108 protein-coding genes (2 of these 108 cut by a window edge) are annotated in these 115343 nt (G+C 62.2%); 54 read left to right on the top strand and 54 right to left on the bottom strand.

The genetic code is table 11. From position 1 onward, the window contains the following. The 6 genes from AC3IR3_RS09775 to AC3IR3_RS09750 form a co-directional block, all read left to right on the top strand. On the top strand, positions 1-56 hold the 3' end of the coding sequence (locus tag AC3IR3_RS09775; RefSeq protein ID WP_489196688.1) for a DUF4189 domain-containing protein. 463 nt of this gene lie to the left of the window's left edge; 56 of the gene's 519 nt are visible here — the last part of the coding sequence; the start codon falls outside the window, past its left edge; the stop codon is at positions 54-56. A gap of 410 nt (positions 57-466) precedes the next feature. Further along, a complete protein-coding gene (locus AC3IR3_RS09770; RefSeq protein WP_489196687.1) occupies positions 467-1099 on the top strand; it encodes a hypothetical protein in 633 nt (210 codons plus the stop codon). Then, complete coding sequence (locus AC3IR3_RS09765) at positions 1099-2106, top strand: Tle-like phospholipase domain-containing protein (protein ID WP_489196902.1); 1008 nt, start codon at positions 1099-1101, stop codon at positions 2104-2106. The genes AC3IR3_RS09770 and AC3IR3_RS09765 overlap by 1 nt, the downstream gene beginning before the upstream one ends. Then, positions 2103-2714 (top strand): hypothetical protein, encoded by a 612-nt coding sequence (locus AC3IR3_RS09760; protein WP_489196686.1) that lies wholly within the window; start codon positions 2103-2105, stop codon positions 2712-2714. Before AC3IR3_RS09765 ends, AC3IR3_RS09760 begins: the two co-directional genes overlap by 4 nt. Beyond that, the gene (locus tag AC3IR3_RS09755; protein WP_489196685.1) at positions 2714-4825 is read left to right on the top strand and encodes an XVIPCD domain-containing protein; all 2112 of its coding nucleotides are present in this window, start codon (positions 2714-2716) and stop codon (positions 4823-4825) included. The genes AC3IR3_RS09760 and AC3IR3_RS09755 overlap by 1 nt, the downstream gene beginning before the upstream one ends. 119 nt (positions 4826-4944) lie before the next feature. Continuing rightward, complete coding sequence (locus tag AC3IR3_RS09750; RefSeq protein WP_489196684.1) at positions 4945-6636, top strand: type IV secretory system conjugative DNA transfer family protein; 1692 nt, start codon at positions 4945-4947, stop codon at positions 6634-6636. A 6-nt stretch (positions 6637-6642) separates the two neighbouring features. Here AC3IR3_RS09750 and AC3IR3_RS09745 read toward each other — a convergent pair whose 3' ends face one another. The 5 genes from AC3IR3_RS09745 to AC3IR3_RS09725 form a co-directional block, all read right to left on the bottom strand. Continuing rightward, on the bottom strand, positions 6643-7854 hold the full coding sequence (locus AC3IR3_RS09745) for a multidrug effflux MFS transporter (protein WP_489196683.1): 1212 nt from the start codon (positions 7852-7854) through the stop codon (positions 6643-6645). A 188-nt stretch (positions 7855-8042) separates the two neighbouring features. Then, positions 8043-8792: an anti-sigma factor gene (locus AC3IR3_RS09740; protein WP_489196682.1), complete on the bottom strand. Its 750-nt coding sequence runs from the start codon at positions 8790-8792 to the stop codon at positions 8043-8045. Then, on the bottom strand, positions 8789-9346 hold the full coding sequence (locus AC3IR3_RS09735; protein ID WP_489196681.1) for a sigma-70 family RNA polymerase sigma factor: 558 nt from the start codon (positions 9344-9346) through the stop codon (positions 8789-8791). The genes AC3IR3_RS09740 and AC3IR3_RS09735 overlap by 4 nt, the downstream gene beginning before the upstream one ends. A 96-nt stretch (positions 9347-9442) precedes the next feature. Further along, the gene (locus tag AC3IR3_RS09730) at positions 9443-10156 is read right to left on the bottom strand and encodes an aspartate/glutamate racemase family protein (protein WP_489196901.1); all 714 of its coding nucleotides are present in this window, start codon (positions 10154-10156) and stop codon (positions 9443-9445) included. 49 nt (positions 10157-10205) lie between these two features. Beyond that, complete coding sequence (locus tag AC3IR3_RS09725; protein ID WP_489196680.1) at positions 10206-11105, bottom strand: AraC family transcriptional regulator; 900 nt, start codon at positions 11103-11105, stop codon at positions 10206-10208. Positions 11106-11275: 170 nt separating this feature from the next. Between AC3IR3_RS09725 and AC3IR3_RS09720 the strand changes: the two genes are divergently transcribed. Continuing rightward, positions 11276-12358 (top strand): aldo/keto reductase, encoded by a 1083-nt coding sequence (locus AC3IR3_RS09720; protein ID WP_489196679.1) that lies wholly within the window; start codon positions 11276-11278, stop codon positions 12356-12358. A gap of 81 nt (positions 12359-12439) precedes the next feature. On the opposite strand, the gene AC3IR3_RS09715 is transcribed toward AC3IR3_RS09720, so the two are convergent. Together AC3IR3_RS09715 and AC3IR3_RS09710 are read right to left on the bottom strand one after the other, a co-directional pair. Beyond that, positions 12440-13288: an OadG family protein gene (locus tag AC3IR3_RS09715; protein WP_489196678.1), complete on the bottom strand. Its 849-nt coding sequence runs from the start codon at positions 13286-13288 to the stop codon at positions 12440-12442. 56 nt (positions 13289-13344) lie between these two features. After that, complete coding sequence (locus AC3IR3_RS09710; protein ID WP_489225039.1) at positions 13345-15486, bottom strand: hypothetical protein; 2142 nt, start codon at positions 15484-15486, stop codon at positions 13345-13347. Between the two features lie 214 nt (positions 15487-15700). Here AC3IR3_RS09710 and AC3IR3_RS09705 point away from each other — a divergent pair, with 214 nt between their 5' ends. The 3 genes from AC3IR3_RS09705 to AC3IR3_RS09695 all read left to right on the top strand — a co-directional run bounded on the left by AC3IR3_RS09705 (position 15701) and on the right by AC3IR3_RS09695 (position 18357). Continuing rightward, positions 15701-16060: a type II toxin-antitoxin system Phd/YefM family antitoxin gene (locus AC3IR3_RS09705; protein WP_489196676.1), complete on the top strand. Its 360-nt coding sequence runs from the start codon at positions 15701-15703 to the stop codon at positions 16058-16060. Then, on the top strand, positions 16060-16701 hold the full coding sequence (locus tag AC3IR3_RS09700; RefSeq protein ID WP_489196675.1) for an ATPase: 642 nt from the start codon (positions 16060-16062) through the stop codon (positions 16699-16701). The genes AC3IR3_RS09705 and AC3IR3_RS09700 overlap by 1 nt, the downstream gene beginning before the upstream one ends. 84 nt (positions 16702-16785) lie before the next feature. Beyond that, positions 16786-18357 (top strand): oleate hydratase, encoded by a 1572-nt coding sequence (locus tag AC3IR3_RS09695; RefSeq protein WP_489196674.1) that lies wholly within the window; start codon positions 16786-16788, stop codon positions 18355-18357. Positions 18358-18420: 63 nt separating this feature from the next. Here the strand turns inward: AC3IR3_RS09695 and AC3IR3_RS09690 are convergent, their stop codons facing one another. Next, on the bottom strand, positions 18421-19005 hold the full coding sequence (locus AC3IR3_RS09690) for a fasciclin domain-containing protein (protein WP_489196673.1): 585 nt from the start codon (positions 19003-19005) through the stop codon (positions 18421-18423). A 94-nt stretch (positions 19006-19099) separates the two neighbouring features. On the opposite strand from AC3IR3_RS09690, the gene AC3IR3_RS09685 reads away from it, so the two are divergent. The 5 genes from AC3IR3_RS09685 (at position 19100) to AC3IR3_RS09665 (ending at position 25850) form a co-directional block, all read left to right on the top strand. Next, positions 19100-19828, top strand: coding sequence for a 4'-phosphopantetheinyl transferase family protein (locus AC3IR3_RS09685; protein WP_489196672.1), 729 nt, complete (start codon positions 19100-19102; stop codon positions 19826-19828). 197 nt (positions 19829-20025) lie between these two features. Next, positions 20026-21303 carry a Vi polysaccharide biosynthesis UDP-N-acetylglucosamine C-6 dehydrogenase TviB gene (gene tviB, locus AC3IR3_RS09680; RefSeq protein ID WP_489196671.1) on the top strand — a complete coding sequence of 426 codons (1278 nt, stop codon included), beginning with the start codon at positions 20026-20028 and terminating at the stop codon, positions 21301-21303. Between the two features lie 15 nt (positions 21304-21318). Then, a complete protein-coding gene (locus tag AC3IR3_RS09675) occupies positions 21319-22329 on the top strand; it encodes an NAD-dependent epimerase (protein ID WP_489196670.1) in 1011 nt (336 codons plus the stop codon). 32 nt (positions 22330-22361) lie between these two features. Beyond that, positions 22362-24020 carry a GMC oxidoreductase gene (locus tag AC3IR3_RS09670; protein ID WP_489196669.1) on the top strand — a complete coding sequence of 553 codons (1659 nt, stop codon included), beginning with the start codon at positions 22362-22364 and terminating at the stop codon, positions 24018-24020. A gap of 429 nt (positions 24021-24449) precedes the next feature. Next, positions 24450-25850: a TIGR03013 family XrtA/PEP-CTERM system glycosyltransferase gene (locus AC3IR3_RS09665; protein ID WP_489196668.1), complete on the top strand. Its 1401-nt coding sequence runs from the start codon at positions 24450-24452 to the stop codon at positions 25848-25850. A 23-nt stretch (positions 25851-25873) separates the two neighbouring features. On the opposite strand, the gene AC3IR3_RS09660 is transcribed toward AC3IR3_RS09665, so the two are convergent. From AC3IR3_RS09660 to AC3IR3_RS09510, 31 genes are all read right to left on the bottom strand, one after another. Then, entirely contained in the window at positions 25874-26506 is a 633-nt protein-coding gene (locus tag AC3IR3_RS09660) for a DnaJ domain-containing protein (protein WP_489196667.1), read from the bottom strand. A gap of 584 nt (positions 26507-27090) precedes the next feature. After that, positions 27091-27885: a DNA adenine methylase gene (locus AC3IR3_RS09655; protein WP_489196666.1), complete on the bottom strand. Its 795-nt coding sequence runs from the start codon at positions 27883-27885 to the stop codon at positions 27091-27093. 128 nt (positions 27886-28013) lie between these two features. Further along, a complete protein-coding gene (locus AC3IR3_RS09650; protein ID WP_489196665.1) occupies positions 28014-30842 on the bottom strand; it encodes a discoidin domain-containing protein in 2829 nt (942 codons plus the stop codon). A gap of 245 nt (positions 30843-31087) precedes the next feature. Then, complete coding sequence (locus AC3IR3_RS09645; protein ID WP_489196664.1) at positions 31088-31318, bottom strand: hypothetical protein; 231 nt, start codon at positions 31316-31318, stop codon at positions 31088-31090. Position 31319: 1 nt separating this feature from the next. Further along, entirely contained in the window at positions 31320-32093 is a 774-nt protein-coding gene (locus AC3IR3_RS09640) for a phage BR0599 family protein (RefSeq protein WP_489196663.1), read from the bottom strand. Further along, positions 32086-33789: a hypothetical protein gene (locus AC3IR3_RS09635; RefSeq protein WP_489196662.1), complete on the bottom strand. Its 1704-nt coding sequence runs from the start codon at positions 33787-33789 to the stop codon at positions 32086-32088. Before AC3IR3_RS09635 ends, AC3IR3_RS09640 begins: the two co-directional genes overlap by 8 nt. Positions 33790-33791: 2 nt before the next feature. After that, entirely contained in the window at positions 33792-34691 is a 900-nt protein-coding gene (locus tag AC3IR3_RS09630; RefSeq protein WP_489196661.1) for a hypothetical protein, read from the bottom strand. Continuing rightward, positions 34691-35530 carry a hypothetical protein gene (locus AC3IR3_RS09625; RefSeq protein WP_489196660.1) on the bottom strand — a complete coding sequence of 280 codons (840 nt, stop codon included), beginning with the start codon at positions 35528-35530 and terminating at the stop codon, positions 34691-34693. Before AC3IR3_RS09625 ends, AC3IR3_RS09630 begins: the two co-directional genes overlap by 1 nt. Then, positions 35530-38142: a phage tail length tape measure family protein gene (locus tag AC3IR3_RS09620; protein ID WP_489225038.1), complete on the bottom strand. Its 2613-nt coding sequence runs from the start codon at positions 38140-38142 to the stop codon at positions 35530-35532. The genes AC3IR3_RS09625 and AC3IR3_RS09620 overlap by 1 nt, the downstream gene beginning before the upstream one ends. 322 nt (positions 38143-38464) lie before the next feature. Further along, positions 38465-39019, bottom strand: coding sequence for a DUF6631 family protein (locus AC3IR3_RS09615; protein WP_489196658.1), 555 nt, complete (start codon positions 39017-39019; stop codon positions 38465-38467). Beyond that, the gene (locus AC3IR3_RS09610; RefSeq protein WP_489196657.1) at positions 39019-39792 is read right to left on the bottom strand and encodes a phage tail tube protein; all 774 of its coding nucleotides are present in this window, start codon (positions 39790-39792) and stop codon (positions 39019-39021) included. Before AC3IR3_RS09610 ends, AC3IR3_RS09615 begins: the two co-directional genes overlap by 1 nt. After that, positions 39789-39968 (bottom strand): DUF7210 family protein, encoded by a 180-nt coding sequence (locus tag AC3IR3_RS09605; RefSeq protein ID WP_489196656.1) that lies wholly within the window; start codon positions 39966-39968, stop codon positions 39789-39791. Before AC3IR3_RS09605 ends, AC3IR3_RS09610 begins: the two co-directional genes overlap by 4 nt. After that, the gene (locus AC3IR3_RS09600) at positions 39965-40429 is read right to left on the bottom strand and encodes a phage tail terminator protein (RefSeq protein WP_489196655.1); all 465 of its coding nucleotides are present in this window, start codon (positions 40427-40429) and stop codon (positions 39965-39967) included. The genes AC3IR3_RS09605 and AC3IR3_RS09600 overlap by 4 nt, the downstream gene beginning before the upstream one ends. Beyond that, a complete protein-coding gene (locus tag AC3IR3_RS09595; RefSeq protein ID WP_489196654.1) occupies positions 40426-40953 on the bottom strand; it encodes a gp436 family protein in 528 nt (175 codons plus the stop codon). The genes AC3IR3_RS09600 and AC3IR3_RS09595 overlap by 4 nt, the downstream gene beginning before the upstream one ends. 8 nt (positions 40954-40961) lie before the next feature. Beyond that, positions 40962-41216, bottom strand: coding sequence for a hypothetical protein (locus AC3IR3_RS09590; protein ID WP_489196653.1), 255 nt, complete (start codon positions 41214-41216; stop codon positions 40962-40964). A gap of 79 nt (positions 41217-41295) precedes the next feature. Further along, positions 41296-42240, bottom strand: coding sequence for a hypothetical protein (locus AC3IR3_RS09585; protein ID WP_489196652.1), 945 nt, complete (start codon positions 42238-42240; stop codon positions 41296-41298). Positions 42241-42279: 39 nt separating this feature from the next. Then, the gene (locus tag AC3IR3_RS09580) at positions 42280-42624 is read right to left on the bottom strand and encodes a capsid cement protein (RefSeq protein WP_489196651.1); all 345 of its coding nucleotides are present in this window, start codon (positions 42622-42624) and stop codon (positions 42280-42282) included. A gap of 24 nt (positions 42625-42648) precedes the next feature. Continuing rightward, positions 42649-43779: a hypothetical protein gene (locus AC3IR3_RS09575; RefSeq protein ID WP_489196650.1), complete on the bottom strand. Its 1131-nt coding sequence runs from the start codon at positions 43777-43779 to the stop codon at positions 42649-42651. A gap of 221 nt (positions 43780-44000) precedes the next feature. Continuing rightward, positions 44001-44474 (bottom strand): phage virion morphogenesis protein, encoded by a 474-nt coding sequence (locus AC3IR3_RS09570; protein ID WP_489196649.1) that lies wholly within the window; start codon positions 44472-44474, stop codon positions 44001-44003. Next, on the bottom strand, positions 44474-45682 hold the full coding sequence (locus tag AC3IR3_RS09565) for a phage head morphogenesis protein (protein ID WP_489196648.1): 1209 nt from the start codon (positions 45680-45682) through the stop codon (positions 44474-44476). The genes AC3IR3_RS09570 and AC3IR3_RS09565 overlap by 1 nt, the downstream gene beginning before the upstream one ends. Continuing rightward, the gene (locus AC3IR3_RS09560; RefSeq protein ID WP_489196647.1) at positions 45675-47168 is read right to left on the bottom strand and encodes a DUF935 domain-containing protein; all 1494 of its coding nucleotides are present in this window, start codon (positions 47166-47168) and stop codon (positions 45675-45677) included. Before AC3IR3_RS09560 ends, AC3IR3_RS09565 begins: the two co-directional genes overlap by 8 nt. Beyond that, positions 47165-48838 carry a hypothetical protein gene (locus AC3IR3_RS09555; RefSeq protein ID WP_489196646.1) on the bottom strand — a complete coding sequence of 558 codons (1674 nt, stop codon included), beginning with the start codon at positions 48836-48838 and terminating at the stop codon, positions 47165-47167. Before AC3IR3_RS09555 ends, AC3IR3_RS09560 begins: the two co-directional genes overlap by 4 nt. Further along, complete coding sequence (locus AC3IR3_RS09550; protein ID WP_489196645.1) at positions 48838-49398, bottom strand: DUF3486 family protein; 561 nt, start codon at positions 49396-49398, stop codon at positions 48838-48840. Before AC3IR3_RS09550 ends, AC3IR3_RS09555 begins: the two co-directional genes overlap by 1 nt. 4 nt (positions 49399-49402) lie before the next feature. Beyond that, positions 49403-49711 (bottom strand): hypothetical protein, encoded by a 309-nt coding sequence (locus tag AC3IR3_RS09545; RefSeq protein ID WP_489196644.1) that lies wholly within the window; start codon positions 49709-49711, stop codon positions 49403-49405. Beyond that, positions 49708-50028 (bottom strand): hypothetical protein, encoded by a 321-nt coding sequence (locus AC3IR3_RS09540; protein WP_489196643.1) that lies wholly within the window; start codon positions 50026-50028, stop codon positions 49708-49710. The genes AC3IR3_RS09545 and AC3IR3_RS09540 overlap by 4 nt, the downstream gene beginning before the upstream one ends. Next, positions 50025-50264: a TraR/DksA C4-type zinc finger protein gene (locus tag AC3IR3_RS09535; protein ID WP_489196642.1), complete on the bottom strand. Its 240-nt coding sequence runs from the start codon at positions 50262-50264 to the stop codon at positions 50025-50027. The genes AC3IR3_RS09540 and AC3IR3_RS09535 overlap by 4 nt, the downstream gene beginning before the upstream one ends. Positions 50265-50485: 221 nt before the next feature. After that, entirely contained in the window at positions 50486-50917 is a 432-nt protein-coding gene (locus tag AC3IR3_RS09530) for a hypothetical protein (protein WP_489196641.1), read from the bottom strand. Beyond that, positions 50914-51612, bottom strand: coding sequence for a hypothetical protein (locus AC3IR3_RS09525; RefSeq protein WP_489196640.1), 699 nt, complete (start codon positions 51610-51612; stop codon positions 50914-50916). The genes AC3IR3_RS09530 and AC3IR3_RS09525 overlap by 4 nt, the downstream gene beginning before the upstream one ends. A 479-nt stretch (positions 51613-52091) precedes the next feature. Then, positions 52092-52535 carry a hypothetical protein gene (locus AC3IR3_RS09520; protein ID WP_489196639.1) on the bottom strand — a complete coding sequence of 148 codons (444 nt, stop codon included), beginning with the start codon at positions 52533-52535 and terminating at the stop codon, positions 52092-52094. 17 nt (positions 52536-52552) lie between these two features. Continuing rightward, positions 52553-52957, bottom strand: coding sequence for a hypothetical protein (locus AC3IR3_RS09515; protein WP_489196638.1), 405 nt, complete (start codon positions 52955-52957; stop codon positions 52553-52555). After that, positions 52954-53526 carry a helix-turn-helix domain-containing protein gene (locus tag AC3IR3_RS09510; protein ID WP_489196637.1) on the bottom strand — a complete coding sequence of 191 codons (573 nt, stop codon included), beginning with the start codon at positions 53524-53526 and terminating at the stop codon, positions 52954-52956. Before AC3IR3_RS09510 ends, AC3IR3_RS09515 begins: the two co-directional genes overlap by 4 nt. Positions 53527-53617: 91 nt before the next feature. On the opposite strand from AC3IR3_RS09510, the gene AC3IR3_RS09505 reads away from it, so the two are divergent. From AC3IR3_RS09505 to AC3IR3_RS09325, 37 genes are all read left to right on the top strand, one after another. Beyond that, a complete protein-coding gene (locus AC3IR3_RS09505; RefSeq protein ID WP_489196636.1) occupies positions 53618-53827 on the top strand; it encodes a hypothetical protein in 210 nt (69 codons plus the stop codon). Next, positions 53824-54066, top strand: a complete 243-nt coding sequence (locus AC3IR3_RS09500; protein ID WP_489196635.1) for a DNA-binding protein — start codon at positions 53824-53826, stop codon at positions 54064-54066. Before AC3IR3_RS09505 ends, AC3IR3_RS09500 begins: the two co-directional genes overlap by 4 nt. A gap of 28 nt (positions 54067-54094) precedes the next feature. Further along, entirely contained in the window at positions 54095-54391 is a 297-nt protein-coding gene (locus tag AC3IR3_RS09495) for a helix-turn-helix domain-containing protein (RefSeq protein ID WP_489196634.1), read from the top strand. Between the two features lie 12 nt (positions 54392-54403). Next, entirely contained in the window at positions 54404-55327 is a 924-nt protein-coding gene (locus AC3IR3_RS09490; protein WP_489196633.1) for a hypothetical protein, read from the top strand. 3 nt (positions 55328-55330) lie between these two features. Next, positions 55331-57127 (top strand): hypothetical protein, encoded by a 1797-nt coding sequence (locus tag AC3IR3_RS09485; protein WP_489196632.1) that lies wholly within the window; start codon positions 55331-55333, stop codon positions 57125-57127. After that, a complete protein-coding gene (locus tag AC3IR3_RS09480) occupies positions 57124-58281 on the top strand; it encodes an ExeA family protein (protein ID WP_489196631.1) in 1158 nt (385 codons plus the stop codon). Before AC3IR3_RS09485 ends, AC3IR3_RS09480 begins: the two co-directional genes overlap by 4 nt. Beyond that, positions 58281-58634 (top strand): hypothetical protein, encoded by a 354-nt coding sequence (locus AC3IR3_RS09475; protein ID WP_489196630.1) that lies wholly within the window; start codon positions 58281-58283, stop codon positions 58632-58634. The genes AC3IR3_RS09480 and AC3IR3_RS09475 overlap by 1 nt, the downstream gene beginning before the upstream one ends. A gap of 9 nt (positions 58635-58643) precedes the next feature. After that, a complete protein-coding gene (locus tag AC3IR3_RS09470) occupies positions 58644-59024 on the top strand; it encodes a hypothetical protein (RefSeq protein WP_489196629.1) in 381 nt (126 codons plus the stop codon). After that, on the top strand, positions 59008-59292 hold the full coding sequence (locus AC3IR3_RS09465; protein WP_489196628.1) for a hypothetical protein: 285 nt from the start codon (positions 59008-59010) through the stop codon (positions 59290-59292). The genes AC3IR3_RS09470 and AC3IR3_RS09465 overlap by 17 nt, the downstream gene beginning before the upstream one ends. Positions 59293-59372: 80 nt before the next feature. Then, positions 59373-59948 (top strand): hypothetical protein, encoded by a 576-nt coding sequence (locus AC3IR3_RS09460; RefSeq protein ID WP_489196627.1) that lies wholly within the window; start codon positions 59373-59375, stop codon positions 59946-59948. After that, positions 59948-60100, top strand: a complete 153-nt coding sequence (locus tag AC3IR3_RS09455) for a hypothetical protein (RefSeq protein WP_489196626.1) — start codon at positions 59948-59950, stop codon at positions 60098-60100. The genes AC3IR3_RS09460 and AC3IR3_RS09455 overlap by 1 nt, the downstream gene beginning before the upstream one ends. Beyond that, the gene (locus tag AC3IR3_RS09450; protein ID WP_489196625.1) at positions 60097-60711 is read left to right on the top strand and encodes a DUF3164 family protein; all 615 of its coding nucleotides are present in this window, start codon (positions 60097-60099) and stop codon (positions 60709-60711) included. Before AC3IR3_RS09455 ends, AC3IR3_RS09450 begins: the two co-directional genes overlap by 4 nt. A 210-nt stretch (positions 60712-60921) precedes the next feature. Further along, positions 60922-61197: a hypothetical protein gene (locus AC3IR3_RS09445; protein WP_489196624.1), complete on the top strand. Its 276-nt coding sequence runs from the start codon at positions 60922-60924 to the stop codon at positions 61195-61197. Beyond that, the gene (locus AC3IR3_RS09440; protein ID WP_489196623.1) at positions 61194-61637 is read left to right on the top strand and encodes a hypothetical protein; all 444 of its coding nucleotides are present in this window, start codon (positions 61194-61196) and stop codon (positions 61635-61637) included. The genes AC3IR3_RS09445 and AC3IR3_RS09440 overlap by 4 nt, the downstream gene beginning before the upstream one ends. Continuing rightward, a complete protein-coding gene (locus AC3IR3_RS09435) occupies positions 61634-62035 on the top strand; it encodes a DUF2786 domain-containing protein (RefSeq protein WP_489196622.1) in 402 nt (133 codons plus the stop codon). The genes AC3IR3_RS09440 and AC3IR3_RS09435 overlap by 4 nt, the downstream gene beginning before the upstream one ends. Then, complete coding sequence (locus AC3IR3_RS09430; RefSeq protein WP_489196621.1) at positions 62032-62529, top strand: hypothetical protein; 498 nt, start codon at positions 62032-62034, stop codon at positions 62527-62529. The genes AC3IR3_RS09435 and AC3IR3_RS09430 overlap by 4 nt, the downstream gene beginning before the upstream one ends. Beyond that, positions 62526-63170 (top strand): phage protein GemA/Gp16 family protein, encoded by a 645-nt coding sequence (locus AC3IR3_RS09425; RefSeq protein WP_489196620.1) that lies wholly within the window; start codon positions 62526-62528, stop codon positions 63168-63170. The genes AC3IR3_RS09430 and AC3IR3_RS09425 overlap by 4 nt, the downstream gene beginning before the upstream one ends. Next, positions 63167-63439 carry a hypothetical protein gene (locus AC3IR3_RS09420; protein ID WP_489196619.1) on the top strand — a complete coding sequence of 91 codons (273 nt, stop codon included), beginning with the start codon at positions 63167-63169 and terminating at the stop codon, positions 63437-63439. The genes AC3IR3_RS09425 and AC3IR3_RS09420 overlap by 4 nt, the downstream gene beginning before the upstream one ends. Then, positions 63436-64005, top strand: a complete 570-nt coding sequence (locus tag AC3IR3_RS09415) for a hypothetical protein (RefSeq protein ID WP_489196618.1) — start codon at positions 63436-63438, stop codon at positions 64003-64005. Before AC3IR3_RS09420 ends, AC3IR3_RS09415 begins: the two co-directional genes overlap by 4 nt. Beyond that, positions 64002-64349 carry a Mor transcription activator family protein gene (locus tag AC3IR3_RS09410; protein ID WP_489196617.1) on the top strand — a complete coding sequence of 116 codons (348 nt, stop codon included), beginning with the start codon at positions 64002-64004 and terminating at the stop codon, positions 64347-64349. The genes AC3IR3_RS09415 and AC3IR3_RS09410 overlap by 4 nt, the downstream gene beginning before the upstream one ends. A 263-nt stretch (positions 64350-64612) precedes the next feature. After that, positions 64613-65326 (top strand): hypothetical protein, encoded by a 714-nt coding sequence (locus AC3IR3_RS09405; protein WP_489196616.1) that lies wholly within the window; start codon positions 64613-64615, stop codon positions 65324-65326. A 90-nt stretch (positions 65327-65416) separates the two neighbouring features. After that, entirely contained in the window at positions 65417-66340 is a 924-nt protein-coding gene (locus AC3IR3_RS09400; RefSeq protein WP_489196615.1) for a cupin-like domain-containing protein, read from the top strand. 398 nt (positions 66341-66738) lie between these two features. Continuing rightward, positions 66739-74001: a hybrid non-ribosomal peptide synthetase/type I polyketide synthase gene (locus AC3IR3_RS09395; RefSeq protein WP_489196614.1), complete on the top strand. Its 7263-nt coding sequence runs from the start codon at positions 66739-66741 to the stop codon at positions 73999-74001. After that, positions 73998-78911, top strand: a complete 4914-nt coding sequence (locus tag AC3IR3_RS09390) for an amino acid adenylation domain-containing protein (protein ID WP_489196613.1) — start codon at positions 73998-74000, stop codon at positions 78909-78911. The genes AC3IR3_RS09395 and AC3IR3_RS09390 overlap by 4 nt, the downstream gene beginning before the upstream one ends. A gap of 31 nt (positions 78912-78942) precedes the next feature. Then, complete coding sequence (locus AC3IR3_RS09385) at positions 78943-80073, top strand: glycosyltransferase family 2 protein (protein ID WP_489196612.1); 1131 nt, start codon at positions 78943-78945, stop codon at positions 80071-80073. Beyond that, positions 80067-81182: a polysaccharide deacetylase family protein gene (locus AC3IR3_RS09380; protein ID WP_489196611.1), complete on the top strand. Its 1116-nt coding sequence runs from the start codon at positions 80067-80069 to the stop codon at positions 81180-81182. Before AC3IR3_RS09385 ends, AC3IR3_RS09380 begins: the two co-directional genes overlap by 7 nt. Further along, positions 81170-82435: an O-antigen ligase family protein gene (locus AC3IR3_RS09375; protein ID WP_489196610.1), complete on the top strand. Its 1266-nt coding sequence runs from the start codon at positions 81170-81172 to the stop codon at positions 82433-82435. The genes AC3IR3_RS09380 and AC3IR3_RS09375 overlap by 13 nt, the downstream gene beginning before the upstream one ends. Further along, a complete protein-coding gene (locus AC3IR3_RS09370; RefSeq protein WP_489196609.1) occupies positions 82432-83787 on the top strand; it encodes a phenylacetate--CoA ligase family protein in 1356 nt (451 codons plus the stop codon). The genes AC3IR3_RS09375 and AC3IR3_RS09370 overlap by 4 nt, the downstream gene beginning before the upstream one ends. Next, positions 83784-84917: a glycosyltransferase gene (locus AC3IR3_RS09365; RefSeq protein WP_489196608.1), complete on the top strand. Its 1134-nt coding sequence runs from the start codon at positions 83784-83786 to the stop codon at positions 84915-84917. The genes AC3IR3_RS09370 and AC3IR3_RS09365 overlap by 4 nt, the downstream gene beginning before the upstream one ends. Then, positions 84914-86086: a glycosyltransferase family 4 protein gene (locus AC3IR3_RS09360; RefSeq protein ID WP_489196607.1), complete on the top strand. Its 1173-nt coding sequence runs from the start codon at positions 84914-84916 to the stop codon at positions 86084-86086. The genes AC3IR3_RS09365 and AC3IR3_RS09360 overlap by 4 nt, the downstream gene beginning before the upstream one ends. Further along, positions 86083-86727 carry a polysaccharide deacetylase family protein gene (locus AC3IR3_RS09355; RefSeq protein WP_489196606.1) on the top strand — a complete coding sequence of 215 codons (645 nt, stop codon included), beginning with the start codon at positions 86083-86085 and terminating at the stop codon, positions 86725-86727. Before AC3IR3_RS09360 ends, AC3IR3_RS09355 begins: the two co-directional genes overlap by 4 nt. Continuing rightward, entirely contained in the window at positions 86724-87893 is a 1170-nt protein-coding gene (locus AC3IR3_RS09350) for a glycosyltransferase family 4 protein (protein ID WP_489196605.1), read from the top strand. Before AC3IR3_RS09355 ends, AC3IR3_RS09350 begins: the two co-directional genes overlap by 4 nt. Further along, positions 87893-89056, top strand: coding sequence for a hypothetical protein (locus tag AC3IR3_RS09345; protein ID WP_489196604.1), 1164 nt, complete (start codon positions 87893-87895; stop codon positions 89054-89056). The genes AC3IR3_RS09350 and AC3IR3_RS09345 overlap by 1 nt, the downstream gene beginning before the upstream one ends. Next, positions 89053-89847: a formyltransferase family protein gene (locus AC3IR3_RS09340; protein ID WP_489196603.1), complete on the top strand. Its 795-nt coding sequence runs from the start codon at positions 89053-89055 to the stop codon at positions 89845-89847. Before AC3IR3_RS09345 ends, AC3IR3_RS09340 begins: the two co-directional genes overlap by 4 nt. After that, positions 89844-90611 carry a polysaccharide deacetylase family protein gene (locus AC3IR3_RS09335; RefSeq protein WP_489196602.1) on the top strand — a complete coding sequence of 256 codons (768 nt, stop codon included), beginning with the start codon at positions 89844-89846 and terminating at the stop codon, positions 90609-90611. Before AC3IR3_RS09340 ends, AC3IR3_RS09335 begins: the two co-directional genes overlap by 4 nt. Before the next feature lie 273 nt (positions 90612-90884). Continuing rightward, positions 90885-92324 carry a hypothetical protein gene (locus AC3IR3_RS09330; protein ID WP_489196601.1) on the top strand — a complete coding sequence of 480 codons (1440 nt, stop codon included), beginning with the start codon at positions 90885-90887 and terminating at the stop codon, positions 92322-92324. Positions 92325-92461: 137 nt separating this feature from the next. Beyond that, positions 92462-94432: a hypothetical protein gene (locus tag AC3IR3_RS09325; RefSeq protein ID WP_489196600.1), complete on the top strand. Its 1971-nt coding sequence runs from the start codon at positions 92462-92464 to the stop codon at positions 94430-94432. 85 nt (positions 94433-94517) lie between these two features. Here AC3IR3_RS09325 and AC3IR3_RS09320 read toward each other — a convergent pair whose 3' ends face one another. Both AC3IR3_RS09320 and AC3IR3_RS09315 read right to left on the bottom strand, forming a co-directional pair. Beyond that, entirely contained in the window at positions 94518-97034 is a 2517-nt protein-coding gene (locus AC3IR3_RS09320; RefSeq protein WP_489196599.1) for an autotransporter family protein, read from the bottom strand. Between the two features lie 201 nt (positions 97035-97235). Then, positions 97236-99809, bottom strand: coding sequence for an autotransporter family protein (locus AC3IR3_RS09315; RefSeq protein ID WP_489196598.1), 2574 nt, complete (start codon positions 99807-99809; stop codon positions 97236-97238). A 257-nt stretch (positions 99810-100066) separates the two neighbouring features. Between AC3IR3_RS09315 and AC3IR3_RS09310 the strand changes: the two genes are divergently transcribed. Further along, the gene (locus tag AC3IR3_RS09310; protein WP_489196900.1) at positions 100067-100333 is read left to right on the top strand and encodes a cold-shock protein; all 267 of its coding nucleotides are present in this window, start codon (positions 100067-100069) and stop codon (positions 100331-100333) included. On the opposite strand, the gene AC3IR3_RS09305 is transcribed toward AC3IR3_RS09310, so the two are convergent. From AC3IR3_RS09305 to AC3IR3_RS09260, 10 genes are read right to left on the bottom strand one after another with little or no spacing between them, the layout of a single operon-like run. Further along, positions 100239-101429, bottom strand: coding sequence for a GNAT family N-acetyltransferase (locus AC3IR3_RS09305; protein WP_489196597.1), 1191 nt, complete (start codon positions 101427-101429; stop codon positions 100239-100241). The two genes, AC3IR3_RS09310 and AC3IR3_RS09305, sit on opposite strands and share 95 nt — an antisense overlap. After that, a complete protein-coding gene (locus tag AC3IR3_RS09300; protein WP_489196596.1) occupies positions 101426-102973 on the bottom strand; it encodes an oligosaccharide flippase family protein in 1548 nt (515 codons plus the stop codon). Before AC3IR3_RS09300 ends, AC3IR3_RS09305 begins: the two co-directional genes overlap by 4 nt. Continuing rightward, positions 102970-104622 (bottom strand): hypothetical protein, encoded by a 1653-nt coding sequence (locus AC3IR3_RS09295; protein ID WP_489196595.1) that lies wholly within the window; start codon positions 104620-104622, stop codon positions 102970-102972. Before AC3IR3_RS09295 ends, AC3IR3_RS09300 begins: the two co-directional genes overlap by 4 nt. Next, complete coding sequence (gene galE / locus AC3IR3_RS09290; RefSeq protein ID WP_489196594.1) at positions 104622-105626, bottom strand: UDP-glucose 4-epimerase GalE; 1005 nt, start codon at positions 105624-105626, stop codon at positions 104622-104624. The genes AC3IR3_RS09295 and galE overlap by 1 nt, the downstream gene beginning before the upstream one ends. Beyond that, positions 105623-106456 (bottom strand): alpha/beta fold hydrolase, encoded by an 834-nt coding sequence (locus AC3IR3_RS09285; protein WP_489196593.1) that lies wholly within the window; start codon positions 106454-106456, stop codon positions 105623-105625. The genes galE and AC3IR3_RS09285 overlap by 4 nt, the downstream gene beginning before the upstream one ends. After that, positions 106456-107238, bottom strand: a complete 783-nt coding sequence (locus AC3IR3_RS09280) for an alpha/beta fold hydrolase (RefSeq protein ID WP_489196592.1) — start codon at positions 107236-107238, stop codon at positions 106456-106458. Before AC3IR3_RS09280 ends, AC3IR3_RS09285 begins: the two co-directional genes overlap by 1 nt. Beyond that, a complete protein-coding gene (locus AC3IR3_RS09275; protein ID WP_489196591.1) occupies positions 107235-108566 on the bottom strand; it encodes an outer membrane beta-barrel protein in 1332 nt (443 codons plus the stop codon). The genes AC3IR3_RS09280 and AC3IR3_RS09275 overlap by 4 nt, the downstream gene beginning before the upstream one ends. Before the next feature lie 53 nt (positions 108567-108619). Beyond that, the gene (locus tag AC3IR3_RS09270; RefSeq protein ID WP_489196590.1) at positions 108620-109402 is read right to left on the bottom strand and encodes a P-loop NTPase family protein; all 783 of its coding nucleotides are present in this window, start codon (positions 109400-109402) and stop codon (positions 108620-108622) included. Between the two features lie 2 nt (positions 109403-109404). Beyond that, on the bottom strand, positions 109405-110949 hold the full coding sequence (locus AC3IR3_RS09265; protein WP_489196589.1) for an XrtA system polysaccharide chain length determinant: 1545 nt from the start codon (positions 110947-110949) through the stop codon (positions 109405-109407). Positions 110950-110986: 37 nt separating this feature from the next. Beyond that, the gene (locus AC3IR3_RS09260) at positions 110987-111610 is read right to left on the bottom strand and encodes an XrtA/PEP-CTERM system exopolysaccharide export protein (protein ID WP_489196588.1); all 624 of its coding nucleotides are present in this window, start codon (positions 111608-111610) and stop codon (positions 110987-110989) included. Between the two features lie 174 nt (positions 111611-111784). Between AC3IR3_RS09260 and AC3IR3_RS09255 the strand changes: the two genes are divergently transcribed. Further along, positions 111785-112519 (top strand): YdcF family protein, encoded by a 735-nt coding sequence (locus AC3IR3_RS09255; protein WP_489196587.1) that lies wholly within the window; start codon positions 111785-111787, stop codon positions 112517-112519. 131 nt (positions 112520-112650) lie between these two features. Here the strand turns inward: AC3IR3_RS09255 and AC3IR3_RS09250 are convergent, their stop codons facing one another. The 3 genes from AC3IR3_RS09250 to AC3IR3_RS09240 all read right to left on the bottom strand — a co-directional run. Continuing rightward, positions 112651-113301, bottom strand: a complete 651-nt coding sequence (locus AC3IR3_RS09250; protein ID WP_489196586.1) for a DsbA family oxidoreductase — start codon at positions 113299-113301, stop codon at positions 112651-112653. A 71-nt stretch (positions 113302-113372) separates the two neighbouring features. Further along, positions 113373-114272, bottom strand: coding sequence for an NAD-dependent epimerase/dehydratase family protein (locus tag AC3IR3_RS09245; RefSeq protein WP_489196585.1), 900 nt, complete (start codon positions 114270-114272; stop codon positions 113373-113375). Positions 114273-114380: 108 nt separating this feature from the next. Beyond that, positions 114381-115343: the 3' portion of a fumarate hydratase gene (locus AC3IR3_RS09240; protein WP_489196584.1), read on the bottom strand. It continues 555 nt past the right edge of the window; only the last 963 of its 1518 coding nucleotides appear in the window; its start codon lies off the right edge, out of view — the gene reads right to left on this strand; the stop codon is at positions 114381-114383.

Here is a 115343-nt window from a genome sequence, read left to right as displayed (position 1 = left end):
GTGCGGCCTGTCGCGTGTATTACTCCGCGTGCAGTCTTCCCGTTCAAGTGCCTTGAACAACAGGTCGTCCATGAAAAAGAACTTACTCGTTGGAATAGCGCTGGTCGTGAGTTTTGGTGCCCGAGCTCAAGGCTACTACGAGCCGATTCCGTATTACGGAAACAACCCATTTCTCTTCTGCACATTTGGTGTCCCGCAAGATTGCTGGGCTCCCATAAGCAAGGAACTTGGAACGTTCACCGTCACGAATCCGTACTGCTTCAACGTTGCTTCAGCCATGCTTTTCACCCGTGTATGCCCGCGAGCGTTTGCGACAGCGGGAAGCACAGCACCCGCGTCAGTCGGCATGCAAACGACTGATCCCGCGAACGCCAGTCCATAAAGCTAATCGCGCTGTTCAGAGACTAGTGCCAAAGACCAACCAGGAGACCATGCTCCCCGACCTCCCGATCTAACGGATCAACATATGAAGGTAATAAAGCTTCTCTTTCTTATAGCAAAGTTCATCCTTCTCTCAGTCGTCCTTTTAACTTTGCTTTATCTGTTTTTCATGGGTCTCACTGAACTACTTTCAAAGCCGGACATCAAGAAAAATTCGAGTCCTAAGAAACGCTACGAAGTCACTCTGGGGATCAACGATGCGCCCGGTCCGTTCGATAGTGTCACCGGCTTTGTTCAGTACGAGGTAAAAAATCAAAATTGCGTGCCCATCACCGGAATGTCGTTGAATCCACTTCGTCACGTACCGGAGACAGATACGCCGCTCATTTTTCATCGGGTTAGCGACAACGTGTATCGAGCGACGATGTTCACCGATCAATTTGTCGACGAAGACTATTTCGACCTCGGCATCTGTCATTGGGAAATGACTGGGGTCGTAGCAAGACTGAAGATCAAAAATCTTACGCTTACCCCTGGGCTTCAGCCTGATGAGGTTTCCTCGCAGAAGGAAATACCGACGTACTTTGATCGCGGAAACTATGCGCGAAATAAAATGGAACGAAACACGTTCGGCTTCTCAGATCCTTCGAAGTTCGAGCCAGAACTACGAAATAGCCTCTTCTCTATTACCTTATCTGCCAAGGAAGACATGCAGTGATGTCTACAACGCGAGAATATGCAGCAACAAGTAAAGATGCCTACGAAGATCGATTGAGTGGAAAAAATTACGAAATCGATGGCATTACCTATAAAATCTTGACTATCCATCACAGCCAACTAACAGGTTACCAAGGCACGGCATACCAAAGGAGAGATGCAAACGAGGTTATCATCGCCCATCGTGGTACCGAAACATCGATGAGGGGTGTAGCCCAGGATGCCTTAGTCGATTTAGGCATGATCGTGACCGGTCACAACGCCCAGTTGGACGAAGCTCGTACTTTCACGAACCTTGTGCTGAATCAGGCGAAAGAGGAAGCCGGTGCCGACTTCGACCGCGCCAACATCACCGTCACCGGCCATTCCCTCGGTGGCGCCCTCGCCGAAGCCACCGCCTACGAATTCGGCCTGTGCGGCGAGACCTTCAACGGCTACGGTGCCGTCGATCTCCAACACGGTATTCCCGAAGGCGGCGATCAGGTCATCAACCATGTCCGCGTCACCGACGTGGTCAGCGCGGCCAGTCGTCATTTCGGCTCCGTGCGCTACTACGCGACCGACAGCGATATCCAGCGGCTGACCGATGCGGGGTATCACGATCAATCGACCGCAACGAGCATCCGCAATCCGTTCACCCCGATCAGCTTCGCCGCGCATACGATTACCAACTTCGCTCCCAGTGCGCCCGATAGCACCCTCTCGGACCTGTCCGACGCCAACGAACAAAACGCACGCGATCACGCCCGCGCCATCGGCCTGTTCCGGGCCGATATCCATGCCCTGCGCGGAAACACGGTCTCGTCGCTTTGGGAAGCCGCTCATAAGGCACAGACCCTGCATGGCATGGTCGGCAAAGTGACCTCGGACCTGTGGAAGGGCGACGTCGACGGGGCTATGCACATCGTCGAGGCGATCAGGCAACGCGGCGCTATCACGCTTGGGCAAACACAGGCCACCCTCACACATACGATGAGGCTAAGTACCGCGTTGGCCGAGAACGCATGAAGGTCATCAAACTTCTCTTTCTTGCTGCGGTGCTTGCACCCCTGCTTTACCTGTTTTCCATAGAGATCGACGCGTTCCTTTCAAAACCGGATATCAAGAAGAATCCGAATCCTAAGAAACGTTACGAAATCACTCTGACGATCAACGATGCGCCCGGTCCGTTCGATGAAATCAGTGGATTCTCCCAATACAGCGTAAATGACCGATCGTGCGTACCCATCACGGGAGCACCCTTGAACCCGTTGCGGATTCCTCCTGAAACGCAGCGTATCAAGATCGATTTCCGTCGGGTCGCCGGGAGTGTATATCGAGGATATGCGTATCTCGACGGCATCATCAACGAAGACTATTTCGGCCTCGGTGTCTGCCAATGGTCCATGACTGCTATCACGGCAGTCCTGAGAACTGGAAATCTGACACTCGCACCTAGCCTTTCGCCTGACGAAATCTTCTTGGGAAAGGAGGTTCCCACGTACTTTGATCGCGGAAACTATCAACGAAATCAGTTGGAGCGGAGTACGTTCGGCAGGTCCGATCCCTCGAAGTATAAACCTGAACTTCAAGACTCATTGTTCTCCATCACGCTATCTGCCAGGAAGGCCTTCTAATGGTTATGACGACACGCGCCTATGCTTCTTTGAGTAAAGACAGCTATGTAAACTACGAAAAGATAGACAACCATCTGGTCGATGGCGATCTTTATAAAATTATCGCTACTTACCGTGGCTCCTTGATCGGTTATCAAGGAACTGCATATGAAAGACACAATACTCACGAGATCATCATCGCCCATCGTGGCACCGAAACATCACTGGGTGTAGTCCAGGATGCTTTGGTCGACTTAGGGATGGTAGTTGCCGGTCACAATGCTCAGTTGGACGAAGCTCGCGCATTTACTAATGTCGTTCTAAGTCAAGTGAAAGATGAGGCCGGTGACCTCTTCGACCGCGCCAACATCACCGTCACCGGCCACTCCCTCGGCGGCGCCCTCGCCGAAGCCACCGCCTACGAATTCGGCCTGTGCGGCGAGACCTTCAACGGCTACGGTGCCGTCGATCTCCAACACGGTATTCCCGAAGGCGGCGATCAGGTCATCAACCATGTCCGCGTCACCGACGTGGTCAGCGCGGCCAGTCGTCATTTCGGCTCCGTGCGCTACTACGCGACCGACAGCGATATCCAGCGGCTGACCGATGCGGGGTATCACGATCAATCGACCGCAACGAGCATCCGCAATCCGTTCACCCCGATCAGCTTCGCCGCGCATACGATTACCAACTTCGCTCCCAGTGCGCCCGATAGCACCCTCTCGGACCTGTCCGACGCCAACGAACAAAACGCACGCGATCACGCCCGCGCCATCGGCCTGTTCCGGGCCGATATCCATGCCCTGCGCGGAAACACGGTCTCGTCGCTTTGGGAAGCCGCTCATAAGGCACAGACCCTGCATGGCATGGTCGGCAAGGTAACCTCGGACCTGTGGAGGGGCGATGTCGACGGCGCCATGCACACCGTCGAGGCGATCAGGCAACGCGGCGCTATCACGCTCGGGCAAACACAGGCCACCCTCACGCAGACGATGGGGTTAAGTGCCACGCTGGCCGAACACGCCTATCAGCGCACCACGGACACCATCGGGCACAGCCTCGATACCGCGCATCGCGCCATGCTGCACACCGTATCGGCGGTCGGGCATCGCGTCGAACACGCCGCCGACACGGTCGCCCGAACCGCCAGCGAAGGTGCGCAGTACCTCGGGCGCGAGGTGTCGCAAGGTGTCGACGTGGCCCAGCAGGCCGCACAGCGAACGGTACACGTTGTCGCCGAGCAGGTGGAACGAGGGTTTGACGCGACGGTTCACGGCGCGCAGTACGTCGGCCGCGAGATCGCGCACAGCGTCGACGTCACCCGCGACGCGATACAGCGTACCGCTGACGTTGCCGTGCAGCAGGCCGACCGTACCGTCGAGAAGGCGTGGACCGATGCCCGCCATCTGGGCCGCGAACTCGGCGAAGGGATCGAGGTGGCCCAGCACGCCGTACAGCACGGCGCGCAACACCTTGGCCGCGAGGTCACCCAAGGCATCGACCTGGCGCAGCAAGGCGTCCATCGCGCCGCCCATGCCGTGGCGGAGCGGGTCGAACGAAGTGTCGATGCCACGGTCCACGCCGCACAGGACATCGGCCACCGGATCGGTCACGGCTTCGATGCCGTGCATGACGATATCGAGGCGCCGTTCCGTGCCTTGCATCAGTCGATGGATGACACGCTTGAGCAGCTACGCCGACCGGACCCACTGACCCCGCGTCGCGCGATCCGTCTCGACCACCCGTCTCATCCCGATCACACGATGTACCAGCAGGCGCGCCGTGGCATCGCGGCCATCGATGCCTCACAGAAACGCCCTGCCGACGAGTACAGCGACAACCTCGCCGCCGCGCTTGTCCTTGCCGCACGCCGCGATGGGCTGCAACAGATCGATCGCGTCGACCTCAGCCTCGATGGCACCCGCGTGTTTGCTTCTCAGGGCAGCCCCCACGCACCGATTCGCCAGCGTGCCCAGGTGGAGGTTGCCGAGGCCATCAGCCAATCCGTCGAGCAGAGCAGCGCCCAGTGGGGTGAATCCATGCAGCAGTTCCAGCGTCTTCAGATGGAACAGCAGCAGATGCTGGAGCGAAGCCTCAGCATGCGTCGCTCCGGGCCGTCGATGTCCATGTAACCAACGCAGTATCCACCTCCGCGGCAGGCACTGTATGCCGTCGTGACCGAACTGGCTGTCGAACCCCCAATCTCAAATTCGAAGTCGCCCCCTTTGCGGAGCGGCTCAAGGACGAACTCATGAAAACATGGACGTGGCTTCTTGTCGCGACAATGGCCTCAGCTGCGCTGATTGCCGGCGAGTATCTATCCGGCATGCTTTTGATGCTTTTTGCCGGACGAAACGTGAGCGATGCGCATTGGACTACCTATCTGAGCTACATACGTGCGCTCGATTTGCCACAAGTCCATGCCCATCTGACCAAGATCAAATGGGCCGGGCTTCTAGGCTTTGGCGTACCCATCGCGCTGTTCCTCGCCTCGTTGATGCCCATCTTCAGGCGAAAGAAGAGAGCAATACATGGCGACGCGCGCTTTGCGACCAACGCCGACCTGCGAAAACACGGCATGTTCAAACCGTCGAAGCGCGGCATTCTTATCGGCAAGCGCGGCCGGAAAAAGCTTTGGCTGGATGGCCAGCAGTTCGTGATCCTGGCTGCGCCTACCCGCTCGGGAAAGGGTGTCAGTGCGGTGGTGCCCAACCTTCTCTACTACCCCGAATCCATGGTGGCTCTGGATATCAAGCAGGAGAACTTCGACCTGACAAGTGGTTGGCGGGCCAGTCAGGGTCAGGAAATTTACCTGTTCAATCCGTTTGCCGAAGACCTGCGCACACACCGCTGGAATCCCATTGGCAATATTCCAAGCGATCCGATCTTCCGTGTGCCGGAACTGGCGAGCATCGCGGCGGCGTTCTATCCCGATGGGACGGCAGACCAGAAGTTCTGGGTCAGCGAGGCGCGCAACGCTTTTATGGCTTTCACGCTTTTCCTTTTCGAACAATGGGACAGCGATGAAAGAACGGGCGTCCCACAGGAACTACGAACAAAGCCGACCCTCGGCGCGGTGTATCGGGTGTCGTCCGGCGATGGCTCCGACCTGCGAGCTAGCTATGAGCGGATGGCCAGAATGGACTTCCTTAGCTCCGATGCCAGAACCGCCTTCGCGAACGTGCTTTCGCACGCGGAAGAAACGTTTAGCTCGGTCCTTGGGGCATTCAAGGAACCGCTGAATGCCTGGATCAATCCGATTCTCGATGCGGCGACCAGCGAAAACGACTTCCAGTTGGCCGATGTCCGTCGCAAGAAGATGACGATCTATGTCGGCATCCAGCCGAACAAGCTTGCCGAAAGCCGCTTGATCGTAAATCTGTTCTTCAACCAGTTGATCAATGCCAACACGAAAGAACTGCCGGAGAAAAATCCCGAACTGAAGTATCAGTGCGTGCTCTTGATGGACGAGTTCACCGCGATTGGCAAGGTGGAGATCATCGCCTCTGCCATTGCATACATCGCCGGCTACAACATGCGACTTGTCCCGATCATTCAGAGCATGTCGCAGCTCAATGCCGTTTATGGTGCCGACAACGCGCGAACCATCGTGACCAACCATGCGCTTCAGATCATCTTCGCGCCACGCGAGCAGCAAGATGCGAGCGATTATTCGGAAATGCTCGGTTACGGCACGGTTCGCAGGGAGAGCGTCACCCGCGGACGGGGACGCTCGGACGTGTCGCGCAGTCATAGCGAAGAGCGGCGAGCCTTGCTGCTACCTCAGGAACTGAAGGCCATGGGCGCGAACAAGGAAATATTCCTGTACGAGGGCATTCCGCATCCGGTGATGTGCGACAAGATCGTCTACTACAAGGATCGATACTTCACATCCCGGCTGTTGCCAAAAGTTGAAATACCTTCGCTGAAGATACGGAATTGACAACAGTCAGTCCGTCGCCGAAACAATCTCCACGACAGGCTTCCGGACACGCAACGTAACGCGCGCAAACGTCAGCGATATCAGCGAGCATGCGGCAATACCGACGACCATCGGCAACGACGTGCCGTCGATGAAACGGCCGAGTACCGCGATCACCAGCGCACCGGTACCGAACTGCAAGGTACCCATCAGCGCCGACGCGGTGCCTGCGATGGCGCCGTGTTCTTCCAGCGCAATCACGGCGGAGCTAGGAATCACCAGCCCGAGGAAGCCGTAACCGACCACCAGCAGACCCATCATGACGCCCAGACGATCGACGCCACTCGCCGTGATCGCCGCCAGCAGCACCATGGTGACCGCGTAGCCGATGACCGCCGTCCGCACCACGCGTTTCAGGCCATAGCGGCCGCCGAAACGTGCGGTGAACTGCGAGGCACCGATGAACGACACCGCGTTCACCGAGAACGCCAGGCTGTACTGCGTCGGCGTCAGTCCGTAATGGTTGATCAGCACGAACGACGAATTGGCCAGATACGCAAAGAAGCTCGCGATGCCGAAAGCGCCGATGAAGACCACGCCGAGGAAATGACGGTCGCCCAGCAATGTGCGGTAACCCGCCATCGCCGATGCGATGCCGCTCTCCCGGCGGTGTTCGACGGGTCGCGTTTCCTTCAGTACGGTGGCGACCATCAACAGACCCAGGCCCGCAGCGCCCGTCACCACCCAGAAAATGCCACGCCAGCTGGCCAGCTTGATCACCAGACTACCGGTCAACGGCGCGAGGACCGGCGACACGCTGAAGATCAGCATCAGCAGCGACATCAGCCGCGCCGCATCGGTACCGGTGTGCATGTCCCGCACGATCGCACGCGGAATCACCATGCCCGCGCAGGCGCCCAGGCCTTGTACGAACCGGAAGAAGATCAGCGTGTGGATATCCGGCGCCATCGCGCAACCGACGCTGCCGAGCGCGAATATGCTCAGGCCGATGTAGATCGGCCGCTTGCGACCGATCATGTCCGACAGGGGGCCATAGATAAGCTGCCCCACGCCCATCGACATGAAGAAGACCATCAGGCTGAGCTGCACCGTGCCGACATCGGCACCAAGGCTCTTTCCGATGCTGGGCAGCGCCGGAAGATACATATCGATAGCGAACGGTCCGATGGCCGACAACAGGCCGAGAACAATCGCCGCTCTCATGAAACGGGAAGTCATGCGTGGGTGTCCGGGCGTTGGGACAGGCTGCTTGCGCGTGGCCGATGCACACGTGCTGGCTTGTCGTGATTCGATATAATAAACCAATCGGTACAGAAATCAATCGCTATAAGTAATGTCTGCTGACACGGCGGTGCGGGCATCCGCTAAATCGCTTGCCGGACGCATCGCGACGAACGGAAGCTGGCTTATACCCTGCCCGACCGGTTCCCGGCATCGGGCGCGGCACTGATCGCGCCCTTGGCCACCACGGGTCCGGTCGGCTGGCCCGTGGGCGAACCGCCCGTGGGCTCGACCGAAACGGCAAGCGCCGCGGTCGGACCGAGTCGTGCCAGCAAGGACGGATCGAGGGTCAGGGTCGTCGGTTTGTCCAGCGCGATCAAGCCCACCGAAATCGGCTTTCCACCCTGCGGAATCAACCAGAGTTCGGTGGCGCGTCCCTGGGCAATGGCCGCCGGCGTCGCCGGAACGACGACCATGCGTGCGTGCCGTAGGTCCATTGCCGCCGTCCAGCCGGTGACGCCGTCGTCCTGTTTGATGGTCGACGCCATGTAGCCCGCACTTTCGACCACAGGTGACCGGGTCAGATGCGGCAAGGTAACCACGACCACCAGCGCGGCAGCGGCGAAACTCGCGCCGATACCGATCCAACGCCACAGCCGCAGATTCTCCCAGAGGCCCGTGGACGGCCGGGCGCGCGCAGGCGCATCCAGTTGCAAAGCCTCCCTGATACGAACCCAGACATAAGGCGCCGGTGCGATATCCGCAATCGATTCGGCAAGCGGAACCAGGCGCCTCTGCCACAAGGCGATCGCAGTCGCCGCTTCGTTGGAGGTCTCGATTTCATGAGCCACCGCCGCACGCGCATCCGCGTCCAGCACACCCAGTACGTACTCGGCGTAGCGCAGTTCGTTGTGGTCGTCGGCGGTCGTATTCATGCGTCGAGGCACGTGCGAAGTTGTAACAGGCCACGGCGGATCCAGCTTTTCATGGTTCCGAGCGGCACCTGGCAGCGTGCCGCCAATTCTTTATACGTAGCTCCCGAGAAAAAGGCTTCACGCACCGAACGGCGCTGCTGCTCGTCCAGGGCTTCGAGGCAGCGCTCCAGCCGCCGGTATTCCTGGCTGGACTCCGCGTTGGCCGCTGGCGTGGGAGCATCGTCGGCGATGCCGTCCATCTGCGCCGGGTCGCCCATCCGTTCTTCGCGATGCTGACGCAGCCGGTCGATTGCCTTGTTTCTCGACAGCGTGATAAGCCAGGTCATCGCACTGGCCTTCGTGGCGTCGAAGCTCGCCGCGCGGTGCCAGACCGTGATGTAGGTTTCCTGCAGCACCTCGTCGGCTTCGCTGCGATCGTGCAACATCCGCAGGCACGTACCGAACAGCCTGGCCGACGTACGCCGGTAAAGCTCGGCAAACGCCTCCCGATCGCGGCGACCGACCAGCGTCATCAGCAGATTCAGCTCGTCGCGCTCGGCCGGGCTGGTGCTCATCGCAGACAATCCCTTAAATCGTTGAGAAGACGACTTGCCGCTTTTCAGGCCGCCGCCAGCATGAGGGGCGTAAGACGAGCATGCAAGCTCCCGCCGTCAACGGCCCGTCAAGATCGGCTCACCGATCGCAAACCGCACTGCCGCATCCGCATGCAAGGCCGTCGTATCGAACATGGGAATCGACACATCGTCCGCCGACAACAAAAGCATGAGTTCGGTGCAGCCGAGGATGACGCATTGGGCGCCCTGCTCGCCCAGCGCCCGGACAATGCCCTGCAACTCGCGTCGCGACGATTCCATCACGCGGCCCAGACAGAGTTCGTCGTAGATGACCGAGTGGACGATCGCCCGATCGGCTTCGCCGGGAATCAGCACGTCGAGTCCATGCCGCGCTTCCAGTCGCCCACGATAGAAATCCTGCTCCATGGTGAAGCGCGTACCGAGCAGTCCGACCTTATGAAATCCGGCCTCCCTGATCGCTACGGCCGTCGGATCGGCGATATGGATAAGCGGCATATCGACCGCATCTTCCACGACGGGCCAGAGTTTGTGCATGGTGTTAGTGCACAGCAAGAGGACATCCGCACCCCCGGCAGCCAACCTGCGGGCCGCATCGGCCATATGCGTCCCCAACTCGTCCCAACGCCCTTCGTGCTGCAAGGTTTCGATGTCGTGGAAGTTGACGGTCATCATCAGGCTGCGGGCATTGTTGTGACCGCCCAACGCGGCTTTGACACCATCGTTGATCAGACGGTAGTACTCCGCCGACGACTCCCAGCTCATGCCGCCGATCAGACCGATCACTTTCATCTGCGTATCGCCGGAAGCATTCATGACGGTGTCCATGGCTGGCCTGTTTTCATACCGCGTTCCACTCCGGCATCGGAAGGGTTCGTAGCCGCGCCATATCCTGGCTGGGCGACGCACCGAACAGACGGCTGTACTCGCGACTGAATTGCGAGGGGCTGTTGTAGCCAACGCCAAATCCGACGGCCGCGACATCGTCCGATGCCGCCAGAAGCCGCGAACGGGCTTCCTGCAACCGGATCTGTTTCTGATATTGAAGCGGGCTCATCGCCGTGACCGCGCGGAAATGACGATGGAAGGACGAGAGGCTCATCGCCGCCAGTTGCGCCAGATCCTCTATGCGGAAGGGTTCCGCGTAGTGAACGCAAATCCAGCGGATGGCATGGCTGATTTGCGAAAGCCTGCTGTCGGCAAGCCCGATCTGGCGCACCATAGGGCCTTGTTCTCCGGCGAGAAGTCGCCACAAGATCTCCCGCTCGATCATCGGGCCGAGCACCGCGACGTCCTCCGGACGATCCAGCAGGCGTAGCAGGCGAACCATCGCCTCGAGCAAATCGTTCGTGACCTTGCTGATACCCATACCCGCCGGCTCGACAGTCGCGTGATCGCTGGCGGCCGTGTCCAGTAACAAGGTAGCGATAGTCGCCGGCTTCAACATCATGCCGACACCCAGGAAGGGCGCGTCGACGCTGGCCCGGACGATACGGCTGGCGACCGGCAGGTCAACGGACGCCACCAGATACTCCCCCGAGTCGTATTCGAACACCTTATCGGCGAGCACCGTGCGCTTGACACCTTGCGCGACCATGGCCAGCGTGGGCTCGCCAACGTGGTGAATGTGTCCGGTAGGCACGTCGGACGCCATCATCTTCACGTTGGCGATAGCCGTGTCCGTCCGCCCCGGCCGGGCGTGGCGGGCAATCAGCAGGCGAAGTTCGGCAAGAGGTTCCATGCGCCTATTCATACCGCCGAACGCCGGAAACGCAACGGCGGCACACACAAATGTCGCCAGATTGGCAGGATCGTGAAAGAGGTTGGGCCGAACGATCTACCGGCCAGACCGCGCCGTACGCTTTGATGGATGGGCCTGTCCAGGCCACCGTTCATTCAAGGAAAGCCCCCATGTCCCTCGATTCCTATGTCAGTCTCGGCCGCTCCGGCCTTCGCGTCAGCCCCTTCTGCCTGGGTACGATGACCTTCGGCGAAGAATGGGGCTGGGGTTCGCCGGTCGCCGAGTCGGAAGCCATCCTCACCGAATACCTCGACCGGGGCGGCAACTTCATCGATACCGCGAACATCTACACGATCGGCCATTCCGAAAAGATCATCGGCGACTTCTTCGCGAAGCGGAAACATCGCCGGGACCGCACCGTCATCGCCACGAAGTTCTTCGGCAATCTCCATCTGGGCGATCCGAACGGCGGCGGCGCCGGGCGCAAGGCCATCGTCGAACAATGCGACGAATCGCTGCGCCGCCTGCAAACCGACTACATCGATCTTTACTGGCTGCACAATTGGGACCGCACCGCACCCATCGAGGAAACCCTGCGAGCCATGGACGATCTGGTGACCGCAGGCAAAGTGCGCTATCTCGGCATTTCCGACGTACCGGCGTGGAAGGTCGCGCAAGCACAAACCCTCGCGCATTTCCGCGGCTGGTCGCCGCTGATCGCGATGCAGATCGAATACTCGCTGTTGCAACGGACGGTCGAAGGCGAACTGACGCCGATGGCGCAGGACCTTGGTCTTGGCGTCATGCCGTGGAGTCCGCTTCGGGGCGGATGGCTTACGGGCAAATACACCCGCGAAAACGCCGCGACCATCGCGTCCGATCGCGCCGCACTGGTCGGCATGCCGACCGAGAAAGACTATGTCGTCATCGATGCGCTGCTGTCCGTCGCCGGGGAACTGAACGCCACGCCCGCCGCCGTGGCGCTTGCCTGGGTACAGAGTCGTCCGGGTGTGACATCGACGCTTATCGGTGCGCGCCGGATCGAGCAGCTCCACGCCAACCTCGCGGCGCTGGAGATCAAACTCACCGACGCGCAGATCGCCACGCTCGATAACGCGTCGACGCCCACGCTCAACTTCCCGGCGGACGTCAATAAGTACTTCGCGCCGAGCCTCGCCTTTGCCGGCGCCACGGTCGACGGCCAGAAGACCACGGCGTCGCCATTGATGGCATCGAATCCGATCCGTTACTGACCCATCCGGCGTGCGTCACAGGCGCATGTACGGCGCCTGTGACGCGTTCGTTGCCCGGCGCGACAAAAAAGCGTCGTGGATTCAATACGGCACGTGATACCGCGCAAACATCGCCTGCCCCGGCTCATCGACCGCATCGTGGATGGTGCGGTACCACGTCGTCAGCGCCGCCTCGTCCAGCACACGGCGCACCAGCGGCAACGACTGCTCCAGAAACACTTCGAAGAACGGCATGTGCCGCAGGTGCAGGAACGTCGAATCGGTGATGTGCAGGCTTCGATAGAAACCGGCTAGCGGTTCGAGGTACTTGAACGCCAGATCGGGGCGGCCCGCCCTATCCAGCGAGGACAGGAAGTTGGCCTGATACTGGCCGTTGAAGATCAAACCTTCGGCGGGATCCGCACCGCGTTCCTGCGTATAGATCCGCTGGCATGTCTGGTATGCCGCTTCCGCGTCGTCGAAGCGTTCGATCACCGCGGCAGTCGACGCAACGTTCAGATAATTCTGCGAGGACGGCTCGGCTTCGGTCACTGCTACCCAGCAAGGATAGGCCTGCGCATGCTGTCCAAGCCCGGCATGCCCGAACCCGGTCAGACGCACGGCATCGATGCGGATGTCGTCGCGAGCATCCTGCACATACGGTTCGGCAAGGTCGATCGCCTTCTGAAAACTTCCGGCCTGCAACGCCTCGATAGCGGGAGCCAGCTCGACAGGTTCGGTGCTCTCGGCGGACGCGCCCGGCGGCTTCGTTTCTTCCGGCACCGCCGCGTCGGCAGGCGATTCTTTCTTGCCGCTCAGCCGCGTCAACAGGATCAGTACAAGAACGGCGGCGACCACGAAGCCCAGCCCCGCCAGCACGGCCATGCCGAAACCGATACGGCCCGTGAGATACACGACAAGCACAACGGCAATAACCAGCAAGATTTTCATTGAAGTATCTGTTCCGCGATGAAGTTTCGGGAGTGACGCAGAAGTGTCTAAGGTATTTAGTCGCGGGACTGGTCCGGAAAGCTTCCATGACTTGCCGCGTCCACAAGTGCATCGGGGACGCGCCAATGCAGAATGCCGGTCGTGGTAAGCGCCCAGAGGTCGGCACCATTCCACGAGAACGCCAGTGCATGCAACTCTCCGCGGCCCGGCGCCGTAAGCTGCAACGATACCTGCGACTTCGCCACGTCCCAAAGGGCTACTTTCGGACCCGCCCGGACACCATTGGAGCCCAGCGCAAGCAGACGTCCATTCGCCGAACGCGCAGCAGCCTTCAACGTATCGGCCCGGCCGAGCAACGCGGACAGCCGCACGCTGCCGTCTTTTACGTTGACGACATGCATGCCCACAAAGCGATCGCTACGGTCCGGCTTGCCTTCGATTTTCGGCGGCATGCTGCCGTCGTCGGTCAGCGACAGCACGAAGCCTGTCGCGATCCAGCCGGCTTCCGGCGAGCCCAGCGCCCTCGGTACCCAACTGGCCCCACCCGTCGCATCGTTGCTATCGGGCGTACCGGAACGCTGAGCTACCTGGAATGCGCGAAGCACATGTCCGTTGCCCGCATCCAGTTCGGCGATGCCCGACGCGTCTTCGGTCCAGAACGATGTCTGACCGCGCCAGCGCACGGGCGCGATTTGCGTATTGCCCTTCATCGGTACGTCCATCATGGCCTGGCGGGCGGATTTAAGCGTGGGCTGGAACGACCACGCACCGCCATCGGCCGGCGGCTTTCCGGTGGGCTGGAATGCCTCGAATCGCTGATAGCCCAGAGGGCCAGCGTCCTTCGTCGCATAGCTGTGATCGAAATAGACGGGCCACTGTCCGTCGCTAAGTTCCCAGGGCTGATATTTGATCGCGTCGCGCGCACCGACCTGATTCACTTTATACGTGCTGACCTTCTGTGAAGCGACGTCATAGGCATAGAACGTGAAGTCGCCGGTGTTCGCCGGCGAGCTGGAGAACCACACGGTATGCCCATCCGCGCTTAGCACGAGCTGTCTCGGAATATCCTTGTTCTGCCAGACAAGGTCTTCCTTCCACTGCCCGCCCTGCCAATGCAGTCGCCACACTCCCGACGAGAAAACGCCGCCGCCCAGCACTTCGACGCTTAGCAGCAGATCGCCATCGGGGAGTGCAATCAGGTCCTGCGCATAACTGATGGCATTCGATTGCGCATTCGCGATGGCTGCCCAGGGTATGGATTCCGCTTCGATCGGCGGCCGTTCCGCCTGCGGAGGAACAAGCGTCATCGTGGGAACGCCGGACCTCGTCTTGACGGGAGCCATCCAGAACGCCGGCCTCGACGCCACCTGTACCGCCGTCCCCGGATTCGCCGACGCAAGTACGGCATGCACGGCCTCGAAGAGTGGAGCCGGCACGACGCCATAGGTCACCTTGCCCTGCACCGGTGAACTCAGCACCGTGCGCTGCGCCTGCTGTTTGGCGTAATCGGGATTCGGGAAGGTATCCGCGCGGGATATCCGCACCACGGTGGCGGCATGCCCGAAGATGGCGGAGACGTCGAAGACATGGACGACCAGTTCGCTGCCGCTTCTGCGAAGCAAGCCGTAGCTGCGATCCTGCGTTGCGTAATATTCCGGATAGGTCACCCGATAAGCATCGACTGATTGACGATACTGCGGCGCAGATATCGTCACGGCACGTGCCGCGTCCATACGCCGTTCGACTTCTTCGGCGGTGAGTACGCCTTCTTTTAGCGCCAGTGTGAGCTTCGGCAGATCGGAACGTTTTGCCAGCGCATCGCGCAAGTCGGCACGCCGGGACAGCAATACCTCGTCCCAGGCATCGGGCAGATCCGCCAGCGACCTGTTTTCGGTACTGACGTCGAAATCGCCAAAACCCTTCAGTGCCGTCTCTACCGCTTTCCGGGCTTTGTCGAAAGGCACGTCGGCAAGCAGCCAGGCCTCGGTGGCGGCTTCCGTGGATCGGGCGTCGTTCCATACGACGATCCGGTCCTTCAGGTTCACCGCCACCAGATCGGGGTCGGAAACGCTGGTCGCGGGAACCGTTTTCCATGCCGGACTCACCGGCGCAGCATCCTGTGCGGGCGCGACGGGCCCCCACGTGACCATGGCCGCGGCCATAACGCCCGTTAATACCCCTGAAAAACTCAGATTCATCTCGGCATCCCCTCGTCCATGCGATCCGTTCCGACTCAGAATGAGGCCACCCGACAGTCTGGTTTACGGATATGAATGGCCATATTAACCATATTGGATAGAAAGAGCGTTTTGGCGTAATCTCGCCTCCAGAGCCTGGACGGATGCCCAGGCCGGTTCGCCGCCCGGCGTCGCTCCCAAGGATCCGGCACCCGGGCACATGTAAGGTGCTCTCATGTCCCAGACCATTGCGCTTCCCGGCCTCCACGGCCAGACCGCGAACCTCGAATCGCTCCCCAGCACCGAAGCCAAGAACGGCTTCGCGCAATTGCTCGAACGCGTCACGCGCAGTGCGCGGCCGGTCGTGATCACACGCAACGCACGGCCAGCGGCGGTGATGTTGTCGGTCGAAGAATACGCGCGGCTGGTCCAGGCCGCTCCCGATCCCCTCGCCCCCTTGCAGGCCGATTTCGATCGTCTGGTAGCCGGCATGCGTACGCCCCGTGCACAGGCCGGCGTGGACGCGCTGTTCGGCGCCACACCGGAGCAACTCGGAGCCGCAGCGGCTCGCGCGGCAGGTAAAGGCAAGCATTGATGCCACGCATCACGGTGCTGGCCGGCACCAATGGCGCCGGTAAAAGCAGCATCGCCGGCGCCATGCTTCGCGAAAAGGGCGGCGAATACTTCAACCCCGACGAACAGACACGCGCCATTCTCGAAACGCATCCCGGCATGGAGCCAGGCGAAGCCAATGCGCTCGCCTGGCAGGAAAGCGTACGTCGTCTTGAAGATGCGATCGCGACCCGCAAGGACTATGTCTTCGAAACCACGCTGGGTGGCGCCACCGTTACCGGCCTGTTGCTCGAAGCCGCCGACGCGGGATTCGAGATCGGGCTCTGGTATTGCGGCCTCGACAGTCCCGAGAGACATCTGGAACGCATTCGCAGTCGGGTAGGCGCCGGTGGCCACGACATTCCCGAAGAAAAAGTGCGACAGCGATACAACGCCAGCCGCCAGAATCTCGCGCGCCTCATTCCCCGGCTGCATACACTGCTGGCGTACGACAACAGTGTCGATGCCGACCCGAAGACCGGTCACGTCCCTGCCCCATGGCTGGTCCTCGCATTGCACGAAGGCGCGGTCACTTTCCCGCGGACCGCGGACGATATGGCGCGGACGCCTGCGTGGGCGCAGCCGCTGGTCGCGCGGGCGTATCAACAAGCATCGAATCGCTGACCTACACAAAGTTTTCACACAGGTATGCGATACCAGTTGCCCTTCGTACACACCTCCAAGCATTTCTCACCAGGCAGGTAGTCCATGGGCAAATACTATTTCGTAGGAAGCGGTATCGCGTCTCTGGCCGGGGCGGCGTTTCTGATCCGCGATGGCGGCGTTTCAGGCAAGGACATTGCGATTCTTGAAGAATCGCACCAGTTCGGCGGTGCATTCGACGCGCACGGCAATGCCGATACCGGTTACTACATGAGTGGAAGCCGGATGTTCGAGGCGATGTACCAGTGCACGTTCGACCTGTTGGCATCGATTCCTTCGTTAAGCAATCCCAATATTTCGATCAAGGAAGAAACCGATCTCTCCAACAAGGCGACGCCCTGGTACAACAAGGCACGCCTCGTGGACCGCGATGGAAAAATCCCGGATTTCCACAGCATGGATTTTACCGAGAAGGACCGGATAGACCTGGTCAGGATCATGGCCGAGCCGGAGGGGATGCTCGATTCCAAACGCATCACCGACTGCTTCGAAGAGCACTTCTTCCAGACCAACTTCTGGTTCGAATGGTGCACCCTGTTCGCCTTCGAGCGCTGGCACAGCGCGATAGAGTTCAAGCGCTATCTGCAACGGTTCGTGCATCACTTCTCCACCATCGATACGCAGGAAAACATCTACCGCAGCCTGTACAACCAGTACGACAGCTTCGCCGTACCGCTGGTGCGCTGGCTGAAGGATCGGCAGGTGGATTTTCGCTATGGCGTGCGCGTCGGGGATCTGCATTTCAAATCGGGGACGGACGCGATCACCGTTACCGGCATCGAATACCGGGAAAAAGGTGTCGACGGACATATCGATATCGGCGACGGCGACAAGGTATTCGTCACCAACGGCTCGATGACGGCCGACAAGGTATTCGGATCGATGACGCAAGCGCCGGTGATGGACCGCAGCAACAAGGCGGGTGCCTGGCGGCTATGGGAAACGCTTGCCGAAGGCAGGCCGCATTTCGGCAACCCCTCGGCGTTCAACGGCAACATCGCCGAATCGTCATGGATTTCATACACCGTCACGGTCAAGGACCCGCTGTTCTTCGAGCTGATGGAAAAATTCAGCGGAAGCAAACCCGGCACCGGCGGACTGATTACCTTCAAAGACTCCAACTGGCTGATCACGATTTCCATCTACCACCAGCCATTCTTCCCGAACCAGCCGGAAGGCACGTTTGTCTGGTGGGGCTATGGCCTGTTCCACGACCGTCCCGGCGACTATGTCAAAAAGTCCATGGTCGAATGCAACGGTGCTGAAATCCTGCAGGAAGTGCTGGGACATCTGCACTTCAGCCAGCAGGACAAGGACGCCATCCTCGCCAGTTCCAATTGCATTCCCTGCACCATGCCGTATATCACCAGTCAGTTCATGGTGCGCAAGGCCGGCGACCGGCCCAAAGTCGTCCCGCAAGGATCGACCAACCTCGCCTTCATGGGTCAATACGCCGAGCAACCCGATGACGTGGTGTTCACGGTGGAGTATTCCGTGCGCAGTGCGATGAGTGCGGTTTACACCTTGCTGAAACTGGATAAGAAACCGCCAGCGGTCTACAAGGGGCTACACAGCCCCAGGGTCATTGTCGACGCGATCCGTACCCTGCATCGCTAAGCGTCCCGCCGCCGTCAGACGAGCCGTCCGGGGCTCGTCTGACGGCACAGGCCGCGTCGCGTCTTAAGGCATCAGTACCTTGTCGATGACGTGAATCACGCCGTTCGATTGCATCACGTCGCGGATCGTAACGTGTGCCGTATTGCCTTTGGCGTCGCTCACTTCAAGGACATTACCCGACTGGACCACGGTCAGCGGCTCGCCCTGCACGGTGGTCAGTGTCGCTTTGCCGCCCGCCTTCTTCACCTGGGCCATAAGATCGTTCGCGGTGTATCGACCCGCCACCACGTGATAGGTCAGGATCTTCGTCAGCGTCGCCTTGTTTTCCTGCTTCACCAGCGTATCGACGGTGCCCGCCGGCAGCGCAGCGAAGGCTTCATTGGTTGGCGCGAATACCGTGAACGGGCCGGGGCCGGACAGCGTATCGACCAGACCCGCGGCTTTGACAGCTGCGACGAGGGTCGTGTGGTCTTTCGAATTGACCGCATTCTCAATGATGTTCTTGCTCGGATACATGGCGGCGCCGCCCACCATGACCGTCTTATCGGCACCCATGGCATCGCCTGCCATGACCGGAGCGCAAACAGCCAGGACGCTCGCGATAGAGAAAGCCAGGCAAAGCGCACGCATGGGCTTGGTCGTGTTCATGTCGAATCCTTGGGAACACCCCGGCATTGGGGTACAGGGATATACGTGCGTCGACCCACTCCGGATGCATTCGCGGTTAGGGTACGCTTGCCCCATGGACACCCTGCCCGGATGCGTCGACCTCTGGTTCGCCGACGATGAACGCATCGTCGGCGAGACCGTTCTCGATCGTTTTCGCGCGATGCTGGAGGCCGACGAGGTGGCCAGACAGCAACGCTTCGTCCAGGCACGACACCGCCATCAATACCTCGTCGCCCACGGCATGCTGCGTACCGTGCTTGCCGGCTACCTGAACGTCGATCCCGGAACACTGCGATTCGGCACGAACGAATACGGTAAACCTTCGCTGCTCGCCCCACCTCGCCCGCTCGCCTTCAATCTGTCGCATACCGACGGCCTCATCGTCCTCGCCGTCGCGGACAGCGGCCGGCTGGGGGTCGACGTCGAAGCGCCCGCGCGGGTCATGGACAACATGGATCTCGCGAAAGCACACTTCTCGGCGGCCGAAATAGAGAGCCTTCGCCGCGTGCCGGAAGCCGGGCGCGCCGCCCACTTCATCGACCTTTGGACACTGAAAGAAGCGTATGTGAAGGGACGGGGGGAAGGCCTGTCCGTTCCGCTCGCCGGCTTTTCCTTTGCGGTCGACGGCGAGGACATCGTTTTCCAGGGTCCGGCCGACGACCGACGCGCCTGGCGTTTCTGGCGCGAACGTCCCGTTACCGGTCATACCGTTGCCATCGCGTGGCTGACCGACGATTCCGGCGTCGCCGGACCCCGCCTGTATGACTTCGCGACGCTCGCGACATCCTGTCCACCCAGCTAACGGCATCCTCCTTCTGGCTAGAGGGGCAAGCGCCCGGTGTCCTGTTAGGCTGTTTTCGCCGGCTATCGGGGAATCACGGCATGTCGCCATCGTACGTTCGAGACTCGTCGAATGCCCCACGGGGCGGCAGTCGGTATTCGCGGACGCCGGTCACGCGCAGTGAACCCGGGCGCCACCCAAGCGGACAGGATGATCGTATGCGGAATCTGGAAAGCACGCGGCTTGCCGTCGTCGGTCTGGGCTATGTCGGCCTGCCTCTGGCCGTTGAGTTCGGCAAGCGCTATGACACCGTCGGATTCGACATCAACGCCACGCGCATCGCGGAACTCCGTGCCGGTGTCGACAATACGCTGGAAGTCGACGCCAACGAACTGGGCGAAGCCCATCGCCTGACGTTTTCGGCGGAACTGGACGACATCCACGAGTGCAACGTATTCATCGTCACAGTGCCCACGCCCATCGACAGCGCGAAGCGACCGGACCTGACGCCGCTGATCCGTGCCAGCGAACTGATCGGTCACGTACTGAAGCCCGGCGATGTGGTGATTTACGAGTCGACGGTGTATCCGGGCTGCACGGAAGAAGTCTGTGTGCCGATCCTGGAACAGTCATCGGGACTCACCTTCAATCGCGATTTCTTCGCCGGCTATAGCCCCGAACGAATCAATCCCGGCGACAAGGCGCACCGCGTGACCAGCATTCTCAAGGTCACCTCCGGTTCCACGCCCGAAACGGCGGACTTCGTCGATAGCCTGTATGCCTCCGTGATTACCGCCGGCACGCACAAGGCCAGTTGCCTGAAGGTGGCCGAGGCCGCCAAGGTGATCGAGAACACGCAGCGCGACCTCAATATCGCGCTGGTCAACGATCTGGCCATCCTGTTCAACAAGCTCGGCATCGACACGCTGGAAGTTCTGCAGGCCGCCGGAACGAAGTGGAATTTCCTGCCCTTCCGGCCGGGTCTGGTAGGCGGTCACTGCATCGGCGTCGATCCCTACTACCTGACACACAAGGCGGCCGAAGTCGGGCACCACCCCGATGTCATCCTGGCGGGACGGCGCACCAATGACGGCATGGGGCCGTACATCGCCAACGAAGTCATTCGTCTGATGGTGCACAAAGGCATCAACCCTGTGCGTGCACGCGTATTGGTGCTGGGCCTGGCCTTCAAGGAAAACTGCCCCGACCTGCGCAATACGCGTGTCGTGGACATCCTGCACGCCTTGCAAAGTTACAACGCCCAGGTCGACATCCACGACCCGTGGGTGAACGGCGCCGAGGCGCGGCACGAATATGGCATCGATCCGATCGTGGAGCCCCGTACGGGACAGTACGACGCGGTGATCGTCGCCGTCGGCCACCGGGAATTCGTCGCGCTTGGCGCAGTCGGCATCCGTGCGTTCGGCAAGCCGGAATCGGTGATCTACGACGTGAAGTACGTGCTTCCACGGGATGCCGTCGATGGACGTTTATAAACGAGTTGGCCGGTCATGAAAATTCTGGTCACCGGTACGGCCGGGTTCATCGGTTCGTATGTCGCGCAGCGGTTGCTGGCGCGCGGCGACGAGGTCATCGGCCTGGACAACCTCAACGACTATTACGACGTCACGCTTAAAAAAGCGCGCCTGGCGCGTTTCGCGGAACATCCGGCCTATACGCATATCCATGCCGATCTGTCCGATCGCACGGCCATGGAGGCGACTTTCGCCACGCATAAGCCGCAACGGGTGGTGCACCTCGCCGCTCAGGCCGGTGTGCGCTATGCCGCCGAGAACCCGCACGTCTATGTATCGAGCAACATCACCGGCTTTCTGCACATCATTGAAGGTTGCCGTCACCACAACGTGGAGCATCTGGTTTTCGCCTCCACCAGTTCGGTCTACGGCGCCAATACGCGGCTTCCGTTCTCCGAGCACGAACCGACCGAACATCCGCTCACGCTATATGCCGCGTCGAAAAAAGCGAACGAGCAGATGGCGCACAGCTACGCCCACCTGTACGGCGTGCGCTGCACGGGCCTGCGTTTCTTCACCGTCTACGGCCCCTGGGGCCGACCGGACATGGCGCTATTCCTGTTCACTCGAGCGATCCTCGCGGACGAACCGATTCCCGTCTTCAATCATGGGCACCACAAGCGCAGCTTCACCTATGTCGACGACATCGCCGAAGGCGTCGTGCGTTCGCTCGATCACCTGCCCCAGACCAATGCAGACTGGGATGGCAAGGCACCCGATCCGGCCAGCAGCGGCGTCGCGCCCTACCGCATCTACAACATCGGCAACGAAGAGCCGGTGGAACTCATGCATTACATCGAAGTACTGGAGGCATGCCTCGGCCAGCGCGCCCGCCTGAACATGCTGCCCCTCCAGCCGGGCGACGTACCGGATACCGAAGCCGATGTTTCCGAACTGGTATCGGCCGTTGGATATAGGCCGAAGGTGTCAGTAGAAACCGGCGTGAAGGAATTCGTACGCTGGTATCGCGACTATTACAGGACCTAGGTCCTGCACTGCTTGGTTATCTGGGAGGCCTCGTGATCGTCGATTATCTGGAAGAGGCGGGTCCGACCGTTTTCGACGTCGACCTGTGCGTCATCGGCGCCGGTGCCGCGGGCATCGCCATCGCGCGATCGTTCATCGGATCGGGCATCACGGTATGCGTGGTCGAAAGTGGCGGCCTCGCTGGCGAGGAGCGCACACAACAGCTTTACGCAGGCACCTCCATCGGCAGCCAGGTCTTCGATCCCGCCAGTTCGCGCATGCGGGTATTCGGTGGCAGCTGCAATCTGTGGGGCGGCGGCTGCATACCGCTGGGCCAGCAGGACATGCATGCACGCGACTGGGTGCCGCATAGCGGCTGGCCGCTGTCGTATGCCGAACTCGAACCGTTCTATGTACGCGCGCGCGACTACTGCCGCATCGACCCGCACGAATTCGCGGACGGCTCGTTCCTGGCGCCGCTTGCTCACCAGCCGATTGCCTTCGATGCGGACAAACTCGTAAACCAGGTATTCGCGCGCAGCCCGATCCTGTTCGGCAACGCGTACCGCGAAGAACTGGAGCGCGCGACCAATATCACGGTGCTGCTGCATGCGAACCTGCTCGAACTGAAGAGCGACGAAGGCGCCGCGTCGATAAACGAGGCCGCCATCGGCACCCTCGACGGCCGACGCGGCACGGTGCATGCGCGCCACTATGTCCTGGCATCGGGCGGCATCGAAAATGCGCGACTCCTGCTGCTTTCCGATTCGGTGGCGAAAAACGGGCTCGGCAACGACCACGACCTGGTCGGCCGGTTCTTCATGGATCATCCCAGCGGCAGTCTGGGCACCGTGCACACGGATACGCCCGAGCGACTGACCCAGCCGTACGACCGCAATTTGGGAAAAGGTCCCGCACCCTCCTTCCCCGAAATAGGCCTGTCCGTGCAGGCACAACATACCCATCGGCTGTTGAGCGGACGCGTGCATCCGTTCGCCGTCGAAAGCGCCGTGCCGAAGGGACTGCGTGCCCTGCGCGAACTGCGCGCGATGCTTCGATCGCGCAAGCTGGACGAAAACGCGGTGCTGGAAGCCAGACTATGCGCCGCGATGAAGAACGGCCCCTCGCCCGGCGACGATACCATCGTGCCTGTCGACGGGCTGGCGAAACTGACGTTGCGGCTGGGACTGGGCATGGGCGACATCGCCCGGGCCTTCGTACATAAGCTCACCGGAAAGCCGACCGTCCGCAGCAATCATGTCGAGCTTGTGGGTTACTTCGAACAGGCGCCCAATCCCGACAGCCGGATTACGCTCGGCGACGATGTGGATGCGCTGGGTCTGCGCAAGGTGCGCATCGACTGGCGCCTGACGCCGCTTGACCGGCATACCTACCGCACCTCCGCGACGCTGTTCGGCGACGAACTGGCCAGCGCCTGCGGCGGCCGCTTCGAACTGGCTCCCTGGCTCGCCGACGACAATGCACCGCCACGCGTACACGGTACCGCGCACCATATCGGCACGACGCGCATGTCGACCGATCCCACGAAGGGCGTCGTCGATTCCAACTGTCGCGTGCATGGGGTGGCGAATCTTCACGTTGCCGGCAGCTCGGTCTTTCCTACCGGTGGCTGGGCATTTCCCACGTTTACGATCGTCGCGCTGAGTTTGCGGCTGGCGGAGCATTTGCGGGAGTTGCTGGTGGTGGTTTAGAGGGGTAGAGACAGCCACGGCGTAGTTCGTGTCGCTTGCGGTTTCGTCGTCTCACGCTCGTGCGTTTGCGAGGCCGCAACACCCGGAAGAGCCGTCGGCCACCGCCCTCGACGCGACTTGCGGAACCGAGCGCGGCGGGGCGCAGCCATTAAAACACCAGCCGCGCAGCGGCTATCCCTTCCCGAGCGACGGTGGAGACGGAGCGTCGAGGGCGGTGGCCGACGGCTCTCCCCGAAACGTCCGAGCGCGATGGCAATAGCGATGGCGAAGCCGAGCCGCCCCACGGTCTGTACACACCAGCCATTCCAAACGACCTGACCATCCGGCCTACCCGTCCTGACCGTTCGTGACATAGCGCCCGCCCCGTCCACGGACTAACGTCGTGCATGCCTTGGGGGAGGCGGAAATCAACGGCAAAGGGGTAACGGGATGCTTCGGATTCTGCGGCTGCGCATCGTGCGCTGGCTATTACTGCTCGCCCTGTGCGAACTACTCCTGCTGGCGGGATCGTTGAATGTCGCGATGTACCTGCGCTTCTTCCTGTACCCGGACGACCTCGCCGAATTCACGCGGCATCTGCCGCAGCGTTCGGCGGTATTCGCCATCGTCATCTTCCTGGGCATGCTCGCGCTTGGCGAGTACCGCACGCATCTGCGCACCAACTGGCTCGGCATCGTCGCGCGGCAGGCGGTCGCTTTCGTGCTGGGCGGCATCGGGCTGGTGGTCGTGTATTACGCCATTCCGCAGGCTTATGTCGGTCGCGGCGTGCTGGCGATGGCGCTGGTGCTCGGTTTCCTCACGGTCGCCATCTTCCGCATCGCTTTCATGCGACTGGTGGAAATCGAGGCGCTGAAGCGCCGCGTACTCATCCTGGGTGCCGGCGATCGCGCCGCGCAGATCCACAATCGCATGCGGCGGCGCTCGGACCGTCGCGGCTTCACCGTCGTCGGCTACCTGCGCTGCCCCAACGATCCGGTCGTCGTGCCCGAGCAACTGGTACTGACGTCCGATATGCCGCTGCACCTGATCGCCGCACGCTACCAGGTCGACGAAATCGTGGTGGGCGTCGACGACCGGCGCGGCCGGCTTCCCATGGATGCGCTGCTCGAATGCCGGCAGGCGGGCGTCACGATCACCGACCTCACTACCTTCTTCGAGCGCGAATCCGGACGCTTGCAGCTGTCGATGCTCGATCCTTCGTGGCTGGTTTTCTCGCGAGGCTTCAACGCCACGCCAATCCATCTGCTGGGCAAACGCTGCTTCGACCTGCTGGCGGCAGGCACGATGCTCGTGCTTTTCTGGCCGTTGATGCTGGCCGTGGCACTGGCGATATGGCTCGAATCCGGTCGCGGTCAACCGGTTCTCTATCTGCAGGAACGCGTCGGCGAGCACGGCAAGACATTCTGGCTGTACAAGTTCCGCAGCATGCGCACCGATGCCGAATGCGATGGCGTCGCGCGCTGGGCCTGCCAGGGCGATAACCGCGTGACGCGAGTGGGCCGTATCTGCCGCAAGCTGCGTTTCGACGAACTGCCGCAGCTATGGAACGTGCTCAAAGGCGAAATGAGCATCGTCGGACCGCGCCCGGAACGTCCGCAGTTCGTCGCCGACCTTGCGACGAAGATCCGTTATTACAGCCTTCGACATTGCCTCAAACCGGGCCTGGCGGGCTGGGCGCAACTCAGTTACCCGTACGGTGCGTCGGAAGAAGACGCGGCGGAAAAGCTCAAGTACGACCTGTTCTACGTGAAGAACCACAACCTCCTGCTCGACATGGTGATCCTGATCGAGACCGTGGAAGTCGTTCTGTTCGGTCGTGGCGCACGGTAATGAGCATGCCGCGCACCGGCGATTCACCTGCCCGGACGCGCGCTGGGCGTGGACAGCGTATGCATGGGCGAGCTGTACCAGTCCACCACTTCGCCATGCTCGAAACGGATCCACGACGGACCGTAGTCCCATTGATCGTCGTGCATGATCATCGGCTCGCCTTCGATGGCGCGCACTTCATCCCGCGACATGCCCAGTGCGATGGTGGACACGTTGGTATGGCTGGCGGGTTTGCTCTCCACATCTTCCGGAGCGGTACCGGTGCCACTGTCGCCCGCTGGCGCCAAAGGATCGAGCTGCCACAGAACGATACCCACGACGAGCACGATGCCGATGAGTACCAGTCTCGCGCGGAAGCGCGGCGGTGCCGCCCTGGGTTCCGGGACGCGCTGCGGAACGACAGGCTCGTTCGCCGCGACGCCGCGGCTGGGGGCCGCACCGGGGAGCCGTCCATGACGGCGCAGAAAGTCCATGGCGGCGCCGTACTGCGCGATCACCCGTTGCAGTTCGCCCGCGTCGCCGGACGCATTTCCCACGCGATCGGGATGCAATTGCGCGATGTGCCGGCGATACGCGTGTTTGAACTCCGCCACGTCGCAACCCGGACTGACGCCCAGTTTCTGGTACAGGTCGAGAAAGTCGGTCTCGCTGGACAAGCCATTCCCCTTTGGCGGATCGCGGGACAAGCGTTGCGTACGATGGCTTTGGCGGCAAGGGAAATTTTGTCCGGGGTGGGGATGGGGGATGGGGGGTGGGAAGTGGGGGCGCCATTCTGTAGCGAATCGCGATATTCCAGCCTGAAGGGTTGATATAACTCCACGTTCCCGAGCGTTGCACATTCTGCAATGGAATTGCGGATACCGGCGCCGCTAACCATGCCTGGGGCGCGACTTCCTGCCGGACTTGTAGCCCGGCCAGAAGAGGTCATCCAGCTCGGCCTGGCTGAAACCGGGGTCATAAAGGTCTCGCGGCATCTGCGCTCGGATATGGGTCTCATGACGGACCACGTATCTCTCAGCCATGCGCTCGTGGGTCGCGGCCGACCGAGCCCACGTAGGCCGCCATTTGCGGGGACCATAGAGCCAGACCAACTCCCAGCCACCCTTCACCTGCCGGATACGGGCAAAGGGCCGGTCATGGTGGCCGAGTCGGCCCTCATACCCGTAGCTGTAGTTCGTCCAGATCACCATCCCCGAGACGATATGCCGACCCTGTCTCAGCGTCTGGGAGCCGAGTGCGGTCAGAACAGCCCGGCCGGCTCCGCGTCCACGTCCCAGCTGAAGATCAGTACCTCCTGAACATCCTTGGCCCGCCCACCGCCACCCACCGTGTACGAATGGCTGGCCTGCTCGATGTGGAAACCAGCGAAGAGGCGGCGGATGTCGGGATGGTCGTTCAGGGTGACGATGGCCTTGCCCTGGATCGCGGTGAGCGAGCTGGCCAGCGCCTCGTACTGCTCCCAACCGAAGTCCACGCCGTAGCCTTCGGTCTGCCAATACGGCGGGTCCATGAAGAACAGCGTGTGGGGCCGGTCGTACTTGGCCACGCACCCCGACCAGGTCAGATGCTCGATGTAGGCACTGGCTAGCCGTAGATGGGCCGCCGACAGCGTCTCTTCGATCCGTAGGAGATTCAGGCCGGGCGGCGTGGTCGTCGCGGTCCCGTAGGACTGCCCGTCGACCCTACCGCCGAACGCGCTCTGCTGGAGGTAGTAGAAGCGCGCCGCCCGCTGGATATCGGTCAGGGTCTCGGGCTGGGTCATCTTCAGCCACTCGAACACCTTGCGGCTGCTGAGCGCCCATTTGAACTGCCGGACGAACTCTTCCAGGTGGTTCTGCACGACCCGGTAAAGGTTGATCAGGTCGCCATTGATGTCGTTGAGAACTTCGACATCGCTGGGCTGCTTGAGGAAAAACAACGCCGCGCCGCCAGCAAACGGCTCGACGTAGCAACTATGCGTATTGGGAAAGAACTTGAATATCCGATCAGCCAGGCGGCGCTTGCCACCAAGCCACGGAACGATCGGCTGAGCCATGACTGTCTCCACATATGAGAACGCGGGTGTTTAAGCTCGACCTCGCCGTGATCACGGAAGGGGCCTCGCTCGATCCACGCTCTCTCGTGGAAAGGGGTCGTGCTGTATCAGCAGCACGGCGCCCCGTCTTAACTAATCGTGTAGTACTGCTTTGCGCTTGCCGGGCTGGATGCACCCACTACTGTCGTTACGTCGACCCACGTGCTTCCGTCCGTCGACCTTTGAATCTTGAAATCCTTCGGGTAGCGTCGCGTCGCTGTGAAGCCATCCGCGCCGTACATCATCAGCGCACTGGCACTCACCGACGTGCCGCAATCAATCGCCAGCCAGCACGGTACGGGACTGCCTGTTGCAGTGGCCCACGTATCCGTGTTGGTCGACGGTACCGTGCTTTGCAACACCTTGCCCGGATCGAATCCCGAATAGTTCGAGGACGCCGTGGCTGTGTAACCGTTGGTAGGCAATTCATTGCCACCCAGCATCAGGCGAAGGCGTGCAATCTGCGTATACCCATCCGTCGCGGCGTCGACCGCCGTGATGTAAATGCGCCAATAGCGTGAGGCCACACCGCTGGCAACGATGGAGCTATCGCTCAGATCCTTGAAAACCCCGGTGCTGCTCGTTACCCGAACCACCCACGAAAAGGTGCCGTTGGTCGTGGTGGTTCCCGTTAGTGCACCGGTGCTGGGATTGAGCGACACGCCGGTGGGAAGCTGGCCACTCACGATGCTCCACGTATACGGGGTCACGCTGCCTGATGCGGTGTAGGTGAAGTTGTAGGCAGCGCCCGGCGAGCTATCCGGCGCATCGCCGCTAAGCACCAGGGGCAATACGTACTGAAAGCTCGCGCTCAGCGCTTGCAGACTGGCGTTACCCGCACGGACCGCCGAGATGCTGACCGTGACCGCACCGTTGGCGCTCACTGTCGGCGTAAACGTGTTCCCGACGACGCCCGTCTTCGTGCTATCGACGACGCCGTTAAGTCGCACTACAACCGTGTAGGTCGTGCCCGGCTCCGGACCGATGTCAGTCTGCAGCGTGTCGATCAGCTGATCAGCCTGCAGGACGCGATCGCGATGCGACCAGGTCAGTACCAGGGCCCCCTCGACAACGACCGGATAGCGTGCGCCACGGATCTTCAGGTTGCCCGGTGGATACGGACGGATTTGCCGATCGTTGAAGGTCAAGCTGAGCGCCGTTGCCAGCGCCGGATCGAGTCGACCCTCCGCTGTGCGCGTAAGCAGTTTGACCTGGACCGTCTCGCCACCGGCATATTCCGTCTCGCCATAGCCGGCGCGATCCTCGTAGCACCACAGACGCGCGCCGACGTCGTGCACTACGGGAACGGTATCGGCAACGCCGCGCGCGATCGTTATCGCGCCAGTCGAGGTATTGATGGCATCGATGCGGACCTCTTCGCTATCGAGTAGTGCCACGTCGCCCACGTCAACGAGGTCAAGGTCGACGGGGCTGGTGATCACGATGGCGGTGTCGAGTGGACCAATCGCCGCACCCAATAGGCCGCCAGGACAGAAATCGCCGGAACCTGCGTCATCGTAGGGATTTGACCCCACCCGAGACACAATGTCGAAGTTGTAGGCGACACCGGCAGCGCGAGCGCCCAGGGCGAGCAGGTAGCCAGCGTCCGCAGGAAGCACCTGCATGTCGGCCGTGCGCAAACGGCGCGCAAGGTCGCGATAAGGCATCTCGATCACACGCTGAGCCGGCAGTGGATGGGGCTTGGTGTCAGGTGCCTGCCAGCCGCTCGGCTGCACTGCCAAGAACGTCGTCAGCGGCAAACCGTAGGAATCCTGCACGCAGGTCAGCTTGATCGGTCGATTGGGCCGATCACCGCGATTGACCTCCAACACACGCAGCGGCATTTTTACGATGCCCTTACGCTTCCAACTAAATGCGATGACGTCGCCGCGCTTGATGCGCCACAGACTGCTGAAGACCTCAAGGTCAACCGATGCGGGCAGCCCGCTCTTGGCATGGCAATCGCGAACTGCGGCACGATTGGCCTGCTCTCCTTTATAGAAGCCTGCGTACTCGGTGCTTTGGTTGACGACACGGCCTTGCGCCTGGATGTTGGCAAGGTTCTGCGCCGGGGCCGTGTTCGCATCGTTCTTGGCCGCCAGATCATGGTACTTGACGGTGACCTCATTGACCGTATCGGTGAGCAGCGTTTGCTGGAAACGGACCAGTTTCGTGATGTTGCTCTCGTCGACCTGCACCAGGGCATTGACGTCGTAGTCGCCGCGCACCAGCACGATCTGCTGCAACAGTGTCTCCGGATCTTCGGTCATCATCGCGCCGATGTGATCGCACACTTCGCCGATGAACGTGTCCACAGGCGTACTGCGGCGCCAACCCAGACAGAGCCCGAAATCCTCATCCTTGAGCTTGACGGCCGCCGCACGAAAATTGACCAGATCGATGTCCGAGCGGCTCATGCCAGCAGCAAAATCGGGATCGGTCAGACACCGCATGATGATGTGGATGGGGTTCATCCCGCGACCAACCTGCGCGAGCGTCGGCTCCCAACAATCGTCATTGGCCCAACCCTTCAGCACTTTCCGTACGCGAACCGCTATCGGCTTCACGTACGGCGTGATCGCGCCTACTTCGCCATCGAATACGGCAGTAAACAGACCCCGATACGCGGGGTTGAGTCCGCCCTGGTACTGCCCGAGATAAGCGTTTGGCGCCTGGGTCGCCTCACCCATCATGACGGTGAACTTACCCTGCAGCCCGCCTTCCTTCGTGTCGCCACCGTAAAGGTTCGGCGCATTGATGGTGATAACACCCGATGTGGTCTGCTCACCCACCCAGGCTGTCTTGCCGTCGCCCGTAACTTCCAGCAATGCATCAATGGGGCCAGCGCAATACCCCATGTGAATGCCCATCGAGTTGCGATAGCCGATTTTGACCTTCTTGCCGCCCTTACCGCCCATGAGTTGTCGCCTCCTCGCGTGCACGCTGCACCAGGCGCATCGCCAAGGCATCGCCGGTTGCCTCGAACGAAGCTGCGGGCAGTCCGTGATGGCGGAATTGATGCCAATCGAGGCCGTGGCGAACGAACCAGGCACGACTGCCACTGGCGCAAAACTGCTCTTCCCGGACGTGGGTCAGGGTAACGATCACATCCTCCGTCATACGGCCACCACCGACGCCGGAATCTTCACGATTCGCATGGTCGTCACTTGCCCCCCGCCTTCGTATAGATAGGTGAGGTGCGTAGGTTGCCGTCCCACAGCACGTTGTTGTCTTCGATCCATAGCTCACCGAAGACCTCCATGATCTCGCGGCCGTCTTCTGCGGTCGGCACGCTGAGATCCTCCAGCGCGGGCGGCTTGGTCTTTGGCGCGGATGGCATCGTGGCGTAGACATAGATCAGCGATGCGAGCACGGCTATGAGAATAATCCACATCTCAGAACCCCGGATTGTTGTTGAAGGGCACTTTCGGCGGGATGTACATCTGCCCACCGTAATTCGGGATGTTGTGAAACTTGTCGTTGCAATGCTGCCCGGTGTGGTTACATCCGGGATACGCGGCGGCGACCGTTCCTACGGGGACGTTCGCGGCCGTGAGTAGCTTCAACGTTGCACCGGTGTGATCGGTAATGAATCGACGTTCGAGAAGACCCGACGTGGCCATCCACGTGATCCACCCACCGGCGAACCAACCGTCGGGATATGCCGCGAATGCGGCCGAAGACACCGAGGCATTTGTCGAAGCGATGAGCATGCCATTGACGCGCATGGCTTCGGCATTCGCTCCGCATCGCGCGCCATAGAGCGAATGCCGGCAGTTCTTCTGCCAGCAACCGCGAAGGCCGGTGGTGCGGAATGCGGCCGACGGCGGTAAACAATGAATGATCGCGCGACGGTCATTGTCCTCAACGTTGGCGATCTGGCCGCCCCAGATACCGCGCGCGACTGTGTCGCCAGCAGGTAAAAGGCGTACCAGTACGCTGATCTTCTCCAGCGTCGCGACCGGCTGAATTTGGCCGAGGACAGGAAGATCAAGCGGCACCGTGATATCGAGGGCACAACGCTGCAGTTCGGCTGACTGACTGATCTCGCCACGGCTCATCGCCGCCGGCGCATAGGTCTGGGTCTGGTAGACCAGGGGCTTGCGGCGGCTGGTGTAACGCCAGGCTACCGTACCGCGACGAAATTCGTAGAGTTCGACGTCACTCATTGCCGGGCACCTGGGCGAATTGAACAACGCAGATTGCCTGGCCTTCGCTATCGGTGACGTGCTGGATCTCCACGGCATCCGACGCCATACTGCAAAGAGCCAGATAGCTGATCGAGGCCACCTGCGCGGGCGTTACATCCCGACCGAGCGACGCGTCCAGACTGAGCTGCTCAGTGGTCGCATCGATCTCGATCCAGTTCGTGATCGCGCGGTACAGCACCGTACCGTCGACCAGCTCGATCTGGATTCGCTTACGACCAGGCTGGCCATGCAGGAATCGGCTATAGCCGCACCAGGCGATGGTGATGACCGGAGACGCGGCACTGGCGATGGCCGTCAGCTCGATATCGTCTTGCCCGGTGGGGAGCCACAGCTGACCCACGCGCCCCTGCATGTAGTACATGAGGGAACGTAGTGCGGCGCGATCGGCACGACCATAGAGTTTCCATACGTGCGTCTGGCTGCCCCAAACCAAGCCGGTAGCATCGCGTACGCTCACCGGACCGATTCCACCATCAAGCACCGTCAGGTCGCGATCGTAGATGGCTGTGGGTACCGTGCTTACTTCGGCTCGATGCTCCAACACCGGGTAGCCGGCATAGGTTGTGGGCGGTGCAATGGCGGGCCAGTCGCAGGGTTCGACAGCCTCCATCACGACATGGGCATCTACCCGGCGAGTGGTCGGTCGCTGCAGCTGCGGGCGGGTCGATAGACGTGTGATGCGCACCGGATAGACGCGTGTCCCTTGTGGCCAGGCATTAGCGGTCGGCCGAGTCAGCAACAACGCGTTCGCCGCGACGCCGCTCACCTCAACCAGCTCGTATTGCGTCGGACTATTCCAAAGCATCACCAAGCCGCCCGGGGTGTAGTCCAGGGAGGTGGTAGCGATCGGAATGCTGACGGACGCAAAAGTTAATGCCGTCTTCAGAAGCTGGTGATCGGGTGAAACGGGGAAAGCCCAGTTACGCGCGGACCAGTCGTACAGCGACGACTCCAGCAACCATCGATCGGCGTTGGCCACGCGGACATCGAACTCCCAGGTGCGCCGAGGGGAATCGCGCAAGGGATATACGACCCGGTTGCCGGCGACGGCCTGCTGTTCCTCGCTAAACCATTCCAGCCGCTCCAGCATGCCGTTGTGCCAGCGCGGCGGGATTGTCCAGGCAACGAGTCGGTTGCCGGTGATCTGCACCGTGACGGGCGTCATGCCGGCGAACAACCAATTGATCCTGGCGTCGATCAGCGGCGGACCATTCGTATCCACCGCGATCTGCCATTGGCGCTCCTGCAGGGGATTGAAGTTGAGCGGTAATTCGCCAGGACCAGTTGCCGAAATGCCATCGGCGTTCACCTTCTCCACATCCTGCAGAGTCAGGGCGCGATCAGGCCACGCGTTCCAGACCGATACGGTACGAACCTGGCTGGTGATCAGGTTTCCCATGTCGAGGAGCGAGGGGCGAACATGAACGCGAAAATAGAAGTCTCTGAAATAGGAGGCGGGTCGATAGCCGACAAGCGGATGTGACGGCGCGTCGACGGGGACGTTGGACACGTAGGCGCCTGCTTTTTTGCGCGCCATGCGTGCGGTACTTCTGGGCCAGTAATCGGCGGTGAAGTCCTGCATGCGCGACGTGAGTAGGCCGTTGACGTAGCCGCCGCGAACCCCACGAGTTAGGGCACCGAGAATCGCGACCATGATCAGGCTCCGTCGTACCGCATTGCCCAGCCGAAAGTGCCGGAGTGATCAGCGCCAGAGCCACTGCCGCCATTCGGCGCGGCCGCATTCTTTCGATAGAAGGGGTACACCTTCCATCTATCGCTCCCCATAGCGATGACCTGTTCGGGGTCCAGGTTGTTGATACGCAAGTACCGCGCGTTGGCGAGATCCAAGACCATTGATGTCTTGTTCGACGGACGGTCTACGATCGGTTGGATGGGAAGCAGTACGGCCTCGCCATTCCATTTGTTGGGTTGTGCCGCGAATTGATAGCCTGCAATCCAGTTCCCGGCGACGATCCGACCAGACGTAGTAGCCGCACTCCACACATTCCCATCCAGGCCGTAGTGAACGTAGGTGTTTGTGTTGCTCGATGGGCTATCGATCCAGAATGGCCCCGTAGAAACGAAGCCGTTGTAATCCTGCAGGCGGCCGCCATAGGGCGGGTTGTTGTTGTAGGTAATTAAGCCTTGGGGGTTGGTCGGCGGAAAGCCCGTAATCCAAACGCCTTTGCCTGGGAGTCCGGGGACCGGGCTCTGCCCAAACGCAAGGTATGTGTAGCGATCGACGCCATACCGGACGATAAAGTAGACCTCGGTATCGAAGACATGTGCGTAGTAAGCAACGGGCCAATCGAGCAGCTGCACCGATGTGACGGCCTGGAGGCGTACAGGCGTCGGCGTCGGCGTGGTCAGCGTGGTTCCGGCCACCCCGAGACCAGCGGTCGCTTCGATGAACGCACCGACGACCGCGAGTTTTACAAAGCAATCGCCTTTGGATGCAATCTGTCCATTCACAGTCCATCCGCCGTTTGCACATGCGGTCAGCAAGGCTGACATCAGCGATGGCAGATCGTTTGCCTGACCGAACGAATAGGCCATTACGAAAGCTCCAACGCGTAGTAATCGGTGAAGCCGGTGCGAGAAACGTCCTGAATGACGACGTACGTCTTCCCGTCGAGCGTGATCGTGTTCTCCACGACGTTGTTGAACCCACTGATGTGGTAAATGCCGTCGAGTTCCCCATAGATGTTCAGGGCATCGCACAAGGCGACGGGAATGAGCATGTAGACGCCCCCTGTATCTCGGATCGAATTCGTATTGCCTGCAACTTCCTGGCTGTTCCAGGGGAACGTGGTTGGCTGAAGCCATGAGCCGTCAACGAAACGCATACGAAGGTTCGCGCGCGCTCCCTTGTAAGGCATCGAGTGCGCGGTATCGGAGAAGCGGGTGGCGGGAATGCCGTTGAGCATGCCGGCGACGAACAGTGGATACGGATATTGGCCTGGCGTGGCGTATCGGAAGAAAAAGCCAGCGCCGCCGCTCTCATACACGGGCGTGCCGACCTTTAGACCAAACACGATCCGCTGAGCATTGACCACTAGCCAGTAGTCGATCCGCTGGTTATGCGCGGGGATACCGCTCTCGATGTAGTCGGGCTGCGCTGTGAACGCATTCGCGGCGACATAGCCTGTGAATCCCGCACTGGAGAGATTGTAGTAGTCGGCGTTGACGTCGTGGTACGAGCGAAAGCCGATGAATATCTGGTCTTCGCCCGACAACCCCGGACCACGCATGATCAGCTCACGCATCGCGGAAATAGTGTCGTATCGAAGGGTTACCCATCCGTTCGCCTCGGCAAAGGTTTTGATCTTCGCGAGCATCGCGTGGTGCGCAAGCACGCCACCGGAGTTGTCGACAAAGCCAATCTCGTATGCCATTAGCGTCCTACCGTCTGTTTCACAAATGAGGGGTTCTTACCGATGACCACCTTGACGGCGGACTCAAAGCTCGACGATGTCGCCCAGTCATCGAGCGCGGAATCATCCAGGCCAACGACGATGCGTTGATTGATCTGCGCAGGGGCGCCGCTTCCACCAGCATCCGGCGTGGGTGTGGGGCTATTCGGCGACGAAATGGAGGGTGCCGCCGGCGCGCTGGCCAGCGGGTGCACAAACCCGCCATCGGCGTAGCCAGGCGCGTGCCTGGCCAGGGCCGACATACCGTTGCGATTGAAGTCGTCGAGGAATGCACGTGCGCCTGGCTGGCGGACAACTTCCCGGCGGCTTACATGCTCTTCCGCATGCACGACGCCAACAGGCGTGTACTTGCCGCCCGGCCCCGTGTAACCGCCCTCGGAATACCCGTTGAGACTGGTGCTGTTGATCGTAGCCAGCACGCCGATGCCCTGGGCGACCGCACCGGCGATCGTCACGATGTTCATCGGGAAGCCGATCTTGCTCGACTCGGCGATGCTGGTCTGAATAGCCAGGATGGACTGCGCCAGGGCGGCCGCCTTCTGAAGCCCAAAGGCGATGCGGTACTGCCGGCTCTGCTCACCGTAGGCGGCCTTCGCGGCCGTGGCCAGCTGACCAAAGCCTGCTGCGGCGGTCTTCAAGGTCAGCTGGTTGCGCGCCTGCTCGATCGTCGCGCGCTGCGCGTTGAATTGCTCTTCGATCGCCAGCTTCTGTGCGTTGGCCGCCTCTTCATTCGCGATGTCCTGCTGACGAAACGTTTCGTTGGCTGCCAGCTGCGTCGCATGCCACGCATCGAGCGCCTGGCCAGCGCGGATGTTCTTCTGCAGCTCGCCGTCGACACCACCGACGGCGGCATCCGCCCCCTGGTAGGTCGGCGGCGGCGTCACTGAATTCTTACCGACGCGCTCGATGGCGTCGTGATATTGCTGTGCCGTGATGGTGCCCGCTGCCAGCAGGGCATTGAGCTGCTGGACTTGCGCGACAGCGGCCTCCATCTTTACTTCGGTCGGCGTACGCAGGCTTTCGCGAAGCTTCTCCCACGCCTCGCGGCTCTTGTCCGCGATCTTGTCCAGCTCCGCGTCGCGTATGACCGCGGCTAACTGGACGATGGCCGTACGCTCCGCCTCGATGCCGGCGACGTTGGCACCCTTACCCTGCTTGGCCAACGCGGCCTGGGCGTCGGCCTTCGTGACGGTCTCGTTGTACTTCGCCCAGGCAGCAGCCGTGGGATCGAGCTGACCCTGCAGCTGCTGCAGCGACTGGATCAGCTGCTGTTGTGCCGCCAGAGCTTGCTTCGTGTTATCGGTCACGCGCGGACCGGCCGCTGCTTTGGGCAGGCTTTTCTCGTACTGGTCTTTTGCACCCGCCAATGAGGCAGCGAGTTGCTTGTTGATGGTGTCCGCGTCGTTCGGCGCAGCCTTCAGCGCGGCGGCGGCGGCCTTCGTCAGCTCCTTGACGCGATCGTCGTATTTGTCACTCGCGGATTTGTATTGCTCTGTGGCCTTCCGGAGGACATCGACGCCCTTGTTTCCTGCGTCCGTGGTGTTCTGATTGTCAGTCTCCTGCCTGCGAGAAGCATCGGCCTCAGCCTGACGACGCTCTTCAGCATGATAAGCGACCGTTGCCTCACCGAGCTGCTGTTGAAGCGTCGTCAATCTTGATGCGCCGGAGGAACCCAACGTAGTCGACTGTGTGCCCGAAGCTTTGATGGTCTCGATTTGCCGCGCGTACTCGTTGGCAATTCGCTGTAGCCGCTGCAGTCTGTCGATATCCTGCTCAGGAGCACCGACGCTAAGCGCCTTATCCTTGTAGTAGCTCCCGGCCTCTTTGATGAAGTCCCAGGTGCGCTGCAACGTTCCGCGACCGGCCTCGATCTGCGCAGCGCGCTTCGCCATCGTCTCGCCGAGGGCATCGTATGCAAGGGCTACAGCAGCTGCGGCATTGCCTTCATCCTGGAAGCGCTCGATCTGCAGCAGCGCTGATGTGCTGAGATAGTGGTACTGCTGATCAAGTGCCTGGCTCGCCTTGACCGGGTCGTCGCCCAACTTGGATATCGCGGCAACCGACTGTTCCATGCTCCTGCCGGTGACGATGGCGAAATCCACGGCGGCCTGGCTCGCGGTTGCCAGCACTTGGCCCGATACTTTGCCGGACTCGGTAAATGCCAAAAGCGCATCGCGAGCAGGGCCGTACTTGCCCGTAGCCTGCCCGATGTCGTCACCCATCGCGCGGATCTGAGACGCCGACACACCGGCGTAATTGCCCGTGGTGATCAGTGCCTCGGAAAGGCGTTTCGAATCAAGGTAGCCCTGAACCGCAGCCACGCTGAGCAGGGCGACGATGCCGACAACACCCGTAATGCTCAGGGCCATGATGTCGGTGGCTATCGCGGTCGCCTTGCTGGCGATTCCGATGGTGGAGATGTTCGCCGCTGCGCCGGCGTAGTTGCCCGAAGCGAGGTTCTGACCGAGCATCGCAACCTGGCGACCCAGCGAAGACGCCTTGGTGCCGGTGCTATCCATCACCTTGCCGGTCTGGTCGAGCGTCTGGTTCAGCGTACCGGCCTCGGTGGCCATGTCGTCGATGCGCTGACTCGCCTGACTGAGCAGATCGGCGCTATCCGCGCCGGCATCGCCGACCGCCTTCACCGACTTGCGCAGATCGTCGAGGTTCTTTCGCGCGGACTCCAGATCGGCCTTGATCCGGAGCGCAATTTCGAGGTTGCGATCGGTCATTTTCTGGGTCCGAAGTTCGGGATATCGCGAAGGGCTTTGATGAAATCGAGCATGTTCTTCGCACCCTTCTTGCTCTTGCAGCCGCTGTAAGCGGTAGAGATGTCTTCAACGCTGTCCGCACGCGCGGCTCTGCGACGCCGTAATTCGGCGGCGTAGAGAAGCGTCAGCTGGCGAGCGGTGTATCGGGCGCCGAGGTATCCGGCGTTTCCGTGTCCGCACGCAATGAGGCAGGCATAGATGTCGCTCCATCTAGCTTTTGCTGAGCCAGATCGATCTGGCGCACCAATTTCTGACGCAGGCGCCGAGCGATCTGACGCATAAAAAAATGGCCGCACACTCCCCACCAGGTGAGCAACAGCAGTTCGCCGTCGGCGTCGTCCAACTGGTCGATCCACCGACTCAGATCCATCCGCACCTGGAGATCATCGGCACCAGTAATGGCATCGAGGATCAGCTCGCGGACTAGGACCGAGTTCCCAGCAAGGACATCGAGGATGTCTTCGACCAGGCCATCGCCGCTCTCGATCTGAACCTGGAGTGCCTTCGTCAGCGGAATCGCCTTTGCCCTCACCATCAGTCCAGCAACGAATCGATACTCCTGCACGACGATCGTCCGGCCGCCGATCGGCAGCGTGACGTCGGGATGCAGGATCGATAGATCATCGGCGCCCTCCTCGGGCGCCGATGATCTATCGGGCGCTGGGATCTTGCGCGCCATTAGGGAGCCGCTCCGGGCTGTACGAACCGACCAAAACCACCCAGCTGCGGATCGGCCGAGCGCATGCGGTCGTACAGGCAGGCGCCTTCCAGATCAATCGTCCCGTGTGCTTCGTTGATCAGCGCCAGAGTGCTAAGCGGATTGAACTTGACGCGATACAGCTCGCATACGACCGCAGCGCCGGTTCGCGTGTTGATGCCGTCGAATACCACATACCGCTGGGGCGGTGCCGCTTGGGTGAACATCGTCACCAGATCGGCTTCGGCATAGTCGTATGACGCTTTGAACGGCTGAACAAATGCACCTTTGTCGATCACGCGAACGATGCCGCTGTTCGGGCGGAAAAGACTCAACTTCTCCGCCGGTACAGGAAGTGGCGTACCCGTCGTGCTATCTGTCACCACCAGGTTGCTGATGCCTCGGCGATTGAGCTGGATGTAGTCGTCGTTAACCAGAGCTGTGGGCAGTATCTCGCCCACGACCGAGCCGCTCGCGATCTTCGCCGAAGCACCGTACAAACCAGTGGCAAGGTTGGCGAGTGACCAGCCGTGCAACGTCATGGCCACCTTCGCGTTCTTGCTCTTGTCCATCTGGTCATCGAGAAGACGGTTGCCGCTATAGCTTTCGATCACGTCGTCGGTTTCCACCGACAGCGTGATCTCGAACTTCGGCACGTTGAACACCCAGCGGGTCTTGCCCGGAAGTCCCGTGACAGGATCACGGTCGGCCATCCAGATCTCGCCCTGCAGGCTGAAGTACGTTTCGTTACTCATGTTGCGGACTCCGTGCCGGTGCTCTTGCGGCTACCGGTGATGACGGGCAACGGCGCAATTACGCCGCGTGCGGGTTCGGCCAACCAGGCCACCGTGATGTCGTCGACCTCGACAACATCACCGACAGCTCTGGGCTGGTCGCCGACGGTGAGGGGTTTGAGCAGCGTCACTTTCATGCGATCACTCCGATGGATTGCTGGGTTTGCCAGACATCCGTCCATAGGGCGGTACCGGCGTTGTAGTCGTTGAGGTCGCCCTGGATCAGCTGGCAAGGGATTGCGCCGGCGACGTCTGGCACGTAGCCCAGGAGTGCGCGGCGAATGTCACCAACGATGGCTTCCAGCTCCACACCTATCTGGGCACCACGCTGTTCGCGGTAGTTGCGCACCGCGACCACCACACCGAAGGTCACGCGCACGATCTGCGCCACCGGTACCTGACTACCCCGAGGGGCGTGGCCCACCGGTACTGTCTGCGGTTTTTCGCGAGCGAGTACGACGTAAGCGCATGGCACAGGAAAATCGCTGAGGCTCTTTACGGCTGCATAGTCGCCGGCACCGGCGACCTGTCGAAGCGCTTTCACTTTCTCGCGCAGACGGTCGATGATTGGCTGGGTATTGAACGGTGCCGTGTTCATGTGCCGAAGTCTCGGAACGTATCCATCGTGAACACACGCTCAGGCGCACTAATTTCCGGCATCCCCGAACCGGCAGGCGGCAGCGGATCGGTCGCACCAAGCGAGAACTTGCCATCCGCCGTCAACCCGAGAAATTTCAACGCCTGCTGGTAATCGCGGACCACCGGATCGGTCTGGTCGGTAGTGCCGTAGCGATCCTTGTGCAATAGGTAGCGGGCGATCCACTGTGACCACAGCGCGACCAGATCGGGCACAGGATTCAACGGCACGGTATAGGGCACCGGTTTGCGATTACGCAGGTATCCGTCGATCAGGTCATCGGCCGATTTTATGCCGCGTGCGATGTGGACCAGGGCATCGTCCGCAAGGGCGATCTGTTCTGACGACCAGGCACTGCGATCGCCATTACGGAGGCTGGCCTCCATTAGCGCATCCTCGATCACGATAGCGCTGTCGGCGGTGGCCACTTGCGCCAGTTCACGGGTGAGCTTGGCGTCGGCAAGTTGGGCGAATGAGGCGTACATGCAGGCGATCAGCCGTTGCCGTCAGCGGGCTTGGTGGCTACTGCAGGGTTGGCAGCGCTGGACGCCTTGGCTGCTTTTGCAGGCTTCGCAAGTTTGGCTTCGACGGTGGGCTTGGCTGCAGCAGCGGGCGCTTCCTTGGCCGCAGGCAGAAGGTAGCCGTCCCTGACCAGACGCTCGCCTTCGTCATCCGTGAATTCGACGGTATCGCCGATCTTCAACACCTCACCTTTCTGCTTGATCAAACCTACGACGATGTACTTCATTGCGATGCTCCGAAGGCGGGCCGCCACCGATTGCCGGTGGCGGCATGACATAGACCGAGTACCGGTCGGCGTGGAGGGTTTACGCGGCGGGCGCGCCCGCGTCCTGGATCAGGAAGCCGGACGTGATACCGGAGAGGACCGGAGAGTTGTCGAAGCTGACGCCATAGATCCAGGCCTTCGCGCTGTTATCCCAGTACGGCTGCTCGACAAGGGGATTCCCATCGATCGTGTACGTGTAGCCGAAGCTCGGCTCTTCGACGTTCGCGTCCGAACTGACGTTCGTGTATGCGAGTACGACATCGTTACCCCACACGTCACCGAAGGTATCGGAGGCATCGGCAATGGCGGCTTCGCCGACCTCGACCTTAGCCAGGCCCCACATACGGGCGAGAATGTCGGTGGTGATCGAATCCTTGCTCGTGTATTTCGTGCGGTCGAGGATCTTCGGGTTCTCCTGGCACGCCGCGAACGCGCGGGCGGAGAGGATCGCTGTGTTCGGATACACACCGATTGTCGACCGGATCGCTTCCTTGCCGTTGCGCACGTCGACGCTTGGATTGGATTGGCTTCCGGTCCAACGGCTGGTACCGGTCAGTACCAACTTGTGGTTCGCGTCGTAGTTACCGGCCGTGCGTGCAAGTTGCGCGCAGTTATATTCGTGTTCGAGATTCATCGACCGCAGCACCATATTGACGGCACGGCTGCCCAGGTCGATGCCCGGAACTTGACTCGCATCGCGCATCAGCTCACGGGGCACCGGTGCCTCCAAGGCACTCGGCACGATCGCATAGGGCTTGCCCTGATAGCCGAACGACACGCGCTTGGTCGCCGTACCAGGTGCACGTCGGCTGTTGTAAAGCTTGAATGCTTCTTTGCCGAACTCGATGACGTTGCCGCCATACATCGCAACGAACGCAATCGGGAACAACGATCGAGCCACGAGGCCTGCGCCTCTGTAGCCGAGCGCGTGCGTCGACAGAATCGGGTCGACGATGCGTGCCTGGCCGGGATTCATCTGATTCATGGATCTCTCCTAACTATGGGTAGACCGATCAGCTTTGGCTTACGCCGGACTGTTCGGGAGCAGATAAACCTCGATCCGGTCACCGTCGGCGGTGGCCTTTTCTAGGGCGATGGCGACTGAGATACCGGTCGTGCGCGCGGCGGCTTTGCCACCGGCACCGACTTGCACGTAGGCGCCCGGATTGATTGGGCCGCCCGCGATGACCTCGGCGGTACCGAGTACGTCTGTCGGGATCAGAGCGCCGGTCGCGGTATCGCTTCGCGAGACACCGAAGGCATTGCCGGCAGCGGTGGCAATAGCACCACCGGCCGTGACGAAGAGGCTTGCGCCCACGGTGGCGGTCGCAAGGACTGAAAGCGCGAGCAAAGAATGGGATTGCGACATGGCAGTCGGCTCCTGGGGAAAGGATCAACCGCCGACCGCGCGCACGCAGGCGAGCCAATCAACGGTGGGGTTCTGCGCTTGGAACTGCTTGGCGCGGGAATAGACGTCGGAGCGCGTCGCGTCGACCACGGTGCCCTGCGGTGCAGCGAACTCCACGGTGGCTGGTGCGCCGACGGCGCCCGCTTTCTCCGCGTAGTTCACCTGCGGGGGCAGACTGCTTAGCAGTTCACGCAGGATGTCGGGGCCGGGTTTGCTGACCTGGTCATTGCCCTCGGCGAAGTTAATCGCCGTTCCGGCCGGCAGGACGAGCAGTAGCTCGACGACGGGCGCATTGTGCCTGGGCAGCAGCTTGCCGGCAGCAACCAGGCTGTCGGCGAAGGCGACTGCATCAGCGCGACGCGTCGCCGCCTCGCGGTCCGCGATGGCCTGTTCGCGACTCTCCAGTTCCGTCTGGCGCGCATTGAGGGACTGTTCGCGTTCGGCGAACTGAACCGGGTTGTCTTTCGGGTCCATCTTGGTCTCCAGGTGTGTGCCGACGACATGTTCGGCATAGGTCGGCACGGTCTCGTCGTCGCCACGTGCTATGCATGCATCCAGCGACCGGAGCTGCCATTGCGAAATAATCTGATCGGCCTTTTCTGCACCTTGGGTTTCGACGAACCAATCGCGAACACGCGAAAGGACATCGACCAGGACGTTTCCGATCGCGGTTCCAGGCATGGAGAACTCGACCGCGCCGTCGCCCTCGGCGAACTGCGCATTGGGCAGGCCCTTAACGGCGGGAGGCTGCGCACCGAGAAAGCCGATGTGGCGAAGGTAGAGCTTGCCCGGTGTCGGGTTGCCCGCACCGTCGCGTAGATAGATCGACGCACTGATCTTCTTCATGCGTCCGGCATTGACCAGATCGGCAAACTGTTCCTCGACCTGGTGGGGCTCGGCGTAAAGCACATCGCCGTCGACGCGCAGCGATTTCGCCCAGCCGTAAGCAGGAGCGTCCATCGAAGGATGACCCACGACGAGTGGTGCTTCCGCGAGTGAAGGGTTGTAGCTCGCAACGATCTCGGCGAGATCCGCATCGCTGAATTCGATAGTGCGGCCATCGGTACTGGTGTGGGTACCAGCACGGAAGATCGCGAGTCCGGTGGGGTTCTTCATGGCGCCATCGTCGCGATGACGCCATCGAAGGTCATTGGCCCCAGTTCACAATCAGATTCCACGTCACTCGTGTGCGCGAGTCACCATGCACGACGACGAAGGGCTCAGTAGACGGCCGACATCGCGCGCTAACTGCTGTCTGACACGTTCGCGGTCTCAGACCCGCACGCTGGTTGCGGGCACGCCTCTGGAACGCGCACAGGGGCGGTTACAGGACATCACTATTTTTGCAGACCCGACAACAGGTGATCGCGGGAGATGGCGATGATCTCCGCTTCGTCTTCTTGACTAACTCCGAGCCAAGGACGTGCGGGTGGTCCATGCATGCCATCCCGCGGACCGAAGTGCTGAGCTGCACCGTACACAGCATTCGTTCCCATGAGCAGCGTAGAACCACCATCTTCGAGTTGGTGGGTGAACTGATCGCCGATCATGTGATTGTCGAACTTGAGCATCTTTACGCCGGGACGCACTTTCGCCTTCCACCGCCGGTATGACGGCGACAAGGCAACCCACGGGTGACCATCCGGATCACGTTGCTGGGCCGCGCGATCGCGCGTCGATCCCACCAGGTACTCGCCGATATGCAAGAGCAGCAGCTGCACGCCGTCCGAATCAAGGCGCCCAGCAACGAAATCCAATGCAGCAATCGTCGTGCTTGCATCCAGATCCACTTCAATGCGAGCGCCTGCCATCAAATTTTCCCCTGAACCAACTGCAGTTCACCCCTACGCAAGCGGTCGCGCAATATGGCGAGGCGAACATCCTCATCACCCAAGGCGACATTCGTGCTCTGGGAGGTGTCCGCAATCCGTATGGGGATAACGCGAACGGTCCCGTTGGCATCAGCGCTACTGACGAACAGCAGCTGACCGGTCGCCGGATCAAGTAGCACAGCCTGCGCACTTCGAAGAGCCAGCGGAAGGCCACCGCCGATGTTGCCCACGACAGAGGCGTCGACGGCAATCGATGCATTCGATGGCGTTATGCCCGCCGCGACGAGCGAGCGAACCAGGAGTGGGTCCAATGCGCTCACCATGACACTGGATGCGTTTGTGCCGTTTCCAGCAGCCACCGCCATGCGGAAGGTTTCGAACGCTGTGTCGAGAGCTTGCTGCGCGCGCTGCAGTGTGAGGACCGGCGACACTGCCTCTGCCCCCAGCGCAGCCGGCAAACGTGCTGCCTTCGTCACGAGGCCTTGGGTCAACTGTTCGAAAGCTCGTTTGCCCGGCGTATAGCCGAATCCAGGATCAACGCCTGCAGGTGTTTCCACGGTTATGGGATGGGGACCATTCTTGCCGACGGTAACTTGCTGCATATCGATGGGTGGCGCCGTGTCTGGCTTAGTCTTACCTAAGCGTTTCAAACCGCGCGCATCGAGCGCCTCGACGGTGCACTGGCATCCCCAACCGTTCGGTCCGAAGTGCCCATCCCACCACGGATCGTCCGCCAGTAGAACCAAGTTGTTCCAGGACAGGTGCAATGGGCGTGGATGCACGACGGCATCACTGTGACGATAGCGCCAGTACGGCATCACCCTCTTGAGATTCTGCAGCTGCGCGTAGCGTCCGGCGGCGTAGCTCGTCCGCAAATTGGTTTCGAAGATGACGCGCGTGCGCCAATTGCGGCCGCCGTTGTACTGCCAGCCATATGTCGCGACGATCTTGTCGAAGTCGCGGCGAAACGCCTCCAAACCGGTGCCATCGGCTATCGCCTTGTCGATGGCAGCACGCAGATCGACAAGCAGGTCGACGCGGTTCGCACCGGCGACCATGAACCCGTGATCGTGTTCGGATTGCCACAGGTCCGTCCAGCTATCCGTTAGGACGTTCTTCTTCGCCCGGAAGAACGCGATCTGCTCTTTGAAGGGCAGCGAGCCGTAGGCGACGGAACCGTCAGCCACCTGCAATCTCCTGCAAAACGTCGTACCGCCCGGCAAGCGATGCTGCAGCTAAACCCTCCTGCATTGCGACCGCATACTGATCCAACGTCATGTTAGGCAACAGCGCGTGCAGGCCGATACGTAACGCTTCCAGGGAATCGACCTGTCCCGCGAAAGTGCGGACCTGGGTGAGCCATTCGTCGGTCGCACGCGTCACGTTGTCGCCGAGTTGATCGATCATCTGCGCCGGTGGGTCTAGCGACTGGGCGGGAGCTTCCGCGAACTGCGCGCCTGCCGGTGGTGGCACGCCACCGGCAGGCGCATTCGGGTCGATCGGTGCTGGCTCACTGGCAGGTTCCCAGCCCTGGCCATACGTCTCCGTGATGTATGCAAGCGTGGGCTTGTAGCCGAGCGACCGAATCCCCTTATCGCGGTCGGCACGGTGCTTCAGATCCTCCGGCTCGTCGGTAACGCGATACACGCGCGGCACCGCCGCGCCTGGGAAGTTCAGCTCGGTGAGCCAGCGTGATGGGCCCATATTCCAGCTTTCGCAGATCAGGTCCGCATCGGCCTTGATGATGTCCGCGCGTACATCGCCCTGCAGCTGGTCGTTGCCCATTCGGCCAGGCGTGCCCTGGGTACTCGCCGTCTGCCCCAGGATGACCTTGGCGATGGTCGCGTTCATGGCGTCCTGCAACGTTTTGTAATCGGCCGTGCCACTACGTGCTGCCTCGAGCAGCGCCAGCTCCATGCCGTTGGGCATGATGATGCCGCTATCGGTCTGTATGGCACGAGTCGCCTGCAGCAAGCGGGCGCGCTCGCTGTCCGTGGCGTTGGGGTCGTACTTACCCACGGCGGTGGGCATACCGAACTTCTCCAGGAAGATCAGCCAGAACTTGAGGCCGTTGCGTTTGAATAGCACGGGCCAGTAGAGCCAATGCGCCAGACCAAGGCCATACGGCTCATCGTCATTGTCGGCACCGACGTTGAAATGCCAAAAATACGGTGCTTCTGCCGGAATGCCTTCGAGCATGTGTTCGTAGGTGAGCAGGCGCAGGTCCATTTCCTTGCCAAAGCGGAAGCGGCGGCGGTTGCGAACCTTTACCTGTTTGATGCCGATGCGATTTCCCTGAACCTCATAGATCAGTTCGGAGACGGCGTAGCCATAGAACACTCCGTTGAGCATCTTCGTCGTGATGTTGTCCCAGCCGATAGCCTGCAGCTGATCCCGCAGGAAGTTAGCAGCAGCCTTGTCGATTGCGCGCTTCCCACCCGCTTCAACCTGCCATTCGCACTTCGTCACAGCCAGCTGCCGTTGCCCGAATGCAGCCTTTACGTCGGGATCGGAGAAGACCTGCTCATAGACGGTGAGGTCGCCGCCACGGTTGCGCAGGATGCTGTCGTACGGTGTTAGCAGCGGGCCGACATAGCCGCGCGTGATATCGACGCCATCGGCGGTCGTCGCTATTTCCCGATTGAGCTCGGGCTTTATCTGTTGGTCGCTCATGCGAACCCTCCAAAATCGTTACCGCCCGGCACACTGCCAAAGCCGGTGTCCCTGAAGCGACTGGGCATGGCCTCGTCAAGGGATTGGCTGGCGCGCGGCCCAGCCGACGCGAACTCGATTGCGGAGGACAGATTCAGTGTCGCGAACCAGGCAAGACAAAGCGCGATCGCAAAGTCGCCATGCCGATGAAGCTCGGGGTCTTTGAGGTCTTTCCGACGTACCGATCCCACCATCGGTATGCCATCGATCTCTTCCACCGAGCGAATATCGCTGGCATGGTTCTCGTCTTGGGGAATCTCGAGCATGCCGTCCTCGAAACCTTGGATCATTTTTGGCATCCACGTTCCGTACCAGGGGCGGCTGAGCTTGATCTGCTTGATCCCACCGCCGTAGCGATCGCCCGTGTACTCGGCGGTGGTTTCACCCGAACCGCCAGCATCCATGCCGCCGCCACTTTGGCGCGGCAGACCGTCAATGAATGCCCACAGAATTTGCTCTTGCTGGCGAGTAGGAACGTTCTGCATCTCAATGACGAACGGCACGGACCGTCGCATGTCGAGTTCGATCGCAATCGGCACGATGACCGAGAAGTCGCGATGACGCGCGAAGTCCTGCCCGAAGACATGACGAAGCTTCGGATTCAGCATCGCTAAGCAGGGCTTGAGGTTTCGCCTGATCCAGTCCGCGACATAGGACTCGCGCTCTGCGTTGCTCTTGGCCGTGAAGTCGCTATCCAGGATGAGCCGCAGCACAGGTCGATGAGGGCGCATGGCCTGCTCGATCCAAATTCCTGGAATGCAGACGCCATTTCCATCACGGGGGATGGCATCCAGTTCCTCGCGCATCGCGGCTTTGCGCGTGCCATAGCTGTTGCGGATCTTGGCGTACCACTGCTGCTTGCCATCGGCCGTCGCGATCCAGCCTTTCATCAGGCATACGCGCTCGTACAGCCCATTGGCCACGGCATCGTCGAAGGTGACGTTGAATACCTGCGCGTCGGCGCCGTAACGGCCATGCTCTATGTCGGTGATGAGTTGATTGAATGGATTGCCGCGGCCGTTGTGGCTGGAGATGATGACGATCTCGCCGCCCCAGATGAGGAGTGCTGTCGCCGCATCCAATACGCCCTGAACATCTGGGTGGAAGGCGGCTTCATCGATGACCACTTTGCCCTGGAGGCCACGAATATTCGCTGGTCGCGATGACAACGCGACAATCTGGAAACCACTGGCGAATCGGATGCGATACGAGGTGATGTGCTTGGTGCGGCCACCTTCGTCCTGGTCCTCGAACAAGAACTCTTCGATGGCGGATACGCCCTGGCCCTGGGCCTGGGCGATTACCCGCGCGAACTTCGCGCAGTAGCCGATGAACTCGAGGCCCTTTTCCTTGGTGTCGCCGATGTAGTACACATTGTCGCCGCCCGCTGCCTTGCGCGATGCGGCTTTGATCGTATCGTCGAGGGCCTCGGCAAAGGTGATGCCCGTGCGGCGTCCCTTCTTCGCCACTTTGATCGAGGCGCGGATCGACAACCACGCCGACTGGTGCGCCATCAACACACCACTGGCAATCGGGTTGAAGTCGTCCGGTACCTCGCGGACGCTGGCAGGCAGTTCGTCCCATTCGACGGTGCGGAGCGTTGTGGCCAGCGGCTTGATCACATGGGCCATTAGACGATCCCCAAGACCTTCTTGCGCCAGAACTCAACCTGGTCAGCGTCCATGCCCTGCGCGCGAGCCGTTTCTTCCAGATTGGCTTCCTGTTCGCGCAACAGTTCGGCGCGGGCTTCCGTGCGCACTTCGACCGCCCATTTGTTGCGGGTAACGCTGGCGCGGGTGAGTGTGGCGATATTCTTGGCGGCTTTGCCAAGCACCTCGATTCGCTTGCCCGGATCGGCAGTCTCTTCGGCTTCCTGCATTGCAAGCAGGGCGTCGAATATCTCCGTCTGAACGAGGCTGATGATTGCGTTGCTACGTTCATCAGCTTCATCCGGCGCCGCCTGAGTGATCATTCGAGCGGCTTCAGTGCTGGCCTTCACGGCAGATAGCCGGCGTTGCAACCGGCTGCCATAGCGCTGCAGGCTCGACTTACCACCGACATCTGCACCGATCTCGTCGCGGATGCGTTCTACCAACCAGTCGTAGCCGGAGAAACCGGCATTGATAAGCAGGAGGTCGATCCGCTCGCGGATGTCGGATGGCTGGATTTCGATCTTCGATCGCCGTGGCATGGGATCACCAATACTTCGATGGGCGACCGATGCCGGGCTCGCAGTCGATAGTGTATTCGGCGATGTCGATGCCATACCGCTTCAGCTCCGCACGCCACCGCCCATTGGGCTCTCGCACGATGTGCACTAGGAGGCGTTCCTCCAGGTAATCCAGTTCGCGACGAACTTCCAGAGCGCTGGCATCGGGGTACACCGATTGCACCACCGCCAGAACCACTTCTTCGTAGAGGTAGGTCGGGCGTCCATTGTTGAGCGTGAGCAGGATCGTCCACCGGATCGATTCCCTGCGCACCTTATCCATATCCAGCGTCATCGTAGATTCCCCTGTTTGGCGCCATCGATCTGCACACGCTTTAGCTCGCTGGCGATGGCATCCAGCTTCGCCTCAATCACGGATTGACCTCGCACGTAGTCTTCGCGTCTCACGTACTGCACGGCCATTTCCGCCTGGAACTTTAGGAACTCACGTTCTAGGCTCTGCCAGGATTCAGCCTGGCTCTCGACCGTGGCGAAGCGCTGATCGAGGGACGCCTTGATTTGCGCAAGGAGCATCTTTCCCAGGGCGAACAGCACGGCAACCACCGTGCTGAGGGCGCTGAGCAACTGCCACAGTTCCACTGAAATCGTCATCGGACCATCCTGTTGCGCTGCTCAAGCTGCTGCGCGCAATCGGCGCAACGGCTGGTAGTGCCTCGCAGCGCGGCGAGGCGTGCTGGCTCAATGGGGTCATCGCAGTCGATGCACAGTCCGTCGACACGGGAGTCACGCGGGAGATTCGCCGCCGTCAGGCGCGAACGCATGTTGGATAGTGCGACCTCCCGGTCGAAACCATCCATTGCCTGTGCACGATCCATGTCATCTGCCATCTTGGATTCCCTTCGGTGTGGCTGTGATCTTTGCTGCGGTAGCTCGATCAGCATTGGCCTGCTTGAGTAGCCCTCGCCACTGCTCAATCCACGCCAATGCATCGGCGGCGCACACAGCCGGACGCAGGTCCGGAAATGAGCAGCGTGCAGGTGGCGGAGCGGGTTCGGTCAGCGGCGAGGTCAGCGTGCGATCCAGCGGCACATAGACCTCGACTGGTACTTCAATAATCTGGGGCAGTGTCACCGCTTGCGACTTGACCCTGTCCTCCCCACAGCCGCTCAGCAAGGGCAGGACACACAGGAATAGAAGCCAGGGACTTGCAGTCGGGAGTTTCATAAGCAACCTGTTGGGTGGCGTGCTGTCTAGCCTGCGTTTTCTTGCCGAGCTGCCCGCGTGCATCGTCCCGCTCATCAAGCGCGCGCACTGCGTTTTCGCGTGCGGCCTTTAGCTCGTCGAGGTGACCTTTCGACTGAGTACCCATCGCCAGTACCTGGCGGCTCGAGACGTCGAGCATGTCTTCGCATTTCGTGACCTTGGTCTTGGCATCGTCCACGGCACCCGCGTGTGTACGCGATGACATGCCGTATCCACACGCGAAGATGATCGCGAGTACGAGAAACACCAGGAAAATCCAACCTACGAGCGACTTCATGCGCGCACCGCCGATGCGACGCGACGCTGCCGATACCATGCGTAGCCGACTGAAGCGACCGATGCGAGAACGAGCAATGCGCCGACCAGGCGCAGCCAGTGCGGCCATCCGGCAGTCGCGTTGAATGCCTGGCCCGTGGCCTGGAGCAAGGGCTGCACTTGCTGTACGGCTTCTACGGCAGCGGCGGTTCCGCTCGCTGCCACGGCGATGCCGACTGGAGATGGCACCTTGCGCACGATGGGATCGACGACACCGGCCATGCGTAGACCTTCATCCACGGTTACGTCGTCGTACCAATCACCTTTGCGCGGTCCGAAGCCGTTCTCGTGTCGAATGATCGCTTTGACCAGATCCCGCATGGTGGCGTAGTCATGGACGTTGACTGTCCCGGCGCCGTCACCTACGCCCAGTGCACTGGCCACCGCATGGATGTATGCGACCGTGTTGTTCTCGACGGCTGGCGCCCAGCGCCCAATGATCTTGTCAACGCTGTCGATCTTGGTTCCATCGGGCGCACGCCGATGGTCCTGATAGGTAATCAGGGTGATGGCGATCGCACGAATCCCCCAGGCAGGCGCAACGAACTGACAGAACGATTTGTCTAACTGCTGACTCTTGGGCACGAGCCCTTGCCAGGGATCGCCCAGGCGCACATTGCCGGGGTTGTTGTTGCGAATGCCGCGTGGCTTCTCCATCGACCGTCTCCGAATAAAAGGACCGGCGACGGTGATGAGGTTTGTCCGCCGCCGGTCAAAAGTGCCAAGGCACCTCGATGTCGGAGGGGAGTGTTACGCGTGATGCTGGGCGAGTCTTTGGCCCGTGTTCACAAGACTGCACGGGCTCGCGCGCGCGAAGGTGTGCGCCCGCACATCGCCCGAGGGATCACTGTGTCCAAGCTATCGAACCGCCACGGCATTGTGGAGTTGGAATGCATTGAGCGGGTTGCAATCGAAATGGCTATCGCTACGGTAGCGCCGTCGAATGCAAATGATCGCTATACACGAGCAGCGGAGCGACACACCGTCGAGCTGATCATGAAGCTTGGACCAACGACGAGTGCGCGACAGGCATTCCGTCAATTGGCTCGCGATTTGGCGCCCGATGACCGCATCTGGGCGCACCTCACGTCAGAGTTGCTAAAGCAGTATCTCGGGAGATATATACCGTAACCTCACTATGATCGTGCCACACCCGTGTAACTCGCTGGATGTACAGCATCGACGCAGTGCGCGTTCCAAAACAGCTTCTCGAAGACGGTTTCAGGCTTCCCATCGGCCGACCCAACAGTGATCCTTCGATCTGAATCTTCGAGCTGTACCGATGTGATCGACAAGAGATCCGACCCTTGGTCGCCATACACGACGAAGCGAGAGCCGCCTGTATACGCGCCGAAGCTGTTCTTGCCGTCTACGAATCCGCATGCGGCGACGTGATCGTATGCACCTTTTTCTGCCTGATTCCGAACGATGAACTCCTGGCTAAAACGGGCTGTGCCTGGATCTTTCAGCCGTGCACTGACGTTCTTTTCAGCAGTCCAGCGAAAATTGTCGTCGGGCGAGCCGACAGAGCAACCCGCAAGCAAGGAAACAACACCGATTTTCCATAGACGTTTCGACATCCGGTCCCCCACTCCTTTCAAAGTACGTGCAGCGCTCGGTTGATTTCGCCGATAGCTTCGTTATGGTGCTGCCACTCCAATGCGCATTGCTGCCGCACTATCGACAGCCACATCGATGGAAGCACTATGCCCACCGATGGCACCATGAACGGAAGCCATCTCATGTTGTCGTTGATGAGCAGTCCCTGATACGTCATCCAGAGCGTTACAGCTATTCCAATAAGGGTCCAGGGCACATAGGGATTGATCCACCGCCGTCGATCTGCCAGCGCGCGCAGCCGAATATGTTCGAGCTGCCGCGATTCTAGTTCATCACGTCGACGTGCTCGCTGAGCATCACTGTTGAACGAACGGTCTTGCGTATTTCGTATGTCACCGCCCGCAACCTGTCCCACGTGCCCATAGAAATTTTGGGTCGTCACCGCTTCCTTCCCCCTTTGTTGATGATGTCGCCTCCACCGACCTGGCCAACACTGCCGTGGAACGACTGCTGCACTTTTGTTCCGCGAGGTGGCTTTTCGCTCGGTGGCGATTCCGCCCTCTGCTGACTACTACCGAGCGATGCGGCCGTGGCGGATATCGCGGCGCGGCCGGCAGAGCTTGCGCTGCGGAAGTGATGAAGAAGAATGGCTTCGTCCTCCGTCGGTACCTCCGCCTGTATAGCCTTAAACACTTCGGCTTGGAGGGATGCGCGCTCCTCGTCATTTCGGCCGTAGCGTTCAGCTATTTGCGATGCAATGCGTACGTATTTCAGGCCGCCGTCATGTTTGGCCCGCGTAACCGAATGGCCATAGAGAATCCAATCGGCATCAAGGTGCCAACCAGGATTACGAGCCGCTAGTGCAAGCAGCTTGTCTTCAGGAAACACATCGCGTCTTTTTCTATCGGAAAAGGCGGCCTTCGTCATGCCCAGCGCCTGGGCGACGTCCTGATCTGCTGATAACCCCAAAACCTGTTTGAGGCGCAGCAACTGCTGCTCGAATGTCGTCACGGGCGTCCCTCTTGACTGAGTCAAGAAAACTTGATTATGATTGTTCCAACGCCAGCAATGGCTGCCGTCTACCACTGGAACAGGATACGACATGAAAGCCCCCGAACCAGGACTCGAATTACTGCGCCGCGTGAAGGCCGGTTTCATCCTGCAGAACACGTCTATGACGAGCTGGACCCGCGAAAACGGTCTGCATGTGTCCAACGTCCGGAATGCATTGACCGGCGGTTGGGATGGCCCGAAGGGACGCGCACTGCGCGAACGCGTTGTACGTGCTGCGCGCATCGGGAGTGCAGCGTGAAAGGACGACTCCGTTGGAATGGCCTGACCTGGGTTCGACCCAATCGTACGTCGGACGAAGTCCGGCAGTGGCTGCATGCGCAGGGCGTCACCCTCGGCCAGTTCTGCGAAGAACATGGCTTCAACCGCTTCACGGCAACCGATGTACTGCGAGGTCGCCGCAAGGGGCACTACGGCGAAGCCCATCGCGTAGCTGTCGCGTTTGGCATGAAGCCTGACCCGAAGGATGCCGACCTATGAAGGCGTCATATCGACCGGGGCTGAGCGCATGAGCCAGCAGTCGGCGCAACGCGCCTTGCGGGTACTCAAGGCCCTTCGCGGTGCCACATTCACGGGTCTGAGCAACACCGACGTCGCCAAAGCCCTCGACGAGACGGCGAGCAATGTCTCGCGCTCGCTCGCCGTCCTAGTCGAAGAAGGCTTTGCGATCCGTCTGGACAACGGCCGCTACGCGCACAGCGTGGCTTTGCTGCAGATCGCGCAAGCCCACGCCGACCACACGGCGCGCCTTCAGGCGCGCATGTCCGAAACCACCCAGCGGATCGCCGCTGGGTCTCTTTCCTGATCAGGGGGATTCATGGCACGCAAGGCAACAACCCAGCTGGAAACTATCGAAACGGCGGAGCTGCCGGTGCAGAAAATTGCACAGGACCAGGAGCTAATGGCCAAGGTCGCGGCCGACTACAGCGATGACCGCGACGTGGTAAATCAGCTGCTTGGGCAGGCCCAGATGGCCGGCGCCTTTGAGGATTTTTCCCGCACGGTGCGGATTTCCAAGCTAGCCCACGTCAAGGAAAACAAGCTCTATCGCGCACTCGCTGGTCGCCCGAGTCCGCACGGTGCGGAATTCTCGGGAACCTGGGAAGAGTTCTGCTCACTGCTCGACCGGTCGGTGGATCAGGTCGATCGCGACATAGCCAACCTTCGCGCCTTCGGTGAAGAAGCGCTAGACAGCCTGACTCGCATGGGGGTCGGCTACCGCGAGCTGCGTGCGCTTCGCAGGCTCCCCGACGACGAGCGGGCGGCTATCGCCGCTGCGCCAGACCGCGAGTCGCTGATCGAGCTGCTTGAAGAGCGTGCCGCCGCGCACTCCAAGGAAAAGGAAAAACTTGCGGACGAACTAACCGAGGCACAGGCCAGTGCCGAGGACAGGCAGGCTCGCATCAATGCGCTATCCGGGAAGTTGGAAAAGACCACGGGAGAACTCGCCAAGGCGAAGCGCCAGTGGCGCGCAGCGACCCCTGACGAGCAACGCGTCGCACTGGAGCGTGCGGTCAATGAGGCAGCGCTGGCCGTGCGTGTCGCTATAGCTACCGATTCGGACGACAGCGGATTGCGCGGTGCTGTCAGGGCACTGGCTGAGCATGCCTATGAGAACCAACTGGATGTCGGCGACTTCCTGGGGGATGTGTTCGGGCAGCTTCTGACGGCAGTACGTGTAGTCCGTGACGACGAGCAACTACCGATCGCGATCCCCGTTCGCCGGAATGAGGAGGCCTGATCCGTGCCCGTCGACTCTCGCATTGAGGCCGCCGCCGCCGAATTGCTGGCGTCGCCGCATGGACGCAAGGGCGCGATCGTAAGCGCTCTTGCGACGCAGATGGATATCTCTGTGCCGACGGCCTACCGGCGGTTGAGCAAGGTGCTAGCCACGCTGCGTCCGCGCAAGCGGCGCAGCGATGCCGGCCAGTGCGCGGTATCGCGCGAGGAAGCGCTCCATATTGCCGCTCTGACGGAGGAAACCCGCCGTCTCACTGGAACCGGCACGCTGCCTCTGGAAGAGGTCGTGGGTATGGCGCGGGCCAATGGCCTCATAGACGCCGGCCGCGTCGACGAAACAACCGGCGAGTTCACGCCGGCCAGCCTGTCGACCATTCGCCGTGCCCTTCGCCACCATCACCTGCATGCATCACAGTTGAATGCGCCGACGCCTGCTGCATCCCTATCTAGCCCACACCCCAATTGGTGCTGGCAGATCGATGCCTCAGTGAGCCGCCAGTTCTATCTGGCCGATGACGGTGCACAGGTGATGCCGGAGCGGGAGTTCTACCGCGGCAAGCCGCAGAACTTCGAACGCATCTCCGACCGGCGCCTCTGGCGCTACGTCGTGACGGATCACGCGTCAGGTGGGTTCTCTCTGTTCTATGTCCAGGGTTCGGAAAGCGCCATCAATCTGCTGGCCTCGTTGATTCACGCAATGGCCGAGCAGCCAGGCGGCACGATGCACGGCGTGCCGCATATCTTGATGAGCGATCCGGGTAGCGCTGTCACGGCGGCAACCACGCGCAATTTCTGCGCCGCACTGGGCATTCGTCTGCAGGTCAACGAAGTTGGCAATGCCCGTGCTAAAGGCCAAGTCGAGAACGCCCACTACCTAGTGGAGCGGCATTTCGAGGCGGGTCTGAAACTGCGCGCGCCGGTGACCAGCTTGGAGCAGATCAATTCCCTGGCGCAGCAATGGTCCTACGCCTACAACGCGACACGCACACACAGCCGTACGGGCGTAACCCGGCGCGATGCCTGGCTGCGCATTACATCCGAACAACTGCGGGTAGCACCACCGGTGGACGTCATGCGCACGCTGGCGAATAGCGAACCGAAGTTGTGCACAGTGCGCGATTGCCGCATCAAGTTTCGCGGTCAACGCTATGACGTCTCTGGCGTCGACGGCTTGATCAACGGCGAGAAAATCGATGTCATCCGCAATCCATTCGATGGCGACGCCAGTGTACGTGTCGTCCGGATGGGCGATGACGGACAGGTCGTGCACCTACTTGCACCGCGCATTGAAACGGATGGCTTTGGCTTCATCGTCGGTGCCGCCGAAATCGGTACCGCCTACCAGTCGCCGAAGGCCACGCCGGCAGATGCAGCACGCGCGGAGATCGAACGGCTTGCGATGGATGTGCACACGAATGCGGAAGCGATCCTGGCGCGCAAGGCGAAGCGCCTAGCCTTCCGTGGTGCCATTGACCCACATAAGCATCTGCTCGACACGGTAGTAACACCGCACCTGCCTCGTGCCGGTACACCGGCTAGCGTGAACGTGCCTGCGACAGTGGCAGCGCCCGCGCGCGTCGAGCCAGCGACGATACGGCCGGAATATCCACCGCTCAACCACGTCGATGCTGCCCGCGCGCTCAAACCGCTTGTCGAGCGCGCTGGCGGCACATGGTCCGGCGAACTCTACCAGCGCACAGCAGCTCGATGGCCCGATGGTTTGCCCCTGGACCAGGTTGAGTCCTGGGCGATTGTACTGAACGCGGGGCCGCGTCTTCGCATGGTCGGAGGTGCGGCATGACCCTTCGACTCAAGGCCGTCATGGTCGAAGCCAACATCAAACAGGGCGCGGTGGCCACCGCCGCGCAGATTTCGCGCCCGGCATTCAACGCCTTCATCAATCGTGGCCACCTGCCGCTGGGTACCGACCGGATCACGGTCGAGCGCTTGATTACCGAATTCGTAAAACGGCACGGCGGTTCAACCGCTGGCCTGTTCGAAGTGGCTCCGCCGTGCGTCAACACGACGGAGCCGGTTTCCCCGCCCAACCCTGCGAAAGACCAGGAGGAGATTTCCATGTTACTGCGAAAGCAAACCTTGACGCCGGCTGCCCGGCGCCACTTCGGCCTGACCCGCGATCCGTTCGCCGATCCTGTGGTCGCCGATGACGTCTTCCTATCCCCCGATATTCGCTACGTCCGCGAGGCCATGTATCAGGTCGCACGGCACGGCGGTTTCATCGCGGCGATTGGCGAGAGCGGCGCAGGGAAAAGCACCTTGCGCGAGGAACTCATCGACCGTATCCGCCGTGAGGAACAGGCCGTGATCGTGGTTGAACCCTACGTACTGGCGATGGAAGGCAATGACCAGACGGGCAAGACACTCAAGGCCCAGCACATCTCCGAGGCCATCATGGCATGCGTATCGCCGCTGGCTAAGACTAAGAGTAGCCCCGAAGCGCGTTTCCGCCAGCTCCATGAATCGCTGCGCGACAGTTCGCGCTCGGGCCACAGCCACGTACTAATCATCGAAGAGGCACATTCGCTCCCCCTGGCGACACTGAAGCATCTGAAGCGCTTCCGCGAATTGAAGGATGGGATGCGCCCGCTGCTGTCGGTGATCCTGATCGGCCAGCCGGAATTGGCCACGAAACTCAGCGAACACAACCCGGAAGTACGCGAGGTGGTACAGCGCATCGAGATCATCTCGTTGGGGGCACTGGATAAAGACCTCGATGCGTACCTGACACACCGGTTCAAGCGTGCAGGCACGCCACTCGACCAGGTACTCGACAAGGGCGCCACCGATGCGCTGCGGGTCAAGCTAACACCCGCGCGCGGCGCCGACACGCTGCTCTATCCCCTCGCAGTCCACAACGCGCTCTCTGCGGCGATGAACCGTGCCGCCGACCTGGGTGTGCCGCGCGTCAACGCCGACGTTATCGGAGGTGTGTGATGGGCGACCTTCCTGCACAAGCGCACCAGGTGAGCAGCGATCTGCAGCGGCTGGTGGCGTCGGTGAGCGAAGAGCTTCAGCGAATCGTTCGCACACCGGTCAATCCGGACCTCCGCCGAGCCGCGTTGATGGCGGCAGCGGAGGCCGCCAGGAACGTCCTGCAGGACTTCGACTTCCACAGCGGTCTGGTATCGGCACGGCGGCAGGAGGACGGAAGCATCCGGCTGAAGTTCGCGGGCATGCAGGGCATCGCCCTCGACGAAGCCACGGCACAGGCGGCCCGCGATCAGCTTGAGGTGGCGCTGCACGTTCCTGCACCTGATCGCCCGACTGATCCCCCAAGCCGTCTGTGAGGTAGCGCGATGCAAGCCGACCTGTTCTGCGATGCGATCTCACTGGATTCAGTGCTGGATGCGCTGCGGGGCTGCGTCGGCGAGACACAGGGCCGCACAGCCCGTCAGCTCGTCCTGGCTATCAGCGGCAGGCAAAGCGCGGCGAATGAACGGCGGCTACGTCAGGTGATCGAGGCACTACGCATGGCCGGCCATCCGGTCTGCGGCCATCCGGCACATGGCTACTTCATAGCGGCAAATGCCGGCGAGCTGGATCGCACTTGCGAATTCCTGTTCGGCCGGTCGATGACATCTCTTCGACAGGTGAGCGCCATGCGGCGTGTCACGTTGCCGGACCTTCGTGGGCAGCTTGGCCTGACCCTTGGAGCAACTCATGAATCGCATGAATGACATTTTGCGCAGCGCCCTCAGTCAAGCCACTGGCGCACTGTTCTTTCTCAGTGATGCTGGATGTACAGCCACATCGATCGATATTCGTGGCGGTCGTCCGATGATCCGACTCGACGGCGTTCCGACGAGCTGCATGCTGCGCGGAGCGACGCTGAAGAGCTATCCCACCACCGCAGGGCGGGAGTTCGTCAAGGTCGCAATGGTCCTTGGATGCCAGGTGGAATGGACTGAGCGGGCACCACACAACGCGATGTGGGTAGGTGCGTGATGGACTCCCTACGCAGAGACATTCTCACGTACCTGGGCGTGGCAAAAATGCCTGTCGCGGCCCTCGGCATAGCGAAAACGGTGGCAACGACCGCCGATCTGCACGAGGTGTCCAACCAGCTTGGAAAGCTTGTGCGATCCGGGGCAGTGCGTCGCCACCATCGCGACGACGGCATCCTTCGCTATGAACTCGCCAGTGAAATCGAGCAACCGACGTCGCAGTTCGATGCTCCATTGGTGCCGTCACCGACACGACGTCGCCGTGCTTCACCGTTTGCAGATCGCGTCCTAGCGGCGATGGGAAACAAACCCATGTCTGTGACGGACATCGTCCACGCGCTGGAAGGCCGCTTCACGACGGGCCAGGTGAGCAATCTCCTGCAGATACTGAAAGGCCGAGGCAAGGTCGTGAAGCAACACGGCTGCAAATACGCGCAGTGGAAGCGTGTCATCAAGAACGACGACACGCCGCTCCGTCGCAAGGTGATTCTGACCATCAGCGACACCGACGTCGAAACGGCTGAGATCACGCTCGATCTGACATTCGACCCACCGATGGACGCCGATGACCGCGCCACGCCGGCCGTCGAGGCCGCCCTTGCGGCGTTCGGGCACGTGAAATCCCGTAGCGCGCTCATCTCAGAGAGGGCGACCTGATGGGGTCGCCAGCCGTTCGCAGCACGCCTACGCAGCACGTGGATGACGACGAACTGCCTCCCCTCCTCGGTGAACTGCTGCGCGACGTCACCGACCACATTCACCGCGTCGCCGAAGAGGCTGCGCATGCCAACCAGGACATCGATCAATGACTACCACTTCCATTCCCACCGGGCATCGCCGGGATGCGCAAGGGCGCCTGGTACCCGAAGGCAACATCAAGCCCGTGGATAAGTTACGCGATGAGCTTGTACGCGAATTACATGCCGATGCACTGGATTTGCATCACGCAATCGCCGCGTTCAAGGCGAAATGCTTCGACTCGATCGCGGCGTTCGTCGACCTCAGCGCTAACCAGTATGGCGTCAGCGTCGGTGGCACAAAGGGCAATGTGACCCTGGCGAGCTTCGACGGATCGCTGAAAGTACTTCGCGCGATGGCGGAGCACATCACCTTCGACGAGCGCCTGCTGGCAGCGAAAGAACTGATCGACGAGTGCCTGCGTGAGTGGACTATCAATGCGCGTCCGGAGATTACCGTTCTCGTCCAGGATGCCTTCAAGGTCGACGTGGCAGGCAACATTCGAACGGGTAGTGTCCTTGCGCTTCGGCGGATCGACATCAAGGACTCTCGCTGGCTTGAAGCGATGGCAGCTATCAGCGATGCCGTCCAGGTGACCGGCAGCAAATCCTATGTGCGCTTCTACACGCGCGACAACAACGACATGTACCAGGCGGTCAGCCTGGATATCGCAGGGGTGTGACATGTGCGATTGCGCCAAGAAAATCAACGAGAAGCTCGCTCCACACAATGCCAGGCTGTCCATAGCTTTCACGATCAATCGCGATAATTGCGATCTCGGATCAAGCCTGTACATCCGCACCGAGAAGCTCGACAAACTAGTGCGAAGCAAGGCACGTCCTGTCGTGGTGGCCACGCATTGCCCATTTTGCGGCGAGAAAGGAGCAAGTGCATGCTGATCGCATACTGCTGGGCCACCGGCGTCATCGAATTCGGTACCAAGGTGCCGAAAGGCGCCCTGGAGATCGCGCGTGGCGAAGAGCCGATTGTGCGCAGGACCATTACTGGCACAGCGCGCGTGTCCAAGGACAATAGAACACTGCTTGTTCCTGGATTACCTGAGAGTGGTGGCGGCACCGCTGCCGTCGACGCGCTAATCGCGTATGTCGCATGGCTGAAAAAGTACTCGACGCCCAGCTTCCGTGTGCACTACGGGAGGCAGTCGTGACCAAGACATCTCCCGACGGCAGGTCGCCGCACCTTCGGCTGCAGATCAATTCACTCGGAAGTTGGGCAAACTTTCTGAGCTTCCCCCCGGAGCAACTGGACGAAATTCTCCGCGCCCTGGTGCCGCTTGCTGGCATCCTCGGGGCATCGACGAAGTGGGGCCTTGTCGGGCTCGAAGGTAAGCGCACTCTGTTGACCAACCTCGACGAAGAGTGGGCGCCCGTGACCGCAGACGAACCTCCTGCGTTAGACGACGTCCTGGTTAGCGTACTCAGTCCAGTCGACAACGAGCCATTCACGCTCATGGCGTATCGCAAGCCGGGTAGCGCTACGTTCTATCTGAGCGGAGCGGAACGTGATGAGGTGGTGCGTCATGTCTATGCCTTCATGCGTCGTCAGCCGATGCCCGCATCGCTGCGCCTGAAGGGAGCATTAGGATGAACCGCGCCTCCGTTCTTCGCAAAGTCAGTGCATGCCTTCGCCTGGCTGCGTCCTCGAATGACCACGAAGCTGCGACAGCACTTCGCCAGGCACGAGCGATGATGGCCAAGTACGACATCAGCTACGCCGAGGCGATGGATATCGGCGAGGTCGAGGTGATGCCGGAGTATCGCGGACCCATACCGCTGCAACCGCCGACATTCCTGATCGACATCGTCACAGCACTCTTCATGCTCGTCGCTCGCCTGTGTTTCTGCTTGGTGCCGGCACTGATCGGCGGAGTCATCGTGGGGTTGCTCTTCGGACAGAGCCGCGTGGGATTTTCGGTCGCGATTGGCGTGTTCATGTTCGGTTGGAACGTAACGCGGGCCCGACCTGAGCGAGGTGAACGGCCATGACCGATAAGCATACGTGCCACTGGCCAGGCTGCACGCGTCGCGTACCACCAGCACGGTGGGGGTGCCGCACCCACTGGCTCCAGTTGCCGCTGGTGCTGCGCAATCGGCTATGGGCGGCATACAAGCCTGGTCAGGAGATTACTAAGACGCCATCGGCTGCATATGTCGCCGTGGCGAAGGATGTCCAATGCTGGATTGATGCGAATAACGCTGTGAAATCTGGCAGCCAGAGCCTCCTCTATCGTCCGTCAAATGGCACGGAGGGGGCGAGCTTCATCATGGCATGGTGCCAACTCTGCGCGCGCGATGTTGACCAAGGCTGCCCGATCCTCGCCCAGACGTTCGCCCATGCGGTGACCGACCCTGAATACCCAACGGAATGGCATCTCGACAAGTTCGATGTGCCGCAGTGCAGCGCCTTCATTCCCGAGGGAGATGAGGTGCCGCCCCCACGCTGCGAACACACGGACGACATGTTCGGGAGGTCGCTATGACATCGAGCGATGCCGCAAAGAAAAAGCGTCGCCGCTGCGCACTCGCCGAAATCCACGTCGCACGGCAGCAACTGAGCCTCGACGAGGACACCTACCGCGCGATCATTCGCCGAGTCTCGGCTGAGATCGGCCCCCAGGTAACCAGTTCGGCGGACCTTAACGACAAGCAGCGTCAGGCCGTGGTCAATGAGTTTCGCCGGCTACGCGGGGCGAAGTCTGGCAAATCCCATGCGTATCCAGGCAAGCCGCACAACTTCGGCTCTAGGGCCATGCCGGAAATGATCGTTAAGATCGAAGCCCAGCTGGCCGATATGAAGCTGTCGTGGGCATATGCCGATGCGATCGCCAAACGTCAGTTCGGTATCGCGCGAGTGGCATGGGTGCGTGAGGAAAAGCAGTTGCAGGCAATCATTGCGGCTCTGCACGTAGAGCAATCCAAGCGTGGCGCTGGCACTTACATCGACGAATCGATGAAGCGGCTCGGCCTCACGAATGGTGATCTGGCCATGCTGACGGCAAGGCTCCCCAAGAACTGGCGCCGTCAGATTCAGTGCCTCAAACGCGTATGCGAATACCTTGGTGCACAGGTCGACATGCTCGATAGGAAGGAAGCCATAGACAGAGGGGAAGCACAACAATGACCGCCGACAACGTGCATCAGCTGGACGTCGTCAATCTGCGCGATATGGCCACCATGCTCGAACATTGGGCAGATTGGCTTCGTAGCGAGAATAGTGAGGGGGAGCGCCCCGCGACCTTGCTACTCGTGTTCATTCCGCCGGGAGATGACGACCCGGAGATATTCCTGGCCGGCGACGAAATGACACGGGCGAGCATCGCCGGAAACCTTCTTGCGGTTGCGAATCAGCAGGTCCGCATACCAACGCCGGAGCTGGAGGACGAGGATTGATCCGTTTGACGTGCCCCTGCTGCGGCACCGATTTCCCTTGGGAGGCTGGTGTCATTGAGGCAGACGCCAAGCGTCTGGGCATCGTGCTGGCAGGCTTGGAGCCTTCGCTGGCGCGTGCCGTGTTGTCCTACCTCCGCCTGTTCAAGCCTGTTTCGACCTCGCTACGCCTTCCTTTGGCGACGCGGCTGGTACGTGAAGTCGCGGATATCGTCGCTGGGGGCACTGGAGTCGGTGACGGCCAGACGTCCTTGCTGGCGCCTTCGTCCCTCTGGATCGCCGGCATCGAAAAGCTGCTGCTGCATGCCGATCAGCTTACCCTCCCGTTGGTCGATCATGAGCCCCTGCTTCGTGAAGTTTCTAGGATGGCGACACTGCCAATGGTCCGTGTTGATCGGCCAAACGAAGTCCGGCGGCCCGTTGGCCCAAGCCCAGTGCAGCCACCGGAGGATCGGCTGGCCAACGAGCTGCGCTGGCTGCGCCAGATGGCGGATTACGGACAGATCAGCAAGGAAGACCATGACGCCCGCGCTGCCAAAGCTCGGGCCGCGTACGAGGGGGCAACATGAGCACCCGCATGGAGGATCTTCGTAACGAACTACTGTCGGACGTCGCCGCCCATGCGGCCGTCGTACTCCAGGATCACGGCGTGGCGGGGGACGTTGCCGATCAGGCCGGTGCCGCGATCGCTGACCATCTGGCCAGCCACTGGGGTGGTCAGGTTCTCACCGTTCCCAAGGACTATGCCTTCCGGCTCGCCATTCGCGACCAGGCGATCCTTGCCGCGTTCGATGGCACTAATCTACCTGAGCTGGCCAAGCGCTACGATATGACCGAGCGCGGCATCCGCAAGCTCCTGGCCCGCGCGCACAAGCGCCAACGCGACCTATACCAGGGCAACTTGTTCGACTGACTGGCCTCTGGGTCTGTTGCATACTCTGCAACTTCCTTGCATATCCCGTCCCGGATTGCCCCACGTCAGCCCGGATCAACCCGCACTTTTCTCAGTCCTCCCCGTGGATATATCTCAGGCGGGAACACCATTCCGGCGAACGCCTGAGGGAACGACAAGCGCCAGGCGGACGTTACGTCCTCCGTGAGTTACCAGCTCCCTCGGGCGCTCGCCGGAATGGCGCCCCCACTTCCCATCCCCCATCCCCCACAGCATCCCCAACCATGAACGCCACCCTCCCCCTGCTAGCCCTCCTCGCCATCGCCGTGCCCGGCACACACGCCGCGCGCCCGACCCTCGGTGCCCACACGCTGCTCGGTGTGGGCGAAGGGCTTGGCGTCACGCCTGCCGTCACGCAAGCCATCGCGACGCAGCCCTCCGGAAGCTCGTTGCTGGTGCTTTACGGCGGCTATTCCGCGAACGATGCAACGCCGACCGACAGCTACGCCAATCGCTGGAAATCCGCTGGCGGCATGCCCTATGGCAATGGCTATGGCGACCGTTTCGATGTGAAGGCCTATGTCGTCACGGCGGCGCGCGGCGGTGCGAGTCATACCGTACGCATCGACAAGCGCGGCAATGCGCCGGGCGAAATATCCATTCCCTTTGTCGAAGTACGCAACGCCACGGTGCTCAGGGACGTCGCGAAGACCTATGCCGAACCCGCGCTCGAAGTCGTCAGCGGGAACGTCACCACCACCGGACCGGCCACGCTGGTCGCCGTCTGGTGGGGCGATGGCGGGGTCAAACGCATGACCGCCGAGCCGGGCGATGGATTCGCCACGATCGATCGTTTCACCGATCTCCCCGACGAAAGCGGCGTGCAGGTTGCCGTGGCGTCCCGCGAGGTCGATGGGCCGGGTACGTACCACGTCACCTGGACGGCCGCGCCGGTCCAGGGCGCCATGCTTTTCCTGTTCGCCTTCCAGTCCCGCTGACACCAGAAGCCGGTAACCGGGGCCGCCTCAACCCACGCACTCACGGAGCGTCACCTGATACGCCGGCATCGATGGCGCGAGGATCGAACCATGTTGGGTAGCTTCCTGCCGATGGAGCGTTACGAGGAACTCGTGGCGCGGGGCCGCGCGGAACCGTCCCCCCTGCTCGCCTTCGACGACGAGGTCGTGACCGCCTCGTACAACCGCGAGCCCTTCCTGATCGGACATCGCCTCACCACGCATCCGCTGTTCTCGCTCGCGCATCTGTTCGCGCTGTGCCGGCGCATGCCGCGCGAAAGCATCCTGTACCGCACCGGCCATATTCCCGGCGACGCCGACCTCGACACATCGTACGACCGCTACAAGGCGAATCTCACGCTGGAACAGGTCCTGGATCGTTTCGAGGACAACCACGCCTATATCTGCATCAACAATCCCGAACGCGACAAGGAATTCGCGCCGGTGATCGAAGGACTGATCGGCGAGGTCGCCGCGCGGATCGATCCGCTCGATCCGGGGATCAGCTGGTACTCGACCTATATTTTCATCTCCACCCGCGATTCGGTCACGCCGTATCACATGGACCGGGAAATGAATTTCCTTCTGCAGTTGCAGGGCCGCAAGACCGTGCACCTGTGGGACCCCTCCGACGACGCCATCATGACGTCCGAGGAAAAAGATTATCTGCTGGCCCATATCGGCGGACGTCCGCGCTACAGCGCCGGGATCGAGGCGCGCGCGATGACCTACGAACTCACGCCCGGGCTGGGCGTCCACCATCCCTTCATCGCACCGCATCGCGTGCATACCGCGTCGGAGCTTTCCGTGTCCCTCGCACTCACGTTCCGCACGCGGCGCTCGGACATGTGGACCGACGCGCATCGCTTCAACGCACGCATGCGCGGCCTGGGCATGCATCCCCGTCCGGTCGGTACGAACGCACTAGTCGACCGCACCAAATGCGGCATAGCGCGACTCGGTCAGGGCATGCATCGGCGTCTGGGGATGCTCTGAATGGGGCTACGTAGGGGATGGGGGATGGGGGATGGGAAGTGGGGGCGTAGATCCGGCGAGCGCCCGAGGGGGCTGGTGACTGCCGGAGAACGTAACGTCCGCTTGGCGCTTGTCGTTCCCTCAGGCGTCCGCCGGAATGGCGCCCCCACTTCCCATCCCCCATCCCCCCAAGAAGCCATCAACCATCACGACATAGACCAAACGGCCTAACGGCCGATCCGACCGTCCTCATACGCGTAACCCGTATGCCGTATTCCACGCACCGTGTCTTTGGCTCGACCATAGCCCCGAGGGGAAAGCAAAGGGGAAGGCATCCGGGAACATCCCCGATTGCCATGAGGCGGATACACCGCCGATGCAACACACCTGCTTCGAAGCGTGGAGAGAGCGAAAGCCCGATGAACGCGTTCACGATCGCCAACCGGACCGACGACGACGCCATTCCGGCATTAACCGACGTATTGCCCTGTCACGCCGGCGAGGCCACCACGCGCTGGAAGCATTACGAGTACGCGCTCGACGAAGGCATGATCGACAGCATGGAACGCTGCGCGCTTGCTTATGGCGTCACGTCCGACGTCGTGTTCTGCGCGGCACTGGCGCTGGTCGAGTCGCGCCTGACCGGCGCGGCCACCGTCGCTGCCTGGCGCGTATGCGCCGGTACCTCGTTCACCGCCATGCTGGACATACCCGACAACGGCACGCGCGATACATGGCTCGATGCCAGTCTGCCTGCCATACAGAACGCCGCTGCCTGCGCGTCGGGCCCCGCGCCGTGGACGGTCGTCGATACCGACACGCGTCCGCCCTGCGATAAAGCCCAATCCGCCAACGACCCGCAATGCGGCAGCCGCTGGCGTCTGCTGACCGCGATGCCCGCGCGTCTGCAGGTCGACTTTCCCGCGCCCTTTACCGATGCGGCGATCGACCTGATGGCCGGCTGCGTCGTACAGGCGATCGATGCCCTGTGCACCACCGCCGACCGACCGCTACGCGACGTCGACGTCTTCGCCACCCACGAACGCACGCGCATGCTGGTCGAATGGAACGCCACGGCGAAACCCCGCCGCGACGACGATTCCGTCCACGGCCTGTTCGCCGGTGTCGTCGCCGCGCATCCCGATGCCGTGGCTGTCGCATGGACCGGCGGATCGATGACGTATGCCGAACTCAACCGGCGCGCCGGATGCGTCGCAGCGGGCCTCGTCGCGGCAGGCATACTGCCCGGCACACCGGTCGGCCTGCTGGCGGAGCGTTCGCCGGAAGCCATCGTCGCGATGCTCGGCATGCTCAAGGCAGGCGCTGCCTATCTGCCGCTGGACCCCACTTATCCTGCCGATCGTCTCGCCTTCGTGCTGTCCGATGCGTCCGCGACGCATGTCGTCGTGTGCGGCACACCGGCGCCCGAGGGACTGCCCGCGACGATGCTGGCACTCGGCGATCTCGAACACGAGACAGCGCCTGTATCCCTTGCACGGAACGGCCACGCACTGGCCTACGTGATGTACACCTCCGGCTCGACCGGTACGCCGAAGGGCGCGCAGATCGAACACCGCTCGATCATCCGTCTCGTCCGCGACGTCGACTACGTCGATCTGCGCACGCATTCCCGCGTGCTGCATGCCGCGCCCCTCGGCTTCGACGCCGCGACATTCGAAATCTGGGCGCCGCTGCTCAATGGCGGCACCTGCGTCGTACACCACGAGAAAGTACCCACGGGCTGCGGCCTCGAAGACACGATCGTGCAACACGGTGCTCAGATCGCCTGGCTGACCGCCGCCCTGTTCAACGCCATCGTCGACGACAACGCACGCAAGCTCTCCGGCCTGAAACAGGTGCTGACCGGCGGTGAAGCGCTGTCCGTGCCACATATCCGCAAGGCGCTTGCCGCGTTGCCCGATACCCTCATCACCAACGGCTACGGCCCCACCGAATGCACGACGTTCGCCACGACCTGGCCGATTCCGCGGGAACTGGACGTCGACACGCGCGCCGTCCCCGTGGGCCGGCCCATCGCCGATACCACGCTGTATGTGCTGAATGCGCGAGGCGAGCCGGTACCCGTCGGTGTCACCGGCGAACTCTATATCGGCGGTGCCGGTGTCGCGCGCGGCTATCTCGCCCGTCCCGAACTGAACGCCGAGCGCTTTCTTCCCGATGTCTTCGGTAACGAAAGCGATCGCCTGTACCGCACGGGCGACCTCGTCCGCTGGCTCGCCGACGGCAGCATCGACTTCGTGGGTCGTCGCGACGGACAGGTCAAGATTCGCGGTTACCGCATCGAGCTGGGCGAAGTCGAAAGTGCATTGCAGGCCACGTCATCCGTACGCGCGGCGGCCGTGCTCGCACGCGAGGATCGTCCCGGACAGAAACGTCTCGTCGCCTATTACGTCGCAGACGACGAAAAGCTCACGGCGCGTTCGCTGCGCGATCGCCTGCATAAAGCGCTTCCGGAATTCATGGTTCCGACGGTCTATATCCGGCTCGACACATTGCCGATCACCGCCAACGGCAAGCTGGACCGGCGCGCGCTACCGGCGCCGGATGGCCGCCGTCCCGAACTGGCCGGTGCATACGTAGCCGCCATCAGCGACAGCGAACGCGCGATCTGCGCACTGTTCGCCGATATCCTTGGCCTCGACGAAGTCGGCCGTCACGATCATTTCTTCGAACTCGGCGGAAGCTCGTTACTTGCAACCGCCGCAGTCGCACGTCTCCACGCCGCCGTATCGACGACACCGACCATTGCGAGCTTCTTCGGCGAACCGACGCCAGCCGCCATTGCCGCGAGCATCGAACGGCGCGTGGAACCGATCGCGCATGCCTCGCGTCGCGCACGGCACACGGATGCCGAGGCCGTCGCGATTGTCGCCATGGCCGGTCGATTCCCCGGGGCATCCAGCGTCGAAGCGTTCTGGGACAACCTCGTCGCCGGACGCGAATCCATCACCTTCTTCGGTGACGACGGCCTCGATCCGGGCGTCCCTGCCGACGAACGCAACGATCCGTGCTACGTCGCGGCACGTGGCATCGTCGACGGCGTGGAAGACTTCGACGCGGCGTTCTTCGGCATGTCGCCGCGCGAGGCCGAACTGACCGATCCGCAGCAGCGCGTATTCCTGGAGCTTTGCTGGGAATGCATGGAGCGCGGCGGTTATGTACCCGATGCGCAGAAAATGCCTGTGGGCGTGTTCGGCGGCATGCACAACGCCACTTACTTCCAGCGCCATATCAGCACACGCCCGGACCTTATCGCCAAACTCGGCGCGTTCCAGGTGATGCTGGGCAACGAAAAGGATTACCTGACCACGCGCGTCGCGCACAAACTCAACCTGACCGGTCCGGCCATCAGCATGAACACGGCGTGCTCCACGTCGCTGGTGGCCATCGCGCAGGCGTTCGATGCGTTGCGCGCGGGCCATTGCGACATGGCGCTGGCCGGCGGCTCGTCCATTACCTGCCCGTCGCGTAGCGGTTATGTCGCACAGGAAGGTTCGATGCTGTCGCCCGACGGCCATACGCGCAGCTTCGACGAGGATGCGCGAGGCACGGTATTCAGCGACGGCGCGGCAGTGGTCCTGCTCAAGCGCCTGTCCGATGCGTTGCGGGACGGCGATCCGGTTTATGCGGTGCTGCGCGGTGCGGCGATCAATAACGACGGCGGGCTCAAGGCGAGCTTCACCGCACCGAGCAGCGCGGGCCAGGCAGCGGTCATTGCCGCGGCGCTGGATGTCGCGGGCGTCGAAGCCCGCTCGATTTCCTACGTCGAAACCCATGGCACCGCGACCCCGCTCGGCGATCCCATCGAAATCGAAGGGCTTATCAAGGCATTCCGGCGCGAAACCGACGACCTGGGTTTCTGCGCCATCGGGTCGGTAAAGAGCAACGTCGGCCATCTGGTCATGGCTGCCGGCGCGACGGGCGTCATCAAGACCGCGCTCTCGCTCGCCGAACGCCAGTTGCCGCCATCGCTGCATTTCCGTGTTGCCAATCCGAAACTCGGTCTCGATCGCTCGCCCTTCGTCGTCAACGCCACGTTGCGGCCCTGGGAACACGGCGACGGTCCGCGTCGCGCGGGCGTCAGTTCGTTCGGCGTCGGCGGTACCAACGCGCACGTGGTCATGGAAGAAGCGCCGCCTCGCGAGCCGTCCGATGCAGCGCAAGGCTCCCAACTATTACTGATATCCGCACGCAGCGAAGCGGCCGTCGGGAAAGCATGGGCCGCGCTGGGAGCCCATCTGGCCAGCGCACCGGAAGCCAATCTCGCCGATGTGGCCCTCACGCTGGCCACTGGCCGCAAGGCCTTCGCGCAGCGCAGCTGGATCGTTGCCAATGACATAACCGACGCTGTCCGCCGGCTGGCGGATACAAATACGGCGCCGCCGATCCGCGCCGCCCAGAGCAACGCGGCACCGATCGTATTCCTCTTCCCCGGGCAAGGTGCCCAATACCCCGGCATGGGGCGCGAACTGTATGCGAGCGAACCCGCCTTCCGCGACGCGCTCGACGCGTGCGTCGCCTGCCTGAACGACGAACTCGGTTTCGATCTGCGCGAGCGCATGTTCGCCGACGACGCCGATGCCTTGCGCGAAACCCGCCTCACGCAGCCAGCGACGTTCGCGCTCGAATACGCCACGGCGAAACTCTGGATGAGCATCGGCGTCCAGCCCGATGCCATGATCGGTCACAGTGTCGGCGAATTCGTCGCCGCCGTGCTGGCTGGTGTGATGTCGCTCGAAGACGGGGCGCGACTGGTCGCGCGGCGCGGCCGGTTGATGCAGGCGTTGCCTGCCGGATCGATGCTGTCGATACGGCTCGATGCCGATGCGCTCCTCGCGCGGCTGCCCGACGGCTTGTCGCTGGCCGCCCAGAACGCACCCACGGCATGCGTGGTTTCGGGCGAAACCGCCCGGGTCGACGCGTTCCGCAACGAACTCGAAGCCGCCGGCATCGCCTGCCGGATGCTGCATACGTCGCACGCTTTCCACTCGGCCATGATGGAACCGGCGCTTGCGCCATTCCGGGACAACGTAGCGGCGATCGTACTGAATGCCCCGGACATACCGATCGTATCCACGCTGACCGGTATGACCCTGACCGACAACGAGGCGATATCCGCCGATTACTGGACGCGCCATCTGCGCGGCACGGTACGTTTTTCCGGGGCGCTCGATACCCAGCTCGACGATGAAGGACGCATCTTCCTCGAAGTGGGACCGCGCGCGACGCTGAGCCTGCTCACCCGACAGCACACCCGTGCGCGTGGGCGGCTTGCGCTTGCGTCGCTGGCCGACTCGCCGGCGCTGGAACGCAGCGCCTGGCTCGACGCCATCGGTCAACTCTGGAGTGCCGGCGTCGATATCGACGTGACCGCGCTCGACCGTCGTGAACGTCGTTTCCGCGTGCGCCTGCCCACGTATCCATTCGAGCGTCGCCGGCACTGGATCGACGCTCCCACGCGCGTCGCCGGCAGCCCGGACGGTTCGAACGTCGTCGCGCTGCCGCTGCCCGCCACCACCCATTCCGTCCTTTCCGCCCCATCCCTGCCGGAGCCATCCATGGCCGCCCATTCTTCCGCCGCCAGCACCCGCTCGGTGCGCCTGGTCGCCGAACTGACCGCCTTGTTCGAAGACGTATCCGGCACCGAATTCGACGGCGCGTCGTCCGACGCGAATTTCGTCGAACTGGGACTCGACTCGCTCGCCCTGACCCAGGTGGCGTTGCAGCTGCAAAAGACCTACGCCCTGAAGATCACGTTCCGCGAACTGATGGAAGCGTGCTCGTCGTTCGGACGACTCGCCGCGCATATCGATCGCCTGTTGCCCCCGGAAGCGGAAGTCGTCGTCGCCGCACCAGTCGCCATGGTCGCTACGCCCGCCGCCGCAACCGTCGCTTCCATCGCACCCATCGCCGCCAACGGCAATCTCGTACAGGACGTCATCCAGCAGCAGATGCAGATCATGCAGCAGCAACTGGCGCTGCTCGCCGGAACACCGGCCAGCGTGCCAGTGCCTATGACGTCGGTGCCTGCCGCGGCGACACCCGTCGCCATGGCCGCTGTCCCGAACGCACCCGAGCCCGCGACCGACACCGAAGAAGTCGCATTGGCGCATACGACGTACGACGTAAAGAAAGCTTTCGGCGCCATCGCACGCATCCATTCGACGTCGACCGAGCTGACGACCCGGCAGCGCGCCCGCCTCGATGCCTTCATGAAGCGCTATATCGCGCGCACACGCCGCTCGAAGGAATACACCGAGGAACACCGTCCGCACCTGGCCGACCCGCGCGTGGTAAACGGCTTCCGTCCGCTGCTGAAGGAAATGATCTACCAGATCGTCGTCGAGCGTTCGCGCGGATCGAAAGTCTGGGACCTGGATGGCAACGAATACGTCGACGCGCTGAACGGCTTCGGCATGAACCTGTTCGGCTGGCAGCCCGATTTCGTCATCGACGCGGTACGCCGTCAGCTTGAACTCGGCTACGAAATCGGCCCGCAGCATCCGCTGGCCGGCATAGTAGCCCGGCAGATATGCGACCTGACCGGCTTCGACCGGGCGGCATTGTGCAATACCGGTTCCGAAGCGGTGATGGGCACGGTACGCATCGCACGTACCGTGACCGGCCGCGACACGCTGGTGATCTTCACCGGTTCCTATCACGGTATCTTCGACGAAGTGATCGTCCGCGGCACGAAGAAGCTCCGTTCGGTGCCGGCCGCACCGGGCATCCTGCGCAACACGTCCGAACATGTGCTGGTCCTCGATTACGGCACGCCCGAATCGCTGGCCATCATCCGCGAGCGCGCCTCCACCATCGCCGCCGTGCTGGTCGAACCGGTGCAAAGTCGCCGGCCTGATTTCCAGCCACGCGAATTCCTGCAGGAACTGCGCGCGATTACGGAAGATGCCGGCGCGCTGCTGATCTTCGACGAAGTGGTGACCGGCTTCCGTACCCATCCGCGCGGCGCGCAGGCGATGCTCGGTATCGATGCGGATCTGGCGTCGTACGGCAAGGTCGTGGGCGGCGGTTTTCCCATTGGCGTCATCGCCGGAAAACGGCGTTTCATGGACGCGCTGGATGGCGGTCACTGGCAGTTCGGCGACGATTCCATTCCCACCGTCGGCGTCACCTACTTCGCCGGCACGTTCGTGCGGCATCCGCTCGCGCTGGCTGCCGCGCATGCGGTGCTCGAACACCTCGCGACGGAAGGCGGTGCCTTGCAGGAAGGCCTTAACGCGCGGACAGCAAGCTTCGTCGACGAGTTGAACATGTTCTGCACCGGTGTCGGCGCGCCGATCAAGGTCGTGCATTACACCTCCGTATGGAAGACCAGCTTCCTCGAAGATCATCCCCTGCAGGACTTGCTGTTCGCGATGATGCGCAGCCGCGGCATCCACATCCTGGACAACTTCCCCTGCTTCTTCACCACGGCACACAGCGAGGCGGACTTTGCCGCCATCGCCAAAGCCTTCAAGGATGCCGTACTCGAATTGCAGGAAGCCGAATTCCTGCCACGACGCCGGATCGACGCGCGTGCGCTCGATGCCGACAACCCGCCGGTCGCGGGAGCGCGCCTCGGGCGCGATGTCGACGGAAACCCGGCGTGGTTCGTTCCCAACCCCGATATCCCGGGCAAATTCATGAGGGTCAGCGCATGAGTCCGAACGACGTAATGGCGGCCGGTCTGGCCGTCGACTACGACCCCTTCGCCGACGCGTCGCTCGCGCGCGTCGTTCCCACGACCGCGCCCCAGCGCGAGATCTGGCTGGCATCGACACTGTCGTGCGAGGCCTCGCTCTCGTACAACGAATCGGTATCGCTGCATCTGGCCGGCTCGCTCGACGTCCCCGCACTACTTGCCGCGCTGCAAGGCCTGCTCGACCGCCATGAAGCGCTTCGCGCGACGATCGGCGCCGATGGCGAGGAGCTGTGCATCGCGACTCAGCGCGACCTGCCCTGCCCGTTGACCGATCTTTCGGGGACGAACCTGGCCGCTCGCGAGGCAGCGATCGCCACGGCACTCGACCAGGCGGTCACGACGCCGTTCGATCTCGAACACGGTCCGCTGGTGCGGGCCGAACTGCTGTGCCTTGGGTCGACCGATCACCTGCTTATCTTCACCGCGCATCACATCGTATGCGACGGCTGGTCGTTCGGTGTGCTGATAAACGATCTGGCCACGATGTATGGCGAACGCGTCGCGGACGGCTTCGCCCCGGCGCCCGCCGATTCGTTCGCCGGGTTCGCGCTGGAAGAAGCCGCGCGACAGATGACCGACGATGCGTACGACGCCGAAAGGTACTGGGTGGGCCAGTTCTCGGGACAAACTCCCGTCCTCGACCTGCCGACCGACCGCACCCGTCCGCGCCACCGCACGTTCGCTTCGCACCGCGAAGACCGGATGCTCGACCCGACCCTGGTAGCGGGCATCAAGCGCATGGGCGCGAAACACGGTGCAAGCCTGTATGCGACGTTGCTTGCCGGATTCTCCGTACTGCTGGAACGCCTGACCGGACAGCAGGACCTGGTGATCGGCATTCCCTGCGCGGGTCAGGCCGAAGGCGGCCACGACGCTCTTGTCGGCCATTGCGTGAACGTGCTGCCGCTGCGTACAACCGTCGATCCGGAGCGTTCGTTCAGCGAAACGATCGAACAGGTCCGGGGCGGGCTCCTCAATGCTTTCGATCATCAGCAATACACGATAGGCAGCCTGCTCGCGCGTCTGTCCCTGCCCCGCGACCCGGGCCGCCTGCCCCTGGTCAGCGTCCTGTTCAATCTCGATCAGGCGCTGGACGAATCGACGGTCGCATTCGCCGATCTCAGCTTCACGTTCTCGGCCAACGCGCGCCGCTATGAGAACTTCGAACTGTTCGTCAACGCCGTGCAGGTCGACGGCGGTATCCGTCTGGAATGCCAGTACAACCGCGACCTGTTCCGCGCACCCACGATCGCCGCGTGGCTGGACGCCTATGAAGCCCTCCTGCGTGCGGCCATCGCCGCTCCGGATAGCGCCACGCGCTCGCTCGGCATGATGTCGGAAACCGCATGCGAAGCGCTGGCTGGCCTTCAACCCGCGCCGACACCGTTCCCGGCCGATCGGCTGGCCCACGAGTATTTCGAGGCACAGACCGACCGCGCGCCCGCGCGCGCAGCCGTACGGCACGGTTCCGAACGGCTGAACTATGCCGACCTGGAGCAGCTCGCGAACCGGATCGCCCATGGCCTGCGCGTGCGCGGCGTGGGTCGTGGCTCGCTCGTCGGACTGTCGCTACCGCGCGGTGCCGACATGGTCGCCGCTGTACTCGGCGTCCTGAAAGCGGGCGCCGGCTACGTACCGCTGGACCCGTCGTTCCCCCCCGAACGTCTGGCCTTTATGGTGGAAGACGCCGCGCTCGCCGCGCTGATCGTCGACGACGAGGCGCCGACGGCGTTTCCGTTCCCCACCCGGGCCATCCTTTCCTTGACCCGCGATCGGGTCGAGATCGAATCCTTGCCGACGACCCGCCTGCCACACGACGGCATGAGGGCAACGCCCGAGTCGGTCGCCTACCTGATCTTTACTTCGGGTTCGACCGGCAGACCGAAAGGCGTGCGCGTGCCGCACCGGGCCACGTCCAACTTTCTTACCAGCATGCAACGCGTACCGGGCATCGCCGAAGACGACCGGTTGGTCGCCGTCACGACGCTATCGTTCGATATCGCATTCATGGAACTGATGTTGCCACTGTGCGCCGGCGCCGAAATCGTCATCGCCGACCATGACGATGTCCGCGACGGCACGGCGCTGCGCCATCTGGTGGAACGCAGCAACGCCACGATGATGCAGGCTACGCCCGCCGGCTGGCGCATCCTGGTCGAATCGGGCTGGGCGGGACATGCGAACTTCCGCGCCATCTCCGGCGGCGAACCGCTGCCGCTCGATCTGGCCGAAGCGCTGCTCGAACGTTGCGGCGAGGTATGGAACGGATACGGCCCCACCGAGACCACCGTCTATTCCACCTACTGGAGAGTGACGGCGCCTCGCGAAGGCATCTACATCGGCAAGCCGATCGCCAACACCACCGTACACATCCTCGACGAGGCCGGTTCGGCCTGCCCGCTGGGCGTTCCGGGCGAGATCTATATCGGCGGCGCCGGCGTTTCGCTCGGCTATCTCGATCGCCCCGAACTCGACGTCGAACGATTCCTGCACGATCCGTTCGCCGGCGATCCGGATGCACGCATGTATCGCACCGGCGACCGTGGCCGCTGGCTGGCCAATGGATTACTGGAACACCTGGGCCGTCTCGACTTCCAGGTCAAAGTGCGTGGTTATCGCATCGAACTGGGCGAGATCGAATCCGTGCTTGCCGATCTTCCCGACGTCGCCCGAGCTGTCGTGGTCGCTCGCGAAGATCGTCCGGGCGACGTGCGACTGGTCGCCTATGTGGTCGCCAGCGAAGGGGCCTTGTTCGACGAAAGTGTCCTGCGTACCGAACTGAAAACGCGGCTGCCCGATTACATGCTGCCGCAGCACCTGATGCAGCTGCCTGCGATTCCGCTGCTGCCGAACGGCAAGACCGAGCGCAAATCGCTGCCCGCACCGCCTGTGCAGTCCGTCGCCGCGAACGCCGAACGGACCGCGCCGCGCAACGATGACGAACGCCGGGTCGCCTCGGCGATGGAAACCGTGCTCGCGTTGCCGGACCTGGATGTGCGGGACAACTTCTTCGCGCTCGGCGGTCATTCGCTGCTCGCGGCGCAGCTGACCGCCCGCCTCAATCGCGAATTCGGCGTCACGCTTTCTTTCCGCACACTCTTCGACGCACCCACCATCGCGGAACTCGCCGCCGCTATTGCCCTGCTGAAGATCGGCGGCGCGCAGGAAACCCCGCCGATCCTGCGTCGTCCCCATCAGGATCAGGCACCGACCTCGCTGATGCAGGCCCGCCTGTTCGCTCTGGAAGAAATGCAGCCCGGCCGCGTCACCTATAACGCGCCATCGGCCCATCGCCTGAGAGGGGCGCTCGACGAAGATGCGTTCGACCGGGCCTTTGCGGCTCTGGTGTCGCGGCAACCGATCATGCGTACGGCGTTCCGGCGCAAGGGCGAGGATATCGAGCAAGTGGTCGAACCCTTGCTCGCCACGGCGCTGTTCCCTGCCGAAGACCTCTCGGCGCTCGCACCACACGAGCGCGAACGGACGCTGATGAAGCGCTTGCAGGAACTGACCGACACGCCGTTCGACCTGACCCGGGCGCCGCTGTTCAGTGCGCGGATGTTCCGTCTGTCGGACGACGATCATGCGTTCTTCTTCATGCCCCATCACATCGTCTGGGACGGCTGGTCGTTCGACATCCTGTATGCCGAACTGTCCGCACTGTACCGCGCGTTCGCGCAGAACCTGCCGTCGCCGTTGCCGCCGCTTCCCGTCACCTACGGCGACTTCGCCGTATGGCACGCCGAATGGTTGCAAGGTCCCCAGTTCCAGGATCAGTTGAGCTTCTGGCGCGAGCGCCTGGCCAGCTGCGGCAGCGTACGCGCGCTGCCCAGCGATATGCCGCGCCGCCCGGGCATGTCCGGCAAGGGCGCGACCGAATGGATCCGCGTTTCGAAAGAGCTGACGGAACTGATGCACGAAGTGGCCCGCACCGCCGACGCCACGCTCAACATGACGCTGCTTGCCCTCTACTACATATTGCTGAGCGGCGTCGCGCGGCAGGACGATCTGGTGATCGGTACGCCCGTGCGCGGCCGCAACCAGACCGAAATCGAATCTGTCATGGGCTATTTCAACAATCTCCTGCCGCTGCATGTGACCGTCGATCCGGACATGTCGTTCGTCGACTTCGTCCACTACGTCAAACGGACCGCGCTCGAAGGCTTCGGTCATCCGGACGTGCCGATGGAGTATCTGCAACGCGAACTGAAAGTGCATCATGGCAGCGGCACGGTGTTGTACCAGGCACTGTTCTCTTTCCAGGACGCACGCCAGCGCATCGTCGACTGGGGCGGTCTGAACCACGAACAGATCCTGCTGTTCCAAAGCGGCGCCACCGAAGATCTCGGACTGTGGTTCCTCGAAAACACCCGGGGTATGGTCGGTGGCGTCACCTATAACGCCGATATTCTCCGCGCCGAAACCGCGGCGGCGATGCGCGACCGTTACCTGTCGATGCTGGCCAGCGTGGGACGCGATCCGGCCCAGAGCGTGGCCTCGCTGCGCGAACTGGCCGATGGCGTCATGCGTCCCATGGAGGTCCGGACGCCCGTGGCCGACCTGACGATGGCGACCTCGGCACGCAGTGCCGCGCGCACGCCCTCGGAAGCCCTGCTCGCGAAACTGTGGGAAGAACTGCTCGACGTCTGCGACGTCCATCCAGGCGACAACTTCTTCGACCTGGGCGGTCATTCGCTGATGGCGGTGGATATGGCCGGACGCGTCCGCCAGGCCACCGGCGTGCAGCTGAACCTGCTGGACATAGCCAACGGCACGCTCGGAACGCTCGCCGCGGAACTGGCGAAGGCGGGCGAACAAGTGGCACGCAAGCCGACGTCGGGCTTGCGCAAACTCTTCGGCTGGCGATAGACATGAACCGTATCGGTCCGGGGGGAACCGAATGACATTCCTGGCCTATATGGCATGCTGGGGTTGCGTGGCGCTGCTCGTCCACGTCTTCGTGGGATATCCCGCCATGATGTGGGCGCTGGCGAAGGTATCGCCACGGCCCGTGCGGCGCGAGCCGATTACGCCCAGCGTGACCGTCGTCATCGCCGTGCACGACGGCGGGCGCCAGATACGCGCGAAGCTCGCCAATCTGCGCGCGCTCGACTATCCCGCCGAACTGATCGACATCGTCATTTCCTGCGACGGCTGCCGGGATGCCACCGCCGCGCTTGCGCGTACCTGCGGCGATCCCCGTGTGCGCGTGCTGGACAACCCCGCACGTCGTGGCAAGGCCGCCTGCCTCAACGACGCCGTGGCGATCGCGCATGGCGACGTGCTGCTCTTCACCGATCTTCGCCAGAAGCTGTCCCCCGGTGCGCTGCGCGAACTGGTCGCGAACCTGGCCGATCCCACGGTCGGTGCCGTCAGCGGCGAGCTGCACATGGAAGATGTACTGACTGGATTCGCACAGGGTGTCGACGCGTACTGGCGCTACGAAAAAATCATCCGGCAGGCGGAAAGCCAGTCCGGCTCCACCGTGGGCGTGAGCGGTGCGCTGTATGCGATGCGGCGCGAGCTTTACAGTCCGCTGCCCGCGGGCACGGTACTCGACGACGTACTCGTTCCCATGCGCGTGGCCGCGGCGGGGCAACGCGTGATTTTCGAGCCGCGCGCGCTCGCATGGGACAAGCCTTCGCAGCATCCCGACGCCGAACGCAAACGGAAGGTCCGGACGCTGGCGGGCAACTACCAGCTGGTGCAGCTTGCGCCGTGGCTGATCTGGCCCGCGAACAATCCGCTGTGGTTCCGCTTCGTCAGCCACAAGCTGCTGCGTCTGCTGGCACCGTGGATGCTCGTCGTCCTCACGCTGTCGAGCGCCGCGCTGGCGACGCGCCACGCGGTCTATGCACTGATGTTCTTCGGCATCGTATGTGCCGCCGGGCTGGTACTCGCCGGACGTCTGCGTCCCCGTCTCGCCCGCTGGCTGCCGGTACGGCTGGCCGTAGCGTTCTATTACCTCAACCTGTTCGCCGCGCAGGCGCTCCTCGCCTTCGCCCGCAACCGAGGACTGCATTTATGGTGAACCCGTCGACCAGCGATGGACGCGCTTCAGGTATCCGGGGTCGCCTCGGCGAGCTGTGCTATTCCAGCGGCCTGCTGCATTCCCTGCAGCGCGCGCGTGCATGGTGGCACAAGGACCTGCGCATCCTGGCCTATCACCGCATCATGGATTTCCCGGACCCGGAGACCTACGACTTCGACCTGGAACTGATCAGCACGTCGCCCGAACGCTTCTACGAACAGATGCGTCTGCTCAAGCGTCGGTTCCGTCCGACGCGGCTGACCGATGTCGCCGAAGCCATCGCGGCGGGCGAAACGCTGCCGCCCGATACCGTCGTGGTTACGTTCGACGACGGCTACGACGACAACTACCGCATCGCCTATCCGATCCTTTGCGACCTTGGCATTCCCGCGACGTTCTTCGTATCCACCGCCCATATCGATACCGGTCGGCCGTTCCTCTACGACTGGCTGGTCCACATGATCCTCACGACGGGCGCACCATCGTTCGTATTGCCCGAACTCAATATCGATCTGCCGATGCCGGCCGCCCGCGCCGATCGTCGCGCACTGGCCGGTCGCGTCCTGCTGGCGATGAAGGACATCGGTGCACTGGAACAGTCCGCGATGATCGCGCGCCTGGAACGCGACTGGCGCATGCCGTGCGACGACGCGCCCGCCCCGCCCGAGTGCAAGCCGATGACCTGGGACCAGCTTCGCGAAATGCATGCCGCGGGCTACGAGATCGGATCGCATGGCGTGCATCACCGCATGTTCGCGAAGCTTCCGTACGACGAGATGGTGCGGGAAATCCGCGAATCGAAAGCGACACTCGATCGCGAACTCGGCGATCGGGCGATCCTGATGTCCTATCCGGTCGGCGGCGACCGCGCGTTCAACGGACAGGTGATCGACGCCACCCGCGAAGCCGGCTTCGAACTGGCCTGCTCGTATATCTGCGGAACGAATCCCGATCCGTCCGCCAACCGTTACGCCCTCTACCGTCTGCCGGTCGAACGGAACATGGGACCGGGCTGGTTCGCCGCGATGCTCACGCTGCCCCGGTTGATGAGTTATCCGACCGTCCATCACGAAACGGGAAAGGATCCGGTGGCCGCATGTTCCCCCTGATTCTCACCTATCTGGTACTGACCATTATCCGGCCACAGGATTATCTGCCCGGCCTGGTCGGGGTGCCGGTGCTTCCGGCGGTGCTCGTGCTCGCATTCGTCGCATGGCTGGCTTCCGGCCAACGCACCTGGGCCGCGCCGCAGTTCGTCATCCTGCCGGTCTTCCTCGTCGTGCTGATGATTTCGCAGGTGACCAACGGCTGGACGGGCGGTGCGCTCGATGAGCTGATCAAGTTCGGCCCCACCGTGATCGCGTTCTGGATCTTCGCCACGGGATGCACCACGCGCCGGCATGTCGTCATAGGCATGGCGGTCTTCGTTCTGTGCGCAATGGTGCTGGCGATGCATGGCGTCGGCCAGGCCGCCGCGGGCGTCGGCTGGACCGGCGTCCCGCTGGGCGACGACGGTCGCATTCAGTACGTCGGCATCTTCAACGATCCCAACGACCTCGGACTGCTGTTCGCCGCGACCTTGCCCATGGCGTTCTACCTCAGCCGTCGCGGCGGCATGCTGGGTCGCCTGTTCTGGTTGTCCGGTGCACTGCTTCTGCTCTATGCCGTCTATCTCACCAATTCCCGTGGCGCGCTGCTGGCCGTACTCGTCGTCGCCGGCGGCTATGTCTGGTATCGGCGCGGCGTCGTGACCGCCGGCGTGCTCGGCGTCATCGGACTGACCTGTCTGAAAATTCTTTCGTCGCGCATGCAGGAACTGGATGTCGACGAGGAATCCGCGCTGGGACGCGTCGACGCGTGGTATTCGGGACTGCACATGTTCATGTCCCATCCCCTGTTCGGCGTGGGCGCGGGCAACTTTACCGAATACAACGAACTGACGGCGCACAACTCCTTTGTCCTGGTGCTCGCCGAAACGGGATTCATCGGTTTCATGCTCTGGCTCGCTTTCGTCGGCTACTGCTTCTGGATGATGCTGACCATACTGCGCTTCAAACCCCAGTTCGGCGACGACGAAGCCATGGCCGAAGAGTGGCGCAAGGAGCGCGCGATCGCGCTGACCCTGCTGCTCGTACTCTGCGGCCTGTTCGCCGCCGCGTTCTTCCTCAGCCGCAGCTACATGATCGTCCTGTACCTGCTGGCGGCCATGGTCGCCGGCTACTACACGGGTGCCCGCCAACGCTTCCCCCATCTCCCGGCGTTCGAACTGTCGCGGGGAGGCTGGCGCTGGGTGCCCGCCGCGATGGGTGGTGTGGCCGCGCTTTTCGTCCTGGTCTCGGTACTACTGAGGACGGCCGGATGAGCGCGTACGAAACGGCGTTCCGGCACCTGCTCTTTCCCGCCTACGAAGCGGGACTGCGCCGCCGGCACACGCTGGACTATCTACGGCAGTATTCCGACAACCAGTGGCTGGGGCCGGCGCGCATCGCGTCGCTGCAATGGGAGCGCCTGCGCCGCCTGCTGGAACATTGCGAGCGCGAGGTACCTTTCTACCGGCGCCGCTGGCGCGAACTGGGCATCGACGTCGCCGATATCCACAATCTGGACGACTATGCGGCACTACCGGTACTGACCAAGGCCGATATCCGCGAATACTTCGACGACCTGAAAGCCGAGTCGTGGCGCGACCGTCTTCTGTACAAAGCGACCGGCGGTTCGACCGGCGAACCGATGCGCTTCGGCTATACGCGCGAAAGCAACGACCGCCGCGTGGCGGTGATGTGGCGCGGTTACGAATGGGCCGGCGCACGCATGGGCCGGCGCACTCTGTTCCTGTGGGGCGGCGCGGTCGGCGAGCCGACGCGCGCGCATCGCATGAAGGATCGCCTGTACAACGCCGCGTTTTCCCGGCGCATGCTCAATACGTTCCATATGTCCGAATCGAACATGGCCGGATTCGCGGATCAGATCGACCGCTACCGTCCAAAGATCGTCGTCGGTTATGTCGGCCCGCTGGTGCGGCTGGCGCAATGGATGCTCGCCACGGGCCGGCGAACCTGGCAACCCGAGGGCGTCATCGGTGCGGCGGAAGCCATGCACGACTTCCAGCGGAAGATTATCGAGGAAGCCTTCGGCTGCCCGGCCTTCAACACGTACGGTTGCCGCGAATTCATGCTGATCGCCGCCGAATGCGACCACCACCAGGGCCTGCACGTGAACACCGACCATCTCGTCGTCGAGCTGGCGGCGTCGAACGGACCGGCGCCGGTCGGCCAGAGCGGCAACGTCGTCATCACCGACCTGTTTAACTACGGCATGCCCCTGCTCCGTTACGCGAACGGCGATATGGCGACCGCCTCCCCGCACTACTGCGAATGCGGACGCGGACTGCCGATGCTGGCGCATGTCGACGGTCGCGTGCTGGACACCATCCGTACGCCCGCGGGCCACGTACTGCCGGGCGAGTTCTTTCCGCACATGCTGAAGGACGTGCCGGGTGTGGAACGGTTCCAGCTGGTGCAGCGCCGCCTCGACCGGCTCGACCTGGCGATCGTGCGTGGACCGGCCTTCGACGACGCCTCGCTCGCGTATATCCATCGGGAAGTCGACAAAGTGCTGGGAAGCAGCGTAGAACTGCATTGTCACTTCCCGAGCGATATTCCATTGACGCCCAGCGGCAAGCTGCGCGTCACCGTATCCGAGCTCACGCCATGAATATCACGCATGTCGTCGAAAGCCTGGCTCGTGGCGGTCTGGAACGCATGGTGATCGAACTGGTCAAGCTCCAGCACCGTGAAGGGCACCGTTGCCAGGTGATCTGCCTGTTCGACGCCGGGTCGCTCGCCCACGAACTGGAAGAACTCGGCATACCCGTCACCGCATGCGGGAAGCAGGAAGGTATCGACATGCGGGCGCTCGGACGCGTACGCGAACTGGTTCGTGCGCATGGTACGCGCATCCTGCACACGCATAACGCCGTCGCGCACTATCAGGCGGTGCTGGCCACCTGCGGTCTTCGACTACGCGTCATCAACACACGTCACGGCATGGGCGGCAACCGGCGGGCGCGGCGGCGCGAGTGGTTCTACCGGCGCGCGCTGGTTCGCACGAACGCGGTGGTGGCGGTATGCGAAGCCGCGCGCAGCGACGCGGTGCGCCGTGGCATCGTGCCCCGGTCCAAGGCGCTCGTCGTGCCCAACGGCATCGACGTCGGGTCGTTCCCCACCACGACGACCGCGATGCGCGGGCGGCTCAAGCGCATTCTGCTGTTGCCCGATCATGCCCAGATCATCGGTACGGTCGGACGTCTGAACTGGGCCAAGGACCAGGTCAACCTGATCCGTGCTTTCCGTCACGTGCACGACCGTCGTCCCGACTCCGCCCTGGTGCTGATCGGCGACGGCGAACTGCGCGAGGAACTGGAGCAATACGCCATCGCCGAGGGGGTCGGGGACAGCGTGCATTTCCTCGGCGACCGCAACGATGTGCGCGAACTGCTGCAGGGACTGGACCTGTTCGTCCTGTCGTCGATCAGCGAAGGCTATTCGATGGCGCTGCTGGAAGCCTGCGCGACCGGCCTGCCCATTATCGCGACCGATGTCGGCGGTAATGGCGAAATCGTGTTCGACGGTCGCACGGGACACCTCGTGCCCGCACGCGACGCATGCGCCCTCGCCGAAGGCATGCTGGAACTGCTGCGCGACGAGCCGCAGGCACACCGCTTCGGCGTGGCAGCGCGCGACTGGGTCGAACGTCACGGCTCGCTCGCCGCCATGGCATCGCGCTACGGCGCGCTGTACGACGACTTGCCGTGCGACGGCCGGATCACCGGGAGCGCGGCGTGAAGATCCTCATCCTCACCAATCTCTTTCCCACCCCGTGGGACCCGTTACGCGGCGCGTTCAACCGCCAGCAGTTCGCCCTGCTAGGCCAGCGCCACGAGGTCGACGTCCTCACGGCGGTCGACTTCCGCGAGCGTATGGCCGGACGTCGCGGCGATATCGACGTGCCGGGTCTGCGCACGGGTCACTTCGTCTTCGTTTATCCACCGCGTATCGGACGGTCGCTGCATGCGCTGTGCTGGTTCGCGTCACTGATGTGGCAGCACGGACGTCGGCTGCGCACCGGGCACTACGACGCCTTGCTGGTCAGCTGGGCGTATCCGGACGGCGCCGCCGCAGGCTGGGTCGCGCGCCGGCTGGGCATTCCCTATGTCGTAAAGGTCCACGGCAGCGACCTCAACGTACAGGCCGAACATGCGTTGCGTCGCATGCAAATTCGTTCCGCGTTGCGAGGTGCGGGTGCCGTGGTCGCGGTGAGTCGCGCGCTCGGCGAGAAAGCCATCGCGCTCGGTTGCTCTCCCGATCGCGTGCATGTCGTTTACAACGGCATCGACAATGCATTGTTTTCGCCGGGATCGCGTAGCGGCGCACGCGAGCGCGTCGGTCTTCCCGCGTCCGTGCCTGTCGTCCTTTACGTGGGCAACCTCAAGGCAAGCAAGGGTTGCATCGACCTGATGAACGCGTTTCCCGCCGTACTCGCCCTTCATCCCGACACCCGGCTGGTCTTCGTGGGAACCGGTCCTTGCCGGGAGGCACTGCTCGCGCGTGCGAGCGCACTCGGCTGCACCGCGAACGTCGAACTGCGCGGTGCGTTTCCGCATCCTGCCCTGGGCGACTGGTTCCGTGCGGCCACCGTGCTATGCCTGCCAAGCCATAACGAAGGCGTACCCAATGTCGTCCTGGAAGCCATGGCCTGCGGCACACCGGTCGTCGCGACCCGGGTAGGCGGCATTCCGGAAGTCTTACCCGACTACGCCGGCACGCTCGTACCGGTGAACGACGTTACCGCACTCGGCCACGCGCTGAACGAAGCGCTCGGTCATCGCTTCGACTACCCACGCATCGCCGCGCATGCGTCGATGTTCCGTTGGGACGACAACGTGGATGCGCTGGAGCGCATCCTCCACCACGTCGCCGCCGCGGCCTCCCTCCCGATCGGTGTATCCGCATGAAATGGAAGCCTGAGAAGCAGCAACTATTGGGCTTGTTGCCGGATGCGCTGGTGCTGACGCGCGGTGCGCGCGACGACGGCGCCCGGTACCTGAGTTTCGACGACGGTCCCGATCCCGAGTTCACCCCGCCCCTGCTGGACCTGCTTGCCCGTCACGGTGTCCAGGCAAGTTTCTTTCTCGTCGGCGAGAAGATCGAAAAACACCCGGATATCGTCGAGCGCATCGTCGCGGAGGGCCACATGCTGGGCAATCATTCCTATAGCCACTGGTCTTTCGGGAATATGACGCTGAAGAAACAGCTGACGGAAGTCCACAAAACCGACGCGCTGCTTCGCCACTTCGACCGTCGTCCCCACCACCGCATGCGCCCGCCCCACGGCTACGTCGGCACGCAGCTGATGCTTTACTTCGCCGTGCACAGGCGCAGCTTCGTGTACTGGTCCTACGACAGCCTCGACTACCGGACGGATATGTCCCCCGAAGCGCTGGTGACCCGTCTGCGCGATCGTCCACCCGCAGCGGGAGACATCGTCCTGATGCACGACGACAGCATGCGCGCCACCGATGCGCTCGCGACGATGCTGCCCGAATGGCTCGATCAGGGTTACGCGTTCCGCGCCGTGCCGGCGGAGGCCGCATGAACATCGTCTATCACCATCGCACGCGCGGGCGGCATGTCGAAGGCGTGCACATCCGCGGCATCGTGAACGCGCTGCGCGAACTCGGCCACGAGGTATCCGTGGTGTCCTTTCCCGGCGCCGATCCGGAACACGAGTCACCGCCGGCGCAGGCGACGGCGAAACGCGGCCGTCTCGCATCGGCCGTGTCCCGATTGCCCGGCGTGCTGTTCGAGTTTATGGAACTGGCCTACAACCTGGTGACCTTCGTCCGTCTTGGTCTGACCATAAGCCGGCGGCGCCCCGATCTGATCTACGAGCGCTACTCGCTGTTCCTGTTCGCCACCGTCTGGCTGGCCCGCGAACGGAATATCCCGCTGGTGCTGGAAATCAACGACTCGGCACTGGTCCAGCGGGTGCGTCCCCTGAAACTGAGGAAGTTGGCCAGGCGCATGGAAGCGTGGTGCCTGCGCAACGCGACGGGGCTGGTATTCATTTCGACCTATTTCCGCGACGAAGCGCAAAAGGCCTATGGCGATATCGCGCCGTCCGTCATTTCGCCCAATGCGGTCGACCTTGCGACCTTCGATCCGGCACGGTTCGACCGCAAACGCCTGCGCGTCGAACGCGGCCTGGCCTATCGCATCGTCTGCGGCCATATCGGCGTATTCGCCCACTGGCACGGCGTGGATGGCTTCGTCGAAGCCATCGCCGCGCGACTGGCCGAGGTGCCGGAGCTGGCGCTGGTCTTTGTCGGCGACGGTGTCACGTTGCCGGCGGTCCGCGCCCTGGTCGCCGAACGCGGGCTTTCCGATCGCGTACTGCTGCCCGGCCGCGTCGGGCACGACGACATCGCCAGCTGGATTGCCTGTATGGACTATGCGGTGCTGCCGAACTCGAATCACTACGGATCGCCCATGAAGCTGTTCGAGTTCATGGGCATGGGCGTTCCCGTCGTCGCCCCGGACTACGCGCCGGTCGCGGAAGTCATCGACAACGACCGCACCGGCTGGCTCTTCCCGCGCGGCGAAATCGCCGCCTGTGTCGAACGTGTGCTGGAACTCGCGCTGTGCGCGGAAGACCGTCGCCGTATCGGTGGCGCCGCCCGCGAATACATCCAGCGCGAGCGTCAGTGGAGCAACAACGCCCGGCAACTCCTGAGTCTGGTTCCGGCAGAGACAGCCTCCTGATGGCGGTCCTCGCGCCGATCGTGCTGGTTCTCGTCCTCGCCGGCATAGCCGCCGTGGCGTATGCGATCCGTGCCCGCAACATGCAGACGTGGCTGTGGGGATACCTGACCCGGCGACGCCCTCGTGCCCCCGAGGGACCGATCCATGTGATGTTCTGCTTCGTCGACCACTTCGAGCCCGCCTGGGGGAAAGTGGACCTGTCGACCCAGCGCGCCCGTGTCGACCGCTGGTGCGCCGACTACCGGCGGCTGGCCGACCGGCACCGCGACGCCGACGGACGGCCACCGCAGCACACGTTCTTCTATCCCGAAGAGGAATACCTCGACGAACACCTGACCAAGCTCGCGGCGTTGTGCGCGGAAGGGTATGGCGAAATCGAAATCCATCTGCACCACGACAACGACACGCCCGAAAACTTCCGCACCACGATCGACCGCTTCAATCGCCTGCTGCACGAGCGCCATGGCGCGTTGCCGGTCGACCCGGAAACCGGACAGCTACGCTTCGGTTTCATCCATGGAAACTGGAGCCTCGACAATTCCCGCGCCGACGGTCGCTGGTGCGGCATCAACAACGAACTGATCCTTCTGCGCGAGCTGGGCTGCTACGCGGACTTTACGCTGCCCTCGGCACCCAGCGACACCCAGACGTCGACCAGCAACGCGATCTACTACGCCACCGACGATCCGCATCGCTGCAAATCGCACGATAAGGGCGTACCCGTCCGCGTGGGCGGCAACGCCAGCGGCGATCTGATGATCGTGCAAGGTCCGCTTGGCCTGAACTGGCGCGAACGTCGCATGGGGATCGTTCCCCGGATCGAAAATTCGGATGTGCGCAAGGCGTGTCCGCCCACGCCCGCGCGCGTGGATGCCTGGGTCGACACCGGCATCCATGTCGAGGGCCGCCCGGAGTGGATATTCATCAAGGTCCACACGCATGGCACGCAGGAACGCGACATGGACACGCTGCTCGGCGATGCGGCCCATGCCATGCACGATCACCTCGAACGCGCCTATAACGACGGCGAACGCTACGTCCTGCACTACGTCACGTCGCGAGAGATGTACAACATCGTCAAGGCCGCCGAAGCCGGAGAAACCGGAAACCCGGATGCCTGGCGCGACTACGCCCTGCCGCCGCCACCCAATCGCTCGTCATGAGCGTGCCGCGCACCGTCCTGATCTGCCATGCCAGCGATGCCTTCGATCGCGAAGGGCTCGCCGCGTGGCTGGCGTCGTTCACCGAACTGGCGGGCATTGTCGTTATCGAGGAAACGCGCGCGCAGCGACGCGCTCGCGTGAAGCGCGAATTCAAGCGTGTGGGATGGATCAGATTCGGCGATGTCGTTGCCATGAGAATCTACCAACGCCTCGTACTGGCCCGTCGCGACCGGCAATGGGCCCGAGGGGCATGGCAGGTAATGAAAGACCGCTATGGCAGCGCGCCGGATGTTCCGACGGTGACAGTCGCAAGCATCAACGATGACGATGCCATCGCCTTCATGCGGTCCGCGGCACCCGACATCGTCATTGCCCGCTGCAAGCAGTTGATGAAACGAAAGGCAATCGGTCTGGCGCGTATCGGATGCTTCGTGATGCATCCTGGTATCTGTCCGGAGTATCGCAATGCACATGGCTGCTTCTGGGCATTGGCCGAACGCGACCTGGACAAGGTCGGCATGACGCTGCTGAAGATCGACGCAGGCGTCGATACCGGTCCGGTTTATGGTCATTACAGTGTCGATTTCGACGAACGGAACGAATCGCACGCCGTGATCCAGTACCGCGCCGTTCTCGACAATCTGGACGACGTCGCCGAACGGCTGATCGATATCGCCAACGGAAGCGCCATTCCCATCGATACGCGGTCGCGCGCGAGCGCGGTCTGGGGCCAGCCGTGGCTGACGCGTTACCTGCGCTGGAAACGCGCCGCACGGATGCTTACCCCATGAATCGCGCCACGCTCATGTACCACGACATCGTGGCGCCCGGAGACTGCGACGGCAGCGGCTTCCCCGGCGCATCGGCTGCTCACTACAAGCTCGACATCGACGCATTCGCCGTGCACCTGCGCGAACTGTCTACGGCAGGCATGGCCTTTGGCTCCGTTCGCACCGGGTCCCCTCATCTGCTGACATTCGACGACGGAGGAAGCAGTGCGACGCAAATCGGGCAGATGCTGGACGAACGCGGCATGACGGGCCATTTTTTCGTTACGACGGGCCGCATCGGCACGCATGGTTTCCTGGATGCATCGACCATTCGCACGTTGCATGCGCATGGCCACGTCGTCGGAAGCCATTCCCACACGCATCCCGCAGAGATATCGCGTCTTGCGCCCGCGACGCTGGCACGGGAATGGTCCGATAGTATCGACCGGCTGGAACAGATTCTCGGGCAACCCGTCGATACGGCCTCCATTCCCGGCGGATTCTATTCGCTGGATGTAGCCCGCGCCGCCGCGCATGCCGGCGTGCGTTATCTCTTCACGTCCGAACCGACGACCCGGACGCATGTCGTCGATGGCTGCGCAATCCTCGGACGTTATGCCGTACTGCGCGACACGTCCGCACGGCATGCCCTCGCGCTTGTCGTCGGCACGGATATCCGGCGCGAACGTCAATGGCTCGCATGGAATGCGAAGAAACCGCTGAAACGATGGGCACGCCCCGTGTACCGTTTCATGCGTCACGCATTGCTCGAACGCACCCGGTAGGCTGCGCGCCTACAACCGAAGTCATATTGCAATGCTTCGCCGCTCGGCAGAAATTTGACCGCACGGGCACTTTTCGCTCAGGCCACATCCGGCCGGCAATCGCGCACGCCATGGAAATCCCTTAACGCACCTCCTGCCGTATCGACGTTGTGTCGATGCGTAGGTGAAGTGCGGCCTCGCCACCGTTCAACGTGCGTCGGAACGAAACCAGAGGACGAGAAGATGCTGTCATCACGCTCCAAGAACCGCTTATCGTCACCCTCCGGAACCCCGATGCCGATCGACGCGGCCGCTACGGATATCGCTCCGCTTGCCTTACCCGTCCCCCGGATTCCAAGCATCGAAGCGCACGGCGGCATCAATCTGACCGACCTGGCCAATCCGACGATTGCCCTGCTGATCGGCCCGTATCAGTCATTCGACGTCGGCGACACGCTGGAAGTCCTCTGGGACGATCCGCCGGTATCGATCGGGACAGCCACTATCGAAGGCCACACCACCTTCGCGACCGTACCGATGACCAGCGCTGACATCCGGCGCGCAGGATCCGGCAACAAGAAGTGTCTGTACAACTTCTACCGTGCACGCCTTCCGGACCAGCCACTTCCTTCGCCGGAAATTTTCATCACTGTGAAGGTCGACGCACCGGGCAATCCGGAACTGGGCGGCTCGGACGTGAACCCCAGGCTCCTGGCACCGCAGGTCATTCCGGCAACGATCGACATGGCCCAGGCGGCAGCCGGCGTCGATGTCATTGTGCCGCCCTGGCCCAACATGGCCGTCGGGGACAAGCTGACCATCTTCTGGAGCGACAAGGTGAAGGTTGCCGTCGATCCCGCGGCACTGGTCGTCGGACAGCCCACCACCGTACACATTACGGAAGCGACGATCATCGAAGGTCTCGATAATCCCGCCCTGCCGGTCTACTACGACATCTTCGATATCGTCGACAACTGGTCGGAGTATTCGCTGGAGACGCCGGTCAACGTCTCCGCCAGTACCCGGCTTTTCGACCCGCCGTATCTCGCCGAAGCGCCGACCGGCGCCCTCAATGTTCCGGATCTCGGCGGACGACCGGGCACGGCCGTCGTTTATGTCAAGCAGACGGGTATCGTCGCCGGCGATACCGTGACGCTGTTCTGGAACGGACTGACCAGTGGCGGTGTCCCCACGCCGTTTCCCGTCCCGCCGCAGATCGTCGGCGCCACACCGACGCTGAACTTCGCGATTCCCAATGCCACGCTCGCCGCACTCGCCCAGGGCAGCGCCACCTTTTTCTACAAGGTCGAAGGACCGGGTGCCGTGCTCAAGGGCACATCGGGCATTGCCAGCCTGACTATTACCGGTCCGGTAGCGGGACAGTTGCGCCTTCCCATCGGCCCCTTCTGGCCAGCCATGGATATCGCCGGCAGGGTGGTCGTCGCAAGACTGACCGAGCCCTCGGTCGTCGTGATTCATACCGACGCGGACCAGCCCGCCTGGTCCGAATACCGGGCATGGCTGAAGTGTACGGGAGCTGCGGGCCGCACCTTCGAATCGCCGAAGCAGGACGCGAGCCCGCTGGTTCCGGTCAACACCTATGTGACCAAGGCATTCATCCAGAACGAGCTTGCCCTCGGTAATCACCTCGTCACCCTGACCTTCGTCGTCGAGAAAAAGCTCGACGGAAGCGGACGCCAGGAATCGCCTGCGATCGTAGCAACGCTTGCCTGACAGGCCGCGATTGCTTTGCGGACATCATTCGCTACGCGCCACGTGCCTTGCACGACGACGCGCAGCTCTCCCGCCCGGGCCACGACACGTTGCCTGCCGGCACTACACATCGTACGAATCTAAAAGAGGATACGGATATGGCAACAACCCCCCGAGCCACCCCGACCGTGGCCGCTCCGGTCATTCCCGCGGCGGCCCTCGCACCACTTCCTCCCTCTGGTACAGCAGACGGCCTGCTCAAGAAAGATCAGGAGCTCATCGACCTGGTGCTCACGGTTGCCATCACAAGTGGAGCAAGGCGCGACCGGCTTCAGCTGCTCGTGGATGGTGTGCCTGTGGGTGCCGCTGTCGTTATCAACGCACAGGGAGACCAGACGGTTTCCCTTACGTGGGCAGCACCGCGTCCCGAGCGGTCCGTGAGCCTCACGGCCAGACTCACACCCTACGCCAGCCCGGGAAACGCCTACACCAGCCCCGTCACTCCGGCGGCCGTCGATCTCCACTATGCAGGATCGCCCGATACCCTGCCCCCGCCCGCGGGTGTTCCACAGGAGGTTATCGACGGTCTGACCTCAAGCTGGTTCAACGCCACGAGAACTCAGGTCGAGGGCCTTATCGGGGCCTATGGTGGCAGCGATCCCATGTCCTATCCGGCACCGGGCGATGTCTTCATCGTGTTCATCAATGGTGTCGAACAAACACGGTCCGTGACGGCCGCCGAAGCATCCAATGTGAGACGGGTCGTCGTCGCCTGGACCCAGGTTCAGCTAACGGCCGCTTCGGTCGCCGCGGCGCCGGCAAAGAGGCTTAACCTTCAATACAAAGTGCTGGATCGCGCCGGAAATCTCTCCCCTCTTTCGGCCGAGTTCTACATCACCTCCTTCCTCGCCGAAGATCCGGGCGTGCTGGCACCGCCAACAGCCGCCGAACAGGAAAACGACGGCGCCATCATCGACGCCGAAGCCCGCCTGGGCGTCCACGTAAATATTCCGGCCAATGCCAGCGTATTGCAGGGTCAGTACGTCGCAGTGGTATGGGACGGAAAGGAACTCGGAAAAGTTGCGGTCCCGACGACCAACACCGCATTCCCCATCACGGTCTCTGCCGCCGAGGTGTTCCTCCGTGGCAGCGGCACGTTCAACATTACCTACAAGCTCTACAGCAGCGACCAGACGACCTTCCTGGGCGAATCGGGCACATACCAGGTCATCGTCAACCTCGACGCCGCGGGTGGCGGCGACCCGGATCCCGACCCGGAGACCCCGTGGAACGAAAGACTCCAGCCCGCCATCATCAATGGCGACAGCAGCGCGGAAGCGGACAACATCATTTCGGACGCCGACAAGGCAACGGGCACCACGGGCGCCACGGTCATCGTCCCATGGTTCAACACCGATACGCCCGCTGTGGATGCCTTCAAGGCTGGCGACATCATCACGATCAGACTGGGTAACAACCCGACGGCGACCACCTATACCGTTCTGGCTACGGATGTCGCGGTGAAGGCCGATCTGATCCTGAAGGTCACCCCCGCCGATCTCACCTCGTTTGCATTGAGCCCTTCCGTCGTACTGACGTACGTCGTGGAACGAAAGCTCGCGGTTCCACCGGGCGCATCCAATTTCGCCACCAGCCCGGACCAGACGGTCACCGTCAAGAGCAACGCCGAACTTCCCGGTGGCGGCACGCTCAGTTCGCCCACGCTCACCCCCGTGGCATTCTACGACCCGTTCTATGACGAATGGGTCGTCGGCATCAACGAGATCACCAAGGGCAACGGTACCGACGTCGTATTCGAACACTACAAGAACAAGACTGTGGGCGACATCATCGAAATCAGGTTCTCGTCGAGAGACGACTACGACTCGCCCATAACCGACCCGGTCGTCGTCGGTTCCGACACACCTATCCCGCCCTATTCCGTACCGGCAGGTGAAGTGAACGGCAGCTCGACGCTGCACATCCCGGCGGCGAGCCTGCTCGCACTGAATGCTCCGGCTTACGGCGGTTATGGTACCGGTTACATTCTGTTCTCCATAACAAACGCCGCCGGAACCACGCCGGGCACCAACGAGGTCATAATGGCGATCGATACAAGGCCCGCATAGAAAAAGGGCACGATAGAAAGGACAAGGATGTCCGATACGGAACGGTCGGCACGCCCCAGCGGAGCGTGCCGGCCGCATAACGGGGTCAGAAGTTGAACCGGAGTCCCGCGGTCAACGACCAGGCGCGCACGCCGAAGCTGGCGAACTGGTGCTCGTAGTTGCCTTCCCCGTAGACCGACAGACGACGCGTCAGCTGGCTGGTGATGCCCGCACCGACACGATAGCCGGTACCCACCTTCCCCGAGAAGAACCCTTGCTGGGCTTTCCATTCGGTACTGGAGACATTGATATCCGTCTGTCCGCCCCACGTCTTATTCAGATCGAAACGCGCGTAGGGAACGAAGCGCGACGTTCCACCGTAGCTGAGCAATGCGCCAACACGTCCTACGGTCTGACTGGCTGTCCCTAGGTTCGCAAGCAAGCCGTCCACATCGTGGATATCGTCGAAAGACAATGACTGCCGCTTCAACTGCACCTGAGGTTCGATGGTCCAGTTTCTGCCGAGCCCGATGGCGTAACCGGTTTCCACCGACGCTATCCAGCCTTTTGCCCGGACGGTAGCTACGTCGCTTCCGCGAGCATCGGTCCCCACGTCGCCGCGATACCGCGAACCGGCCACAACGGCATCGACGAAGAATCCGTTGTCCGCCTGCCACGTCATCCATGCACCGATGCCGCTGCTGGTATAACGCGCATGGCTGTCGCCATCGGCCGCATGCGGCGTAATACGCGTGGTGCCATGATCCAGCGCCCAGCCGGCGCGAAACGTACCGGCATCCGACATCGTCGAAATCACGCTGCCGCCGAGTTGCAGTGCATTGATCTGTTGATCGAAGTCGTAACCGAAACTGCTGAAGCCGACGTTCGTCGTATAACTTTGCTGACTGCCGATGTAACGCGCGAACACTTCGCCGCTGGTACCGTCCGGCGTTGGCGTCCCGCGGATATCCCCGAGGCGCCGGTGCAAGGTGTCGACCATCAGGTTCCCGTACGAGAGCAACGCGGTCGGCGCGACGATATAGGAAGGCACCTGAGGCACGATCTCCGGACGGAAGATCGGCGGCGGGTCGGGACGAACAGGCGGTACGCACGTACCCGTTACCTCACAGGGTTCCGGATCGGGTCCCGGCGGCTCGACGGGGCCGCCACAGTCGGTCTGGCAAACGTACTTATTGGCCAGACGATAGTCCCAGTTGAGCGTGCCGCCCTCCAGAAGATTTTGCGCCGGATGCGTCTGGCCCGGACCGAACACGGCCAGTTCGTAGCGCCACGGGCCGACGGCCACATAGGTTCCCTTGATTGCGAAAGCGTCCGCTCGCGACGAGCCTCCTACCTGGACGAGCGATATGCCCTCGTTCGCCTCGATCTGGCCGGTCTGGTTCAGATCGGTCAGCGCACCGACGCCCGCAGGCTTAACGTCGATCAGCGTCGTGCCCGTGCTGGTCACGTTTCCCTCGATCAACAAACGATCGGTATGCTGATCGCTCAGCGCACCGCCGGCGTTGAGTTCGGTTTCCAGGCCAAGCGTACCGCCGTTGCCCGAAAAATCGTGCGCGACACGCAGCGTGCGATCGATACCGGGCACGAAATGAACGAGGCTGGTGTCGTTGAGGTCGAACGAGCCAAGCACGCGCGTGGAGTCCGCCAGGGTCAACGTCGAGCCGCCGCTCAGCGACACATTGCGCACGCCGTCCAGATGGCCGGTCCATTGGGCCTGGTTGCGCATGGTCAGGTCGGCGACGCTGGCGGCATCGGCAAACACATCCCCCGTCAATACGCTGTTATCCACGGTCAGATACGCCGTGCTGCCGTCGGCAACCTCAAGCAGACGACCATTACCGCCACTCAGCGACGAGCCATTGGCCACCGTGATGTTGGCCGTTATCACCGGAATATCCGGATCCTCGAAAATCTTGTTGACGAGGATCGCGGAACCGGTACTGCCTGTGACGCTCGAACGATCGATCAGGAGCGTCGCCGAATAGTCGATACCCTCGAAGGTGTCCGCAAAAATGCGCGCGCCATTCCGGTCGCCGGTGATCGTACTGCCATCGGTCACCCTCGTCGTTCCCCCGAGAAGGCTCAGACCCGTACCCGAAAGATCGCTACCGTCGTCGCGGCCCAAAAGCGTCGTGCGTGCAAGCGACAGGTCGGCACCCGCCACGACAAAGGCACCGCCGTTGCCCGCCAGAACGCTATCGGTAACGGTGACCCGCGACGTACTGTCCACGGCGTGCGCTCCACCCGCCGAAAGGTACAACGCGACGCCCTGTGCATCCATCGTCGTATGAGCCAAGCTGAGTACGCTGTCGCGCGCGTCGATGCCCGCGCCCAGGGGGGCGGAGATCGTACTGTCGGCGATACTCCCTGTGCTATCGAACAACCTGATGACGGGAAATCCCGAATGCGCCAGGTCGTTTCCATAGACCGTGGCGCCCGCCATGGTAAGCGTCGATGCATCGATCGTGACCTGGTGGGTCTGCCCTCCGGTCGACACATCGAGGACGCCTCCATTGATAACGTCATAAGACTCGGTCGGCGTGGCATCCGTTACGTTTTCAGTACGATTGTCGACCACGATCGGCGCGGTCTGGGCATGCAACGGCGGTATCGCCGCGTATGCAAGAACAACGGAGGAATACAGGAGTCCCCGCCGGAATGGTCCCGTTTTGTCCGTCCTGTCCGCTGAGGTGACGCGACGCTTCCCCATACCGACCTCCGCTTGTGCCAGCGGCCAGCCCGCCGGCCCCAGCATCGGCCAATGAAAAAACTATTCACATCGACCATCGGTTGTAGGCGCGTCTCAGAAGGTCATGCGAATACCGAGATTGGCCGACCATCCGCGCACGCCGAAGCGGCCGAACTGATGCTCGTAATTGCCTTCTCCGTAAAGCGAAAGCCGGCGCGTCAGCTGACTGGTGACACCCGCGCCGACGCGGTAGCCCGTACCGCCCTTGCCAGACTTGAAGGTATCGGAGGACTTCCATCCCTCGCTCGCCACATCGATACGACCGGTGCCACCAAAGAACGCATTCAGGTCGAGACGCATATATGGCGAAAATCGCGGATTGCCGTGATGCTTCAGCAGTGCGCCCGCCCGCGCCACGGTACGCGAGGTTCGTTCCACGCGCGTATCCAGTCCATCCACATCGCGGATGTCGTCGAAGCTCAACGTCTGCCGCTTGACCTGAAGCTGCGGTTCGAGAGTCCAGTTTTCGTTCAGTGCGAACGGATAGCCCGTTTCGATCGACGCCGTCCAGCCCTTGGCGCGCAAAGTCGCCACGTCGCTGCCGCGCAGGTCCGTACTGACGTCGCCGCGATAGCGCGACCCGGCCACAACGGCATCGACGTAGAACCCGTTGTCCGCCTGCCAGGTCAGCCATGCGCCGACGCCGTTGCTCGTATATTTCGAGCGGCTCGCGCCGTCGGCTGCATTCGGTGTGACGCGCGTCGTACCGTGATCGACCGCCCAACCGGCGCGCAACGTACCGCGATCGGCGTTGTACGAAATAATGCTGCCGCCAATCTGCAGCGCATTGCTCTGCTGATCGAAGTTATAACCGTAGTCCTTGAAGGCCACGTTCGACGTATATTTCTGCTGTGCGCCCACGTAGCGAGCGAACACTTCGCCGCCCAGGCCATCGGCCGGACTCTTCTCGCGAATATCGCCCAGCCGCTGATGCAACGTGTCGACCATGAGGTTGCCGTAGTTCATCAGCGCCGTGGAGGCGACGATGTACGAGGGCACCTGCGGCACGACCGCGGGGCGCGTGCCGGGATCTACCGGATCGACAGGGTCTACCGGATCGACAGGGTCGACAGGGTCGCAATCGTTCTCGCAGACGTACTTATTGCCAAGGCGGTAATCCCAGTTCAGGGCACCGCCTTCCAGCAGGTTCTGCGACGGATCGGTTTCCCCCGGACCGAATGCCTTCAGGTCGTACTGCCACGGACCGACGGCCACATAACCGCCCTTCAGTGCAAACGCATCGGCGCGCGACGCACCACCTACCTGCACCAGCGAAATACCTTCGTTCGCTTCGATCGTACCGTTCCGGTTCGCATCGGTAAGCGCACCCGAACCGACAGGCGTTACGTCGATCAGCGTGGTACCCGTGGTCGTTACATTGCCTTCGATCAGCAGGCGATCGGTATGCTGGCTGCCGAGCGGACCTCCTGCATTGAGTTCGGTTTGCAGACCGACAACGCCACCGCTACCCGAGAAGTCGCCGGCCACATGAAGCGAATGATCCATGCCCGGCGTGAAGTTCACCGTGCCGCCACTGAGGCCGAAGTTATTCACCCGGGTCGATTCGAGCAGGGTCAGCTGCGCGCCCGTGTCGACAGCGACATCGTTCACGCTGGTCAGGCGACCGGTCAGACTGGCGTTGTTCCGCAGCGTGACATTGGCGATGCTGTCGGCGTCCGCCACGATGTCGCCGGCGAGCGTACTCGCATCGACCGTAAGATTGGCCGTATTGCCCTGCGCCACTTCGACAAGGCGACCGTTGCCAGCCTTGAGCGTGGACCCATTGGCAATAAGGATGTTGGCCGTGATGAGCGGAACATCCGGATCGGACACCGCCTTGTTAACCAGAATCGCGCTTCCCGCTATGCCTTCGACCGTCGAGTTATCGATCGTCACATCGGCGACGTACTCGGGGCCTGTGTAAAGATCGGCATACATCCTTATGCCATTCCTGTCGCCCGTCACCGTACTGCCATCGGTAATGGCGGCGGTGCCGCCGAGCAGGCTGATGCCTACGCCGGAGAACTCCGTGCCGTTATCGCGTCCCAGGACGCTGGTACGCGCCAGGGTCAGTTCGCTGCCAAGGTTTACGAGCACGCCTTGCGAGCCCGACAGCGCACTATCCAGCACATCCACCCGCGACGTGCTGTCCCCATGGGGCTGGCCCGGCGAAAGGAGAAGCGCACCGTCCAGTGCATCGATTGTCGAGCCCTCAATGCGCAAGGTACTGTCGCGGACATTGATACCCGTGCCCGTCGACGCATAAATCGCACTGCTGCGGATCGTGCCGGTACTATTATTTTCAAGGAATATCGCGGCCGATGTTCTGTTCGGTTCGACCGAACCGTAGAGCGCCGCCCCGGTCATATCGAGCGTGGAACCATCGAGCTGGGCCGAAAAGAGCACCGCGCCCGGCTGCACGGTGAGCACGCCGTTAGCGGTCACATAGTAGGAGTGAAGATCGCTGTTTTCGGTAACGACTTCCTCACGACCTTCGACCGGGATCGCCTGTGCGCTGGCAAGGTCGGCGCCAGTCCATGCAAATACCGCCTGCAACGAAAGGACCGTACCCCGGGCAACCCTGCCCTTTTTGGGCATCCGGCCCCGAACGCTGTAATGCGTAGTCATGAACTGATCTCTGTGTAGGTGTCGACCGCCTATTCCAGCCGCGGTCACCTACTCAGAACATCGATGAAATCTTAGATGCCCTACGTATTTCACCTTTTTGTCGCAAAAAGCAGGCAAATGTAAGATTTTTGTTCATCACCTACAACGAACGTTCTATTGCAACAACGCGATGGAATACGAATTATTCGCCCACAGGGGGTGGACACGTTTTCGGCAACCCGTGCACAGAAGCGGCATACCGGCAGGCGGAGATCACCATGACGGCAGGTATCGTGGGTTACTACAACAGGCGAAAGGGATACGGGTTCATCCGGCCCGACGACGGAGAGCCCGAGGTCATCGTCGAAGAAAAGGAAATCCACGCGTTCGAACGCATCTTCGGACGTGGCCGTTTCCGACTGGGCAGAGGCGTACGGGTGGAATTCGAGTTCATGCCCGTCTTGCGCGGACGGCGCGCAGGCAAGCTGAGGCTATATCGTGAAAGCGAAACGCCCCCACCCAGCCGGGAGCCTGCTTTCTCCTGATGCGACGCATGCGACGATAAAACCAGCGTAGCGGCGCGACGATGCGGAAGCATGTCGTGGCACGGATGCCCCGCACGATATATAGCGATCCGCATGCCGCGCTGTCCGTCGCGAGCACGCGTTTGTACTGGTTGTCGCCGTAACCGAAGTCGACGGTTTCTCCAGGGTAGCGTTGCATCAGGTCGCAGATGGCCTGGAATACCAGCGCCGAACCGACGCCGATCGATGCGAACGCCTCGTCGTAGCCCGTATCGTCCAGTACATAACGGCCACCGATGCGATAGCCATGGACATAGGCGATCGCGCGGTCGTCCTTCATCAGCAAATGCCCCACCAACTGACCCTGTCTTGCCAACCGCGCAAACAGCTGGCGACGCGCGGAGCCGTTCCAGTCGATCGGGGCTTCCCTGGCATGCCAGCTCTTTGCGTATACATCGTTCAGCAGGCGTGCGTACCCATCGACCTGGTCAGCCATATCGACGGTTAGCATATGCGCGCCATCGCCGAGCTTTTTGTACATGCCTCGCAGCCGGCGCGTGAGGTCTCCACGGCGTTTCGCGTCCATCGTCGCCAACCATGCGGCGGGCGACGACTGCGGCGCGATCGACCATTGCACCTGATCCAGCAAATTCGTCGCCACCGTGTCGAAACCCCTCCCGCTTCGCACCAGTGCAAGAGCGAGCGTACTGGGAAGATTTGCCTCTTGAATGCGCACGACGCGTACCCTGCGTTCGTCGCCAAGCGCGCGGGCGACCACCGCATCGACCATGGCGCGATCGCGCTGCCGGGCTACGACACCCGAACCCAGCAGACGCAAAGCATGTCCACGGTAAATCGATACGTGGCGGCGACCGAACGCGACGCGCGCATGATGGTGCTGGGCCAGAAAGGGTGCATAGCCGATGACGGCGCCTTCGTCGTCGGTCACCACGACAACGAAGGCAGTTGCTTCGCGGCGCGTATCCAGTTCGAACAGTATCCAGTCCGGGTGTTGCACGATGCCGGATGCCGCGCCCGGCCATTCGGCCAGCGTCGCCAGCGGGTCGCGCATCGATCGCAGCGATTCCGTATCGGCCAGTACGCGGCAGACCGTCATGACTGCGCCCTGGCGCTGGCCGGCTGCAATACCGCCAGTCCGCGCAACAGCCAGCGGCCGGGAGCACCCAGGCGATTGGCAATGGCGCCGATCAACCGGTAGTCGTCGTCGTTCCAATAGCGGATGAGTACGCTTGCAGGCATATAAATACCCACGAAGATCGCGACACCCGCGACGAACGCATAACGTCCCGGCAGTGCTTCGGTCACCGCCCACGCCACGGCCGTCGCACCCAGACCCACCGCGAACAGTCTGGCCATCGGACGCACTGGCAGACCACCCGTCGTGGCGCGTCGCAGGTAATACACGGCCAGTCCGAGTTCGGTCAGCCGCGTACCCGCATACGTCAGCACCGCGCCGGTCAGGCCGAACGCCGGCACGAGTGCAATGCCGAGCACCGCGTTGGCGATAAGTGCTATCACGGAGAGGCGTACGCGATCCGCCTGGCGGTCCACCACCGTCTGGAATGCCGTAATGCCGTTGACGATCAGGAGCAGCCCGGACAGCACGAGTGTCGCTTCGATCGCGGGAATCGCCTCGACATAGCGCGTGCCGTACATCAGTCGTACCAGATCCGGCGTCGTTATCACGCCAAGCCCCGCGATGGCGATGCCGGTAGCCCAGTAAAACCGGGTGGCTTCGGAAAGAAAACGTGCGGCATGCTCCTGCCCCCGCTCGCCATAGGAACGCGCCATGTACGGAAGCAAGGTCGATGTGAGACCCACGGAGAAAAGTTGTACCGCGCCACGGGTCAGTGTTGCCGCAATGGCGAAAAAACCCACCGCTGTGGACGTGGCGAACGTATTGAGCAGGAACACTTCGATCGTACTGGCCTTGAACGATCCCATCAGCACGAGGACCGCGGTCAGGCGCAGGTGCTTGCCGAGCCGCGCGTCGATCTCCGCTGGTATCGGACCGGCGGCATAGGGACGGCAGTAACGCCGATAGGCGATCCGGTTGATCAGGTTCAACAGCAAGCAAGCCACGGCAAACAGACCGACGAAGGCAAGCAGCTGCGCATGGGCAAGCGTCGCGGCAACGATCAGTCCGACGCCAAGGATGCCGGCCACGACCGTTGCGATTGCTTCGGGCTCGAAGTGCTCCTGGCCTTTTTCGATGGCGACAAGCATCGCGTAGTTGGCTTTAGCGACGACGGCCACGACGACAAGTACTGTCACGGGCAACAGGAATGCCTGCCACTCGGTCGGACGTAGCCAGGCGGTGACGAGAAGGAACAGGCCGACAACGACGAGCGAACTCAGGTTCTGCATGCGCCCCAGGCGATGGGCGATATGCGACGCGACGTCGGGCTGCCCCGCCCCTTCGGCCTCGGCGATGAACTTCGTCGACGACGTCGTAAGCGCATGGTTACTGCACACGAGAAGCCAGCTGCAAAGCCAGACGGTGAACGCATAGCGTCCGAAATCGGCCGGGCCGAGCGCGCGTGCTATCCAAACGCTGACGAGCAGGCCCAACGCGTACTCGATATACGTCGATACCGAGACGATGGTCACGCTGCGCAGCACGGCGAGACGGCGGTTCATGGCGACGATCCATACAGGCGCGACGAAAACGCCGACGTCTCGCCCGCACCGCTGCCGGGCTTCTGCCGCATCATCCATTGCGCCGCGCCTGCGCCGCGGTTGTTCCAGTTGAAGCGACGCAACGTGTCGCCGATAGCGGCGCATGCTGTCGCGTACGACGTCGACAGCGATTCGAAACGGCGCTTCAGCGCGGCGCTCTGCACCGGATCGCGCTCGAAATAATACGCGGCGGCGACGGGCAGCCCCAGTTCGACCGTATGGGCATCGCTGTACCAGCCTTCCGACTCCTGTATAGCCGTCAATGCCTTCGCACTCGCATGCGACGACGACCAGTACCATGCGATCTGACCGCGCGGACCCGAGCAGCTATTGCGCCAGTCGTGCGGACTGACCAGCAGGTCCGGCGCGATCCATCCGTAACGCTCCAGATAGCGTCCATAGCCCGTGACCATGCCCGGAATGCGCGGATCGCCGGTCGCGAGCCATGCATGCCACAAGCCGTCGACGATGTTCTCGCTCATCCACGGCGACGCGCCGCGCAGGTCGGTCGCGGCGTGATACGTGTCGTTCTCGTGGACATCCCAGCTGTTACGCCAGGAACCGTCGTCGCCGAGACCGTCCGGATTCTTGCGCTGGTGATCGTAGAGCCAGCCGATGCGATCGTATATACGTTCGCGATAGCGCGGGTCGCCCGTCAGCTCGAACGCAGCCACGGTTTCCAGCAGACCGAGGCCGGCAAGACGCTCCGTGAAGTAGTCCGATGGCGCGCGATAGGGACCGGCGCGCGGATTCCAGCCGCCGTTTTCCCACAGCGTCATCATGTGGTCCACGGTTTGCGTGTCGTGCATGCTGTCGTCGCCGGTCAGCGCTACCGCCAGCAGGATCGGCTCGACATAGACGTATTTCACGTCGCAGGGTTTATCGCCGTAGGTCCAGCCGCCCGCGCATGACGGACTCAACGGCAGCCCGTCCCGGCGGATACCGCTCATGTAGTAGCGGTAACTGGCCTCGGCCGCCTGGAGATAATCGTATCGCCCGGTGCGGACGTACGCTTTGAACAGCGTCGACGGGCGATCGAAAAGCCATGCCGTGGGATCGGTTCGCGGGAGCTTCTTCGCCCACGCGAACTGGGCGGAAACGTATGCCGCATACGGCTCGTCGGCGCGGGCCGGTATCTGCGGCCCCGCGATCAGCGACGCACACAGCCAGTTCGCGGTCAGGGTGGCCAGCGCGGCGGGCAGCTTGCCGTCTTTTCCGCCATCGACCAGCCCTTGCGCGTATGGCCAGCCTTTCGCCTCGAGGGTGCGTGGCGTGCCCATCGCGAAGTAGTAACTACGCTCCGGGCTATCCATGCGGGTGCGGAACTGCACGCGCACGGCGCGGATGCTGTCCTCTTTGTCGTGCCAGCGCAGCGTCGACTCAACGGCCGAAGCCACCTCGTTACCTTGCGGATCGACAATGCGCAGGAGATGGCTATCGCGCAGTTGCCCCGGGGCGAACGGTATGCCGACGGATACCGGAAGTTCCGTCTCGCTACCGGCATTCCGGTGCACGACGATACGCTGATCGGGCACGACGACACCGGCTGTCGCCGACATCGTCATGCAAGCACACAGGACTATCAGGAGCAGCGCGGGATAACGAGGCATCACGCCACCGAAGCGATGGGTTCGGCCAGATCCAGTAACCGGTGTTCCCAGGCCAACGCGGTACCTACGATGATGTCGAGGTCGTCGTAACGCGGCTGCCAGCCAAGTACCTGCTTCAGGCGCTCGCTCCGCGCGATGAGCATCGGCAGGTCGCCGGGCCGACGCGGCAGCTCCAGCACATTGAGCGGCCGGCCTCCGAGCCGTTGCACGGCCTCGATCACCTGGCGAACGCTGTAACCGTGCCCGTAGCCACAGTTGAGCGTCACGGATGCGCCGTCATTCCTGAGATGATCGAGCGAGCGCAGATGCGCATTGGCCAGATCTTCAACGTGGATGAAGTCGCGGATGCCGGTGCCGTCGGGCGTGTCATAATCCGTACCGAAAATGGAAACGCTCGCGCGCTTGCCCACCGAATGTTCGCAGACCACCTTGACCAGCAGTGTCGCCTGCGGCGTCGAATGCCCGATACGGCCCAGCGGATCGCATCCGGCGACATTGAAATAGCGCAGGATCACATGACGCATGGCACCCGTTGCACAGTGATCCCGAAGCATCGTCTCGGACATCAGCTTCGATGTGCCATAGGGGTTGATGGGCCGGGTCGGCGTGTCTTCGTCGGCGCTGCCTTCGTCGGTCAGCCCGTAGACGGCGGCCGTGGACGAAAAGATGAACTTATCGACGCCCGCATCGGCGCATGCCGCGAGAAGATTACGCGTATTGCAGGTATTGTTGCCGTAGTAGCGCAACGGATCGGCCACCGAGTCGGGCACGACGGTATGCGCGGCGAAATGCATGACGGCATCGACAGCGTTCTCCGCGATAACGCGGGTCATCAAAGACATGTCGCCGACGTTGCCGACAATCAGTTCGGCGCCGCGCACGGCCTCCCGGAACCCCGTCGAAAGATTGTCCACCACCACGACCCGGTCGCCACGCGCGACCAGTTGCTGAACGACATGGCTGCCGATATAGCCGGCGCCACCGGTGACGAGAACGGTAGTCATGAGGATGTACCCACGGCGGGAACGGGGAAATTACGGGACAGCCATTGCTCGATACGTTCGACGAGACGGTGGCGGTCGCCAGTGAGAATGTAGGTATGGTCGCTTTCGCGGACAAAGGTGGTCGTGACGCGCGCATCCGACATCACCGGACCGAAGCATTCGCGAAACTGTCTGCGGTGATTGAAGTAGTTGCTGATACCGCCGCTGTAGATAAGGAAGATCTTCATGCCGCGCGCAACCATGTCGATGAAGTCGGCACGTACGACGTCGCGCGGCGAAGGCGCCACTGCGAAGACGGGGTCAGGATCTTTCTGTCTATCCGTGGCAGCCTGCGAACCGCGGATAAGCACGCGACGCCAGCGCGCCAGATCGAAAATTTTCGGAACGTAGTAGCGAACCCGGTAACCGATCGTGCGATAGGCGTAACCGTCGAGGAATATCGCACCGGCCACCTTGGGGTCCGTGCACGCGACGATGTGCGCGTTCTGCGCGCCCGAACAAAGACCCATCAGTACGAAGCGCGTGCATCCGGCTTCCTCGGCCAGCAGACGCATGGCGTCGTCCACATCGGCGCATACCTGCTCCTGTTTCGTCTGCGACTGGCCGCTGGAACTGCTGTCGCCCACGGTGGACAGGTCGAAGCGCAGCGTCGCATAACCCAGCGCATTGAGACGGCGGGTCAGGTCCACATGCAACCGAAACGGACCGATGCGATGGACCAGACCGGCATTGAGCAACACCACGCCCGTCTCGCTGGCTATCGCGGCGGGTATGCCCGCAATGCCGACGAGATGACTTGCCCGGCCGAACCGGAATGCCCGCTCGTGCATCAGTGTGTCCCTCGCACGTGGCCGGTGACTGTCTGGATCAGGGGACGGGACAGGATCGCCACTTCCAGCCGGTCGAGATCGTCCCAGGGCGTGGCGGGTTCGAGCACGCGCACCATGCTCTCGTCGCCGACCAGGCGACCCCAGCAGTGCGGCGATGCGTCCACCAGGGAATCCAGCACCATGGTGGGCGCTGCCGCCGCCTCGAGTCGCAGTTCGTCCAGCTGGCAACGCAATCGTGTCGTTGTCGCGAATCCGATCCACTGCCCGGCCACATCGCTTTCGCTGCGCGGCGACATGAAGCGGCGCGAATCGGTGCGTAGCGATTTCTGCAAGGCATCCATCCGCGCGACGTAAACGCTGCCGTCGAGTACCGGGTCCCACGCGAGAATGTTGCTGAAACGCGCTTCCGCGGAGGCAGCTACCGCGATGCTGCCGCCAAGACGCGCACCGAACGCCACGATGCGATCGATTTCCGCGCGCTCGCGCAGTTCATTGGCGGCTTCCACCGTATCGTCGACGCAGCGGTCCCAGTCGATATCTTCGCTGTCCCCCGCCGAATCGCCGGTACCGAAATAGTCGAACCGAAGCACGGGCGTACCGTCGGCCGCCAGCGCGTTGGCCAGCTGGCGATAGATTCTGTGGCAACGGATATGGTCCTGACCCAACGGTGCGCACAACAGAACGGCATGCGAGGCCGGGGCCTCTACCGGATGGAACAGCCCGAACAGTTCCCGGTTCGCACCGAAGTACAACGGCAACTCAGGGGTCGGGCGCGCGCTCATCGGCGATACACCACGCCGACGAATATCTGGGTTTCGCGATAGCTCTGATCGGTGGCGTTACTGTTGCGCCGTTCGCGGCTCACCGACGCGTGCCAGCTCCAGTGCCGGTTCCACTGCTGACTGAGGTCCGCGCCGAACCGGATCGTATTGTCGCGCCGGGCCAGGGTCTGGTATTGCAGCCGTTCGCCCACGCCGAACAGGGAAAGCGTCATGGTGGGACTGACCCGGTAGCCGACGCTGAGGCTGACGTCCTTGCCGACCTGATCGAAGGTCGGGTCGTTGAGATAGTGCAGCTTGCGATACGCGGGCTGGATCGTGAAGGTCAGACGGTCGGATCGCCAGTTGTAACTGACCTGCGCGCGACGCTCCAGATAGACCTGCGAATTGATGACCGCGTTACCCGTGCCAATACCTCCGGCACTCCCGCCGAGACCACTGCTGGTCAAGGTCGAGTCGGCCAGGGAAGCACTGGGATTGAGCATCATGTCCTGCGCCGCGTCCGCGTACTGATAAGCGCCACTGACCGTAAACGTGCTGCGGGTGGTGGGGCGCCAGTCGATGGACACGCGCGCAAGCGGACTGGAATCGCTGGGCGAATGATCGAAGTTCAGTTGCGATCCGCCGACGAGTACGTCGGCGTCGAATCGGGCCAGCGTGCTGGTATACCGAACATACGCCTCGTTGCGGTCGTAGTTCGAATTCGTCGCGGTGTTGCTGGTGAAGTTCACGCGCTGAGTTTCGACATTGACCGACAGCTGGTCCGTCGGGTTCAGATCGCGGAACAGGCGAAGTGCCGCGACACCGCGCGACGAATTGAACTCGTCGACCTTCGACGCGTAGCTGTTTATATAGCGCAATTCCGCCTGGCCCCGAAATGAGTCGCCCATACGAAAATGCAGGGTCGGTCCGACGGCGAGCACATTGGTCTGCTGCTGGTTGCCCGGCGAATTGCTTGCCAGCGAATCGACGGGCTGAACGCCCGCATAGTCCTCGACCGTAAGATCCAGACGCTGCGGAAGCACGGTCCAGTTGGCCTGCCCGGCGACCTGGGTCTGCGTCTGGTTGTCGAACTTGCCGCCCAGATAATCGTTGTACTGAAGCGTACCGAGCACATTCGCCTGGATCTTCGATCCGGTTTCCGTGTACGTGAAATCCATCCCCGGCGTGAACACGTTCTCGGAGATGGGATTATTCGTGCTCAAGGCGATGTTGTTGCTGTGCTCGATACCGGCATACAGGTTGTAGTCGAACTTCCCCGCCCATACCGCGCCGGGCAGCGCGGCCAGCGCGAGCGCGACGGCCCGGGCGATCCTGTTGGAAACCGGCATATGCCCTCCCCCCGCTTTAATACCCCTGTATGCGCACCGGTGAACGACGCGCTTCAGGGGGTCTGGTTGAACACCACGCCGGCAAGTTTGTCCGGTTCGAAGTTCGCGACTGCCTGGCTGATAGCCGCCGGCGTGTCGCGTCCGTATCCCGCCACCACGATCACGTAATCGGCCAGGTCGGAAAGGATGCGCGCATCCGGCGACCCCTTTACCGAGGGACCATCGAGAAACAGGTAACGATCCGCATACCGGCAACGCAACGAGTCGACCACCGTACGCATGCGGAAAGACGAGAAGTACTCTCCGCTGTTCTCGCGCGACTTACCGGCGGGAATCAGGCGCAGGCGAGGAATGCCCGTGCGGTAAAGAATCGGCTCGATGCCGATCGACGGATGTTCGAGGAAATCGATAAGGCCGCCATTGTCCGGATCGACGCCCAACGACTTATGTTGATCCGGATAACGCAGATTGCAGTCGATCAGCAGGCTGGTCTTCGCTTCGTCGAAAGCAAAAGCGGCAGCGAGATTCCTGGCCACGAAGCTGCCACCCGAGCGCGGGCTGACCGACACCACCAGCGTGACGAAGTTGTGCTGCCCCGCCAGCCCGAGAAGGCGCGTACGGATACCGCGAAACGCGTCGGACTGCTGACGAACGGATTCTTCGCGATGAATCATCCTCCGCTGTTCGAGCTGGAAGGGCGCAAGCGCCCCGCCCGTTTCGCTCATGCGGGCGATGGAGTGACCGGTGGAGGTGCGTTCCCCCGTGCGGATGGCGGCGGATTCGAGTACGTCGCCGATCCGTGCCGATGAGGATGCATGGTTCTCGTGAGTGGACATGGTTACCCCTTGAGCCGGAGCCAGAACAGAATCAGATACACGGCGGCGACACCCGCGATAATCAACACCAGCAGCATGTTATGCAGGCGTTCGCGGCGACGGTCGCGCGGCGTCGGATAGAACGGAATATCCGCCAGTACGGAAAGACCCGTGTTGCGCTCCAGCTGCCAGATGGAACGTACGCGAGGATCGAAACGCACCAGTGCGAACAGCAATCCGAACGGCACGGCCAGCGAAAGACCTACGCCCGCCAGGCCGAAGTGCATGAAGCGCAGTCCCGAGGGAACCAGCGGCATGACCGCGGGATTCTGGACCAGGAAGGTCAGTCCGCGCTGCTCGGCGTCGAGATTCATCGACACCCGCGCATTCTCGCGGCGCTTCAGCAAATCCTGATAGACATCGCGATTGACGTTGTAATCGCGGGTCAGTTCCGAGGTTACATTTTCGGAATTGGCGATGCGCTTGCTGCGTTCCAGCTCCGCCTGCAGCATGGCCTCGCTGGCGCCGACGCGGGCCGACGTCGCGGCGATATCGCCACGGGTCGCCGCCATCTGCAGCCTCAACTGCTGATACAGAGGATTCATCCGTACCCCGTTATCGACGGGGATGGGCGTGCCGGACGCCGCAGCGGTCTGCCGGGCGACGTTCTGCTGCTGCAACTGCTGTTGCAGATCCGCCATCTGGTGGCGCACGCGAATCACGTCCGGGTATTCGTCGGTATAGGTCAGCCGCAGCCGGTCGAGCTGGTTTTGCAGGTCGGCCATCTGCGATTGAAAGACGCCTTCGTTGGTCTGTATCGCATTGACTTCCGACTCGCCGGAGAGCTGGCCCGCCAGGGCACCTTCCTGCGAGCGCTTTTCCATCAGGCTCATCCGCGTGTTCTCGATCTGGTTGCGCAGCTGCGAGATACGCGCCAGCGTGTCGGCCTCGCTGCCGGGCCGCGCATCGGCATTCGCGTCCCGGTATTCCTTGAGCTTGTCTTCGGCATCGGTCAGCTTCTTGCGGTACATCTCGACCTGATTGTTGATGAATTCGTACGCATCGCGGCTTTCGCGCTGCTTGGACGCCAGGCTTTCGGTGATGAACAGCTGGGCGAACTGCTTCGTCACCGCGAAGGCACGATGCGGATCGGAATCGAAGTAGGTAATCGTGATGAGGTTGTCGCGCGAGGTCTGTATGTTGGTGCGCGACTTGATGCCTTCGATGAGCTTGTCCTGCTCGACCGGGGACGGGTTCGTCGCCATCCAGCCGCCGCTGGCGAGGATCTCGCTCATGACCTTGCGGCTGAAGATCACATCGCGTGCGATGCCCGCGCGATTCTTGTTCGCCGTCGTCGATGCCGCGCCTTCCATCAGGGGCGTGATGATGCTCGCCTCCTGCGCGAGAATGCTGGTGGAGGCTTCGTATTTCTTGGGCCACAACATGCCTATCGCCAGCGCGGCCAGAGCGATCGCGGCAAAGACGAACGCCATGGTTACACGGCGGCGCCGCGCTTCGCTTACCAGCGCCGGCAGCATGCCCCCAAAGGGTGTCAGTTCACCACTCACTTGCATTCTCCTTTTCTCGTTTCCGTGGAAGCGCGCTTCAGAACGCGCGCTGCGGAACGGTAATCACGTCGCCGGGTTGTACCGGGTAGTTGTTCGCCAGGTCGCCTTGCTGCAGGATTTTTTCGAGGCGGACCGAGTACGACGTCGTCGCGCCAGATTCGCCCCGGCGATAAAGCTCCGTCCGGTCCGGTGCCGCGAATTCGGTCGTTCCGCCAGCGGCAAGCACGGCGTCGAGTACCGTCATGCCCTGCCTGTAAGGAATGGAAATCGGCGTGCGTACGGCGCCAGTGACGCGTACCCGCGAAAGGTATTCGTGGCTGCGCAACGCAGTCAGGATCACGGCAACCTGCGGGTCGCGCACGAAAGCTTCGAGCTTGCCCTTGATCTCGACAGAAACCTCGTCGGGCGTCTTGCCGCCCGCGATTACATCGCCGATCAGCGGTACCGTGATCTTGCCGTCGGGCCGCACCGGAACACTCACGCTGAGGTCCGGGTTGTGCCACACCGTGATCTGCAACTGATCGTCCACACCTATCAGGTACGTATTAACGGCGGGCGTATCGGTGCTGGCCCTCGGCGGCGCGGAGGTCGAGCCGCCCGTCGCACAGGCGGTCACCAGCCATACAAGGCACAGCACGAGTAGTCCGTTGACGCTTTTCATGACACATCCGCCCCTGTCGGAAACCTGTCATCACCCTACCCCGTTGCCCCGCGCAAATCGCCTGACCAGAAAGGCGGCTCCGGTAGGCCAACCTGCCTATGCCATCGGGCTGGATGGCCCGTGGCAGGGTTCTTGAGATGATGTCGGGACGAAGTCCGTCGAGAGCGTCATGTCATGAATCTCCCGGGCGCCATCGGCCAGCTCAGCCATCCTGCCTTGCAGGTCGCGCTGCTCCTGCTGCTCGCCCTGATCCTTTTCACACTCCGCTGGCGTCGATCCGGTCTGGTAGCGGCCTGTATCGCCGTGGCATGGCTGTGGGTGTCTTCCACGCCGGCGTTCGCGCTGTGGTTGCAGGACGGGCTACAGAGCAGCTATGTGTCGCGCGATGCCGCCGCCTATCCCACCGCCGACGCCATCGTCATTCTCGGCGGAGGAACGCTGCCGCGTGGCGGGTCGGACTGGCGCGAGGACGAAGCACGCGCGCAGGCCACGCGGCTGGGATTCGGACTGGAACTGTTCCGTCATGCACGGGCGGAAACGATCCTGCTATCCGGCGGCGATCAGGCATTGAAGATGGCCCATCGCCTGGAAGAACAGGGTGTGCCGGTCACGGCCGTGCTGACCGAGGACGAAAGCATCAATACGCACGAGAACGCCGTCAACTCCGCTGCGCTGCTGAAAAAAGAAAACCTGCACAGCATTCTTCTCGTGACCGCCGGTACTCACATGCCGCGTGCGCTGGCATCGTTCGCGCATGAGGGCATCGTCGTCATTCCGGCACCGCCGGTCGACCGGTCGCTGATCGATAGTCCACCGTGGTGGCCAAAGCGCAAGGCACTGACGCTTACCGCGCGCTGCCTGCGCGAGTATGTGGGGATGTGGGGGTATCGGTTACGTGGGTGGGTTTAGGGCTGGTGGCCGGGATGATTAAGCGCGGACGAAAAATAGATACGATGCGCCTGTCCTCCCTCACCGTCGCTCCCGCGTCGGCAGGAGCGACGGTGAGGGGTAATTAAGTCGCAACGCGAATGACCGTGCTCTTACGCCTCTTCCTTAGCCAACTGCCGCAACGCCTGCTCGAAGACCTCGACCGGCTGGCCACCCGAAATCAGGTGCCGCTCGTTGATGATCACGGCCGGTACGCTACGGATGCCCTGCGACATATAGAAGCGCTCTTCCTTGCGTACTTCGGCGGCAAACTCATCGGACGCGAGAATGGCTCGCGCGCGATCGGCATCGAGGCCCACGCTTGCCGCGACCCGCACCAGCGTCTCGCGATCGCTGGAATCTTCGCCATGGGTGAAGTACGAAGAAAACAATGCCTTCTTCAGTTCGAGCTGACGCCCTTCGAGATCGGCCCAGTGCAGCAGCCGATGGGCATCGAACGTGTTGTAGACGCGTTTGCGGCGGTCGAAATCGAAAGCAAAGCCGACCGATTCGCCACGCTGGCGGATGGCCTCGCCGTTCTGCGCGATCTGCGCGGGCGTGCTGCCGTACTTGCCGACGAGATGCTCGACCGCATCCTGCCCTTCGGCCGGCATGTCCGGATTGAGTTCGAACGGACGGAAATGCAGTTCGACGTCGACATCGTTGCCGACGCGCGCCATGGCTTCCTGCAATGCGCCAAGACCCACCGCGCACCAGGGGCAGGCAACGTCGGAAACGAAATCGATCTTCATGCGAGCGGTCATGGCGGTATCCCATCGGGAGGGCGCCGGCACGGCACCCGATGGAGTTCACATCGGGCCCGCGATGCCCGAGTTCAACCCGTCGGCATGTCGCTGGCGATCCAGTCGAACACGGAGGCGGCCTTCGGCGTCCAGCCCAGCTGCTGCCGGCCCCGGATGCCGCGCACACGGCTATTGGAACCCAGACCGTAGGACGCCATTTCATAGCCCCATTCGGCAATGGCATCGTCCAGCGGCCAGTCCTGCGCGGGTCCCAGGCCCATGGCTTTCGCCATCGCCTGGCTCATGTCCCCGAACGACGCTTCGCCCGACTCCACGAAATAGAACGTCCCGGCACGGGCTTTCGCAAGCGCCAGGCGGTAGAAATCCACGACGTCGTCGATATGGGTAGTCGACCAGATATTGCGGCCCGGCCCTACATGCCGCATCACGCCGCTTTTTTGGGCTTGCTTGCGCAGACGCGGCAACTGCACGCTGTCGCGGGCGATGCCGCGACCGTTTCCGTAAATCAGCGTATTGCACAGCACCGCGGAACGGACACCGCGCTTCGCCGCGGCGAGAACGAAATCGTCGATCGCGACGCGGGCCGCCTTATCGGGTGTGGGCGCCGGCAACGTGTCTTCGGTGAAGATGCGATCGGAGGCTTCGCCACCGGAAGCATCGCCGACGATGCTCGACCCGCTGGTGTGCAGGAAAGGTTTATCCGAACCGGCAAGACCTTCGACGATAGCTTCCACCGCGCCGCGATGGTCGCTGCTGGCCGCGTTGATGACGGCGTCGGCGGCACGCGACTGAGCGATCAGCACGGCGGTATCGTTCAGTTCGCCGAGAACCGGCGTCATGCCCAGCGCCGCGAGGGCGTCGGCCTGTTCGGGACGGCGAACCAGCGCGACGACCTCGTGTCCGTCGCGGACCAGGCCCACGCCGAGGGAACCGCCGATGAAACCCGTCGCACCCGTGAGAAATATCTTCATAACGCCTCCAGCAATGTATCGATGGAGGCCAGTGTGCGCTTCGGTGCCGGGCGGGAAACAGGCCGCCCGGCCCAAAACATTATTGCTACAGGCGCAAGGATGCCCGGGTCAGACCACCACGACGGGGATCTTGCCGATACGCGACTGCCATTCCTTCGGACCGGTCTGGTGTACCGACGTACCCAGGCTGTCGACCGCGACCGTCACCGGCATGTCCTTCACGTCGAATTCGTAGATCGCTTCCATGCCGAGGTCTTCGAAGGCCACCACACGCGAGGACTTGATCGCCTTGGACACGAGATACGCGGCACCGCCGACGGCCATGAGGTAGACGGCCTTGTTGTCGCGGATGGCGTCGATCCCGAGCGGACCGCGCTCGGCCTTGCCGACCATACCCAGAAGACCCGTGGTTTCCAGCATCTGGCGCGTGAACTTGTCCATGCGCGTCGCCGTGGTCGGACCGGCCGGACCGACGACTTCGTCGCGCACCGGATCGACCGGACCGACGTAGTAGATGAAGCGGTTGGTGAAATCGACAGGCAGCGACTCGCCGCGATTGAGCATGTCGACCATGCGCTTGTGCGCGGCGTCGCGTCCGGTCAGCAGCTTGCCGTTGAGCAGCAGCACTTCGCCCGGCTTCCAGTGGGTGACGTCTTCGGGCGTGACCGTGTTCAGATCGACGCGACGGCCCTTCGACGAATCGTAGGTCAGCTTCGGCCAGTCTTCCAGCGACGGCGGATCGAGCGCGACCGGACCGCTGCCGTCCATGACGAAATGCGCGTGACGCGTAGCGGCGCAGTTGGGAATCATCGCCACCGGCAGGTTGGCCGCGTGGGTCGGATAGTCCTTCACCTTGATGTCGAGTACGGTCGTCAGGCCGCCCAGGCCCTGTGCGCCGATGCCCAGCGCATTGACCTTGTCGTACAGCTCCAGGCGAAGCTCCTCGGCACGATTCGACGCGCCGCGCGCGATCAGATCCACGATGTCGATCGGCTCCATCAGCGCTTCCTTCGCCAGCAGCATCGCTTTCTCGGCGGTGCCGCCGATGCCGATGCCGAGCATGCCCGGCGG

The organism is Luteibacter sp. GL_149, from assembly GCF_057834065.1.
This window is presented reverse-complemented; position numbering and strand designations above follow the sequence as displayed.

Coding starts and splice junctions, on each gene's coding strand:
- AC3IR3_RS09435 (WP_489196622.1), top strand. CDS start 61,634: ATGAACCGCGCCTCCGTTCTTCGCAAAGTCAGTGCATGCCTTCGCCTG.
- AC3IR3_RS09735 (WP_489196681.1), bottom strand. CDS start 9,346: ATGAGCACCAGCCCGGCCGAGCGCGACGAGCTGAATCTGCTGATGACG.
- AC3IR3_RS09305 (WP_489196597.1), bottom strand. CDS start 101,429: ATGACGGTCTGCCGCGTACTGGCCGATACGGAATCGCTGCGATCGATG.
- AC3IR3_RS09665 (WP_489196668.1), top strand. CDS start 24,450: ATGCTTCGGATTCTGCGGCTGCGCATCGTGCGCTGGCTATTACTGCTC.
- AC3IR3_RS09245 (WP_489196585.1), bottom strand. CDS start 114,272: ATGAAGATATTTCTCACGGGTGCGACGGGTTTCATCGGCGGTTCCCTC.
- AC3IR3_RS09450 (WP_489196625.1), top strand. CDS start 60,097: ATGACTACCACTTCCATTCCCACCGGGCATCGCCGGGATGCGCAAGGG.
- AC3IR3_RS09705 (WP_489196676.1), top strand. CDS start 15,701: ATGTCCCAGACCATTGCGCTTCCCGGCCTCCACGGCCAGACCGCGAAC.
- AC3IR3_RS09350 (WP_489196605.1), top strand. CDS start 86,724: ATGAACATCGTCTATCACCATCGCACGCGCGGGCGGCATGTCGAAGGC.
- AC3IR3_RS09260 (WP_489196588.1), bottom strand. CDS start 111,610: ATGAAAAGCGTCAACGGACTACTCGTGCTGTGCCTTGTATGGCTGGTG.
- AC3IR3_RS09300 (WP_489196596.1), bottom strand. CDS start 102,973: ATGAACCGCCGTCTCGCCGTGCTGCGCAGCGTGACCATCGTCTCGGTA.
- AC3IR3_RS09645 (WP_489196664.1), bottom strand. CDS start 31,318: ATGTGGATTATTCTCATAGCCGTGCTCGCATCGCTGATCTATGTCTAC.
- AC3IR3_RS09490 (WP_489196633.1), top strand. CDS start 54,404: ATGGCACGCAAGGCAACAACCCAGCTGGAAACTATCGAAACGGCGGAG.
- AC3IR3_RS09750 (WP_489196684.1), top strand. CDS start 4,945: ATGAAAACATGGACGTGGCTTCTTGTCGCGACAATGGCCTCAGCTGCG.
- AC3IR3_RS09355 (WP_489196606.1), top strand. CDS start 86,083: ATGAAATGGAAGCCTGAGAAGCAGCAACTATTGGGCTTGTTGCCGGAT.
- AC3IR3_RS09580 (WP_489196651.1), bottom strand. CDS start 42,624: ATGTCGCAATCCCATTCTTTGCTCGCGCTTTCAGTCCTTGCGACCGCC.
- AC3IR3_RS09535 (WP_489196642.1), bottom strand. CDS start 50,264: ATGGCAGATGACATGGATCGTGCACAGGCAATGGATGGTTTCGACCGG.
- AC3IR3_RS09295 (WP_489196595.1), bottom strand. CDS start 104,622: ATGCCTCGTTATCCCGCGCTGCTCCTGATAGTCCTGTGTGCTTGCATG.
- AC3IR3_RS09635 (WP_489196662.1), bottom strand. CDS start 33,789: ATGGTCGCGATTCTCGGTGCCCTAACTCGTGGGGTTCGCGGCGGCTAC.
- AC3IR3_RS09530 (WP_489196641.1), bottom strand. CDS start 50,917: ATGAAGTCGCTCGTAGGTTGGATTTTCCTGGTGTTTCTCGTACTCGCG.
- AC3IR3_RS09765 (WP_489196902.1), top strand. CDS start 1,099: ATGTCTACAACGCGAGAATATGCAGCAACAAGTAAAGATGCCTACGAA.
- AC3IR3_RS09555 (WP_489196646.1), bottom strand. CDS start 48,838: ATGGCCCATGTGATCAAGCCGCTGGCCACAACGCTCCGCACCGTCGAA.
- AC3IR3_RS09340 (WP_489196603.1), top strand. CDS start 89,053: ATGAGCGTGCCGCGCACCGTCCTGATCTGCCATGCCAGCGATGCCTTC.
- AC3IR3_RS09285 (WP_489196593.1), bottom strand. CDS start 106,456: ATGCACGAGCGGGCATTCCGGTTCGGCCGGGCAAGTCATCTCGTCGGC.
- AC3IR3_RS09675 (WP_489196670.1), top strand. CDS start 21,319: ATGAAAATTCTGGTCACCGGTACGGCCGGGTTCATCGGTTCGTATGTC.
- AC3IR3_RS09375 (WP_489196610.1), top strand. CDS start 81,170: ATGTTCCCCCTGATTCTCACCTATCTGGTACTGACCATTATCCGGCCA.
- AC3IR3_RS09615 (WP_489196658.1), bottom strand. CDS start 39,019: ATGGCGCGCAAGATCCCAGCGCCCGATAGATCATCGGCGCCCGAGGAG.
- AC3IR3_RS09720 (WP_489196679.1), top strand. CDS start 11,276: ATGTCCCTCGATTCCTATGTCAGTCTCGGCCGCTCCGGCCTTCGCGTC.
- AC3IR3_RS09525 (WP_489196640.1), bottom strand. CDS start 51,612: ATGGAGAAGCCACGCGGCATTCGCAACAACAACCCCGGCAATGTGCGC.
- AC3IR3_RS09330 (WP_489196601.1), top strand. CDS start 90,885: ATGCCGATCGACGCGGCCGCTACGGATATCGCTCCGCTTGCCTTACCC.
- AC3IR3_RS09380 (WP_489196611.1), top strand. CDS start 80,067: ATGGTGAACCCGTCGACCAGCGATGGACGCGCTTCAGGTATCCGGGGT.
- AC3IR3_RS09625 (WP_489196660.1), bottom strand. CDS start 35,530: ATGGCATACGAGATTGGCTTTGTCGACAACTCCGGTGGCGTGCTTGCG.
- AC3IR3_RS09640 (WP_489196663.1), bottom strand. CDS start 32,093: ATGAGTGACGTCGAACTCTACGAATTTCGTCGCGGTACGGTAGCCTGG.
- AC3IR3_RS09455 (WP_489196626.1), top strand. CDS start 59,948: ATGGGGTCGCCAGCCGTTCGCAGCACGCCTACGCAGCACGTGGATGAC.
- AC3IR3_RS09400 (WP_489196615.1), top strand. CDS start 65,417: ATGTTGGGTAGCTTCCTGCCGATGGAGCGTTACGAGGAACTCGTGGCG.
- AC3IR3_RS09770 (WP_489196687.1), top strand. CDS start 467: ATGAAGGTAATAAAGCTTCTCTTTCTTATAGCAAAGTTCATCCTTCTC.
- AC3IR3_RS09390 (WP_489196613.1), top strand. CDS start 73,998: ATGAGTCCGAACGACGTAATGGCGGCCGGTCTGGCCGTCGACTACGAC.
- AC3IR3_RS09560 (WP_489196647.1), bottom strand. CDS start 47,168: ATGAGCGACCAACAGATAAAGCCCGAGCTCAATCGGGAAATAGCGACG.
- AC3IR3_RS09685 (WP_489196672.1), top strand. CDS start 19,100: ATGGACACCCTGCCCGGATGCGTCGACCTCTGGTTCGCCGACGATGAA.
- AC3IR3_RS09740 (WP_489196682.1), bottom strand. CDS start 8,792: ATGAATACGACCGCCGACGACCACAACGAACTGCGCTACGCCGAGTAC.
- AC3IR3_RS09725 (WP_489196680.1), bottom strand. CDS start 11,105: ATGGAACCTCTTGCCGAACTTCGCCTGCTGATTGCCCGCCACGCCCGG.
- AC3IR3_RS09585 (WP_489196652.1), bottom strand. CDS start 42,240: ATGAATCAGATGAATCCCGGCCAGGCACGCATCGTCGACCCGATTCTG.
- AC3IR3_RS09760 (WP_489196686.1), top strand. CDS start 2,103: ATGAAGGTCATCAAACTTCTCTTTCTTGCTGCGGTGCTTGCACCCCTG.
- AC3IR3_RS09590 (WP_489196653.1), bottom strand. CDS start 41,216: ATGAAGTACATCGTCGTAGGTTTGATCAAGCAGAAAGGTGAGGTGTTG.
- AC3IR3_RS09405 (WP_489196616.1), top strand. CDS start 64,613: ATGAACGCCACCCTCCCCCTGCTAGCCCTCCTCGCCATCGCCGTGCCC.
- AC3IR3_RS09480 (WP_489196631.1), top strand. CDS start 57,124: ATGACCCTTCGACTCAAGGCCGTCATGGTCGAAGCCAACATCAAACAG.
- galE (WP_489196594.1), bottom strand. CDS start 105,626: ATGACTACCGTTCTCGTCACCGGTGGCGCCGGCTATATCGGCAGCCAT.
- AC3IR3_RS09710 (WP_489225039.1), bottom strand. CDS start 15,486: ATGAATCTGAGTTTTTCAGGGGTATTAACGGGCGTTATGGCCGCGGCC.
- AC3IR3_RS09605 (WP_489196656.1), bottom strand. CDS start 39,968: ATGAAAGTGACGCTGCTCAAACCCCTCACCGTCGGCGACCAGCCCAGA.
- AC3IR3_RS09550 (WP_489196645.1), bottom strand. CDS start 49,398: ATGCCACGGCGATCGAAGATCGAAATCCAGCCATCCGACATCCGCGAG.
- tviB (WP_489196671.1), top strand. CDS start 20,026: ATGCGGAATCTGGAAAGCACGCGGCTTGCCGTCGTCGGTCTGGGCTAT.
- AC3IR3_RS09520 (WP_489196639.1), bottom strand. CDS start 52,535: ATGTCGAAACGTCTATGGAAAATCGGTGTTGTTTCCTTGCTTGCGGGT.
- AC3IR3_RS09650 (WP_489196665.1), bottom strand. CDS start 30,842: ATGGGCGGTAAGGGCGGCAAGAAGGTCAAAATCGGCTATCGCAACTCG.
- AC3IR3_RS09745 (WP_489196683.1), bottom strand. CDS start 7,854: ATGACTTCCCGTTTCATGAGAGCGGCGATTGTTCTCGGCCTGTTGTCG.
- AC3IR3_RS09410 (WP_489196617.1), top strand. CDS start 64,002: ATGAGCACCCGCATGGAGGATCTTCGTAACGAACTACTGTCGGACGTC.
- AC3IR3_RS09255 (WP_489196587.1), top strand. CDS start 111,785: ATGAATCTCCCGGGCGCCATCGGCCAGCTCAGCCATCCTGCCTTGCAG.
- AC3IR3_RS09395 (WP_489196614.1), top strand. CDS start 66,739: ATGAACGCGTTCACGATCGCCAACCGGACCGACGACGACGCCATTCCG.
- AC3IR3_RS09600 (WP_489196655.1), bottom strand. CDS start 40,429: ATGAACACGGCACCGTTCAATACCCAGCCAATCATCGACCGTCTGCGC.
- AC3IR3_RS09655 (WP_489196666.1), bottom strand. CDS start 27,885: ATGGCTCAGCCGATCGTTCCGTGGCTTGGTGGCAAGCGCCGCCTGGCT.
- AC3IR3_RS09430 (WP_489196621.1), top strand. CDS start 62,032: ATGACCGATAAGCATACGTGCCACTGGCCAGGCTGCACGCGTCGCGTA.
- AC3IR3_RS09610 (WP_489196657.1), bottom strand. CDS start 39,792: ATGAGTAACGAAACGTACTTCAGCCTGCAGGGCGAGATCTGGATGGCC.
- AC3IR3_RS09545 (WP_489196644.1), bottom strand. CDS start 49,711: ATGACGCTGGATATGGATAAGGTGCGCAGGGAATCGATCCGGTGGACG.
- AC3IR3_RS09315 (WP_489196598.1), bottom strand. CDS start 99,809: ATGACTACGCATTACAGCGTTCGGGGCCGGATGCCCAAAAAGGGCAGG.
- AC3IR3_RS09570 (WP_489196649.1), bottom strand. CDS start 44,474: ATGGCAGGCGCTCGCATTGAAGTGGATCTGGATGCAAGCACGACGATT.
- AC3IR3_RS09465 (WP_489196628.1), top strand. CDS start 59,008: ATGAATCGCATGAATGACATTTTGCGCAGCGCCCTCAGTCAAGCCACT.
- AC3IR3_RS09695 (WP_489196674.1), top strand. CDS start 16,786: ATGGGCAAATACTATTTCGTAGGAAGCGGTATCGCGTCTCTGGCCGGG.
- AC3IR3_RS09250 (WP_489196586.1), bottom strand. CDS start 113,301: ATGACCGCTCGCATGAAGATCGATTTCGTTTCCGACGTTGCCTGCCCC.
- AC3IR3_RS09445 (WP_489196624.1), top strand. CDS start 60,922: ATGCTGATCGCATACTGCTGGGCCACCGGCGTCATCGAATTCGGTACC.
- AC3IR3_RS09365 (WP_489196608.1), top strand. CDS start 83,784: ATGAATATCACGCATGTCGTCGAAAGCCTGGCTCGTGGCGGTCTGGAA.
- AC3IR3_RS09715 (WP_489196678.1), bottom strand. CDS start 13,288: ATGAAAATCTTGCTGGTTATTGCCGTTGTGCTTGTCGTGTATCTCACG.
- AC3IR3_RS09310 (WP_489196900.1), top strand. CDS start 100,067: ATGACGGCAGGTATCGTGGGTTACTACAACAGGCGAAAGGGATACGGG.
- AC3IR3_RS09420 (WP_489196619.1), top strand. CDS start 63,167: ATGACCGCCGACAACGTGCATCAGCTGGACGTCGTCAATCTGCGCGAT.
- AC3IR3_RS09575 (WP_489196650.1), bottom strand. CDS start 43,779: ATGAAGAACCCCACCGGACTCGCGATCTTCCGTGCTGGTACCCACACC.
- AC3IR3_RS09280 (WP_489196592.1), bottom strand. CDS start 107,238: ATGAGCGCGCGCCCGACCCCTGAGTTGCCGTTGTACTTCGGTGCGAAC.
- AC3IR3_RS09595 (WP_489196654.1), bottom strand. CDS start 40,953: ATGTACGCCTCATTCGCCCAACTTGCCGACGCCAAGCTCACCCGTGAA.
- AC3IR3_RS09700 (WP_489196675.1), top strand. CDS start 16,060: ATGCCACGCATCACGGTGCTGGCCGGCACCAATGGCGCCGGTAAAAGC.
- AC3IR3_RS09540 (WP_489196643.1), bottom strand. CDS start 50,028: ATGACGATTTCAGTGGAACTGTGGCAGTTGCTCAGCGCCCTCAGCACG.
- AC3IR3_RS09505 (WP_489196636.1), top strand. CDS start 53,618: ATGAAAGCCCCCGAACCAGGACTCGAATTACTGCGCCGCGTGAAGGCC.
- AC3IR3_RS09630 (WP_489196661.1), bottom strand. CDS start 34,691: ATGGCCTATTCGTTCGGTCAGGCAAACGATCTGCCATCGCTGATGTCA.
- AC3IR3_RS09370 (WP_489196609.1), top strand. CDS start 82,432: ATGAGCGCGTACGAAACGGCGTTCCGGCACCTGCTCTTTCCCGCCTAC.
- AC3IR3_RS09475 (WP_489196630.1), top strand. CDS start 58,281: ATGGGCGACCTTCCTGCACAAGCGCACCAGGTGAGCAGCGATCTGCAG.
- AC3IR3_RS09335 (WP_489196602.1), top strand. CDS start 89,844: ATGAATCGCGCCACGCTCATGTACCACGACATCGTGGCGCCCGGAGAC.
- AC3IR3_RS09690 (WP_489196673.1), bottom strand. CDS start 19,005: ATGAACACGACCAAGCCCATGCGTGCGCTTTGCCTGGCTTTCTCTATC.
- AC3IR3_RS09425 (WP_489196620.1), top strand. CDS start 62,526: ATGACATCGAGCGATGCCGCAAAGAAAAAGCGTCGCCGCTGCGCACTC.
- AC3IR3_RS09385 (WP_489196612.1), top strand. CDS start 78,943: ATGACATTCCTGGCCTATATGGCATGCTGGGGTTGCGTGGCGCTGCTC.
- AC3IR3_RS09275 (WP_489196591.1), bottom strand. CDS start 108,566: ATGCCGGTTTCCAACAGGATCGCCCGGGCCGTCGCGCTCGCGCTGGCC.
- AC3IR3_RS09495 (WP_489196634.1), top strand. CDS start 54,095: ATGAGCCAGCAGTCGGCGCAACGCGCCTTGCGGGTACTCAAGGCCCTT.
- AC3IR3_RS09470 (WP_489196629.1), top strand. CDS start 58,644: ATGCAAGCCGACCTGTTCTGCGATGCGATCTCACTGGATTCAGTGCTG.
- AC3IR3_RS09620 (WP_489225038.1), bottom strand. CDS start 38,142: ATGGCCACCGAGGCCGGTACGCTGAACCAGACGCTCGACCAGACCGGC.
- AC3IR3_RS09755 (WP_489196685.1), top strand. CDS start 2,714: ATGGTTATGACGACACGCGCCTATGCTTCTTTGAGTAAAGACAGCTAT.
- AC3IR3_RS09270 (WP_489196590.1), bottom strand. CDS start 109,402: ATGTCCACTCACGAGAACCATGCATCCTCATCGGCACGGATCGGCGAC.
- AC3IR3_RS09345 (WP_489196604.1), top strand. CDS start 87,893: ATGGCGGTCCTCGCGCCGATCGTGCTGGTTCTCGTCCTCGCCGGCATA.
- AC3IR3_RS09325 (WP_489196600.1), top strand. CDS start 92,462: ATGGCAACAACCCCCCGAGCCACCCCGACCGTGGCCGCTCCGGTCATT.
- AC3IR3_RS09730 (WP_489196901.1), bottom strand. CDS start 10,156: ATGAAAGTGATCGGTCTGATCGGCGGCATGAGCTGGGAGTCGTCGGCG.